The organism is Kitasatospora sp. NPDC058243, assembly GCF_042882025.1.
GTDB lineage: Bacteria > Actinomycetota > Actinomycetes > Streptomycetales > Streptomycetaceae > Kitasatospora.
Window position 1 is genome coordinate 1 of sequence record NZ_JBHVWW010000003.1, and the last position, 112,685, is coordinate 112,685.

At 73.1% G+C, this 112,685-nt stretch carries 102 protein-coding genes and 6 tRNA genes (1 of these 108 running past the window's edge); 67 read left to right on the plus strand and 41 right to left on the minus strand.

The features are described from left to right. The 12 genes from ACFVX9_RS03035 to ACFVX9_RS03090 all read left to right on the plus strand — a co-directional run. The coding region (locus ACFVX9_RS03035; RefSeq protein ID WP_387980077.1) for an LCP family protein at nt 1–1,358 on the plus strand (1,358 nt) is incomplete at its 5' end. A gap of 130 nt (nt 1,359–1,488) precedes the next feature. Beyond that, on the plus strand, nt 1,489–1,947 hold the full coding sequence (rsfS, locus tag ACFVX9_RS03040) for a ribosome silencing factor (protein ID WP_063347541.1): 459 nt from the start codon (nt 1,489–1,491) through the stop codon (nt 1,945–1,947). Beyond that, nucleotides 1,944–2,591: a histidine phosphatase family protein gene (locus tag ACFVX9_RS03045; RefSeq protein ID WP_063351096.1), complete on the plus strand. Its 648-nt coding sequence runs from the start codon at nt 1,944–1,946 to the stop codon at nt 2,589–2,591. The genes rsfS and ACFVX9_RS03045 overlap by 4 nt, the downstream gene beginning before the upstream one ends. A gap of 266 nt (nt 2,592–2,857) precedes the next feature. Further along, a tRNA-Ala gene (locus tag ACFVX9_RS03050) sits at nt 2,858–2,930 on the plus strand. 43 nt (nt 2,931–2,973) lie between these two features. After that, a tRNA-Ala gene (locus ACFVX9_RS03055) sits at nt 2,974–3,046 on the plus strand. A gap of 367 nt (nt 3,047–3,413) precedes the next feature. Further along, nucleotides 3,414–3,486, plus strand: a tRNA-Ala gene (locus tag ACFVX9_RS03060). A 97-nt stretch (nt 3,487–3,583) separates the two neighbouring features. Next, a complete protein-coding gene (locus tag ACFVX9_RS03065; protein ID WP_387980079.1) occupies nt 3,584–4,885 on the plus strand; it encodes a hypothetical protein in 1,302 nt (433 codons plus the stop codon). A gap of 344 nt (nt 4,886–5,229) precedes the next feature. Next, nucleotides 5,230–8,112: a leucine--tRNA ligase gene (gene leuS, locus ACFVX9_RS03070; RefSeq protein ID WP_380378489.1), complete on the plus strand. Its 2,883-nt coding sequence runs from the start codon at nt 5,230–5,232 to the stop codon at nt 8,110–8,112. 328 nt (nt 8,113–8,440) lie between these two features. After that, the gene (locus ACFVX9_RS03075; protein ID WP_387980082.1) at nt 8,441–9,259 is read left to right on the plus strand and encodes a hypothetical protein; all 819 of its coding nucleotides are present in this window, start codon (nt 8,441–8,443) and stop codon (nt 9,257–9,259) included. A gap of 158 nt (nt 9,260–9,417) precedes the next feature. Further along, entirely contained in the window at nt 9,418–10,263 is an 846-nt protein-coding gene (locus tag ACFVX9_RS03080; RefSeq protein ID WP_063347537.1) for a DegV family protein, read from the plus strand. Nucleotides 10,264–10,415: 152 nt separating this feature from the next. Beyond that, entirely contained in the window at nt 10,416–11,447 is a 1,032-nt protein-coding gene (locus ACFVX9_RS03085) for a ComEA family DNA-binding protein (protein WP_380378494.1), read from the plus strand. 112 nt (nt 11,448–11,559) lie between these two features. Then, nucleotides 11,560–14,184: a ComEC/Rec2 family competence protein gene (locus tag ACFVX9_RS03090; protein WP_387980085.1), complete on the plus strand. Its 2,625-nt coding sequence runs from the start codon at nt 11,560–11,562 to the stop codon at nt 14,182–14,184. A gap of 206 nt (nt 14,185–14,390) precedes the next feature. Here the strand turns inward: ACFVX9_RS03090 and ACFVX9_RS03095 are convergent, their stop codons facing one another. Together ACFVX9_RS03095 and ACFVX9_RS03100 are read right to left on the minus strand one after the other, a co-directional pair. After that, nucleotides 14,391–15,128, minus strand: a complete 738-nt coding sequence (locus ACFVX9_RS03095; protein WP_387980087.1) for a chitinase — start codon at nt 15,126–15,128, stop codon at nt 14,391–14,393. Between the two features lie 298 nt (nt 15,129–15,426). After that, the gene (locus tag ACFVX9_RS03100) at nt 15,427–15,720 is read right to left on the minus strand and encodes a hypothetical protein (protein ID WP_350878232.1); all 294 of its coding nucleotides are present in this window, start codon (nt 15,718–15,720) and stop codon (nt 15,427–15,429) included. A 196-nt stretch (nt 15,721–15,916) separates the two neighbouring features. Between ACFVX9_RS03100 and holA the strand changes: the two genes are divergently transcribed. Continuing rightward, complete coding sequence (gene holA / locus ACFVX9_RS03105; RefSeq protein ID WP_063347534.1) at nt 15,917–16,915, plus strand: DNA polymerase III subunit delta; 999 nt, start codon at nt 15,917–15,919, stop codon at nt 16,913–16,915. A gap of 381 nt (nt 16,916–17,296) precedes the next feature. Here the strand turns inward: holA and rpsT are convergent, their stop codons facing one another. Together rpsT and ACFVX9_RS03115 are read right to left on the minus strand one after the other, a co-directional pair. Continuing rightward, the gene (rpsT, locus tag ACFVX9_RS03110; protein WP_063347533.1) at nt 17,297–17,566 is read right to left on the minus strand and encodes a 30S ribosomal protein S20; all 270 of its coding nucleotides are present in this window, start codon (nt 17,564–17,566) and stop codon (nt 17,297–17,299) included. A 174-nt stretch (nt 17,567–17,740) separates the two neighbouring features. Then, entirely contained in the window at nt 17,741–18,046 is a 306-nt protein-coding gene (locus ACFVX9_RS03115) for an antibiotic biosynthesis monooxygenase family protein (protein WP_380430598.1), read from the minus strand. 188 nt (nt 18,047–18,234) lie between these two features. Between ACFVX9_RS03115 and lepA the strand changes: the two genes are divergently transcribed. Beyond that, entirely contained in the window at nt 18,235–20,103 is a 1,869-nt protein-coding gene (gene lepA / locus ACFVX9_RS03120) for a translation elongation factor 4 (RefSeq protein ID WP_079135577.1), read from the plus strand. 219 nt (nt 20,104–20,322) lie between these two features. On the opposite strand, the gene ACFVX9_RS03125 is transcribed toward lepA, so the two are convergent. Continuing rightward, the gene (locus tag ACFVX9_RS03125; RefSeq protein ID WP_063351094.1) at nt 20,323–22,221 is read right to left on the minus strand and encodes an ABC transporter ATP-binding protein; all 1,899 of its coding nucleotides are present in this window, start codon (nt 22,219–22,221) and stop codon (nt 20,323–20,325) included. Between the two features lie 209 nt (nt 22,222–22,430). Then, nucleotides 22,431–24,164 carry an ABC transporter ATP-binding protein gene (locus ACFVX9_RS03130; protein WP_063347530.1) on the minus strand — a complete coding sequence of 578 codons (1,734 nt, stop codon included), beginning with the start codon at nt 24,162–24,164 and terminating at the stop codon, nt 22,431–22,433. Between the two features lie 359 nt (nt 24,165–24,523). On the opposite strand from ACFVX9_RS03130, the gene ACFVX9_RS03135 reads away from it, so the two are divergent. From ACFVX9_RS03135 to ACFVX9_RS03145, 3 genes are read left to right on the plus strand one after another with little or no spacing between them, the layout of a single operon-like run. Continuing rightward, nucleotides 24,524–26,578 (plus strand): AMP-dependent synthetase/ligase, encoded by a 2,055-nt coding sequence (locus tag ACFVX9_RS03135; protein WP_387980091.1) that lies wholly within the window; start codon nt 24,524–24,526, stop codon nt 26,576–26,578. 58 nt (nt 26,579–26,636) lie between these two features. After that, nucleotides 26,637–27,866 carry a radical SAM family heme chaperone HemW gene (hemW, locus tag ACFVX9_RS03140; protein WP_380378505.1) on the plus strand — a complete coding sequence of 410 codons (1,230 nt, stop codon included), beginning with the start codon at nt 26,637–26,639 and terminating at the stop codon, nt 27,864–27,866. 41 nt (nt 27,867–27,907) lie between these two features. Next, nucleotides 27,908–28,462, plus strand: a complete 555-nt coding sequence (locus tag ACFVX9_RS03145) for a Uma2 family endonuclease (RefSeq protein ID WP_387980093.1) — start codon at nt 27,908–27,910, stop codon at nt 28,460–28,462. 3 nt (nt 28,463–28,465) lie between these two features. Here the strand turns inward: ACFVX9_RS03145 and ACFVX9_RS03150 are convergent, their stop codons facing one another. From ACFVX9_RS03150 to htpX, 3 genes are all read right to left on the minus strand, one after another. Further along, nucleotides 28,466–29,293 (minus strand): DUF3097 domain-containing protein, encoded by an 828-nt coding sequence (locus ACFVX9_RS03150; protein ID WP_387980095.1) that lies wholly within the window; start codon nt 29,291–29,293, stop codon nt 28,466–28,468. A 24-nt stretch (nt 29,294–29,317) separates the two neighbouring features. Beyond that, on the minus strand, nt 29,318–29,902 hold the full coding sequence (locus tag ACFVX9_RS03155; RefSeq protein ID WP_363369929.1) for a hypothetical protein: 585 nt from the start codon (nt 29,900–29,902) through the stop codon (nt 29,318–29,320). Nucleotides 29,903–29,973: 71 nt separating this feature from the next. Next, nucleotides 29,974–30,894 (minus strand): zinc metalloprotease HtpX, encoded by a 921-nt coding sequence (htpX, locus tag ACFVX9_RS03160; RefSeq protein WP_063347524.1) that lies wholly within the window; start codon nt 30,892–30,894, stop codon nt 29,974–29,976. 263 nt (nt 30,895–31,157) lie between these two features. On the opposite strand from htpX, the gene hrcA reads away from it, so the two are divergent. The 14 genes from hrcA (at nt 31,158) to era (ending at nt 44,814) form a co-directional block, all read left to right on the plus strand. Continuing rightward, entirely contained in the window at nt 31,158–32,192 is a 1,035-nt protein-coding gene (gene hrcA, locus ACFVX9_RS03165; RefSeq protein ID WP_063347523.1) for a heat-inducible transcriptional repressor HrcA, read from the plus strand. 76 nt (nt 32,193–32,268) lie between these two features. Continuing rightward, complete coding sequence (gene dnaJ / locus ACFVX9_RS03170; protein ID WP_063347522.1) at nt 32,269–33,408, plus strand: molecular chaperone DnaJ; 1,140 nt, start codon at nt 32,269–32,271, stop codon at nt 33,406–33,408. 273 nt (nt 33,409–33,681) lie between these two features. After that, nucleotides 33,682–34,431, plus strand: coding sequence for a 16S rRNA (uracil(1498)-N(3))-methyltransferase (locus ACFVX9_RS03175; RefSeq protein ID WP_063347521.1), 750 nt, complete (start codon nt 33,682–33,684; stop codon nt 34,429–34,431). A 72-nt stretch (nt 34,432–34,503) separates the two neighbouring features. Continuing rightward, nucleotides 34,504–37,740, plus strand: coding sequence for a PDZ domain-containing protein (locus tag ACFVX9_RS03180; protein ID WP_387980098.1), 3,237 nt, complete (start codon nt 34,504–34,506; stop codon nt 37,738–37,740). 120 nt (nt 37,741–37,860) lie between these two features. After that, nucleotides 37,861–38,214 (plus strand): histidine triad nucleotide-binding protein, encoded by a 354-nt coding sequence (locus ACFVX9_RS03185; RefSeq protein ID WP_380379884.1) that lies wholly within the window; start codon nt 37,861–37,863, stop codon nt 38,212–38,214. Between the two features lie 5 nt (nt 38,215–38,219). Then, the gene (locus ACFVX9_RS03190; RefSeq protein WP_063347519.1) at nt 38,220–39,143 is read left to right on the plus strand and encodes a ribonuclease Z; all 924 of its coding nucleotides are present in this window, start codon (nt 38,220–38,222) and stop codon (nt 39,141–39,143) included. Nucleotides 39,144–39,319: 176 nt separating this feature from the next. Then, nucleotides 39,320–40,438: a PhoH family protein gene (locus ACFVX9_RS03195; RefSeq protein WP_387980101.1), complete on the plus strand. Its 1,119-nt coding sequence runs from the start codon at nt 39,320–39,322 to the stop codon at nt 40,436–40,438. Between the two features lie 14 nt (nt 40,439–40,452). Further along, nucleotides 40,453–40,947 (plus strand): rRNA maturation RNase YbeY, encoded by a 495-nt coding sequence (gene ybeY, locus ACFVX9_RS03200; RefSeq protein ID WP_063347517.1) that lies wholly within the window; start codon nt 40,453–40,455, stop codon nt 40,945–40,947. Between the two features lie 55 nt (nt 40,948–41,002). Continuing rightward, nucleotides 41,003–42,292 carry a hemolysin family protein gene (locus ACFVX9_RS03205; protein WP_387980103.1) on the plus strand — a complete coding sequence of 430 codons (1,290 nt, stop codon included), beginning with the start codon at nt 41,003–41,005 and terminating at the stop codon, nt 42,290–42,292. Between the two features lie 33 nt (nt 42,293–42,325). Beyond that, the gene (locus ACFVX9_RS03210; protein ID WP_063351092.1) at nt 42,326–42,562 is read left to right on the plus strand and encodes a hypothetical protein; all 237 of its coding nucleotides are present in this window, start codon (nt 42,326–42,328) and stop codon (nt 42,560–42,562) included. 22 nt (nt 42,563–42,584) lie between these two features. Then, the gene (locus tag ACFVX9_RS03215) at nt 42,585–43,130 is read left to right on the plus strand and encodes a DUF4383 domain-containing protein (RefSeq protein WP_387980105.1); all 546 of its coding nucleotides are present in this window, start codon (nt 42,585–42,587) and stop codon (nt 43,128–43,130) included. Nucleotides 43,131–43,161: 31 nt separating this feature from the next. Further along, nucleotides 43,162–43,515, plus strand: coding sequence for a hypothetical protein (locus tag ACFVX9_RS03220; protein ID WP_063351091.1), 354 nt, complete (start codon nt 43,162–43,164; stop codon nt 43,513–43,515). A gap of 151 nt (nt 43,516–43,666) precedes the next feature. Then, a complete protein-coding gene (locus ACFVX9_RS03225) occupies nt 43,667–43,825 on the plus strand; it encodes a hypothetical protein (protein ID WP_159398424.1) in 159 nt (52 codons plus the stop codon). Between the two features lie 59 nt (nt 43,826–43,884). Next, nucleotides 43,885–44,814 (plus strand): GTPase Era, encoded by a 930-nt coding sequence (era, locus tag ACFVX9_RS03230; protein ID WP_063347514.1) that lies wholly within the window; start codon nt 43,885–43,887, stop codon nt 44,812–44,814. Between the two features lie 76 nt (nt 44,815–44,890). On the opposite strand, the gene ACFVX9_RS03235 is transcribed toward era, so the two are convergent. After that, nucleotides 44,891–45,157 carry a protealysin inhibitor emfourin gene (locus ACFVX9_RS03235; protein ID WP_063351090.1) on the minus strand — a complete coding sequence of 89 codons (267 nt, stop codon included), beginning with the start codon at nt 45,155–45,157 and terminating at the stop codon, nt 44,891–44,893. 122 nt (nt 45,158–45,279) lie between these two features. After that, nucleotides 45,280–46,302, minus strand: coding sequence for a M4 family metallopeptidase (locus ACFVX9_RS03240; RefSeq protein WP_387980107.1), 1,023 nt, complete (start codon nt 46,300–46,302; stop codon nt 45,280–45,282). Between the two features lie 330 nt (nt 46,303–46,632). Here ACFVX9_RS03240 and leuA point away from each other — a divergent pair, with 330 nt between their 5' ends. The 4 genes from leuA (at nt 46,633) to ACFVX9_RS03260 (ending at nt 51,172) form a co-directional block, all read left to right on the plus strand. Continuing rightward, nucleotides 46,633–48,429: a 2-isopropylmalate synthase gene (gene leuA, locus ACFVX9_RS03245; protein ID WP_387980109.1), complete on the plus strand. Its 1,797-nt coding sequence runs from the start codon at nt 46,633–46,635 to the stop codon at nt 48,427–48,429. Between the two features lie 360 nt (nt 48,430–48,789). After that, a complete protein-coding gene (locus tag ACFVX9_RS03250) occupies nt 48,790–49,332 on the plus strand; it encodes a TerB family tellurite resistance protein (protein ID WP_244293348.1) in 543 nt (180 codons plus the stop codon). 249 nt (nt 49,333–49,581) lie between these two features. Further along, a complete protein-coding gene (gene recO / locus ACFVX9_RS03255) occupies nt 49,582–50,328 on the plus strand; it encodes a DNA repair protein RecO (protein WP_063347510.1) in 747 nt (248 codons plus the stop codon). A gap of 4 nt (nt 50,329–50,332) precedes the next feature. Beyond that, nucleotides 50,333–51,172, plus strand: a complete 840-nt coding sequence (locus tag ACFVX9_RS03260) for an isoprenyl transferase (RefSeq protein WP_380336833.1) — start codon at nt 50,333–50,335, stop codon at nt 51,170–51,172. 78 nt (nt 51,173–51,250) lie between these two features. Here the strand turns inward: ACFVX9_RS03260 and ACFVX9_RS03265 are convergent, their stop codons facing one another. From ACFVX9_RS03265 to ACFVX9_RS03280, 4 genes are read right to left on the minus strand one after another with little or no spacing between them, the layout of a single operon-like run. Then, entirely contained in the window at nt 51,251–51,661 is a 411-nt protein-coding gene (locus tag ACFVX9_RS03265; protein WP_063347508.1) for a Fur family transcriptional regulator, read from the minus strand. Nucleotides 51,662–51,696: 35 nt separating this feature from the next. Then, nucleotides 51,697–52,692, minus strand: a complete 996-nt coding sequence (locus ACFVX9_RS03270; protein WP_387980112.1) for a metal ABC transporter permease — start codon at nt 52,690–52,692, stop codon at nt 51,697–51,699. Continuing rightward, nucleotides 52,689–53,453: a metal ABC transporter ATP-binding protein gene (locus tag ACFVX9_RS03275; protein ID WP_063347507.1), complete on the minus strand. Its 765-nt coding sequence runs from the start codon at nt 53,451–53,453 to the stop codon at nt 52,689–52,691. The genes ACFVX9_RS03270 and ACFVX9_RS03275 overlap by 4 nt, the downstream gene beginning before the upstream one ends. Before the next feature lie 15 nt (nt 53,454–53,468). Next, nucleotides 53,469–54,461: a metal ABC transporter substrate-binding protein gene (locus tag ACFVX9_RS03280; protein ID WP_380558713.1), complete on the minus strand. Its 993-nt coding sequence runs from the start codon at nt 54,459–54,461 to the stop codon at nt 53,469–53,471. A gap of 191 nt (nt 54,462–54,652) precedes the next feature. Here ACFVX9_RS03280 and ACFVX9_RS03285 point away from each other — a divergent pair, with 191 nt between their 5' ends. Next, the gene (locus ACFVX9_RS03285) at nt 54,653–56,035 is read left to right on the plus strand and encodes a glycine--tRNA ligase (RefSeq protein WP_063347506.1); all 1,383 of its coding nucleotides are present in this window, start codon (nt 54,653–54,655) and stop codon (nt 56,033–56,035) included. Nucleotides 56,036–56,123: 88 nt separating this feature from the next. Here the strand turns inward: ACFVX9_RS03285 and ACFVX9_RS03290 are convergent, their stop codons facing one another. The 6 genes from ACFVX9_RS03290 to ACFVX9_RS03315 all read right to left on the minus strand — a co-directional run bounded on the left by ACFVX9_RS03290 (nt 56,124) and on the right by ACFVX9_RS03315 (nt 61,299). Further along, entirely contained in the window at nt 56,124–57,203 is a 1,080-nt protein-coding gene (locus ACFVX9_RS03290) for a hypothetical protein (RefSeq protein WP_159398423.1), read from the minus strand. A gap of 68 nt (nt 57,204–57,271) precedes the next feature. After that, a complete protein-coding gene (locus ACFVX9_RS03295; RefSeq protein WP_387980115.1) occupies nt 57,272–58,378 on the minus strand; it encodes a hypothetical protein in 1,107 nt (368 codons plus the stop codon). Continuing rightward, nucleotides 58,375–58,953, minus strand: a complete 579-nt coding sequence (locus ACFVX9_RS03300) for an NADAR family protein (RefSeq protein WP_387980117.1) — start codon at nt 58,951–58,953, stop codon at nt 58,375–58,377. The genes ACFVX9_RS03295 and ACFVX9_RS03300 overlap by 4 nt, the downstream gene beginning before the upstream one ends. Before the next feature lie 59 nt (nt 58,954–59,012). Continuing rightward, the gene (locus ACFVX9_RS03305) at nt 59,013–59,714 is read right to left on the minus strand and encodes a hypothetical protein (RefSeq protein WP_387980119.1); all 702 of its coding nucleotides are present in this window, start codon (nt 59,712–59,714) and stop codon (nt 59,013–59,015) included. Between the two features lie 107 nt (nt 59,715–59,821). Further along, the gene (locus ACFVX9_RS03310; protein WP_387980121.1) at nt 59,822–60,895 is read right to left on the minus strand and encodes a methyltransferase; all 1,074 of its coding nucleotides are present in this window, start codon (nt 60,893–60,895) and stop codon (nt 59,822–59,824) included. Continuing rightward, nucleotides 60,892–61,299, minus strand: a complete 408-nt coding sequence (locus ACFVX9_RS03315) for a hypothetical protein (RefSeq protein WP_380479807.1) — start codon at nt 61,297–61,299, stop codon at nt 60,892–60,894. The genes ACFVX9_RS03310 and ACFVX9_RS03315 overlap by 4 nt, the downstream gene beginning before the upstream one ends. A 3-nt stretch (nt 61,300–61,302) precedes the next feature. On the opposite strand from ACFVX9_RS03315, the gene ACFVX9_RS03320 reads away from it, so the two are divergent. Then, the gene (locus tag ACFVX9_RS03320; protein ID WP_380479805.1) at nt 61,303–61,506 is read left to right on the plus strand and encodes a hypothetical protein; all 204 of its coding nucleotides are present in this window, start codon (nt 61,303–61,305) and stop codon (nt 61,504–61,506) included. Nucleotides 61,507–61,619: 113 nt separating this feature from the next. Here the strand turns inward: ACFVX9_RS03320 and ACFVX9_RS03325 are convergent, their stop codons facing one another. Further along, entirely contained in the window at nt 61,620–61,853 is a 234-nt protein-coding gene (locus ACFVX9_RS03325) for a hypothetical protein (RefSeq protein ID WP_380479803.1), read from the minus strand. Nucleotides 61,854–62,059: 206 nt separating this feature from the next. Between ACFVX9_RS03325 and ACFVX9_RS03330 the strand changes: the two genes are divergently transcribed. Next, nucleotides 62,060–63,010 carry a phosphatidylinositol-specific phospholipase C gene (locus ACFVX9_RS03330; RefSeq protein WP_387980124.1) on the plus strand — a complete coding sequence of 317 codons (951 nt, stop codon included), beginning with the start codon at nt 62,060–62,062 and terminating at the stop codon, nt 63,008–63,010. 127 nt (nt 63,011–63,137) lie between these two features. Here ACFVX9_RS03330 and ACFVX9_RS03335 read toward each other — a convergent pair whose 3' ends face one another. Further along, nucleotides 63,138–64,607: an MFS transporter gene (locus ACFVX9_RS03335; RefSeq protein WP_380379279.1), complete on the minus strand. Its 1,470-nt coding sequence runs from the start codon at nt 64,605–64,607 to the stop codon at nt 63,138–63,140. A 102-nt stretch (nt 64,608–64,709) separates the two neighbouring features. Between ACFVX9_RS03335 and ACFVX9_RS03340 the strand changes: the two genes are divergently transcribed. Further along, entirely contained in the window at nt 64,710–65,618 is a 909-nt protein-coding gene (locus tag ACFVX9_RS03340; RefSeq protein ID WP_387980126.1) for a helix-turn-helix transcriptional regulator, read from the plus strand. 16 nt (nt 65,619–65,634) lie between these two features. On the opposite strand, the gene ACFVX9_RS03345 is transcribed toward ACFVX9_RS03340, so the two are convergent. Continuing rightward, a complete protein-coding gene (locus ACFVX9_RS03345; RefSeq protein WP_387980128.1) occupies nt 65,635–66,021 on the minus strand; it encodes a hypothetical protein in 387 nt (128 codons plus the stop codon). Then, entirely contained in the window at nt 66,018–66,734 is a 717-nt protein-coding gene (locus tag ACFVX9_RS03350) for a hypothetical protein (RefSeq protein ID WP_387980130.1), read from the minus strand. Before ACFVX9_RS03350 ends, ACFVX9_RS03345 begins: the two co-directional genes overlap by 4 nt. Before the next feature lie 135 nt (nt 66,735–66,869). Here ACFVX9_RS03350 and ACFVX9_RS03355 point away from each other — a divergent pair, with 135 nt between their 5' ends. The 6 genes from ACFVX9_RS03355 (at nt 66,870) to ACFVX9_RS03380 (ending at nt 74,863) form a co-directional block, all read left to right on the plus strand. Then, nucleotides 66,870–68,096, plus strand: coding sequence for a histidine kinase (locus ACFVX9_RS03355; RefSeq protein ID WP_380379287.1), 1,227 nt, complete (start codon nt 66,870–66,872; stop codon nt 68,094–68,096). Then, on the plus strand, nt 68,084–68,728 hold the full coding sequence (locus ACFVX9_RS03360; protein ID WP_380379289.1) for a response regulator: 645 nt from the start codon (nt 68,084–68,086) through the stop codon (nt 68,726–68,728). The genes ACFVX9_RS03355 and ACFVX9_RS03360 overlap by 13 nt, the downstream gene beginning before the upstream one ends. A gap of 2 nt (nt 68,729–68,730) precedes the next feature. Then, nucleotides 68,731–69,519, plus strand: a complete 789-nt coding sequence (locus ACFVX9_RS03365; RefSeq protein ID WP_380479786.1) for a DUF4097 family beta strand repeat-containing protein — start codon at nt 68,731–68,733, stop codon at nt 69,517–69,519. Nucleotides 69,520–69,657: 138 nt separating this feature from the next. After that, nucleotides 69,658–70,827 carry a tRNA dihydrouridine synthase DusB gene (dusB, locus tag ACFVX9_RS03370; RefSeq protein ID WP_363369980.1) on the plus strand — a complete coding sequence of 390 codons (1,170 nt, stop codon included), beginning with the start codon at nt 69,658–69,660 and terminating at the stop codon, nt 70,825–70,827. Nucleotides 70,828–71,391: 564 nt separating this feature from the next. Beyond that, entirely contained in the window at nt 71,392–74,100 is a 2,709-nt protein-coding gene (gene ppdK, locus ACFVX9_RS03375; RefSeq protein WP_380379293.1) for a pyruvate, phosphate dikinase, read from the plus strand. Between the two features lie 247 nt (nt 74,101–74,347). Then, nucleotides 74,348–74,863, plus strand: a complete 516-nt coding sequence (locus ACFVX9_RS03380; protein WP_387980134.1) for a ribonuclease — start codon at nt 74,348–74,350, stop codon at nt 74,861–74,863. Nucleotides 74,864–74,939: 76 nt separating this feature from the next. On the opposite strand, the gene ACFVX9_RS03385 is transcribed toward ACFVX9_RS03380, so the two are convergent. Further along, nucleotides 74,940–75,935 (minus strand): hypothetical protein, encoded by a 996-nt coding sequence (locus tag ACFVX9_RS03385; RefSeq protein WP_387980136.1) that lies wholly within the window; start codon nt 75,933–75,935, stop codon nt 74,940–74,942. Between the two features lie 111 nt (nt 75,936–76,046). Here ACFVX9_RS03385 and ACFVX9_RS03390 point away from each other — a divergent pair, with 111 nt between their 5' ends. Then, entirely contained in the window at nt 76,047–77,306 is a 1,260-nt protein-coding gene (locus tag ACFVX9_RS03390) for an ADP-ribosylglycohydrolase family protein (RefSeq protein WP_387980138.1), read from the plus strand. A 30-nt stretch (nt 77,307–77,336) separates the two neighbouring features. On the opposite strand, the gene ACFVX9_RS03395 is transcribed toward ACFVX9_RS03390, so the two are convergent. Beyond that, nucleotides 77,337–78,065, minus strand: coding sequence for a GNAT family N-acetyltransferase (locus ACFVX9_RS03395; RefSeq protein WP_063347487.1), 729 nt, complete (start codon nt 78,063–78,065; stop codon nt 77,337–77,339). Nucleotides 78,066–78,710: 645 nt separating this feature from the next. On the opposite strand from ACFVX9_RS03395, the gene ACFVX9_RS03400 reads away from it, so the two are divergent. The 5 genes from ACFVX9_RS03400 to ACFVX9_RS03420 all read left to right on the plus strand — a co-directional run bounded on the left by ACFVX9_RS03400 (nt 78,711) and on the right by ACFVX9_RS03420 (nt 85,770). Beyond that, entirely contained in the window at nt 78,711–79,655 is a 945-nt protein-coding gene (locus ACFVX9_RS03400; RefSeq protein ID WP_380380340.1) for a PAC2 family protein, read from the plus strand. Nucleotides 79,656–79,879: 224 nt separating this feature from the next. Continuing rightward, complete coding sequence (locus ACFVX9_RS03405) at nt 79,880–80,845, plus strand: SGNH/GDSL hydrolase family protein (protein WP_159398421.1); 966 nt, start codon at nt 79,880–79,882, stop codon at nt 80,843–80,845. Between the two features lie 182 nt (nt 80,846–81,027). Then, nucleotides 81,028–82,341 (plus strand): deoxyguanosinetriphosphate triphosphohydrolase, encoded by a 1,314-nt coding sequence (locus ACFVX9_RS03410; protein ID WP_380380343.1) that lies wholly within the window; start codon nt 81,028–81,030, stop codon nt 82,339–82,341. 161 nt (nt 82,342–82,502) lie between these two features. Beyond that, a complete protein-coding gene (dnaG, locus tag ACFVX9_RS03415) occupies nt 82,503–84,407 on the plus strand; it encodes a DNA primase (protein ID WP_063347483.1) in 1,905 nt (634 codons plus the stop codon). Between the two features lie 136 nt (nt 84,408–84,543). After that, entirely contained in the window at nt 84,544–85,770 is a 1,227-nt protein-coding gene (locus ACFVX9_RS03420; protein WP_387980141.1) for a sigma-70 family RNA polymerase sigma factor, read from the plus strand. 39 nt (nt 85,771–85,809) lie between these two features. Here ACFVX9_RS03420 and ACFVX9_RS03425 read toward each other — a convergent pair whose 3' ends face one another. The 4 genes from ACFVX9_RS03425 to ACFVX9_RS03440 all read right to left on the minus strand — a co-directional run bounded on the left by ACFVX9_RS03425 (nt 85,810) and on the right by ACFVX9_RS03440 (nt 90,760). Further along, nucleotides 85,810–86,934, minus strand: a complete 1,125-nt coding sequence (locus ACFVX9_RS03425) for a DUF2690 domain-containing protein (protein WP_387980143.1) — start codon at nt 86,932–86,934, stop codon at nt 85,810–85,812. 415 nt (nt 86,935–87,349) lie between these two features. Further along, on the minus strand, nt 87,350–88,753 hold the full coding sequence (locus ACFVX9_RS03430; RefSeq protein WP_387980145.1) for a glutamate decarboxylase: 1,404 nt from the start codon (nt 88,751–88,753) through the stop codon (nt 87,350–87,352). A 160-nt stretch (nt 88,754–88,913) separates the two neighbouring features. Then, a complete protein-coding gene (locus ACFVX9_RS03435) occupies nt 88,914–90,347 on the minus strand; it encodes an FGGY family carbohydrate kinase (RefSeq protein WP_387980147.1) in 1,434 nt (477 codons plus the stop codon). A gap of 107 nt (nt 90,348–90,454) precedes the next feature. Continuing rightward, nucleotides 90,455–90,760 carry a hypothetical protein gene (locus tag ACFVX9_RS03440; RefSeq protein ID WP_380340974.1) on the minus strand — a complete coding sequence of 102 codons (306 nt, stop codon included), beginning with the start codon at nt 90,758–90,760 and terminating at the stop codon, nt 90,455–90,457. A gap of 245 nt (nt 90,761–91,005) precedes the next feature. On the opposite strand from ACFVX9_RS03440, the gene ACFVX9_RS03445 reads away from it, so the two are divergent. Next, a tRNA-Asn gene (locus ACFVX9_RS03445) sits at nt 91,006–91,078 on the plus strand. Nucleotides 91,079–91,139: 61 nt separating this feature from the next. Further along, nucleotides 91,140–91,212 (plus strand) — tRNA-Asn (locus ACFVX9_RS03450). Nucleotides 91,213–91,390: 178 nt separating this feature from the next. Here ACFVX9_RS03450 and ACFVX9_RS03455 read toward each other — a convergent pair. Beyond that, complete coding sequence (locus ACFVX9_RS03455) at nt 91,391–92,143, minus strand: trypsin-like serine peptidase (protein ID WP_380374977.1); 753 nt, start codon at nt 92,141–92,143, stop codon at nt 91,391–91,393. Nucleotides 92,144–92,250: 107 nt separating this feature from the next. Beyond that, nucleotides 92,251–93,141 carry a trypsin-like serine peptidase gene (locus ACFVX9_RS03460; protein WP_387980150.1) on the minus strand — a complete coding sequence of 297 codons (891 nt, stop codon included), beginning with the start codon at nt 93,139–93,141 and terminating at the stop codon, nt 92,251–92,253. A gap of 189 nt (nt 93,142–93,330) precedes the next feature. Here ACFVX9_RS03460 and ACFVX9_RS03465 point away from each other — a divergent pair. The 9 genes from ACFVX9_RS03465 to ACFVX9_RS03505 all read left to right on the plus strand — a co-directional run bounded on the left by ACFVX9_RS03465 (nt 93,331) and on the right by ACFVX9_RS03505 (nt 100,346). Then, nucleotides 93,331–93,404, plus strand: a tRNA-Ile gene (locus ACFVX9_RS03465). Nucleotides 93,405–93,674: 270 nt separating this feature from the next. Next, complete coding sequence (locus ACFVX9_RS03470; protein WP_063347471.1) at nt 93,675–94,628, plus strand: SPFH domain-containing protein; 954 nt, start codon at nt 93,675–93,677, stop codon at nt 94,626–94,628. 9 nt (nt 94,629–94,637) lie between these two features. Further along, entirely contained in the window at nt 94,638–94,865 is a 228-nt protein-coding gene (locus ACFVX9_RS03475; RefSeq protein ID WP_380340998.1) for a hypothetical protein, read from the plus strand. A 37-nt stretch (nt 94,866–94,902) separates the two neighbouring features. Beyond that, nucleotides 94,903–95,547, plus strand: coding sequence for a GPP34 family phosphoprotein (locus ACFVX9_RS03480; RefSeq protein WP_387980152.1), 645 nt, complete (start codon nt 94,903–94,905; stop codon nt 95,545–95,547). A gap of 233 nt (nt 95,548–95,780) precedes the next feature. Beyond that, a complete protein-coding gene (locus tag ACFVX9_RS03485; RefSeq protein ID WP_063347469.1) occupies nt 95,781–96,683 on the plus strand; it encodes an ABC transporter ATP-binding protein in 903 nt (300 codons plus the stop codon). Between the two features lie 45 nt (nt 96,684–96,728). After that, nucleotides 96,729–97,478 (plus strand): ABC transporter permease, encoded by a 750-nt coding sequence (locus ACFVX9_RS03490; RefSeq protein ID WP_063347468.1) that lies wholly within the window; start codon nt 96,729–96,731, stop codon nt 97,476–97,478. Then, entirely contained in the window at nt 97,475–98,758 is a 1,284-nt protein-coding gene (locus ACFVX9_RS03495; RefSeq protein WP_387980329.1) for a sensor histidine kinase, read from the plus strand. Before ACFVX9_RS03490 ends, ACFVX9_RS03495 begins: the two co-directional genes overlap by 4 nt. Before the next feature lie 4 nt (nt 98,759–98,762). Further along, on the plus strand, nt 98,763–99,413 hold the full coding sequence (locus tag ACFVX9_RS03500) for a response regulator transcription factor (RefSeq protein WP_208869068.1): 651 nt from the start codon (nt 98,763–98,765) through the stop codon (nt 99,411–99,413). A gap of 24 nt (nt 99,414–99,437) precedes the next feature. Further along, complete coding sequence (locus ACFVX9_RS03505; protein WP_387980155.1) at nt 99,438–100,346, plus strand: 1-aminocyclopropane-1-carboxylate deaminase/D-cysteine desulfhydrase; 909 nt, start codon at nt 99,438–99,440, stop codon at nt 100,344–100,346. 22 nt (nt 100,347–100,368) lie between these two features. On the opposite strand, the gene ACFVX9_RS03510 is transcribed toward ACFVX9_RS03505, so the two are convergent. Together ACFVX9_RS03510 and ACFVX9_RS03515 are read right to left on the minus strand one after the other, a co-directional pair. Then, a complete protein-coding gene (locus ACFVX9_RS03510) occupies nt 100,369–101,916 on the minus strand; it encodes an LCP family protein (RefSeq protein ID WP_387980157.1) in 1,548 nt (515 codons plus the stop codon). 138 nt (nt 101,917–102,054) lie between these two features. Continuing rightward, nucleotides 102,055–102,519 carry a MarR family winged helix-turn-helix transcriptional regulator gene (locus ACFVX9_RS03515; RefSeq protein WP_380374967.1) on the minus strand — a complete coding sequence of 155 codons (465 nt, stop codon included), beginning with the start codon at nt 102,517–102,519 and terminating at the stop codon, nt 102,055–102,057. Between the two features lie 105 nt (nt 102,520–102,624). On the opposite strand from ACFVX9_RS03515, the gene ACFVX9_RS03520 reads away from it, so the two are divergent. Both ACFVX9_RS03520 and ACFVX9_RS03525 read left to right on the plus strand, forming a co-directional pair. After that, nucleotides 102,625–103,650, plus strand: coding sequence for an NADP-dependent oxidoreductase (locus ACFVX9_RS03520; protein WP_063347463.1), 1,026 nt, complete (start codon nt 102,625–102,627; stop codon nt 103,648–103,650). 351 nt (nt 103,651–104,001) lie between these two features. After that, entirely contained in the window at nt 104,002–104,496 is a 495-nt protein-coding gene (locus ACFVX9_RS03525) for a DUF3145 domain-containing protein (RefSeq protein WP_063347462.1), read from the plus strand. 97 nt (nt 104,497–104,593) lie between these two features. On the opposite strand, the gene fabF is transcribed toward ACFVX9_RS03525, so the two are convergent. The 5 genes from fabF to ACFVX9_RS03550 form a co-directional block, all read right to left on the minus strand. Further along, nucleotides 104,594–105,859, minus strand: a complete 1,266-nt coding sequence (gene fabF / locus ACFVX9_RS03530; protein ID WP_063347461.1) for a beta-ketoacyl-ACP synthase II — start codon at nt 105,857–105,859, stop codon at nt 104,594–104,596. 180 nt (nt 105,860–106,039) lie between these two features. Further along, the gene (locus ACFVX9_RS03535) at nt 106,040–106,288 is read right to left on the minus strand and encodes an acyl carrier protein (protein ID WP_063347460.1); all 249 of its coding nucleotides are present in this window, start codon (nt 106,286–106,288) and stop codon (nt 106,040–106,042) included. Nucleotides 106,289–106,370: 82 nt separating this feature from the next. Further along, nucleotides 106,371–107,402 carry a beta-ketoacyl-ACP synthase III gene (locus tag ACFVX9_RS03540; RefSeq protein WP_350878134.1) on the minus strand — a complete coding sequence of 344 codons (1,032 nt, stop codon included), beginning with the start codon at nt 107,400–107,402 and terminating at the stop codon, nt 106,371–106,373. Further along, the gene (locus tag ACFVX9_RS03545; protein WP_063347458.1) at nt 107,399–108,349 is read right to left on the minus strand and encodes an ACP S-malonyltransferase; all 951 of its coding nucleotides are present in this window, start codon (nt 108,347–108,349) and stop codon (nt 107,399–107,401) included. Before ACFVX9_RS03545 ends, ACFVX9_RS03540 begins: the two co-directional genes overlap by 4 nt. Nucleotides 108,350–108,439: 90 nt before the next feature. Continuing rightward, nucleotides 108,440–109,615 (minus strand): CdaR family transcriptional regulator, encoded by a 1,176-nt coding sequence (locus ACFVX9_RS03550; protein ID WP_063347457.1) that lies wholly within the window; start codon nt 109,613–109,615, stop codon nt 108,440–108,442. 228 nt (nt 109,616–109,843) lie between these two features. Here ACFVX9_RS03550 and ACFVX9_RS03555 point away from each other — a divergent pair, with 228 nt between their 5' ends. Next, nucleotides 109,844–110,620 (plus strand): pirin family protein, encoded by a 777-nt coding sequence (locus tag ACFVX9_RS03555; RefSeq protein WP_159398417.1) that lies wholly within the window; start codon nt 109,844–109,846, stop codon nt 110,618–110,620. 27 nt (nt 110,621–110,647) lie between these two features. Here the strand turns inward: ACFVX9_RS03555 and ACFVX9_RS03560 are convergent, their stop codons facing one another. Next, entirely contained in the window at nt 110,648–111,481 is an 834-nt protein-coding gene (locus tag ACFVX9_RS03560; RefSeq protein WP_363370030.1) for a serine hydrolase domain-containing protein, read from the minus strand. A 122-nt stretch (nt 111,482–111,603) separates the two neighbouring features. Here ACFVX9_RS03560 and ACFVX9_RS03565 point away from each other — a divergent pair, with 122 nt between their 5' ends. Further along, the gene (locus ACFVX9_RS03565; protein ID WP_363370032.1) at nt 111,604–112,080 is read left to right on the plus strand and encodes a MerR family transcriptional regulator; all 477 of its coding nucleotides are present in this window, start codon (nt 111,604–111,606) and stop codon (nt 112,078–112,080) included. A gap of 69 nt (nt 112,081–112,149) precedes the next feature. Next, nucleotides 112,150–112,685, plus strand: the 5' portion of a protein-coding gene (locus ACFVX9_RS03570; protein ID WP_380374956.1) for an aldo/keto reductase. It continues 478 nt past the right edge of the window; only the first 536 of its 1,014 coding nucleotides appear in the window; it begins with the start codon at nt 112,150–112,152; its stop codon lies off the right edge, out of view.

The following is a 112,685-nucleotide window of genomic DNA, read 5'->3' on the forward strand; positions in this document are numbered from 1 at the left end:
TGCCCCGGCCCGCCGCCGAGGCGGCGGGCGCCAAGCCCGAGCCGCCGTCCGAACTGGTCGGCGGGGCCCGGGCCGGCAAGGCCGGCGGCAAGCCTGGAGGCAAGGCCGCCAAGGACGACTACCCCACGGACGAGTTCACCTTCGTCGACGAGGAGGGGGAGGAGTCCGAGGACGTCATCGACTGGCTGAAGTTCGCCGAGTCCCGCAGCGAGGTGCGCGCCGAGCGCCGCCGCCGGCTGCGCAACCGGCTGATCGGCCTCGGCGTGGTGGTGGCGCTCGCGGCGGCCGGCACCGGCGGCTACCTCTGGTTCACCGGCGACAAGCAGACCGCGGCGAGCGCGGCCGGTCCGCGCCAGGTCAGCGTGGTCCACCTGCGCGACCTCCAGGGCAAGGTCTCCAGCGCGCTGCTGGTCAACGACTCCACCGGGAAGAAGGGCACCGTGCTCCTGCTGCCCGACACCCTGCGGCTGCCCGGCCCCGGCGACCCGCCGGTCACCACCGTCGGCCAGGCCATGGACAGCATCGGCGCCTCCGCGACCCGCGACGGCCTGTCCACCGTGCTCGGCGCCCCGGTCGCGGGCACCTGGCGGCTGGACACCCCCTACCTGGAGATGCTGGTCTCCCAGCTCGGCGGCGTCCGGGTGGACACCAACGCCGAGACCCACGAGGGCGGCAAGCCGGACGGCAAGCTGCTGTCCGCGGCCGGCAAGAACACCCTGCTGAACGGGAAGGCCGCCGTCGCGTACGCCACCCTCCAGGCGTCCGGCGAGAACCGGGACGCCCAACTGGCCCGGTTCGGACAGGTGATGGACGCGGTGGTGCGCACCATGCCCACCGAGTTCAAGGACGCCAAGGACGACGTGCACCGGATGAACGCGGTGCTCGACCCCTCGCTGCCCGAGGACGCCCTCGCCGGAGTGCTCGCCCAGCTCGCCCAGCAGGCGAAGGACGGCCACCTCGGCACCACCGCGCTGACCGTCAAACCGGACGGCGGCCTGGACGAGGCCACCGCCGGCAAGCAGGTCAAGGACGTGCTCGGCGGCACCGTGAAGTCCGCGGCCTCCGCCGACGCCCCCGCCCGGGTCTCGCTCCAGGACGCCACCGGCAACGACCAGGCGGCGGCCGCCGCACAGGTCCAGATCGTGAACTCCGGCCTGACCTTCCTGCCCGGCTCCAAGACCGCCGCGCAGGCCGCCAGTGAGATCCGCTACACCGACGACGCCCGGCAGGCCGCGGCGAAGTCGCTGGCGATCAGCCTCGGACTGCCGGACACGGCGGTGAAGAAGGTCGGCGACGCCCAGAACGCGGACCTGGTGGTCGTGCTCGGCAAGGACTACCAGCCGCCGAAGAGCCAGTAGGCCGCGGCCTCCGGCCCGGGCGGCCCCGGAAAAGCGTTCCGGGGCCGCCCGGGCGGCGTGAGATCCTGGAAGGCGACCCCCGGCCAGGAGCCAGGGGTCGCCCCCCAAGCCGCCGAGCCGGAAGAACACCGTGACCGTCACCGACCACAGCCAGCAGCTCATCACCGTCGCCGCGCAGGCGGCGGCCGACAAGCTCGCGCACAACATCATCGCCTTCGACGTCAGCGAGGTGCTGTCGATCACCGACGCCTTCCTGATCGCCTCCGCCAACAACGACCGCCAGGTCCGGTCGATCGCCGAGGAGATCGAGGACCAGCTGCGCGAGCAGCTGGACATCAAGCCGGTGCGCCGCGAGGGCGAGCGCGACGGCCGCTGGATCCTGCTCGACTACCTGGACATCGTCGTGCACGTCCAGCACTCCGAGGAGCGCTCCTTCTACTCGCTGGACCGCCTCTGGAAGGACTGCCCCGAGCTGCCGCTGCCCGAGGACGCCCTGGCCACGCGCAACCGGCCCGACGCCCACACCGACGAGGCCGGCAACGTCGTCGCCCCGGCCGACGACTTCGGCAAGCCCGAGGACCTGCACTGAGCCGGGACGGGCGGGGGCCGCGCGTCGTCTTCTGGCGCCACGGCCAGACCTCGTGGAACCTGGAGTCCCGCTTCCAGGGCACCACGGACATCGAACTGACCGACCAGGGCGTCCTCCAGGCCCAGCGGGCGGCCCGGCTGCTCTCCGGCCTGCGCCCCGACCTGCTGATCTCCTCCGACCTCACCCGGGCCAAGCGCACGGCCGAGGAACTGGCCGAGGTCACCGGCCTCGACGTGCAGCACCACGAGGGCCTGCGGGAGACCTACGCGGGCTCCTGGCAGGGCCTGACCAACGCCGAGATCCGCGACCGCTTCCCGGAGGAGTACGCGGCCTGGGCGGCCGGCGAGCCGGTGCGGCGCGGCGGCGGCGAACTGGCCACCGAGGTCGCCGACCGCTCGGTGCCGGTCGTGCTGGAGGCCGTCGACAAGCTGCCGGAGGACGGGACGCTGGTGGTGGTCAGCCACGGCGGCACCATCCGCACCATGCTCGGGCGGCTGCTGGACCTGGACCCGGTCCAGTGGGAGTGCTTCGGCGGGCTGTCCAACTGCTGCTGGTCGGTGCTCGGACAGGGGGCGCGCGGCTGGCGCCTGCTGGAGCACAACGCGGGCACGCTCCCGCAGCCGGTCATCGGCGACGACACCTGAGCGACGACGCCTGAGCGACGACGCCTGAGCGACGACGCCTGAGCGACGACGCCTGAGCGACGACGCCTGAGCGACGGGCGCGTCGCGGGGTGGGGTGGGGTGCGGGCGGGGTTGCGGGCATGCAGGGGCTTGCCGGGGGCTCGCCAGGGGCGTGCAGGGGCTTCGCAGGGGCGGATTTCGCAGTTCCGGCCCTGACCAGCTAGAGTTTTCCTCGTTCGCAGGGAAGGAACGCGGCCCGGAAGGGAAGCGGGAGATCCGACGACTGCGGGGCTATAGCTCAGTTGGTAGAGCGCTTGCATGGCATGCAAGAGGTCTGGGGTTCAATTCCCCATAGCTCCACTCCGCACCAGCGATCCTGTTCGATCAGGAGCGCCCGTGTCGCGGGGCTGTAGCTCAGTTGGTAGAGCGCTTGCATGGCATGCAAGAGGTCCGGGGTTCAATTCCCCGTAGCTCCACAGTAGTTGAGAGGCCGTCACCCATCGGGTGGCGGCCTCTCGCGTTGCCGGGCCGCCTCTGTGGGTCTGCCAGTTCCCGTCGCCGGGGCGCCTCCGGGGTGACCTGCGGGCCCGGGGGTGGCAGTGCGGGTCCCGAAGTGGGGGCGCGGGCCCCGGGGGCGGGAGCGCGGGTCTCGGGGTGGGGGGCGCGGGCCCCGGGGGCGGGAGCGCGGGTCTCGGGGAGGGGGAGCGGGGGCCTGAGGGAGCGGGAACGCGGGCCCCTGGGAACGGATTCGTGGAGCACCCCCGGGACCGTGTAAAGTGGGCGATGTCGCCGAGGGAAACCGGACGGAAACGGTCGAAAGCCTCCGGTGACATCGCAGGTCAAGGGGCTGTAGCTCAGTTGGTAGAGCGCTTGCATGGCATGCAAGAGGTCCGGGGTTCAATTCCCCGTAGCTCCACAGCAGTCGAGGGCCGCCTCCCGAAATGGGAGGCGGCCCTTCGGCGTTCTGCGCATGCCACCGGCGGAAGGGCCGGAAAGACCGCTACCGTCGTTCCATGGCCGATCTGGAGCGAAGGCGGAACGAGGAACTGGCCCGGATACTGCACCAGCTCGGCTGGAGTCCGGAACGGCTCGCCCGCGAGGTGAGCCTCGCCCTGCCGCCAGGCCTGGCCATCAGCTCCACCGCCCCCTACAAGTGGCGCGACCGCGGCATGGTGCCGCGCAGCCCGCACGACCAGACCGTCTGCGAAGTGCTCAGCCGCACCCTCGGCATCGCCGTCACCTACGAACAGCTCTGGGGCCGGATGGGCGGCCACCGGGGCGCCAAGATCCTCTCGCCCCGGCTGCTCACCGACCCGTGGACCGCCGACACCGCCCAGACCGCGCTGCGCGAGGCCGCCACCGACGCCGGGCCCGTCCGCCTCACCGACCTCTTCCGCGGCGCCGACCTCGACCAGGCCGCCGAACGGCTCGCCTCCCCGCCCCCGCCCGTCGGGGGCGGCGAAGGGGCGCTGCGCATCGACCCCGGCCTCGTCGGCGACCTCGGCCTGTCCTACCGCAGCAAGCAGCGGCTCGAACGCTCCTGCGGCGGCGGACTCGTCCTCGGCCCCACCCGGGCCGAACTCGCCATGCTGGCCAAGCTGCTGGAACTCGGCGCCTACGACGAACGGGTCGGCCGCGAGCTGTACGGCACGGCCAGCCGGCTCGCCCGGCTGGCCGGCTGGGCCGCGTACGACCTCGGCCACGACGCGGCCGCCCAGCGCGCCTTCGTCGCCGCCCTGCGGGCCGCCCACGTCAGCGGCGACGCCCGGCTCGGCGTCGCCGTGCTCGGCGGCCTGGTGGTGCTCGCCACCCAGGGCACCGGAGGGCGCGGCCTGGACGCCGTCGCCGCGCTCAACACCGCCCTGGCCCGGCACGGCTCCGCACTGAGCCCCGCCGGCCGGGCCCGGCAACTCGGCCGGATCGCCCGCGCGCACGGCCGCCGGGGCGAGGCCGAGCAGGCCGAGGCCGCCGCCGCCCGGGCCTTCGCCGAACTCGACGGCGTGCCCGGCACGGAGGCGGCCCGCGCCGAACTCGCCGGGATGGTGGGGGAGGGCCGGCTGGCACTCGGCCAGCACCGGATGGCCAAGGCGCTGCTCGCCGAGGCCGTCGCCGGGCTGGGGGCCGGCCGCGGGCGGTCCAAGGCGCTGCTGATGGTCCGCCTCGCCGAGACCCACCGGCGCCTCGGCGACCAGCGGGAGGCCGCCCGCACCGCGTCGCTCGCCCGGGCGCTCGCGGCGGGCATGCAGTCCGAGCGGCTGGCGCGGGCGCTGCGCGACTTCGACGCGGCGACGCGGGCGGCGTCGGCGGGGCGGTGAGGTCTGTGTGTGGCGGGGCGGGGGCGGCGTCGGTGGGGCGGGGGCTGCGTGTGGTGGGGGGCTTCCCGGGTCGGCGGTGAGGTCCGTGCGGGGGCGGGCCCGGGGCCGTCGGGCCCCGGTGGATACCCGGGAGCGCGCTGATCTGCTTGCGGTACCCTGAGCCCATGCGAACCGTGCGCCTGCTCCTTAGCCGGCCGCGCTGACCAGGACCGGTTACGCCCTCGGGCGGTGCCGGAGTCGGCGTGGCGTCCCCTCCTGCGAGGGGATTTTTTGTTTTCCGCCCCCGTTCACGGGCCGGCCGTGTCCGCGGTTCGCCAACTGACATCGATGGAGCTTGAAGGACCATGAGCGAGACGACCCCTGCGTCCGGCACGGCCGAGACCGCGACCGAGCCGTTCCGGTACAGCGCCGCGCTGGCGGCGGAGATCGAGTCCCGCTGGCAGGACCTCTGGGAGAAGGAGGGCACCTTCAACGCCCCCAACCCCGCCGGTGCGCTGGCCGACCCGGCGGCCGGAGACGTCGCCGCGAAGCCGCACAGCTTCATCATGGACATGTTCCCGTACCCCTCGGGCGCGGGCCTGCACGTCGGCCACCCGCTGGGCTACATCGCCACCGACGTCTACGCCCGCTACCAGCGGATGACCGGCCACAACGTGCTGCACACGCTGGGCTACGACGCGTTCGGCCTGCCCGCCGAGCAGTACGCGGTGCAGACCGGCACCCACCCGCGGGTCTCCACCGAGGCCAACATCGCCAACATGCGCCAGCAGCTGCGCCGGCTGGGCCTGGGCCACGACCCGCGCCGCTCGATCTCCACGATCGACCCGGAGTACTACCGCTGGACCCAGTGGATCTTCCTGCAGATCTTCAACTCCTGGTACGACGAGCAGGCCGGCCGGGCCCGGCCGATCGCCGAGCTGATCGCCCGGTTCGAGTCCGGCGCGAAGCCGACCCCGGACGGGCGCCCGTGGGCCGACCTGTCCGCCGCCGAGCGCGACGAACTGCTGGGCGAGTACCGGCTGGCGTACTCCAAGGAGGTGCCGGTCAACTGGTGCCCCGGCCTGGGCACCGTCCTGGCCAACGAGGAGGTCACTGCGGACGGCCGCTCCGAGCGCGGCAACTTCCCGGTGTTCAAGTCCAACCTGCGCCAGTGGATGATGCGCATCACCGCGTACTCCGACCGCCTGATCTCCGACCTGGACCTGCTGGACTGGCCCGAGGCCATCAAGCTCCAGCAGCGCAACTGGATCGGGCGCTCCGAGGGCGCCCGGGTCGACTTCGCCGTCGACTCCGGTGAGAAGATCACCGTCTTCACCACCCGGCCCGACACCCTGTTCGGCGCCACCTACATGGTGCTGGCCCCCGAGCACGGCCTGGTCGACTCGATCGTCCCGGCCGCCTGGCCCGCGGACGTGCCCGCCGAGTGGACCGGCGGCGCCGCCACCCCCGCCGAGGCCGTCGCCGCCTACCGCGCCACCGCCGCCGCCAAGTCGGACGTCGAGCGGCAGGTCGAGGCCAAGGTCAAGACCGGCGTCTTCACCGGCGCCTACGCCGTGAACCCGGTCAGCGGCGCGTCCGTCCCGGTGTTCATCGCCGACTACGTGCTGATGGGCTACGGCACCGGCGCCATCATGGCCGTCCCCGCCCACGACCACCGCGACTTCGCCTTCGCCCGCGCCTTCGCGCTGCCGATGCGCTGCGTCGTCCAGCCCACCGACGGGCGCGGCGAGGACCCGGCCGCCTGGGACGACGCCTTCGACACCTACGACTCCGTCATCGTCAACTCCTCCCGGGACGGGCTGACGCTGGACGGGCTGGGCGTCGTCGACGCCAAGGCCGCCGTCACCGCCTGGCTGGCCGAGCGCGGCATCGGCGAGGGCACCGTCAACTACCGTCTGCGGGACTGGCTGTTCAGCCGCCAGCGGTACTGGGGCGAGCCCTTCCCGATCGTCTACGACGAGGACGGCGTCATGCACGCGCTGCCCGAGTCGATGCTGCCGGTCGAGGTCCCCGAGGTCGAGGACTACTCGCCGCACACCTACGACCCGTACGACGCCACCTCCTCGCCCAAGACCCCGCTGTCGCGCAACGAGGCCTGGGTCAACGTCGAACTGGACCTGGGCGACGGCGTCCGCACCTACCGGCGCGAGACCAACACCATGCCCAACTGGGCGGGTTCGTGCTGGTACGAGCTGCGCTACGTCGACCCGTCGAACTCCTCGGCGGTCGTCGACCCGGCCAACGAGAAGTACTGGCTCGGCCCCACGGCCACCAAGCCGGCCGGCGGCGCCGACCTGTACGTCGGCGGTGCCGAGCACGCCGTGCTGCACCTGCTGTACGCGCGCTTCTGGCACAAGGTGCTGCACGACCTGGGCCACGTCTCGTCCGTCGAGCCGTTCCACAAGCTGTTCAACCAGGGCATGATCACCGCCGACGTCTACCGCGACGAGCGCGGCTTCCCGGTGCCCGCCGCCGAGGTCGAGGAGCGCGACGGCCAGTACTTCTGGCAGGGCGAGGCCGTCAAGCGCGAGGCCGGCAAGATGGGCAAGTCCCTGAAGAACGCCGTCGCCCCCGACGAGATCGCCGACGAGTACGGCGCCGACACGCTGCGCCTGTACGAGATGTCCATGGGCCCGCTGGACGTCTCCCGCCCCTGGGACACCCGCGCCGTCGTCGGCTCGTACCGCTTCCTGCAGCGGCTGTGGCGCAACGTCGTCTCGGAGGCCACCGGCGACCTGGTCGTCACCGAGGAGGAGCCGGACGAGGCGACGCTGCGTGCCCTGCACAAGGCGATCGACGGCATCCGCGGCGACATGGCCGGGCTGCGGTTCAACACGGCCGTCGCCAAGGCGATCGAGCTGAACAACTACCTGGTCAAGCGCGGCTCCACGCCGCGCGCCGTGGCCGAGCAGCTGGTCCTGATCGTCGCGCCGCTGGCCCCGCACATCGCCGAGGAGCTGTGGCGCCGGCTGGGCCACGACGAGTCGCTGGCGCACACCGACTACCCGGTCGCCGACCCGGCGTACGTGGTGGACGAGACGGTGACCTGCGTGGTGCAGCTCAAGGGCAAGGTGAAGGCCAGGCTGGAGGTCGCGCCGACGATCTCGGACGCCGAGCTGGAGGCGCTGGCGCTGGCCGACCCGGCCGTCGTCGCGGCGATCGGCGAGGCGCCGGTGCGCAAGGTGATCGCGCGGGCGCCGAAGCTGGTGAACATCGTTACGGGCTGAGACTGAGAGGCTGAGGCTCAGGTCGGTCGGCTGCGGTTGAGGTCGGCCGGCTGCGGTTGAGGTCGCGCGGCTGATGTCGGTCGGTTGGTAGTCGGCCGGCTGAGGCTGCTGGGGCGGGTGTCCTTCGGGACGCCCGCCCTTGCTCGTGCCCGGGGCCCTGGGAGGACCCCCGAACCCTCGGGGAGATCCCCGATCTGTCCCTGATCTCCGCTGCCCGGGCCCGTTCCGTCCGCCCCGGGCCCGATCCGGCGGCTACCGTGGAACCCTCGGCAGTACGGCCCGCGTTGGGTCCGGTGGGGGCCGAAACGGTGGCGGAAGGTGGCTCGCGATGGACGCGTTCGGCGTGATGATCGGCCTGGTCCTGCTCTTCGGGATCGCGGCGTTCGTCCTGGCCGTGGTCGGCACGGTCAAGGCGGCGAAGGCCGTCGCCACGAAGATCGGGCGGCACGAGGCCAACGCCCGGCGCGCCGTGGAGAACGCCACCCTCAAGGCGAAGACCTTCACCAAGGTCGGACCGCCCGGCCAGATCGCCGCCGTCCGGCTCGGCCTGCGCACCTCGCTCGACGGCACCCGGCAGGTGCTGGAGAGCGGCCTCCCCCAGGACGGCCAGCTCGGCGAGTCCCTCGCCCTGCTCGGCAGGCTCGACGCACACGCCGCCGAACTCGACGGCGAACTGCGGATGCTGGAGCGGGAGCCGGACACCGCGCGGATCGCGGCCAAGCTGCCGGAGCTGCGCGAGCGCGCCGAACGGATCACCCACTCCGCGGAGACCATGCGCTGGGCCGCGCAGGACCGGATGCACCGGTTCGCGGACGACGAGCTGAGCCGGCTCAGCCAGGAGTGCGAGAGCGAGGCGGGGGCGCTGCGGCACTGGGACACCTCGGGGGAGTCGTCGTCCGCGTCCGCCTCCGGCTCCGCTGCTTCCTCCGCTTCCTCCGCTTCCTCCGCGTCCTCCGCGTCCTCGGGTTCGGGGGCGTCCTCGGGTTCGGGTTCTGGCTCGGGGGCGGCCTCCGGGGGTGCTGCGCGGGCCGGGCTGACGGACGGGAAGGGCCGTCCGAGCGCCGAGGAGCTCCTCGGACTCGCCGACCCGCTGGCCAAGCTGGCCCAGCGGCTGCGGAAGCCGTCGGCGGGGCCCACGGCAGGCTGAGCTGAGCCGAGCCGAGCCTGAGCCGAGCACCCCGCGCCGGGTGCTGCGGCCGTGCTTCGGCGGGTGCTGCGTGCTTGCTCCGGCGGCGTCCTCGGGGCCTTTCGGGGCTCGCACCCGGGCGCTGTCCTCCCGGACGAACGGGGAGTAATCTCCGCCTCATGCCCTCTGACCTCGCACTTGTCACCGACTCCACGGCCTACCTGCCGCAGGAGACCCTCGACCGGTACGGGATCACGGTGGTCCCGCTGAGCGTCGCGGTCGGTGACGCGGTCCTGTGCGAAGGCGTCGAGATCTCCCCCAAGGACGTCGCCGAGGCGCTGCGCGACAAGCAGCGGGTGACGACCTCCCGACCGAACCCCGAGGCCTTCGCCGCCGCCTATCGGGCCGCCGCCGAGGCCGGGGCGAAGGGCATCGTCTCGGTGCACATCTCCGGTGAGCTGTCCGGCACGGTGGAGGCCGCCCGGCTGGCGGCCGCCGAGGCGCCGGTACCCGTGCGGGTGGTGGACAGCCGACTGGTCGGCATGGCCCTCGGATACGCGGTGCTGGCGGCGGCCGAGGCGATCGCGGCCGGGCGGGACCTGGCGGAGGCGGCCGAGGCCGCCACCCGGCGGGCGGCCGTGACCAGCGGGTTCTTCTACGTCGACACCCTGGAACACCTGCGCAGGGGCGGCCGGATCGGGGCGGCGCGGGCGCTGCTCGGGTCGGCGCTGGCGGTCAAGCCGCTGCTGCACCTGGACGGGGGGCGGATCGAACCGCTGGAGAAGGTGCGCACCGCGTCGCGGGCGATCGCGCGCTTGGAGGAGATCGCCGTCGAGCGGTCGGGGGGCGGGGAGGTCGACATCACCGTGCACCACCTGGCGGCCGAGGAACGGGCCGAGCCGCTCGCGGAGCGGCTGCGGGCCCGGGTGCCGGGGCTGCGGGAGCTGTACGTGGGCGAGGTGGGGGCGGTGATCGGCGCGCACGTCGGGCCGGGGCTGCTCGCGGTGGTCGTCGCGCCGCGCTGAGCGGGCCGGGCGTGCCGTGTCGCGGGCTCTGGTCAACTCTTCGTGGCGCTGATCACTCGTGTGAGTGATCTGTTTTGTCCACAACCCCTGAGTTATCCACAGGGGTTCGGTAATTTCTGCGTACTCTGCCGAGGACTCCTACCGTCCTCGGCATGACGACCATGGGCCTGGGCGCGGCGAAGCGCCACGAGATCAACGAGACCGTCCGGCTGCGGATGGCGGCGCTGCTGCCGACCGGCGGCGGCGTCGCGGGCGATGGGGCGGGAGCAGAGGCCGGGGCGGGCGGGCCGGTGGGCTCCGGTGCCGCGATGGGCGCGCTCGCGTCGACCGGGCCGCCTTCGGGCGCGGTTCCGTCCGGGGCGGGGGAGCGGCCTCCGTCGGCGGGGCCTGTGCCGCCTGTGCCGTTGGAGCCGGTCAGGGCGGGCGGTGACGCGGATCCGCCGGGGCCGGGGGCCGGGTCGGGCCTTCGATTCGGCTCGGCGATGGCACTCGACCGGCGGGCGGTGGCCGGGTTGGCCGTCCTGCTGCTGTTCGCGGTCGGCTACGCCGTGCAGCACTTCTGGCTGGCCAGACCGCAGGCGGTGGCCGTGCCGGCGTTGGCGTCCGCCCCGGTCTCACCGGTCCCACCGGTCTCGCCGGGGGTGGAGGGGGTGGCGGGGGCGGCATCCGCGTCCGTGCCGACTCCGGCCTTGGGCCCGGGCCCGGCCGCGGTCTCGGTGGCCGATCCCGTCGGCCCCGGGGGCGGGGCGGTCGTCGTGGTCGACATCGGCGGGCGGGTTCACCTCGCCGGCCTGCACACCCTGCCCGGCGGCTCGCGAGTGGCCGACGCCCTACGGGCGGCGGGCGGTCCGCTGCCGGAGACGGACACCCGAAGCCTCAACCTGGCCCGGGTCCTGACGGACGGTGAACAGATCCTGGTCGGCGAGCCGGCTCAGGCCTCCGCCCCGGGAGCCGGAGCCGGCAACGGACCGCCGGCGGCCGGCACGCCCAGACCGCCCGTCAGCCTCAACCGCGCCGGCCTCGAACAGCTGGACACCCTCCCCGGCGTCGGCCCGACCCTCGCCCAGCGCATCCTCGCCTACCGCACGTCGCACGGCTCGTTCCGCACGCTCGACCAGCTCCGGCAGGTCAGCGGCATCGGGGCGCGCACGTTCGCGGAACTCCGTCCGCTGCTGACCCTCTGACCTCCCCGTCCGTCCCCTTGCCCGCCTGTTCTCCCGCCCGTCCGTCGTCGGCCGTCGTTGCTCGTCGTCGTCGTTCGTCCGTCGCCGCCACCCGCCGAAGGGAGGTACCGCCGTGCCCGCCACCACCGAACCGAACCTGCCGAACCGCTCCACCGGTGCCGACTTCCGGCTGCTGCTTCCCGCCGTCTCGGCCTGGGTGGTGACGGCCGCGCTCCTCGGCCTGGAGCCGGGGTACGACGTCCTCGCCTTCGGCCTGGCGGGTGCCGCCGCGCTGGCGGCCGTCCTGCTGCTCGTCAGGCCCGCGCTCCCACGCCGACGCGCAGCGGCGGTGACCTTGGCCGCCGTCCTGCTCACCGGAGCCGCCGCCGTGGTGGCCACCCCGCTGCACACCGCCGATCTGCACCGGGGTCCGCTGCCGGAGCTCGTCCGAGCGGCCGAGCACGCCCCGCCGCGATCTCCGGGCGAGCCCGCTCGGGTGGTGGAGGCGGAGCTGACCGTCGCGGCGGACCCGAAGTCCCACGCGGCCCGGGGCGGGACCACCGGCGGGCAGACCCTCCTCACCGTCGACGCGGTGGCCGACCGGGTCACGCTCCTGCCGGACGGGCGCAGTACCCGGACGCGAACCCCGGTGACCGTCATGGTCCGGGGCGCGGAATCCGGGCCCTGGCAGGGGCTGCTCCCGTCGGAGCGGCTGGTGGTGGAGGCCGAGGTGCGGCCCGCGGGAGACGGCTACGACACCGAGTGCGCGGCGCTGCTGGTCGTCCACGGCCCGCCCCGCCGCCTCGCGCCGCCGAACCTGCCGCAGCGGATCGCCGGGCGGCTGCGTGCCGGTCTGCGCACGGCCAGCGACGGGCTCCCGCCGGACGCGCGCGGGCTGCTCCCGGGCCTGGTCGTGGGGGACACCTCGCGACTGCCCGACGACCTTGAGGACGCCTTCCGGGCCACCGACCTGGTGCACCTGGTGGCGGTGAGCGGGGCCAACCTGGCGATCGTCCTCGGCGCGCTGCTGGGCGCCCCGGGGCAGGCCGGCACCCCGGAACGGCGCGGGCTGGCCGCGCTGCTGGGGCTCTCGCTGCACACCAGCGCGCTGCTCGGGACGGCGCTGACGCTGGCCTTCGTCGCCGTCTGCCGGCCGGAGCCCAGCGTGCTGCGCGCGGCCGGGACGGGGCTGATCGGCATGCTCGCGCTGGCCACCGGCCGGCCCCGGCAGGCGGTGCCCGCGCTCGCCGGGGCGGTCCTGGTGCTCGTCCTGCTCGACCCGTTCCTGGCGCGTTCCTTCGGATTCCTGCTCTCGGTGCTCGCCACGGCCGGGCTGCTCGTCCTCGGGCCGCACTGGGCCGAGGCGCTGCGGTCCCGGCGCTGGCCGCACCACCTGGCGGGTGCCCTGGCGGCGACGGCCGCCGCCCAGGCCCTGTGCGCGCCGGTGACGGTGGTGCTGTCCGGGCACGTCAGCCTGGTCGCGATCCCGTGCAACCTGCTGGCCGAACTGGCGGTGGCCCCGGCGACCCTGCTCGGCTTCGGGGTGCTCGTGCTGCAGCCGCTCCTCCCGGACCTGGCCCGCCTGCTCGCGGAGCCGGCCGGAGTGCCGGTCGGCTGGCTCGCCCTGGTGGCGCGGCGCGGCGCCGAACTTCCGGGCGGCCAACTCTCCTGGCCGGGCGGGTGGTTCGGGACGGCGACGGTCGCGCTGGCCACCCTGGCGGCCTGCTGGGTGATGCCGCTCCTGCTGCCACGGCGAGCGCCGTCCGGCAAGCCCGTCCGTGCCCGGCGGCGGTGGGTGCGGGCGCTGGTGACGGGGGTGCTGCTCGTGGTCCTGCTGGCCGTGCTGCTGCGGCCACCGCAGCTCACCCGGATCGCGACCGGCTGGCCGCCGCCGGGGTGGCGGATGGTGATGTGCGACGTGGGCCAAGGGGACATGCTGGTGCTCGCGGCCGGTGCACCGGACAGCGCGGTGGTGGTCGATGCGGGGCCGGATCCGAACGCCGCCGACAGGTGCCTGCGGGATCTGGGTGTCACGGAAGTGCCGCTGTTGGTGGTGACGCACTTCCACGCCGATCACGTCGAGGGTGTGCCGGGGGTGGTTCGGGGCCGCCGGGTCGGAGCGATCGAGGGCACGACCCTGGACGATCCACCGGGTGAGGCGGCCCGGGTGGCGGGCTGGGCGGTCGGTGCCGGAGTCCCGCTGCTGCGCGCGGGGCGCGGTGAACGGCGCTCGGCGGGCCCGGCGTTGTCCTGGGAGGTGGTCTGGCCCGACGCCGGGGCGGCTGTCGAGGCCCCGGGGGCGAACAACGCGAGCGTCGCGCTGCTGGTGTCGGTGGCGGGCGGACTGCGGATGGCGTTGCTCGGGGACCTCGAACCGCCTGCCCAGTCGGCGCTGCTGGGCCGGTTGGGGCGGGTGGACGTCCTGAAGGTGGCGCACCACGGATCGGCGCATCAGGACTGGGCTTTGACCGGTGCGTTGCGTCCCCGGCTGGCATTGATCTCGTGCGGCGAGGGAAACGCGTACGGGCATCCGTCCGTGCGGACGGTGGATCGGCTGCGCGCGCTGGGTGCGAGCGTGCTGCGCACCGATCGGGTGGGCGACATCGCGGTGACGGGCGGATCGCCGGCCGTCCTCGGGGTGTCCGTGCACCCGCAGGCGGCGCACGAGGCGCGCAAGCCCCGCTCGCACGCTGCGGACGGAGCGCCCGCCTCCCGTACCGGGCGGGGCTCGCACACCCCGCGAGCCCCGCCCGGCTGACCCCGCCCTCCTCTCCTCCCAACCATCAGGTGGGGAAGGGAAAGGGGTTGGGGTGGGGAGGAGGGAGGGGGCGGGGGGCGGGGCGGGGCCCGGAGAACGATTGCGGCGCGCTCCGGGCCCCGCCCGGAGCGCGCCGAAGTGCGGGCACCTGCGATGGCGCGTCGCACTCGACCATCAAGCGCGAGCTGTCGGCAGGGCCGGTCGGGTCAGCAGGAGATGTTGCCGCCGCCGACGTCGGTGCCGAGGATGCCGACGAAGTTCTGGAAGAGGTTGATGCGGTCGTTCCGCTCGTCCGGGTTCTTGCCGTCGCATTCGAGGGCGCCGTTGATGCTGCGGATGGTCTCGCCGAAGCCCCTGCCGTTGACGATGGCGTCGTGCGCGGTCATCGTCCCGGCGCCGCTCTGGGTGTCCCAGAACCAGAGGCCGGTCTTCCAGGAGACGGCGGAGTCCCGTTCCACCTGGTACGGGTCGTCCAGCAGGTCGATGTGCAGGGCGTCGCCCGCCGCCTTGTAGTTGAAGTTCCAGCTGATCTGGAGCGGGCCGCGCCCGTAGTAGGCGCTCTGGCCGGCCGGACAGCCGTAGGACTGCGAGGCGTCGCAGTAGTGGCTGTAGTTGGCGGTGTTCTGCTCGACGACGTACTTCAGGCCGCCGGTCTCGTGGCTGACGTTGGCGAGGAAGGCGGCCGCCTCCCGCTTGCGCGTCGCGTCGTCGCCGGTGGTGGCGAACCCGGGGTAGGCGCTCAGCGCATTGACCAGGCCGTCGTACGTGTAGAAGGAGTTCCGGTTCGGGAACATCTGGTTGAACTGGGCCTCGCTGACCACGAACCCGTCGGCGGAGGCGGGCGTCGCCGGAACGGCGACCGCCAGCCCGCTCGCGACTGCGGCGGCGCTCAGCACGGCCAGAACGCGGGACCGGGTCCGGGAGAGGGCGCGGGATACCGACATCTGCACTCCTTGGGTGGCGTGGACCGAGTCGCTGGGCCCCTGCGGGCAGCCGGCTCGGATGCGCGAAGATTCGTGGCCGAAGCAACGTTCGCAGAATGGCACGCACTTGGGGTGAGGAGGCGCGGAAGTGACGGTGAATCACTCGACAGGGGTGTGGCTCATCGAGGGTTGACGCCGCGGTGGCCGGACCCGGTGGCCTCGTGCTCCTCGGCCCGGAACGGGCGCAGCGCCGCGTCCGGGGCCCGTCCCCCCTCGCCCGTCCCTCTCGAAGACTCCGGGCCGGGCCCGGCCGGCCGGGTCAGCCTTCCTCGCGCCAGCCCTCGTGCTCGACGGCGATGGCGTCGAGGGCGCGCAGCAGGGCCGGGGTCCAGCCGTCCTCCGGGGGCTCGACGACGACCAGCCACTGGGCGTCCTCGGCGTCGTCCTCGCCGGCTAGGGCGTCCCGGACGAGGTCGAGCTCGCCGAGGTCGGGGTGGGCGGCGCTGAGCTCCTCGGAGGCGTCCTCGGCGGCGTCGCGGTCGGGCAGGACGAGCAGTTGCCGGGCGTGCGGGTCGTTGACGTCCGGCAGGTCGGTGGTGTGGTTCTCGGTCACCGGACCATTCTCCAGGTCGGGTGATCGGCGTGGTCGGGCAGGTCGGGTCGGGTCGGGCGGGTCGGGTCGGGTCGGGCGGGTCGGGTCGGGCGGGCCGGGTCGGGCAGGTCGGGCCGGAGGGGCGGGACCGGGCGGGACCGGGGGCGGGGGTCGCCCCGGGCGGGAGTGTCCGCGCCCCGTGGGATGCTGGTAGGCGATGGCCAGGAAGAGTGCACCCGACGACCTGCTCGCCCCGCTGACCCTCGCGGTCGGCCAGGAGGAGCTGCTGCTGGACCGCGCGGTCGCCCAGGTGGTGGCGGCGGCAAAGGCGGCGGACCCGGACACCGACGTGCGGGATCTGCCGCCCGGCAGCCTGCAGCCGGGGAGCCTGGCCGAGCTGACCACGCCGTCGCTGTTCGCCGAGCGCAAGGTGATCGTGGTGCGGGCCGCGCAGGACCTCTCCGCCGACTCGGTGAAGGAGGTCAAGGCGTACATCGAGGCGCCGGCCGAAGAAGTGATCATGGTGCTGGCGCACGCGGGCGGGGCCAAGGGCAAGGGCCTGCTGGACGCCGGGCGCAAGGCGGGCGGTCGCGAGGTGGCGTGCGCGAAGCTGACCAAGGCGAACGAGCGGCTGGCCTTCGTCCGGGGCGAGTTCCGTACGCTGGGCCGCTCGGCCACACCGGAGGCCTGCCAGGCCCTGCTGGACTCGCTCGGCAGCGACCTGCGCGAGCTGGCGGCCGCGTGCAGCCAGCTGACCTCGGACGTCGAGGGCGCGATCGACGAGACGGTGGTGGCCCGCTACTACAGCGGCCGGGCCGAGGCGACGGGCTTCGAGGTGGCCGATCTGGCGGTCACCGGCCGGGCCGCGGAGGCGCTGGAGCGGCTGCGCTGGGCGCTGGCGGTGGGCCAGCCGCCGACCGGCATCACCTACGCACTGGCCTCCGGCGTGCGCAGCATCGGGCGGCTGGCGACCACCGGGCGGAACATGCGTCCGGCGGACCTGGCCCGCGAGTTGGGCATGCCGCCGTGGAAGGTCGATCGGGTGCGCCAGCAGATGCGCGGCTGGACGGGCGACGGGGTGGCCACCGCGCTGACCGCGATCGCCCAGGCCGACGCCGCCGTCAAGGGCGGCTCGGACGATCCGGCCTTCGCGCTGGAGCGCGCGGTGGTGGCCGTCGCCCGGGCGGCCCGGGCTGGGTCCCGCCCGGCGTACTGACGGCGGCGGGGCCACCGGACCGGACCCAGGACGAGCCGGACCCGGCTACCCGCCGACCCACCTGCCACCGCCTACGTGCCACCGCCTACGTGCCCATCGAGCGGACGGTCCCCCAGACGCCGGCCCGCAGCGCCGCCGGAGCCCCGGAGCCCCCGAGCCCCGGACACGCGTGACCGACGACAGCGGTCGGGCCGCGGAACGCGACAGGCGCCGCAGTGGGCCTCTGGAGAGAGGCCGACTACGGCGCCTGTCGTACTGCTTCGTACACCGCACCCGCGTGGCGAACGCAGGCCGCGTGCGGTGCGAGTCTCACGCGCCTCAGGGGTCCGGGTAGAGGGCCGGGTCCGTCCCGAGGCGGTGGGGGCCGAGGCCCCCGGGGCGTCAGGCCTGGGCGGCCGTGTTGACGCGCTTGGTGATGGCCGACTTCTTGTTGGCGGCCTGGTTGGCGTGGATGACGCCCTTGCTCACGGCCTTGTCCAGCGCCTTGGAGGCGGCGCGGGCCAGCACGGTGGCCTTCTCGGTCTCGCCGGCGGCAGCGGCCTCACGGGCCTTGCGCAGGGCGGTCTTCAGCGAGGACTTGACGGCCTTGTTGCGCAGGCGCGCCTTCTCGTTGGTCTTGTTGCGCTTGATCTGGGACTTGATGTTCGCCACGAAGGAGCCTCAGTCTTGTCTAAAAGGATTGAACGGGCTGCACCGCGCGGCCGCCGGGCAGCTGAGAGGGCATGCCGGGGCCAGGTGCAGCAGCCCACGCTACCAGGGGCCCGCCACCCGCCCCAAACCGGGAGCCCGGCCCCACGGCGGGTCGCCTGCGCAGTAGTGGGTCGGCTACGCGCTGAGCACCGGCTCCCCGTAGTGCTCGACCTCCGGGAACGGCCGGTAGAAGCGGTGCAGCAGTTCCCGCCACTGCCGGTACTCGGCTGAGCGGCGGAAGCCCTCGGTGTGGTCCGCGAGCGTCTCCCATTCCACCTGGAGGAGGAATCGCGAGCCGCGTCCTTCGTCGAGGCAGCGCCGCAGGTGCAGGGAGCGGAAGCCCTGCTGGACGGCGATCAGGGGCCGGGCCTCGGCGAAGGCGGCGAGGAATTCGTCCTCCAGGCCGGGCAGGACGTCGAGCAGGGCGCTTTCGAGGATCACGGGGTGTCATCCTGCCGCCTGGCGCGGGCCCGGAGAAGGTCCGGGCGGACCGAACGGCGGTCCGCGCCGTGGTCGTGGGAAGATGGGAGGAACTATTTCGATCGGACGAGACTGTCCGGTCCCCGGGAAAACCGGTCAGCGATGACCAGGACACCCCCGGCCCCGGACCAACGGAGAATCGGACCAAGGTGCCCGCGACCCCCAGCAATGTGCCAGAGCCCAGCCGTACCGACCCGGCGCTGATCCGCAACTTCTGCATCATCGCCCACATCGACCACGGCAAGTCGACGCTCGCAGACCGGATGCTGCAGATCACCGGCGTCGTCGACCCGCGGCAGATGCGCGCCCAGTACCTCGACCGCATGGACATCGAGCGCGAGCGCGGCATCACCATCAAGTCGCAGGCGGTCCGCCTCCCGTGGGCGCCGAAGACCGGTCCGAATGCCGGGACGACGCACATCCTCAACATGATCGACACCCCCGGCCACGTGGACTTCACGTACGAGGTGTCCCGCTCCCTCGCGGCCTGCGAGGGCACCATCCTGGTGGTCGACGCGGCCCAGGGCATCGAGGCGCAGACCCTCGCCAACCTGTACCTGGCGCTGGAGAACGACCTCACGATCGTCCCGGTGCTGAACAAGATCGACCTGCCGGCCGCCCAGCCGGAGAAGTACGCGGCGGAGATCGCGCACATCATCGGCTGCGACCCCTCGGACGTGCTGCAGGTCAGCGCCAAGACCGGCCTCGGCGTCGAGGACCTGCTGGACCACATCGTCAACACCATCCCGGCCCCGGTCGGCGTCAAGGACGCCCCGGCCCGCGCGATGATCTTCGACTCGGTGTACGACTCCTACCGCGGCGTGGTCACCTACGTGCGTGTCGTGGACGGGCAGCTCACCAAGCGCGAGCGGATCGCGATGATGTCCACCGGCGCCACCCACGAGCTGCTGGAGATCGGCGTCATCTCGCCCGAGCCGAAGGTCGCCGACGGCCTGGGCGTCGGCGAGGTGGGTTACATCATCACCGGTGTGAAGGACGTCCGGCAGTCCAAGGTCGGTGACACCATCACCTCGATGCACAAGGGTGCGACCGAGGCGCTGGGCGGCTACAAGGAGCCGCGCCCGATGGTGTTCTCCGGCCTGTACCCGCTGGACGGCTCGGACTACCCGCTGCTGCGCGACGCCCTGGACAAGCTGCGGCTGAACGACGCCGCGCTGGTGTACGAGCCGGAGACCTCGGTCGCGCTCGGCTTCGGCTACCGCTGCGGCTTCCTCGGCCTGCTGCACCTGGAGATCATCCGGGAGCGCCTGGAGCGCGAGTTCAACCTCGACCTGATCTCCACCGCCCCGAACGTGGTCTACCGGGTGGTCATGGAGGACGGCACCGAGCACATCGTCACCAACCCGAGCGAGTTCCCGACCGGCAAGCTTGCCGAGGTGTACGAGCCGGTCGTGCGCGGCACCATCCTGGCGCCCAACGAGTTCGTCGGCGCGATCATGGAGCTCTGCCAGTCCCGCCGCGGCAACCTGCAAGGCATGGACTACCTGTCCGAGGACCGGGTCGAGCTGCGCTACACCCTGCCGCTCGCCGAGATCGTCTTCGACTTCTTCGACCAGCTGAAGTCCAAGACCCGCGGTTACGCCTCGCTCGACTACGAGCCCATCGGCGAGCAGTCCGCCCAGCTGGTGAAGGTCGACATCCTGCTGCACGGCGACGCGGTGGACGCCTTCTCCGCGATCGTGCACAAGGACAAGGCCTACGGCTACGGCGTGATGATGGCGGGCAAGCTGCAGAAGCTGATCCCGCGCCAGCAGTTCGAGGTGCCGATCCAGGCGGCCATCGGCTCCCGGGTGATCGCCCGTGAGACGGTCCGCGCGATCCGCAAGGACGTCCTCGCCAAGTGCTACGGCGGTGACATCTCGCGCAAGCGCAAGCTGCTGGAGAAGCAGAAGGAAGGCAAGAAGCGGATGAAGATGGTCGGCCGCGTGGAGGTCCCGCAGGAGGCCTTCATCGCCGCGCTGTCCACCGACGCCGAGGCGCCGAAGGAAAAGAAGTAACCACAGGCGCGTGAGAGGGGCCCGGGCGGACAACCGCCCGGGCCCATCCTCGTTCTCTCCACCGGAGCGGGCCGCCGCAGCTTCCCCGCCGGAGCGGACCGCCGCAGCTTCCCCCGCCGCAGCTTCCCCCGCCGCAGCTTCTCCCGCCGCAGCGCGCCGCGGACGAGGAGCCGGGGCGGTTCGGGCCCGCCCCGGCTCGGCACCGGCGGTGTGCGACGGTCAGTCCACCTCGGCCACGGCCTCCGCGAACTGCGCCTGGTACAGCCGCGCGTAGGCGCCGTGCGCGGCGATCAGCTCGTCGTGCGAGCCCTGTTCGACGATCGAGCCGTTCTCCATCACCAGGATCACGTCGGCGTCCCGGATGGTGGAGAGCCGGTGCGCGATCACGAAGCTGGTGCGGCCGGTGCGCAGCCGGGCCATGGCCCGCTGGATCAGCACCTCGGTGCGGGTGTCGACGGAGCTGGTCGCCTCGTCCAGGACGAGGATCGACGGCTGGGCGAGGAACGCCCGGGCGATGGTGATCAGCTGCTTCTCGCCCGCGCTGACCCCGGCGCCGTCGTCGTCGATGACGGTGTCGTAGCCGTCCGGCAGGGTGCGCACGAAGCGGTCGACGTGGGCGGCCTTGGCGGCCTCGACGACCTGCTCGCGGGTGGCTCCCTGGGCGCCGTAGGCGATGTTGTCGGCGATGGTGCCGCCGAACAGCCAGGTGTCCTGGAGCACCATGCCGATGCCGGAGCGCAGGTCCTCGCGGGACATCGCGGAGACGTCGACCCCGTCGAGGGTGATCCGCCCGGAGCTGACCTCGTAGAACCGCATCAGGAGGTTGACCAGGGTGGTCTTGCCGGCGCCGGTGGGGCCGACGATGGCGACGGTCTGGCCGGGTTCGACCTTGAGCGAGAGGTCCTCGATGAGCGGCTTCTCGGGGTCGTAGCGGAAGGACACGTCCTGGAAGGCGACCCGGCCGTGGATGGTGTCGGGCCGCTCGGACACGGCCGGTTCGGGGGTCTGCTCGGGGGCGTCCAGCAGTTCGAAGACGCGCTCGGCGGAGGCGACCCCGGACTGCACCAGGTTGGCCATGCTGGCGACCTGGGTGAGTGGCTGGCTGAACTGCCGCGAGTACTGGATGAACGCCTGCACGTCGCCGATGGACAGCGCGCCGCTGGCCACCCGCAGGCCGCCGACGACCGCGACGAGCACGTACTGCAGGTTGCCGATGAGCATCATCGCGGGCTGGATGATCCCGGAGATGAACTGCGCCCGGAAGCTGGAGGTGTACAGCGCCTCGTTGTGCTCGCGGAAGGTCTCGGCGGACTCGCGCTGGCGGCCGAACACCTTGACCAGGGTGTGGCCGGTATACATCTCCTCGATGTGCGCGTTGAGTTGGCCGGTGGACTTCCACTGCTGGACGAACTGGGGCTGCGCCCGCTTGCCGACCTTGGCGGCGACGGCCACCGACAGCGGCACCGAGACCAGGGCGATCGTCGCCAGCAGCGGGGAGATCCAGAACATCATGGCCAGCACGCCGACCACGGTGAGCAGCGAGTTGACGACCTGTCCCATGGTCTGCTGCATGGACTGGCTGATGTTGTCGATGTCGTTGGTGACCCGGCTGAGCACCTCGCCGCGCGGCTGCTTGTCGAAGTAGCTGAGCGGCAGTCGGGCGATTTTGGCCTCGACGTCCTGGCGCAGCCGGTAGCCGGCCCGCTGGATCGCCGTGGTGGCCAGCCGGCCCTGGACGATGCCGAACAGAGCGGAGGCGAGGTAGATGACCAGCACCCAGAGCAGGACGGTGCCGATGGCGCCGAAGTCCATGCCCTGGCCGGGGGTGAAGTCCACCGAGGAGAGCAGGCCGGCGACGCCGCCCTCGCCGTGGGCGCGCAGCCCCTCGACGATCTGCGCCTTGGAGGTGCCGGGTTCGAAGCGGGCGCCGACGACGCCGGCGAAGATCAGGTCGGTGGCGTTGCCGAGGACCTTGGGGCCGGTGACGGCGCAGCCGATGCTGAGCACGCCGAGGGCCAGCACGCCGGAGATCAGGTTGCGTTCGGGGCGCAGCAGGGCGAGCAGCCGCTTGCCGGAGCCCTTGAAGTCCATGGACTTCTCGGTGCCCTGGCCGCCCATGAAGCGGCCCGGTCCGGCGGGGCCGCGGCGGGCGGCGGCGGCCTGCGAGTCGCTGGGCAGTTCGTCGGCGGGGTCCGCGGCCTTGGTGTCCGGGTCGGGCTGTGTGGTGTCCGTGGTCTCGGGGTCCGCGGTTCTGGTGTCCGCGGCCTCGGGGTCCGCTGTCGCGGTGTCCGCGGTCCTGGTGTCCGCGTCGGGCTTGCCGGGGGTGGTCACGCCGCCTCCTGCTCGGTGAGCTGGGAGAGCACGATCTCCCGGTACGTCGGGTTGTCGGCCATCAGTTCGTGGTGGGTGCCGGTGCCGACGACCGCGCCTTCGTCGAGGACGATGATCCGGTCGGCGTCGCGGATGGTGGAGACGCGCTGGGCGACGATCAGCACGGTGGCGTCGGAGGTCTCGCGGGCGAGGGCCTTGCGCAGCCTGGCGTCGGTGGCGTAGTCGAGCGCCGAGAAGGAGTCGTCGAACAGGTAGACGTCGGGCTGGCGGACCAGGGCCCGGGCGATGGCCAGGCGTTGGCGCTGGCCGCCGGAGACGTTGCCGCCGCCCTGGGCGATCGGGGCGTCCAGGCCTTCGGCCAGTTCCTCGACGAAGTCCTTGGCCTGGGCGATCTCCAGGGCGTGCCAGAGTTCCTCGTCGGTGGCGTCGGGCCGGCCGTAGCGGAGGTTGCTGGCGACGGTGCCGGAGAACAGGTAGGGCTTCTGCGGGACGAGGCCGACGCTCTCGGCGATCGTCTCGGGGGCGAGTTCGCGCACGTCGACGCCGTCGAGCAGGACCTGGCCGGAGGTGGCGTCGAACAGTCGGGGTACGAGTCCGAGCAGGGTGGACTTGCCGCTGCCGGTGGAGCCGATGACGGCGGTGGTCTCGCCGGGGCGGGCGGTGATGGCGATGCCGCGCAGCACCGAGGCCTCGGCGCCGGGGTAGCGGAAGTCGACGTCGCGCAGTTCCAGGTTGCCGCGGCGCAGCACCTCGGTGATCGGCGCGGCGGGCGGGACGACGCTGGAGGAGGTGCCGAGGACCTCCTCGATGCGCTCGGCGCAGACCTCGGCGCGCGGCACCATCATGAACATGAAGGTGGCCATCATGACGCTCATCAGGATCTGCATCAGGTAGGAGAGGAAGGCGGTGAGCGCGCCGATCTGCATGCCGCCGTTGTCGATCCGGTGGGCGCCGAACCAGAGCACGGCGACGCTGGAGACGTTCACGACCAGCATCACGGCCGGGAACATGAACGACATCAGCCGGCCGACCTGGAGGGCGGTGTCGGTGAGGTCCCCGTTGGCCTTGGCGAAGCGGGCCTGCTCGTGGTCGTCCTTGACGAAGGCGCGGATGACCCGGATGCCGGTGATCTGCTCGCGCAGGACCCGGTTCACGGTGTCGATCCGGGTCTGCATGCTGCGGAACTTGGGGCGCAGCGAGCGGACCAGGAGGAGGACGACGGCGCCGAGCAGCGGGATGACCGCGAGCAGCAGGCCGGACAGCGGCACGTCCTGGTTGAGGGCCATGATGATGCCGCCGACGCACATGATCGGGGCGGCCACCATGAGCGTGAAGCTCATCAGGGCCAGCATCTGGACCTGTTGGACGTCGTTGGTGGTGCGGGTGATCAACGAGGGGGCGCCGAACTGGCCGACCTCGCGGGCGGAGAAGCTCTGCACCCGGTCGAAGACGGCGGCGCGGACGTCCCGGCCGAAGGCCATGGCGGTGCGGGATCCGTAGTAGACGGCGCCGATCGAGCAGAGCGCCTGGACCAGGGTGATGCCGATCATCACCCCGCCCACTTGCAGGATGTAGCCGGTGTCGCCCTTGACCACGCCGTCGTCGATGATGTCGGCGTTGAGCGTCGGCAGGTAGAGCGCCGCCAGGGTGGACACCAGTTGGAGCCCCACGAGCAGCGCGATCGGTCGGGAGTACGGGCGCAGGTACGCCCTGAGAAGTCTGATCAGCACTGGCACACTCTTGTCGTCGACGGGTGGATTCGCATCCCGATTCTCGTTCTTTGGTGGACTCGTACAGGAGATTCACGAGTTGTGGATCGCAGGTTTGCCCAGTCCTTTGCCGAACCGTACGGCGGGCCCGGTTGCAGGGGTTCACCGGGGCGCGGGGCGGAGTGGTCGTCGGGCACCGGCGGTGCGGCGGTGTGCCGGCCGGGCCCCGCCCTCTTACGGAATGACCGGTTTCCCCCTAGGCTGCTGATTGCCCCCTTGTTACTCGCCGGTATCGCCAGGGTTGACCGGGGGCCCGGCGACCGCCCCCCACGGGCGCCGAAACCATCCCTCAGACGGCCACCCGCCCCCGGAGGTCCTCGTTGAGTTCCGCGCAGTCCCTGATCGACTCCGGCAGTGCCGACTTGGTCGCCGGGCGTCCCGCCTCCGTCGCCCACCTCTTCCTGGAGCGGGTCGCCGCCACCCCGAACGCCGAGGCCTACCGCTACCCGGCCCCGGTCGACGAGCACGCCGCGGACAGCGCCCCCGGCGCCGAGCAGTGGCGCTCACTGACCTGGGCGCAGACCGCGGCCCGGGTCAAGGCGGTGGCCGCCGGGCTGATGGCGCTCGGCATCCAGCCGGAGGACCGGGTGGCGCTCGCCTCCTCCACCCGGCTCGAATGGATCATCGCCGACCTCGGGAACATGTGCGCGGGTGCCGCCACCACGACCGTCTATCCCAGCACCAACGCCGACGAGACCGCGTTCATCCTCTCCAACTCCGGTTCCAGGGCGCTGTTCGCGGAGAACTCCGCCCAACTCGCCAAGGCCGTCGACCAGCTCGGACAGCTGCCCGAGCTGCGGACCGTCATCCTCTTCGACGCCGCCGAGGCCGACGCCCCCGGGACTGACGCCGCCGGGACTGACGCCGCCGGGACTGACGCCGCCGGGACTGACGCCGCCGGGACTGACGCCGCCGGGACTGACGCCGCCGAGGCGGGCGCCCCAGAGGCCAGTACCCCCGAGGCCGAGGGTCTGAACGCCCTCACCGTGCTCACTCTCGCCGAGCTGGAGCAGCGCGGCGCCGAGTACCTGGAGCAGCACCCGGACGCGGTCGAGAAGACCGTCGCCGCGCTCGACAAGGAGCAGCTGGCCACCCTCATCTACACCTCCGGCACCACCGGCCGCCCCAAGGGCGTGCGCCTGGTGCACGACTGCTGGGCGTACGAGGCCCGGGCCCAGGAGGCCAGCGGGCTGCTGCGCTCCGACGACGTCCAGTTCATGTGGCTGCCGCTGTCGCACGTGTTCGGCAAGACGCTGATCTCCGGCCAGATCGCCACCGGCCACGTGATGGCCGTGGACGGCCGGGTCGACCGGATCATCCACAACCTGCCGGTCATCCGGCCGACCGTGATGGCCTCGGCGCCGCGCATCTTCGAGAAGGTCTACAACGGCATCGCCGGCCGGGCCCGGGCCGAGGGCGGCGCCAAGTACAAGATCTTCCGGTGGGCCGCCAAGGTCGCCCGCGAGCACGCCCGCGCCGTCCAGGAGAGCCGGATCGCCACCGGTGCCGGCACCGCCCCGCTGGGCCTCAGGCTCCAGCACGGCCTGGCCGACAAGCTGGTCTACGCCAAGATCCGCGCGGCCTTCGGCGGCCGGCTGCGCGGCGCCGTCTCCGGCAGCGCCGCGCTCGCGCCCGAGATCGGCTACTTCTTCCTCGGCGCCGGCGTGCCGATCCTGGAGGGCTACGGCCTCAGCGAGACCAGCGCCGGCTCCTGCGTCAACCGTGAGGAGGACATCCGGATCGGCACCGTGGGCCGCCCGCTGCCCGGCACCGAGGTCCGGATCGCCGAGGACGGCGAGATCCTGCTGCGCGGCCCCGGCGTCATGCGCGGCTACCACGACCTGCCCGAGAAGACCGCCGAGGTGCTGGAGGCCGACGGCTGGTTCCACACCGAGGACATCGGTGAGCTCGGCCCCGACGGCTTCCTGCGGATAACCGACCGCAAGAAGGACCTGTTCAAGACCTCCGGCGGCAAGTACGTCGCGCCCAGCGAGGTCGAGGGCAGGTTCAAGGCGGTCTGCCCGTTCGTCAGCAACATCCTCGTGATCGGCAACGGCCGCAACTTCTGCACCGCGCTGATCGGCCTGGACGAGGCGGTCATCATGCCGTGGGCCGCCGAGCACGGGCTGAAGGGCAAGTCCTACGCCGAGGTGACGGCCGACCCGCAGGTGCACCAGCTGATCGAGGGCTTCGTCAAGCGGCTCAACGCCGACCTCCAGCGCTGGCAGACGATCAAGAAGTTCCACCTGCTGCCGCGCGATCTCGACATCGAGCACGGCGAGCTCACCCCGAGCCTGAAGATCAAGCGCCCGGTGGTCGAGCGGACCTACGCGGACGCCGTCACCGCGATGTACGCGGGCGCCAACGAGGCCTGATCGGCCCCGCCCCCGTACGGCTCACCGGTTCGGGTGAGCCGTACGGGACAATGGGGTCATGCCCTCCGCACTCCCCGACGGCGAACCGGTGCCGTCCGACGGTTCCCTGCCCGCATCCGCCCGCACCGGTCTCGGGCAGCGGCCGTTCGGCTTCTACCTGCACGTGCCCTACTGCGCCAGCCGCTGCGGCTACTGCGACTTCAACACCTACACCGCCACCGAGCTGCGCTCCTCCGGGGCGGTCGCCTCCCAGGAGACCTACGCGGACAACGTGGTCGCCGAGATCCGGCTGGCCCGCCAGGTCCTCGGCCCGGTCGACCTGCCGGTGCAGACCGTCTTCCTCGGCGGCGGCACCCCCACTCTGCTGCCCGCCCGCGACCTGGTGAAGATGCTCGCCGCGCTGCGCGAGGAGTTCGGGCTCGCCGACGGCGCCGAGGTCACCACCGAGGCCAACCCGGAGTCCGTCGACCCGGCCTACCTGGCCGAACTGCGCGAGGGCGGCTACAACCGGGTCTCCTTCGGCATGCAGAGCGCCCGCCCGCACGTCCTGAAGCTGCTCGACCGCCACCACACCCCCGGCCGCCCCGAGGCCTGCGTCGCCGAGGCCCGCGCCGCCGGCTTCGACCACGTCAACCTGGACCTCATCTACGGCACTCCCGGCGAGTCCGACGACGACTGGCGCGCCTCCCTGGACGCCGCCATCGGCGCCGGGCCCGACCACGTCTCCGCGTACTCCCTGATCGTCGAGGACGGCACCAAGCTCGCCGCCCGGGTCAAGCGCGGCGAACTGCCGATGATCGACGACGACGTGCACGCCGACCGCTACCTCATCGCCGAACAGGCGCTCAGCGCCGCCGGCTACACCTGGTACGAGGTCTCCAACTGGGCCACCACCCCCGAGGGCCGCTGCCGCCACAACGAGCTGTACTGGACCGGCGCCGACTGGTGGGGCGCCGGCCCGGGCGCGCACAGCCACGTCGGCGGCGTCCGCTGGTGGAACGCCAAGCACCCCGCCGCCTACGCCCAGGCCCTCGCCGAGGGCCGCACCCCCGCCCTGGGCCGCGAGGTGCTCGCCGAGGAGGACCGCCGGGTCGAGCGCATCCTGCTGGAACTGCGCCTCGCCGAGGGCATCCCGCTCACCCTCCTCACCGACACCGGCCGCCACGCCGCCGCCCGCCACCTCGCCGACGGCCTCCTCGCCGCCGAGCCGTACGCCGGGGGCCGCGCCGTCCTCACCCTCCAGGGCCGCCTGCTCGCCGACGCGGTCGTACGTGACCTGGTGGACTGACATTCGTTGACGTGGACGTCAGCCGTCGGAGGGAGCGTGCGATGACCGCCATCGATGATCGGATGACCGGGATCTTCGAGAACCTGGAGGTGCCGGAAGGCGTCAAGGCCGAGCTCATCAGGGGGGAAATCGTGATGACGGCGGGGCCGGATCTGGTCCACAACCTCATCGTCGAGTGCATCGTGGATCAGGTCCCGCGGGCTCTCTGGCATCGGTTGCAGACCCAGGACCTGGCCTTCGCGCACGAGGCCAGCGAGCCGCAGCCGGATCTGGTGGTGATCGAGCGGGGCGCGGTGGAAGCCCCCGGACGGTTGGTCCCGGCGCCTGCGGTGACCATGGTCGTCGAGGTGGTGTCGAAGACCAGCGCCTATCGCGACTACCACGTCAAGCGGGAGATGTACGCGGGCGGGACGATCAAGGCCTATCTGATCGTCGACCCCTTCAAGGGCGAGTGTCTGCTGCTCACCGAACCCGACACCGCTACCGCGTCGGGCGTCCCGGACTACGCGGTCGGGCAGCCCTTCAAGTTCGGCGACCCCGTCCGGGTCGACGTCCTGGGCGTGACGCTGGACACAGGTGAGTTCGGAACGCTCTGACAGTCACTCCGGAATCGTCACGAAGTCGATCAACTCCTCGACCTTTCCCAGTAGTTCCGGATCCAGGTCCTTGTAGCTGTCCACCGTGGAGAGGATCCGCTTCCAGGCGGCGGGGGTGTTCACCGGCCAGCCGAGGCGGCGGCAGACGCCCTCCTTCCACTCCTCGCCGCGCGGGACGGCGGGCCAGCCGGGGATGCCGACGGAGGCGGGCTTCACGGCCTGCCAGATGTCGATGTAGGGGTGGCCGACGACCAGGACGGCGTCGCCGGTGACCTGGGCGGCGATGCGGTGCTCCTTGGTGCCGGGGAGCAGGTGGTCGACCAGGACGCCGAGGCGCCGGCCCGGGCCGGGGGCGAAGTCGGCGACGATCGCGGGCAGGTCGTCCACGCCCTCCAGGTACTCGACGACCACGCCCTCGATCCGCAGGTCGTCGCCCCAGACCCGCTCGACCAGTTCGGCGTCGTGCCGGCCCTCGACGTAGATCCGCGACTCGCGGGCGACCCGGGCCCGGGCACCGGGGACGGCGACCGAGCCGGAGGCGGTGCGGGCCGGCGTGCGGGAGGGAGCGGGGCCGGCCGGGCGCACCAGGGTGACCGTCCGGCCCTCCAGCAGGAAGCCGCGCGGCACCAGCGGGAACACCCGGAGCTTGCCGAAGCGGTCCTCCAGGGTGACGGTGAAGCCCTCGGCGGTCTTCTCGCAGCGCACCACCGCGCCGCAGAAGCCGGTGGCGGCCTCCTCCACCACCAGGTCCCGTTCGGCGGTCACCTCCGGGGCGGGCTGCTGCTTCTTCCACGGCGGGGTCAGGTCGGGTCCGTACTGGCGGCTGTGCATGAAAGCGACTATACGGACGGACCGTCAGAGGCCCGGCGCGCCCCAGACCGGGAACCAGCGGCTGAGGTCCTTCTCCAGCCGCAGGTCGTTCCCGAGCGTCGCGTTGACCTGGAGCTCCAGCGGGCTGTTGCGCCGCTCCCCGCCGCCGGGCATCGGGGCGAAGGGGTAGAAGGTGCCGCGCTTGTAGAGGTAGACCAGGGCCAGCGACTGCCCGTCCGGGTTGCGGAAGCCGACCAGCGAGCAGAGCAGCTGCGGCCCGAAGCCGTTCGCCTCCAGCTCGCTGTTGACCGCGTGCAGGTCGTTGACCAGGTCCGGCAGTTCCTCGGGGGTGTGCCGGGCGAGCAGCCAGGAGTAGCCGTAGCCGTCCTTGGAGGCCTCGACCGGGACGCCGCCGCGCTCGGTGTCGGCGTCGAGCAGCGCCCGCACCTGTTGTTCGACCTGGCCGAAGGCCGCGCCCTCGACGGCGGCGAAGCAGACCGAGCCGAGCCCGGTGGGGGTGAACCCGGCCGCGGCCTCCAGGGTGAGGGCGGCGGACGGGACGCCGAACAGCTGGTCGAGGTCGGGCTTGACGGGCTTGGTGCGCCCGAACAGGGTGTCCAGGATTCCCACGGCGGTCCTTTCGGGGGAGGGAGTCGGGAGGAGCCAGGAGGGGGGCGGGAGGGCCGCAGGGGGCCGGGGCCTCAGCGGCCGAGCTGCTCGGAGATCTTCGCCAGCTCCGCGAGCCGCTTCTCCAGCGTCGGGTGGGTGGAGAACAGCTGCGAGGCGGTCTCCCGGGCGCTCAGCGCGGGGGCGAAGTAGAAGGCGTTGTAGGGCTGCGCCTGGCGCAGGTCCTTGCTGGGGATGGCGGCGATCTGGCCGGTGACCTTGGTGAGCGCGGAGGCGAGGGCGCTGGGCCGGCCGGTGAGCTGGGCGGCGGCGCGGTCGGCGGCGAGTTCCCGGTAGCGGGACAGGAGCCGGGTGAGCAGGAAGCTGATGGCGTAGACGACCATCGACACCAGCGGGATGATCAGGGCGACGATGGCCGCGTTCTGGTCGTTGTTGTTGCGGTTGCCGCCCATGAACCCGCCGTACATGGCGATCCGGGTCATGGCCCCGGCGAGGACGCCGAGGAAGCCGGCGATGGTCATCACCGCGACGTCCCGGTGGGCGACGTGGGACAGTTCGTGGGCGAGGACGCCCTCCAGTTCCTCGGGCTCCAGCCGGCGCAGCAGGCCGGTGGTGACGCACACCACGGCGTTCTGCGGGTTGCGGCCGGTGGCGAAGGCGTTCGGCATGTCGTTGTCGGCGACCGCCACCCGGGGTTTGGGCATGTCGGCCAGCGCGCAGAGCCGGTCGATGGTGCCGTGCAGTTGCGGGTACTGCTCAGGGGTCACCTGGTGGGCGCCCATCGCCCGTTCGGTGATCTTGTCGCTGAACCAGAACTGGGCCACGAACAGCCCGCCGGAGATCAGGACGATCAGTGGCCAGGCGCCGCGCAGCAGCACGATCAGCAGACCGGTGAAACCGACGTACAGCAGCCCGATCACGAACATCGTCACGACCATGCGGCCGGTCAGGCCGCGGTCGGGCGCGAAACGGGTGTGCTGGCCCGAGCTCGACATTGCTTGCTCCTCCATTCGCCGTCGTCTTCGATGCTGCCACCCGGACGGCCCTGCGGCACCACCCCCGCGCCGGGAACTGCGGGCAGGATCACTCCGGCCGGGCCGTTCCTGCCGTTGGGCCCGGGCCTTACACTGGCAGGTACGGTTTTGGCACTCGCAGGTTCAGAGTGCCAAAGCGGGTGCCGGAGCCGGGATCCTCCCGGAGCGGGCAGCAGCATGCGTGACACGAACGGACAACGTGCGAAGACGGAGGTGTGTGCCCCATGGCCGGTGAGGTTCGCCAGCTGGACGACCGCAAGCTCGCCGTGCTCCGCGCGATCGTCCAGGACTATGTGGGCACCGAGGAGCCGGTCGGCTCCAAGGCCCTGGTGGAGCGGCACAACCTCGGAGTCTCCCCGGCGACCGTGCGCAACGACATGGCGGCGCTGGAGGAGGAGGGCTACATCCACCAGCCGCACACCAGCGCCGGGCGCATCCCCACCGACAAGGGGTACCGCCTGTTCGTCGACAAGCTCGCCGAGGTCAAGCCGATGAGCGCCCCCGAGCGCCGGGCGATCCGGCACTTCCTGGACGGCGCCGTCGACCTGGACGACGTGGTCATGCGGACGGTGCGGCTGCTCGCCCAGCTCACCCGGCAGGTCGCGGTGGTGCAGTACCCCTCGCTGTCGCGGTCCACCGTCCGGCACATCGAGCTGGTGGCGCTGGCCCCGACCAAGGTGATGCTGGTCCTGATCACCAACACCGGCCGGGTCGAGCAGCGGATGGTCGACTGCCCGGGCCCGGTCGGCGAGACGGTCCTGGCGGACCTGCGGGCCCGGATCAACGCGCGGGCCGTCGGCCAGCGGCTGCCGGACGTGCCGGGGTTCCTGGAGGAGCTCCCGGCGGGTTTCGAGCCGCCGGACCGCCCGACCGTCAGCACGGTCCTGGCGACGCTGTTCGAAGCGCTCGCCGAGCAGAACGAGGAGCGGATCATGCTGGCCGGCACGGCCAACCTGACCCGCTTCGGGCACGACTTCCCCCTGACCATCCAGCCGGTGCTGGAAGCCCTGGAGGAGCAGGTCGTCCTGCTCCGCCTCCTGGGTGAGACGGCGGACGCCGCGATGACGGTCCGGATCGGGCGGGAGATCGCCTACGAGGGGCTGAATTCCACCTCGGTGGTGTCGGTCGGTTACGGTTCGGGCGACGAGAGCGTGGCCAAACTGGGTGTGATCGGTCCGACCCGGATGGACTATCCGGGCACAATGGGGGCGGTGCGTGCGGTGGCGCGGTACGTGGGCCAGATTCTGGCCGAGTCGTAGCACAGGCCGCCGTCGGAACCTCTGACGGCGGTGTCCAGTCGCAGCACTACTACAGGCGGAACAAGCGGAGCATTTGGTGGCCACGGACTACTACGCGGTACTCGGCGTCCGACGGGATGCGGGGCAGGACGAGATCAAGAAGGCCTTCCGACGCCTGGCACGCGAACTGCACCCGGACGTCAACCCGGACCCGAAGACGCAGGAGCGGTTCAAGGAGATCAACGCCGCTTACGAGGTGCTCTCCGACCCGCAGAAGCGCCAGGTCTACGACCTCGGCGGTGACCCGCTCTCGCCGGGCGGCGGGGGCGCGGGCGGCTTCGGCGCGGGGGCGGCCGGCTTCGGCTTCTCCGACATCATGGACGCCTTCTTCGGCGCCGCGGCCGGCCAGCGCGGCCCGCGCTCGCGCACCCGCCGCGGCCAGGACGCCATGATCCGGCTGGAGATCACCCTGGAGGAGGCCGCCTTCGGCACCACCAAGGAACTCCAGGTCGACACGGCCGTCACCTGCACCACGTGCAGCGGTGAGGGCGCGGCCCCCGGCACCTCCGCGCAGACCTGCGACATGTGTCGCGGCAGGGGCGAGGTCTCCCAGGTCACCCGGTCGTTCCTGGGCCAGGTCATGACCTCCCGGCCCTGCCCGCAGTGCCAGGGCTTCGGCACCGTCGTGCCGACCCCGTGCCCGGAGTGCGCCGGCGACGGCCGGGTCCGCGCCCGGCGCACCCTGACCGTCAAGATCCCGGCCGGTGTCGACAACGGCACCCGGATCCAGCTGGCCGGCGAGGGCGAGGTCGGCCCCGGCGGCGGCCCGGCCGGCGACCTGTACGTCGAGATCGCCGAGACCACCCACACCGTCTTCCAGCGGCGCGGGGACGATCTGCACTGCACCGTCACCATCCCGATGACGGCCGCGTCCCTCGGCACCCAGGTGCCGCTGCAGACCCTGGACGGGCTGGAGGAGCTCGACATCCGGCCCGGCACCCAGTCCGGCCAGTCGATCCCGCTGCACGGCCGCGGCATCACGCACCTGCGCGGCGGCGGCCGAGGCGACCTGATAGTGCATGTCGAGGTGCAGACGCCCACCAAGCTCGACCCCGAGCAGGAGGAGCTGCTGCGCCGGCTCGCGGTGCTGCGCGGCGAGGAGCGGCCGTCCGGCCAGTTCGCGCCGGGCCAGCAGGGCCTGTTCTCGCGCCTCAAGGACGCGTTCAACGGCCGCTAGGCCCTAGGGCGTGTCTGACAATTCCCGCCGGGCGCGCGACGCCGGGCATCCCGCCTGACCGCACCGGCGAAACATCCAAGTACGACCCAGTACGAGGACGCTTCGCCGGCACGCCCAGCCGGGCGCCCAACGCCGCGCGCTGATCCGCCGCGAATTGTCAGACACGCCCTAGCCCGGGCCCGCCAGGCCCTGGCCGTCCGCGCGGGGGTGCCGGGTTCCGCCCGGCGCCCCTTTCGCGTTCCCGATCCGCCCCACCCCCCGGAGGTTCCCCGCATGACCGCCCCCGTCTTCGTCGTCGAGACCGAGCGGATCGCCGCCGCCGCGCCCGGCTCCGTGGTGCGCCTCGACGGGCCGGAGGGGCGGCACGCGGCCGCGGTGAAGCGGCTGGCGGCGGGCGAGGCGGTGACCCTCGCCGACGGGCTGGGCCTCGGGGTGGACGGGACGGTCGCCGCGGTGCTCGGCAAGGACGCGATCGACGTCACGGTGGCCGCCGTCCGCCGGGAGCCCGAGCCGGCGCCGCGGATCGTCGTCGTCCAGGCGCTGCCCAAGGGCGACCGCGGCGAGCTCGCGGTGGAGACCATGACCGAGGTCGGCGTGGACGTGATCGTCCCGTGGGCCGCCTCGCGCTGCATCACTCAGTGGAAGGGCGAGCGGGGTGCCAAGGCGCTCGCCAAGTGGCGGGCCACCGCCCGGGAGGCCGGCAAGCAGTCCCGCCGGCTGCGCTTCCCCGAGGTGCGCGAGCCGGCGACCACCCGGCAGCTGGCGCCGCTGCTGGCCCAGGCCGCGTTCGCCGCCGTGCTGCACGAGGAGGGCGCCGAGCCGCTGGCGCTGGCCGCGCTGCCCGCGGCCGGGGACGTGGTGCTGGTGGTCGGCCCGGAGGGCGGGGTCTCCCCGGAGGAGCTGGCCGCGTTCGCCGAGGCGGGCGCCGGGCCGTACCGGCTGGGCCCCTCGGTGCTGCGCACCTCCACCGCCGGGGTGGCCGCCGGCGCCCTGCTGCTGGGGCGCACCGGCCGCTGGTCGTAGCCGGCCCGCCCGTGCGGTCGGAGTCTGCCCGAACCGGCCCGCGCCGTGCGCGCGCGTGCCTACGCTGACCGCGTGACGGAACCCCTGAGCACCTCTGCGGGCGCCTACCTGCGCCACCCCCATCTGCACGGTGACCTGGTCACCTTCGTCGCCGAGGACGACGTCTGGCTGGCCCCGCTGGACGGTGGCCGGGCCTGGCGGCTGACGGCCGATCACCTGCCCGTCCGGCACCCCCGGTTCGCCCCCGACGGGCGGCACATCGCCTTCACCTCCACCCGGGACGGCGCGCCCGAGGTGCACGTGGTGCCGGTGGACGGCGGGCCGTCCCGGCGGCTCACCCACTGGGGCAGCGAGCAGACCGAGGTGCGGGGCTGGACGGCCGACGGGCGCCCGATCGCCCTCACCACCGCCGGTGAGGCGACCCTGCGCCGCAGCTGGGCGCACGCCGTGCCGCTGGACGGCGGCGAGTCGGTGCGGCTGCCGTACGGGCCGGTCGGCGGGCTCGCCTTCGAGCCGGGCGGCGACCGCGTGCTGCTGGGCACCGTCAACAACCGCGAGCCGGCCTGGTGGAAGCGCTACCGGGGCGGCCGGGCGGGCAAGTTGTGGATCGGGCGGGACGAATTCGTCCGCGTCCACGAGGAGTTGGACGGCCAGCTCGACTCGCCGCTGTGGGTGGGGGAGCGGATCGCCTTCCTCTCCGACCACGAGGGCGTCGGCGAGCTCTACTCCAGCCTCCCGGACGGCTCCGACCTGCGCCGCCACACCACCGACCCGGACGGCTTCTACGCCCGCAACGCCGGCACCGACGGCACCCGGGCGGTGTTCCACCGGGCCGGCGACGTCTGGCTGCTGGACGACCTGGCGGGAGCCGCGCCCCGCCGCCTCGACATCCGGCTGGCCGGCCCGCGCAGCGGCCGCCGCCCCCGCCCGGTGCACGCCGCGCACTGGCTGGAGTCCGCCGCCCCCGACCGCACCGGCCGGGCCGGCGCCGTGGTGGTGCGCGGCGACGTGCACTGGCTGACCCACCGCGAGGGCCCGGCCCGGGTGCTGGACGAGACCCCGGGGGCGCGCGGGCGGCTGGCCCGGGTGGTGCCGGGCGAGGACGGCACCCAGGGCGTGCTGTGGGTGTCCGACGCCGAGGGCGAGGACGCCCTGGAGTTCGCCCCCGACGCCCAGGGCGCCGAGCGCCGCCGACTGGCCGCCGGGCGGATCGGCCGGGTCAACTCCCTGGCGGTGTCCCCGGACGGCAGGCAGGCCGCGCTCGGCGTGCACGACGGCCGGGTCCTGCTGGTCGCGCTCGCCGACGGCACCGTGCACGAGCTGGACCGCAGCGCCGACGGCGAGGTCGGCGGGCTGGCCTTCAGCCCGGACTCGGCCTGGCTGGCCTGGTCGCGGCCGGTGCACCGGCTGGGCCCGTACTCGCTGCGCCAGATCGTGCTGGCCGACCTGGCGACCCGGACGGTCGGCGAGGTCACCCAGGAGCGCTTCATCGACACCTCGCCGGCCTTCACCGCGGACGGCCGCTACCTGGCGTTCCTGTCGGTGCGCAACTTCGACCCGGTCTACGACTCGCACGTCTTCGACCTGTCGTTCCCCAACGGCTGCCGCCCGTACCTGATCACGCTGGCCGCCGACACGCCGTCCCCGTTCGGGCCGCAGCGGGCCGGGCGCCCGCTCGGCGGGGAGGAGGACGAGCCGCGCGGCAGGAAGGCGGACGGCGAGGAGGCCGCCGGCGACGCCGCGCCGGTGACCAGGGTCGACCTGGACGGCATCGCGGACCGGATCGTCCCGTTCCCGGTCGAGGGCGGCCGGTTCGACGCGCTCAGGGCCGCCAAGGACGGCGTGCTGTGGACCCGCGCCCCGCTGCTCGGCGAACTCGGCGACGAGGCGGCCTCGCCCGAGGACGAGCGGCCCCGGCCGGTGCTGGAGCGCTTCGACCTGAAGAAGCGCCGCGTCGAGCAACTGGTGCACGGCGTGGACGGCTTCGCGGTCAGCGGGGACGGCACCCGGGTGGCCGTGCTGGACGGGGGTGAGCTGCGGATCGTCCCGGCCGAGCACAAGGCGGGCGGCGAGGACGACGAGGTGGGCGTCGACCTGACCCGGCTGCGGGTCACCGTCGACCCGGCCGCCGAGTGGCGGCAGATGTACGCCGAGAACGGCCGCTTGATGCGCGACAACTTCTGGCGTCCCGACCTCGGCGGCGTCGACTGGGCCGGCGTGCTGGACCGCTACCGGCCGCTCGTGGAACGCCTCGGCTCGCACGACGACCTGGTCGACCTGCTCTGGGAGGTGCACGGCGAACTCGGCACCTCGCACGCCTACGTCGTCCCGTACGGCCGGTACACCGAGCCCGCCCGGCGCCAGGGCCTGCTCGGCGCGGACCTCGCCAGGGACGGCGACCGGTGGCGGATCGCCCGCATCCTGCCCGGCGAGTCCTCCGACCCCCGGGCCCGCTCGCCGCTGGCCGCGCCCGGCGCCGCGATCCGCCCGGGCGACGCGGTCCTCGCCGTCAACGGCCGCCCGGTGGACCCGGTCACCGGCCCGGCCCCGCTGCTGGCCGGCACCGCCGGGCAGCCGGTCGAGCTGACCGTGGCCGGCAAGGACGGCACCGACCAGCGCCACCCGGTGGTCGTCCCGATCGCCGACGAGGAGCCGCTGCGCTACCACGACTGGGTGGCCGGGCGGCGGGCCGCGGTGCGCGAGCTGTCCGGCGGCCGGCTCGGCTACCTGCACATCCCCGACATGCAGTCGGCCGGCTGGGCCCAGATCCACCGCGACCTGGCCGTGGAGCTGGCCAGGGACGGCGTGATCGTCGACGTCCGGGAGAACCGCGGCGGCCACACCTCGCAGCTGGTGATCGAGAAGCTCGCCCGCCGGATCGTCGGCTGGAACGCCATCCGGGACACCGACCACCCGGTGCCCTACCCCCTCGACGCCCCGCGCGGGCCGGTCGTCGCGCTCGCCAACGAGTTCTCCGGCTCGGACGGCGACGTCGTCAACGCCGTCATCCAGACGCTCGGCATCGGCCCGGTGGTCGGCACCCGCACCTGGGGCGGGGTGATCGGCATCGACAGCCGCTACCACCTGGTCGACGGCACCCTCGTCACCCAGCCCAAGTACGCGTACTGGCTGGAGAACTACGGCTGGGGCGTGGAGAACCACGGCGTCGACCCGGACGTCGAGGTGCCGATGGCCCCGCACCAGTGGGCCGCCGGCGAGGACCCGCAGCTGGCCGAGGGCGTGCGGATCGCCCTCGCCGCGCTCGCCGCGGCCCCGCCCCGCACGGCCCCGCCGATGCCCTGGGCGTAGGGCACGCCCCCGTCGCCCCCGTCGGGCGGGAGAGCAGCCGAACGGGAGGTCGGCCCGGCCGACTTCCCGCTAGGCTGCGCCCGTACGGCCCCAGACCAGACACGAACCGAGGAGAAGCCGATGGCCGGCGAGCCGCAGCCCGACTGCCTGTTCTGCAAGATCGTGGCGGGCGAGATCCCGGCGACCGTGGTGCGCAAGACCGAGCGCGTCCTCGCCTTCCGCGACATCGCCCCCAAGGCGCCGCTGCACGTCCTGGTCATCCCGCACGTCCACTACCCGAACGCCGCCGAGCTGGCCGCCGCCGAGCCGGAGATCGCCGGTGAACTCCTCGCCGAGGCGGGCGCGGTGGCCAGGGACGAGGGCGTCGAGGACTACCGGCTGATCTTCAACACCGGCGCCGGCGCCGGCCAGACGGTCTTCCACGCCCACGTCCACGTGCTCGGCGGCAAGCCGATGACCGAGAACATGGTCTGACCTACGTGTCACAGCGCGAACTCGTCGTCCTCGGCACCGCCAGCCAGGTGCCCACCCGGCACCGCAACCACAACGGCTACCTGCTCCGCTGGGACGGCGAGGGCCTGCTGTTCGACCCCGGCGAGGGCACCCAGCGGCAGATGCTGCTGGCCGGCGTCTCGGCCACCCAGATCACCCGGATCGCCGTCACGCACTTCCACGGCGACCACTGCCTGGGCCTCGCCGGGGTGATCCAGCGGATCAACCTGGACCGCGTCCCCCACCCGGTGGACGTCTATTTCCCGGCCTCCGGCGAGGTCTACTTCGAGCGGCTGCGGCACGCCACCGCCTACCACGAGACGGCCGTCCTGCGGCCCCGGCCGATCGACGAGCCGGGCCCGCTGCCCGCACCCGGCGCCCGCTTCGCGCTGGACGCCGTGCGGCTGTCCCACCCCGTGGAGTCCTTCGGCTACCGGCTGTCCGAGCCGGACGGCCGCCGCCTGGTGCCCGAACGCCTCGCCGCGCTGGGCGTCTTCGGCCCCGCGGTCGGCCGCCTCCAGCACGAGGGGGCGATCGAGGCGGACGGCCGGCGGGTCACCCTGGAGGAGGTCAGCGAGCCCCGGCCGGGCCAGCGCTTCGCCTTCGTGATGGACACCCGGCTCTGCGACGGCGTGTACGAACTCGCCGAGGGCGCCGACCTGTTGGTCGCCGAGTCGACCTTCACCGACGCCGACTCCCGGCTCGCCGAGGAGCACGGCCACCTCACCGCCGGGCAGGCCGCCAAGGCCGCCGCCGAGGCCGGTGTGCGCACCCTGGTGTTGACCCACTTCTCCCAGCGCTACCCGGACCTGGGCCAGCATCTGGCCGACGCCCGCAAGCACTTCGACGGCGAGCTGGTGCTCGCCGCCGACCTCGCCCGGGTGCCCGTCCCCGTCCGGCGCCAGCCGTGAACCCGGCCCGCACCCCGTGAAAAGCGCTCGCGCCGCCCCCCGATCTGCCGCAGCATCGTCGGGTGCGGCCCCGCCGCCCGCCGCGGCGACCACGTGCGCGGCGTACCCTGGTGCCCCGGAGAGACCGATCGGCACACGACACCACGGATGGGATGAGGCAGGCCCAGCGCCGACCTATGAGTGACACATCGCAGACCCGTACGAACGGACAGTCGCGCCCCGAACCGGCCGACGACGGTCGCGTCAGCGCCCGGATCGTCATCCCCGAGAAGCACCCGATGGTCACCCTGCTCGGCACGGCGGACTCGCTGCTGCGCGTGATCGAGCAGGGCTTCCCCGCCGCCGACATCCACGTCCGCGGCAACGAGGTGACCGCCACCGGAGCGCGCGCCGAGGTCGCCCTCGTGCAGCGGCTCTTCACCGAGATGATGCTGGTGCTGCGCACCGGCCAGTCCTTGACGGAGGATTCCGTGGAGCGCTCCATCGCCATGCTCCGCGGTGCCGCGGAGGACCCGGACAGCCCGGCGCCCTCCAAGGTGTTCACCGCGAACATCCTGTCCAACCGGGGCCGCACGATCCGCCCCAAGACCCTCAACCAGCAGCGCTACGTCGAGGCGATCGACAAGCACACGATCGTCTTCGGCCTCGGCCCGGCCGGCACCGGCAAGACCTACCTCGCGATGGCCAAGGCCGTCCAGGCCCTCCAGGCCAAGGAGGTCAACCGGATCATCCTGACCCGCCCGGCCGTCGAGGCGGGGGAGCGGCTGGGCTTCCTGCCCGGCACCCTCTACGAGAAGATCGACCCGTACCTGCGCCCGCTGTACGACGCGCTGCACGACATGATGGACCCGGACTCCATCCCGCGCCTGATGGCGGCCGGCACCATCGAGGTCGCGCCGCTGGCCTACATGCGCGGCCGCACCCTCAACGACGCCTTCATCATCCTGGACGAGGCCCAGAACACCTCGCCCGAGCAGATGAAGATGTTCCTCACCCGCCTCGGTTTCAACTCCCGGGTGGTGGTCACCGGCGACACCAGCCAGATCGACCTCCCGGGCGGTACCCGCAGCGGCCTCAAGGTCGTCCAGGACATCCTGGCCGACGTGCCCGACATCCACTTCTCCGTCCTCACCAGCACCGACGTGGTCCGCCACAAGCTGGTCGGCCGGATCGTGGACGCCTACGAACGCTGGGACGCCAAGCAGGAGGCCGAGGAGAACCCCTCGCCCGCCCGCAAGCCGGCCCAGCGGCGCGGCTCCCGCGCACCCCGTCAGTCCCATCGCACCGAAAGCTGAGTACGCAGCCCGTCATGTCGATCGACATCGCCAACGAGTCCGGTTGGGACGCCGATGAGGAAGCCATCCTCGACGTCGCCCGCTTCGCCCTGGACAAGATGCGGATCCACCCGCAGTCCGAACTGTCCGTGATCCTGGTGGACGGAGCGGCGATGGAGGAGCTGCACATCCAGTGGATGGACCTCCCCGGCCCCACCGACGTGATGTCCTTCCCCATGGACGAGCTGCGCCCCGGCAAGGAGGGCGAGGAGCTGCCGCAGGGCCTGCTCGGCGACATCGTGCTCTGCCCGGAGGTCGCCGAGCAGCAGGGCAAGGCGGCCCCCTCCAAGCACTCGATGGACGAGGAGCTCCAACTGCTCACCGTCCACGGGGTGCTGCACGTCCTCGGGTACGACCACGAGGAGCCCGAGGAGGAGGAGGAGATGTTCGCCCTCCAGAAGCGCATCCTGGACGACTGGCGGGCGGGCCGGGGCCTCGGTGGTCTCTCCCCGGCCCCCACCACCCACTGAGCGCGGAGCCCGAACCCCTGTGAGTGGTGAAAGTACGAGCTTCATCCTCGGTGCCGTGCTCCTCGTCGTCCTCGGCTGGCTGGCCGCGTGCGCCGAGGCGGGCATCTCCCGGGTCTCCCGGTTCCGGGCGGAGGAGGCCGTGCGGGCCGGGCGGCGCGGCTCGGCCCGGCTGCTGACCGTCGCCTCCGACCCGATCCGCTACCTCAACCTGGCGACCCTGATCCGGGTGGCCAGCGAGATGGCGGCGGCCGTCCTGGTCACCGTGGTGTGCGTGCGCAACGTGGAGCCGATCTGGCAGGCCGTGCTGCTGGCGTTCGGCGTGATGGTGCTGGTGTCCTTCGTCGCGGTGGGGGTCTCGCCGCGCACGATCGGGCGCCAGCACCCGCTCACCACCGCGACCGCCGCCTCCTTCGTGCTGCTGCCGCTGGCCGCGGTGCTCGGCCCGATCCCGCGGCTGCTGATCCTGCTCGGCAACGCGCTGACCCCGGGCAAGGGCTACCGGGAGGGGCCGTTCGCCTCCGAGGCCGAACTGCGGGCGCTGGTCGACCTCGCCGAGAAGGACGACCTGATCGAGGACGAGGAGCGCCGGATGGTGCACTCGGTCTTCGAGCTGGGCGACACCATCGTCCGCGAGGTGATGGTGCCGCGCACCGACCTGGTGATGATCGAGCGGCACAAGACCGTCCGGCAGGCGCTCACCCTGGCGCTGCGCTCGGGCTTCTCGCGGATCCCCGTGGTCGGGGACAGCGAGGACGACGTGGTCGGCATCGTCTACCTGAAGGACCTGGTCCGGCGCACCCACATCAACCGGGAGGCGGAGTCCGAGGAGGTCGGCGCGGTGATGCGCCCGGCCGTCTTCGTACCGGACTCCAAGCCGGCCGGCGACCTGCTGCGCGAGATGCAGCAGCGCCGCTCGCACGTGGCGATCGTGATCGACGAGTACGGCGGCACGGCCGGCCTGGTCACCATCGAGGACGTCCTGGAGGAGATCGTCGGCGAGATCACCGACGAGTACGACCGGGAGATCGCGCCGGTGGAGGACCTCGGCGACGGCTCGTACCGGATCACCGCCCGGCTGCTGGTGGAGGACCTGGGCGAGCTGTTCGGCGTCGAGCTGGAGGACGAGGACGTCGAGACCGTCGGCGGCCTGCTGGCCAAGCACCTCGGCCGGGTGCCGATCCCCGGCTCGGCCTGCGAGATCCCGCTGCCCGAGCCCGCCGGCACCGGGCTGACCGGCATCCTGCTGACCGCCGAGTCCTCGGCCGGGCGCCGCAACCGGATCGGCTCGATGGTCGCGACCCCGGTCCGCAAGGCCGCGGAGGCCGGGGCGGAGCCCGGCGAGTAGCGGTCGCGCCCCGGCGGAGCGACCATGGACAGCATGACGCATCAACTTCGCGCGGAGTACGGCCCGCAGGGTGCGACCGGCGGGGTCAAGGTCTGGCACGTGGTGCGCGACGGCGACCCCGCGACGGCGCTCTGCGGCCGCAGCCTGGCCGACGACGCCGAGACGCGGCCCGAGCAGGAGTGGGGCACCGGGCTGCGCTGCTGCCAGCAGTGCGGTTCGCTCTACATGCACGAGGTGCCGCACATGCAGGGGAGCCATCCCTACAGCTAGGGCGTGTCTGGTGGAGGTCGCCATGAAGCTGCAAGACGAACTGCCCGTGAACAGCCGGCTCGCCACGGTGTGGCGGATCGGGGCGGGGCTCGGGGGGATCTTCCTGATCGTGTTCGGGTGCCTGGGGCTGGCCGATCACCCGGGCTTCCTCGCCACCCACGGTGACCGGATCACCGGGCTGTCGACCAACGGGGCGCTGAGCATCCTGTCCATCGTGGCGGGCGCGATCCTGGTGGTGGGGGCGGTGGTCGGCGGCAACTTCGCGTCCAACCTGAACATGGTGGTCGGCGTGCTGTTCGTCCTGTCCGGCTTCTACGGCCTGGCGGTGCTCGGGCGGCCGGACGCCAACATCCTGAACTTCCGGATGTCGAACGTGCTGTTCGCCTTCATCTTCGGGGTGATCCTGACGACCTTCGGGATGTACGGCCGGGTGAGCAGTCACCTGCCGCACGACAACCCGTTCTGGCGCGAGCGCACGGAGCACGAGACGGCGCGGCCGTCCGGGCCGAAGACCTTCGTCAAGGTCCTCAACCCGAACCCCGGTCCGACCCACCCGGTCGGCCACTGAGCGGCCGCGGGGGCCGCCTATGCTCGGCGGCATGAGTGACATCGTCGAGCTCGACCCCGAAGACAAGAAGATCATCACCCTGGCCCGCTCGGCCCGCGCCCGCAACGGCGTCGCGGAGGGGGCCGCGGTGCGTGACGAGACCGGCCGGACGTACGTGGCCGGGACGGTCGCGCTGGAGTCGCTGCGGCTGAGCGCGCTGCAGACGGCGGTGGCGATGGCGGTGGCCAGCGGTGCGAAGTCGCTGGAGGCGGCGGCCGTGGTGAGCGAGGCGGAGCAGCCGGCCGAGGCCGACCTGGCGGCCGTCCGGGACCTCGGCGGGGCCGGGACGCCCGTGCTGCTGGCCGGTGTGGACGGGACGCTGCGGGTGGCGGCCGAGGCCCGCTGAGGGCTGCCGAGGGCTGCTTGAGGCCCGCCGGGGCCTGCTCAGGGCCCACTGTGGCTTGCCGCGGCGGGCGATGGCGGCGGCCTGGCGAACACCTGCCCGAACCGAGCGGATAGTCTCACCGGGGAGTGAACTCGGTGAGGGGGCTGGGCACATGGGGGCGGTGGCGTTCTTCGCCGGGCTGCTGCTGTTCGTGATGGGGATGGGCAAGTGGCAGGAGACCGGCTCGCCGTACTGGCTCTGGGGTTCGGTCGCCTTCCTGGTCCTGTTGGTGGTGATGTCGGTGGTTTCGCGGGGCGGTCGCAAGGGCTGATCGGGCGGTGCGGGCGGGCCCGGGCAGCGCGACTCCGGTGATCAGGGAGAATGGAGCACATGAGTGCCCCTTCCTCCTCGTACCGCTCCGGCTTCGCGTGCTTCGTCGGCCGACCCAACGCGGGCAAGTCGACCCTGACCAACGCTCTGGTGGGGACGAAGGTCGCGATCACCTCCGACCGCCCGCAGACCACCCGGCACACCGTGCGCGGCATCGTGCACCGCCCGGACTCCCAGCTCGTCCTGGTCGACACCCCCGGCCTGCACAAGCCGCGCACCCTGCTCGGCGAGCGCCTCAACGACCTGGTCCGCAGCACCTGGGCCGAGGTCGACGTGATCGGCTTCTGCCTGCCCGCCGACCAGAAGCTCGGCCCCGGCGACAAGTTCATCGCCAAGGAACTCGCCGAGGTCAAGAAGACCCCCAAGGTCGCCATCGTCACCAAGACCGACCTGGTCGACTCCAAGCGGCTCGCCGAGCAGCTGATCGCCATCCACCAGCTCGGTGAGGAACTGGGCATCGAGTGGGCCGAGATCATCCCGGTCTCGGCCGTCGGCGACAAGCAGGTGGAACTGGTCGGCGACCTGATCACCAAGCTGCTGCCGGAGGGCATGCCGCTCTACCCGGACGGCGACCTCACCGACGAGCCCGAGCAGATCATGGTCGCGGAGCTGATCCGCGAGGCCGCCCTGGAGGGCGTCCGGGACGAGCTGCCGCACTCGCTGGCCGTCGTGGTCGAGGAGATGCTCCCGCGCGAGGGCCGCCCGGCGGACCGCCCGCTGCTGGACATCCACGCCAACGTCTACATCGAGCGGCAGAGCCAGAAGGCGATCGTCATCGGCGCCAAGGGCGCGCGGCTCAAGCACGTCGGTACCACCGCCCGCAAGCACATCGAGGCGCTGCTCGGCACGCCGGTCTTCCTGGACCTGCACGTCAAGGTGGCCAAGGACTGGCAGCGCGACCCGAAGCAGCTGCGCAAGCTCGGCTTCTGAGCCCCGGCTCCCAGCGAAGGCCCGCCCGGATCTGATCGACCGGGCGGGCCTTCGGCGTGTCCGGGGGCCGGTGGGGCTACGCGCCCTCGCGCAGGACCAGCGACACCAGTTCGCGCTGCGAGTCGGTGAGCTTCGGGTCGGCGCAGTAGACCGTCCGGCCGTCGACGGTGATCTCGTAGTGGAAGCCGTCCGGAACCCCGTACGAGGGCGCCCGCAGCCCGCCCGCGACGGCCTCGCGGGCGAGCGCGTGGACGTGCGGGGCGTCCGTGCGGTCGACGGTGTCGAGTTCCGCATGGCGGACGATCCCCGCGAAGCCGCCGGTCCGGGTCACCTGGATACGCATGGTGTCCATGGTGCTACCAGGGGAGGGAGTTTGCCGGTCTTTTCCCGGACCGTGACCTTAAGCCCGGCTCAACCTGGTCTCAATCGGTCCTCGGCCGGGGCCGTCGTCGAGGTCTGAGGGGTTCAGCCGGGGCTGACGCCCACCTGCGCCCAGGAGGCCGTCACGGTGTCCGCGACCGAGGACTGGTCGGGGTAGCGGGCCTTGGCGGCGGCCACGGTGGCCCGGGCGAAGGCGGTGAAGTCGGCGTCGGCGGCCAGCTGGTGGCCGGTCAGGGCGTCGTACCAGATCCGTCCGGCGCGGTCCCAGGCCTGGCCGCCGAGGGCGGTGGCCAGCAGGTAGAACGCGTGGTTGGGGATGCCGGAGTTGATGTGCACGCCGCCGTTGTCGTCGGTGGTGTCCACGTAGTCCCGCATGTGCGCGGGCTGCGGGTCCTTGCCGAGCCGGGGGTCGTCGTAGGCGGTGCCGGGGGCCTTCATCGAGCGCAGCGCCACGCCCTGGATGCCGGGGGCGAGCAGTCCGGCGCCGATCAGCCAGTCGGCGTGGGCGGCGTCCTGGCGCAGCGCGTACTGCTTGACCAGCGAGCCGAAGACGTCGGAGACCGACTCGTTGAGCGCGCCGGGCTGGTCCTGGTACTGCAGGCCGGCGGTGAACTGGGTGACGCCGTGGGTGAGTTCGTGGCCGATGACGTCGACGCAGGCGGTGAAGTCGCCGAAGATCTCGCCGTCGCCGTCGCCGAAGACCATCTGGTGGCCGTTCCAGAAGGCGTTGTCGTAGTCCTGGCCGTAGTGCACGGTGGCGTCCAGGCGCAGCCCCCGGTTGTCGATCGAGCGGCGGCCGAAGACGGTGGCGTACAGGGCGAAGGTGTCGCCGAGGCCGTCGTAGGCGTGGTTGACGGACTGGTCGGCGACCGGGGCCTGGCCCTCGGTGCGGACGGTCCGGCCGGGCAGCCGCTGGCTGTGGGTGGTGTCGGCGATCAGCCGGCTGGGGGTCGGGCCGGTGCTGACGGGCGGGGGAGGGGCGAGGCGGGCCGCGCGGTGCGCGGTGTCGAGCAGGAGGGAGCGGACGGCGGGCTCGTGACCGGCCTCGGCGAGGCGGTCCAGGACGTACGGCGGGACGATCGCGCAGATCGGAACTGCTGCAGTCATGTGGCCCAGGGTGAGGCCTCGATGACCGGTTGTCACCACTCTTGGCGTGACCGGTCGGTGTCTCAAGGGGTGGAACGGTGGCCCGGATCACTTCGGGGGCGCGCGGCCCTGGGTTACGCTGGGGCCATCATGCGCAACGGGCTGCTTCTTCTTAGCTGCCGCGTCGAGGGCCTGTAGTCCACAGGGCCGGCTCCCTCGCCGCGGGGATCGAGCTGTGCGCGTCATCCGGCGATCCAACGGAGGGTCGCGAGCGGCAGCTGCCGGCCAGTCGGTGTCGACCACCCCGACCCGCCCCCGCACCACGCATCACAGGAAGCCGAGAGTCATTCCATGACCGAGCAGAGCTCCGCCGCGCCCATCCCCGCCGGTCGCGCCTTCGTCGACCGTCCCACCCCGATCACCGCCGCGTCCGTGCGCCAGCTGCCCTCCGGCATGCGGTACGGGCGCTACCTGCCGTTCGACACCGTCGACCTGCCGGACCGCACGTGGCCGAGCACGGTGATCACCAAGGCGCCGCGCTGGCTCTCCACCGACCTGCGGGACGGCAACCAGGCGCTGATCGACCCGATGTCCCCGGCCCGCAAGCGCAAGATGTTCGACCTGCTGGTCGCGATGGGCTACAAGGAGATCGAGGTCGGCTTCCCGTCCTCCGGAGCCACCGACCACGCCTTCGTGCGGTCGTTGATCGAGGAGGGGGCGATCCCCGAGGACGTCACCATCTCGGTGCTGACGCAGGCCCGCGAGGAGCTGATCGAGAAGACCGTCGAGTCGCTGGTCGGCGCCCCGCGCGCGACGGTCCACCTGTACAACGCGACGGCGCCGCTGTTCCGTCGGGTGGTGTTCCGCAACGACCGGGCCGCCACCAAGGCGATCGCCACCGACGGCACCCGGCTGGTGATGGAGTACGCCGAGAAGCTGCTGGGCGAGGAGACCGTCTTCGGCTACCAGTACTCGCCGGAGATCTTCGTGGACACCGAGCTGGACTTCGCGCTGGAGGTCTGCGAGGCGGTCATGGACGTCTGGCAGCCGGGCGAGGGCCGCGAGATCATCCTGAACCTGCCGGCCACCATCGAGCGGGCCACCCCGAACGTGCAGGCCGACCAGTTCGAGTGGATGTCGCGCAACCTGTCGCGCCGCGAGTTCGTCTGCCTGTCGGTGCACCCGCACAACGACCGCGGCACCGCCGTCGCCTCCGCCGAACTGGCCTACATGGCGGGCGCGGACCGCATCGAGGGCTGCCTGTTCGGCCAGGGCGAGCGGACGGGCAACGTCGACCTGGTGACCCTGGGCATGAACCTGTTCTCGCAGGGCATCGACCCGCAGATCGACTTCTCCGACATCGACGAGGTGCGCCGCACCGCCGAGTACTGCAACCAGATGGAGGTGCACCCGCGCCACCCGTACGCCGGCGACCTGGTGTACACCTCCTTCTCCGGCTCGCACCAGGACGCCATCAAGAAGGGCTTCGACGCCCTGGAGGCGGACGCGGCGGCGGCGGGCGTCCTGGTGGGGGAGCACACCTGGGGCGTGCCGTACCTGCCGATCGACCCGAAGGACGTCGGCCGCACCTACGAGGCGGTCATCCGGGTCAACAGCCAGTCCGGCAAGGGCGGTGTGGCGTACGTCCTGAAGAACGACCACAAGCTGGACCTGCCGCGCCGGATGCAGATCGAGTTCTCCCGGATCATCCAGGCCAAGACCGACGCCGAGGGCGGCGAGGTCACCCCGGCCGAGATCTGGCGGGTCTTCGAGGACGAGTACCTGCCGACCCCGGACAACCCGTGGGGCCGGATCTCGCTGAGCGGTTCGCGCACCCTGACCACCGAGGACGGCCGGGACGCGCTGATCGCCGGCGCGCTGGTGGACTCGGTACCGGTGACCCTGACCGGTGTCGGCAACGGCCCGGTCTCCGCCTTCACGGACGCGCTGGCCCGGATCGGCCTGGACGTCCGCGTCCTGGACTACGCCGAGCACGCGCTGAGCGAGGGTGGCGACGCCCAGGCCGCCGCGTACGTCGAGTGCGCGGTGGACGGCAAGGTGCTGTGGGGCGTCGGCATCGACGCCAACACCGTGCTGGCCTCGCTGAAGGCGATCATCAGCGCCGTCAACCGGGCACAGCGCGGGTAGTTCGTACGAGTGAGATGTGGCGGGGCCGTCCTCCGGGGCGGCCCTTCGCCGCACCTGGGGCCAGTTGTGTCCTGCGCCACATTTTTTCGGGTCGGAAGCCGTTCGAGGTACTGACACGTGCCGGTAACCATGGCAACATCGATCCACCGGAAAGCCGGGTCGGTGGGACGGCCTCGGTGTCCGGTCGCGTGACCTGCCCATTGTTGTGCAGGCCGTCTGCCATGTCTGGGGAGTGGCGCCGTGACCAGGTTGTGGGGTGTTCGCCCGCGGTGGCGGACTGACGTTCTCGGTGACTTCTTCTGCCCGGGCTGTGGCGGGGACCGCAACTACCGCCGGCAGCACGGCCGGCGGTGGCTGCGGTTGCTGGGGACCCCGGTGGCCCCGCTCGGCCCGGTGATCGGCAGCGTGCAGTGCACCAGCTGCCACGGCCGCTACGGCGTCGAGAGCCTGGAACAGCCCACCTCCGTACGGCTCGGCGCGATGCTGCGGGACGCGCAGTACACCATCGCGCTCGCCCTGCTCGCGGCCGGCGGCACCGCGCACCGCGCGGCCCGCGAGTCGGCCTGCACGGCGGTGCGTGAGGCCGGGTTCGAGGACTGCGGCGAGGCCCAGGTGCTGGCCGCGCTCGCCGCGCTGTCCGGGCTCGGCGGCGAACTCTACGACGCCCACGGGATGGCCGGCGGCCTGGCCGTGGAACTGCACGCGGTGCTCGAACCGCTCGCCCCGCACCTGGCCCACCAGGGCCGGGAGCGGCTGCTGCTGCAGGGCGCGGCGATCGCCCTGTCCGACGGGCGCTACCTGCCGCAGGAGCGCGAGGCGCTGGCCGCGGTCGGGCGCTGTCTGGATCTACCGCAGTCGCGGGTCGGGGCGCTGCTGGAGGCGGCGACCCGGGCTCCGTACTAGACCTTCTCCGCAGTAACCGGACCTCCCCCGCAGGACGGAACCTCCTCCGCAGAACCGGGCCCGCTCCGCAGTGCCGGGCCCCGGGCCTGCCGCGCAACCCCCCGAGCCATCTCCGATCCCCCACAAAACGGGCCCGAAATCCCCCTCCGGGCCCGCCGTGACCCGCACCGCTCGGTCCTCCCCCACGGACCCGGTGCGGGCAACACGGCTGTCGGCGGCCGGGGCGCGCCGTGGGGGAGAATGGTTCCCATGAGTCTTTTCCGGGACGACGGCGTCGTGCTGCGGGCGCAGAAGCTCGGCGAGGCCGATCGGATCATCACCCTGCTGACCCGGCACCACGGCAAGGTGCGGGCGGTGGCGCGTGGGGTGCGCAAGACCAAGTCCAAGTTCGGCGCCCGGCTGGAGCCGTTCTCGCACGTGGACGTGCAGTTCTTCAGCCGGGGGAGTGAGCTGATCGGCCGTGGGTTGCCGCTGTGCACCCAGGTGGAGACGATCGCGCCGTACGGCGGTTCGATCGTCACCGACTACGGCCGCTACACCGCCGGGACGGCGATGCTGGAGACGGCCGAGCGGTTCGCCGAGAACGAGGGCGAACCGGCCGTCCAGCAGTACCTGCTGCTGGTGGGCGCCCTGCGCACGCTGGCGGCCGGGCTGCACGAGTCGCACCTGGTGATGGACGCCTTCCTGCTGCGCTCGCTCGCGGTGAACGGGTACGGCGCGAGCTTCACGGACTGCGCCAAATGCGGGCTGGAGGGGCCGAACCGTTTCTTCTCCCTTCCCGCAGGCGGGGTCCTCTGCCCGGACTGCCGAGTGCCCGGATGTGCCGTACCCTCCCCTGAGACACTGGTACTGCTCGGGGCGCTGCTGTCAGGGGACTGGCAGACGGCCGATTCCTGCGAGCCGAGGTACTGGCGGGAGGGCAGCGGCCTGGTCGCGGCCTATCTGCAGTGGCATTTGGAGCGGGGCATCCGCTCGATGAGATACGTGGAGAAGTGAGCACATGGCAGCGCGACGGCTCTTCGGCGGCGGCAAGCAGAGGGAGTACCTCCCCCCGACCCCGCACCCCAGTGGCGCACAGCCCCCGAAGATTCCCGGCGAGCTGGTCCCCGAACACGTCGCCATCGTGATGGACGGCAACGGCCGCTGGGCCAAGGAGCGCGGACTGCCCCGCACCGAGGGCCACAAGGTCGGCGAGTCCGTCGTGCTGGACGTCCTCAAGGGCGCGATCGAGCTCGGCGTGAAGAACATCTCGCTGTACGCGTTCTCCACCGAGAACTGGAAGCGCTCGCCCGACGAGGTGAAGTTCCTGATGAACTTCAACCGGGACGTCATCCACCGCCGCCGCGACGAGATGGACGCGATGGGCGTGCGGGTCCGCTGGGCGGGCCGGATGCCCAAGCTGTGGAAGAGCGTCGTCCAGGAGCTCCAGGTCGCCGAGGAGCAGACCAAGGACAACGACGCCGTCACGCTCTACATGTGCGTCAACTACGGTGGCCGGGCCGAGCTCGCGGACGCCGCGGCGGCCCTCGCGGCCGACGTCGCCGCCGGGAAGCTGGACCCGAAGAAGGTCAACGAGAAGACCCTCGCCAAGTACATGTACCACCCGGACATGCCGGACGTGGACCTGTTCCTGCGCCCCAGCGGCGAGCAGCGCACCTCCAACTTCCTGCTCTGGCAGTCCGCGTACGCCGAGTTCGTGTTCCAGGACGTGCTCTGGCCGGACTTCGACCGCCGCGACCTGTGGCGCGCCTGCGAGCAGTACGCGAGGCGCGACCGCCGCTTCGGCGGGGCGATCCCGAACGAGGTGCCCGAGCCGCTGGACCTGCCCACCCAGCGCTGACGCGGTACGGCGGCGGTACGGCGAAGGGCCCGTGGGAATCGCTCCCACGGGCCCTTCGCCGTACCGGTGCTCCGCTGGTCAGACCTTCTTGGCGCACTCCGCGCAGGTGCCGAAGATCTCCAGGGTGTGCGCGATGTCGCTGAACCCGTGCTCCGCGGCGACCGCGTTGGCCCAGCGCTCCACCGCCGGGCCCTCCACCTCGACGGTGGCGCCGCAGTGCCGGCACACCAGGTGGTGGTGGTGTCCGCTGCTGCACCGGCGGTAGACGGCCTCGCCGTCGGCGGTGCGCAGCACGTCCACCTCGCCGGCGTCGGCGAGCGACTGGAGGGTGCGGTAGACCGTGGTCAGACCGACGGAGTCCCCGCGGTGCTTGAGCATGTCGTGGAGCTCCTGCGCGCTGCGGAAGTCCTCGATCTCGTCCAGGGCCGCCGAGACGGCGGCACGTTGCCGGGTCGAGCGGGCGCGCGGCGACGGGCCTGCGGTGGTCACCGTGGGTCCTCCTGGGGTGGTGGGCGTCTCGCACCTCATTGTGCCAGCCCCGCACCCCGCTCCGGAGTGATCGCGTCGGAGGAACCGCGGCCCGGGATCTGCCCCGGGATCTGTCCCGGGATCTGATTCGGGGATTGCCCCGGGGATTGTCCCGGGACGGGTTCCGGCAGGGCGACGTCGCAGACCTTCGGTCCGGGGTCCGCGACGCCCCTGCGGTGGCGCCGCCGGGCGAGCGGCGCGGCGAGCAGGCTGAACACCGCGAAGACCGCGATGGCGAGCAGCACGATGGCCGGGCCGGAGGGCACGTTGAGGTGGTAGGAGCCGGTGACGCCGGCCAGCGAGACCACCACGCCGAGCGCGATCGAGGCCGCCTGGGTGGCGGCGAAGGACCGGGTGAGCTGCTGGGCGGCGACAACCGGGACCACCACCAGGGCGCTGACCAGCAGCAGTCCGACCACCCGCATCGCGACGGTGACGGTGACGGCGGCCATCACCGCGAGCAGCAGGTTGAGCGTGCGCACCGGCAGGCCGGTGACCCGGGCGAAGTCCTCGTCCTGGCAGATCGCGAAGAGCTGCCGGCGCAGGCCGACGGTGACCGCGACGACCACCGCGCCGAGCACCGCGATGGTGATCAGGTCGGTCGGGGCGACGGTGAGGATGGAGCCCCACAGGTAGCTCTCCAGCGAGCCGGCGCCGGCCTGGGCGGAGAGCGAGACGAGCAGCTTGCCGCAGGCCATGCCGCCGTAGAAGAGCATCGCCAGGGCGATGTCGCCGCGCTGGTTGCCGCGCGAGCGGACCAGTTCCATCGTGACGGCGCCGAGCACGCAGACCAGCACGGCCATCCAGACCGGGCTGGTCTGGAAGATGAAGCCGAGGCCGACGCCGGTCATCGCGACGTGTCCCATGCCGTCGCCCATCAGGGCCTGCCGGCGCTGCACCAGGTAGATGCCGACGGCCGGGGCGGTGATCCCGACCAGGACGGCGGCGAGCAGGGCGCGCTGCATGAAGTCGTAGGAGAGCATCTCGGTCATGCCAGCAGCCTCGGCGGGGTGTGGTCGGCGTGCGGGTGGACGTGGTCGTGGCCGGGCAGCGCGTGCAGTCCGGTGTTGGGCACGGGCGGGCCGTCGTGTGCGACGCAGCCGTCCCGCAGCACCACGGCGCGGTCGATCAGCGGCTCCAGCGGCCCGAGTTCGTGCAGCACGAGGAGGACGGCGGCACCGCGGGAGACCTCGGCGCGCAGGGTGTCGGCGAGCACCTGCTGGCTGGCGGCGTCCACGCCGGCCATCGGCTCGTCCATGATCAGCAGGTCGGGGGTGCCGACCAGGGCGCGGGCGATCAGCACCCGCTGCTGCTGGCCGCCGGACAGGTCGGCGACGCCGTCCCCGGCCCGCTCCAGCATGCCGACGGCGGCGAGCGCGCGGTCGACCGCCGCGCGGTCCCGGCGGCGGAACGGCAGCAGCCGGTGCTGCGGCAGCCGCCCGGTGGAGACCACTTCGCGCACGGTGGCCGGCACGCCGGAGGCGGCGGTGGTGCGCTGCGGGACGTACCCGATCCGGTGCCAGGCGCGGAAGCCGGCGTACGGGATGCCGAACAGCTCCAGCGTGCCCTGCCCCAGCGGGACGGAGCCGATGACGGCCTTGACGGTGGTGGACTTGCCGGAGCCGTTGGCGCCGAGCAGGGCGACCACCTCGCCGGGCTGGACGGTGAGGTCGACGCCGCGCAGCACCGGCCGACCGCCGCGGGAGGCGACGGCGTCGCGGAGGCGGACGGCCGGGGGTATCGGGTGGGTCATGGTGCTGTCGTCCCGTCAGCTGGTGGGGGTGCCGGTCGCGGTGGGAGTGGTGCCGGTCGCGGCGGGGGTGGCGCCGAGGGCGGTCTGGAGGTTGGCCAGGTTCTGCTTCATGACCGAGAGGTAGTCCTCCTTGCCCGGGTCCTTGACGCCCTCCAGCGGGTCCAGCACGGCGGTCTTGAGGCCGAGGTCCTTGGCGACGGTGTCGGCGAGCTTGGGGCTGACCAGGGTCTCGAAGAAGATCGTGGTGACGCCGTTGTCCTTGGCGGCCTTCTGCACGTCGGCGAGGCGGGCCGGGGTGGGCTCGGACTCGGGGTCGACGCCGTTGATGGCGACCTGGGTGAGGCCGTAGTGGTCGGCGAGGTAGCCGAAGGCGGCGTGGCTGGTGACGAAGGTCCTGGACTTGGCGTCCTTCAGGCCGTCCCGGAACTCCTGGTCCAGCGTGGTCAGCCGGCCGACCAGGTCGTCGGTGTTCTTGCGGTAGTCGTCGGCGTGGGCCGGGTCGGCCTTGGCGAACCCGTCGCCGACGCTCTTGGCGATCGCCGCGTAGCGGGTCGGGTCGAGCCAGATGTGCGGGTCGCCGGCCGGGCCGTCGTGCTGGTGGCCGTCGGCCTCGGTGCCCTCGTCGAGGTGGTGGTCGACCAGCGGGCTGGCGGCGGTGGCGTCGATCTTGTACTTGGCCGAGGACTGGCCGACGGCCTGGTCGACGGTGGGCTGCAGGCCCTTGAGGTAGATGATCGCGTCGGACTTCTGGACGGTGGCGACCTGCTTGGCGGTGAGCTCCAGGTCGTGCGGCTCGACGCCGGCCGCGGTGAGGTCGGTGACCGCGACGTGGTCCTTGCCGATCTGCTGGGCCAGGTACTCCATCGGGTAGAAGGAGGCGACGACCTTCAGCTTGCCGTCGGCGCTCTGGGCGCTGCTGCTGCCACCGCAGGCGGTCAGGACGAGGGAGGCGGTGAGGGCGGTGGCGGCGATGGCTATCGAGCTGCGGGTACGTCGTCCGATCATCATGACAATCATTCTCATCTTATCTGGAAATGATTGTCAACTCACTCGGACGGGTGAACGGCAGGTGGCCGTGGCTGGGAGGGGCCGGACGATACCGATTTGAACCCCGTACCCGTATGGCCGGTAACCTGAGGTATTCGGGTACGCGCAACCAGCCGTGCCCTGACCGTGCCGTACGTACTGAAGAGAGCACTGTGGCCGCCGACAAGATCGACACGATCGTCAGCCTGAGCAAGCGCCGTGGCTTCGTCTACCCCTGCAGCGAGATCTACGGCGGCACGCGTGCCGCCTGGGACTACGGGCCGCTGGGCGTCGAACTCAAGGAGAACATCAAGCGCCAGTGGTGGCGCGCGATGGTCCAGGCCCGTGAGGACGTCGTGGGACTCGACTCGTCGGTGATCCTCGCGCGCGAGGTGTGGGAGGCCTCCGGCCACGTCGCCACCTTCAACGACCCGCTGACCGAGTGCCTCTCCTGCCACAAGCGCCACCGGGCCGACCACCTGGAGGAGAAGTACGAGGCCAAGCACGGCTTCCCGCCGCCGAACGGCCTCAAGGACGTCAACTGCCCCGACTGCGGCACCAAGGGCCAGTTCACCGAGCCCAAGGACTTCTCGGGCATGCTGAAGACCCACCTCGGCGTCACCGAGGAGGCCAGCGGCCTGGCCTTCCTGCGGCCCGAGACCGCCCAGGGCATCTTCACCAACTTCAAGGCCGTCCAGACCACGTCGCGCAAGAAGCCGCCGTTCGGCATCGCCCAGACCGGCAAGAGCTTCCGCAACGAGATCACCCCCGGCAACTTCATCTTCCGCACCCGCGAGTTCGAGCAGATGGAGATGGAGTTCTTCGTCAAGCCGGGCGAGGACGAGCAGTGGCACGAGTACTGGCTCCAGCAGCGCTGGGACTGGTACGTCGACCTCGGCCTGCGCACCGAGAACATGCGCTTCTTCGAGCACCCGAAGGAGAAGCTCTCCCACTACGCCAAGCGCACGGTGGACATCGAGTACCGCTTCAACTTCGGCGGCAGCGAGTACTCCGAGCTGGAGGGCGTCGCCAACCGCACCGACTACGACCTGCGGGTGCACAGCGAGGCGTCCGGCCAGGACCTCAAGTACTTCGACCAGGAGAGCGGCGAGCGGTACTTCCCGTACGTCATCGAGCCGGCGGCCGGCCTCAACCGCGCCATGCTGGCCTTCCTGATCGACGCCTACTTCGAGGACGAGGCGCCCAACGCCAAGGGCGTCATGGAGAAGCGCGTCGGCATGCGGCTCGACCCGCGCCTGGCCCCGGTCAAGGTCGCCGTCCTGCCGCTGTCGCGCAACGCCGACCTCTCCCCGAAGGCCCGCGGCCTCGCCGCCGACCTGCGCACCGCGTGGAACGTCGAGTTCGACGACGCCGGCGCCATCGGCAAGCGCTACCGCCGCCAGGACGAGATCGGCACGCCGTTCTGCGTCACCGTCGACTTCGACACCCTTGAGGACAACGCGGTGACCGTCCGCGACCGCGACACCATGTCGCAGGAGCGCGTCTCGCTCGACCAGGTCAAGGCGTACCTGGGCGCGCGACTGATCGGCTGCTGAGCCCGCTCCGCCCTTCTGGAGCCCTCGTTCGCCCCGGTCCGTCCGGGGCGGGCGGGGGCTCCTGCGTTCCATTTCCCCGTCTGCGGTCCTACCGTCTGCCCCAGCGGGAACGGGGGGCCGCGGCCGGTTCGGTCGGCAGGCCGGCGCTGCGCAGGGCGGCCAGCGTCGTCCGGTGCCGGGCGCCGTCGGCGAGCAGCGCGGCGAGCAACCGCCCGTACAGCTCCGGGCTGGTGTCCAACGCGGCCGCCAGCTTGACCAGCTCCACCGGCGGGCGCAGCGCCGCCAGCTCGTACAGCAGGACGGTCGCGAGCTCGGCCGGCAGCTCCGTCGCCAGCGCGGCCAGCTCCGCCGTCGGCCGGCCGGCCGCCTGGCGCAGCAGCGTCCGTACGTCGGCGTGCCGGCCCGTACGGCGCAGGCCGGTCGCCAGCGCCGTCAGCTCCGGCGTCGGCGCCGAACCCCACTCCCACAGCAGCGTCGCGCCGTCCGCGCCCTGCCCGGCCCGCTCCAGCGCGGCCAGCAGGGCGGGCAGCGCCGACGCCGGATAGCCCCAGAACGCGTGGAACAGCTCCGCCGCCTCCTCCGCCAGCCCCAGCTCGCGCAACTCCGCCAGCATCGCCACCGCCTGCTCCGGCGCGCACTGCGCGGCGCTCCTGGCCAGGTGCAGGGACGCGCCCGTCGGACCGCGCCGGGAGAGCATGCCGACCAGCAGAGCGGCGTCCGCCGGATCGAGGCCGGTGGCCGCCCGGGACAGCAGCTCCGTCGCCTCGGCGAAGGCGCCGGCACGGTGCAGGGCCGCCACCCGCTCGGCGAGGGCGCCGATGTCGGGGCGGGCGGGCCGGGCCTGGGGCGGCGGGGCCTGGGCCGGTTGCGGCTCCGGCGGTCGGCTCCTCAGCCGGTTCTCCAACGCCTCCAGCCGATCGCTCAGTTGGAGGCAGCGGGCGCCCAGGCCCTCGCGCAGCGTGCGCGCCTGCGCCAACTGCCGCAGCAGGTCCCCGTCCGGCCGCTGGCGGCCCGGCGCCGCCCGGATCGCCTCGTTCAACCGCCGCTCCCGCTGGCTCGCGTAGCGGCTCGCGCGGAGTAACTCGTCCAGTTCCGCCCGGAGTTCGTACGCCTGCTGCTCGCCCTCCGGGTCCTGGCCCGCGGATTGTGCCGTCGGCCGCATGCGCATGATCGCCCCACCCCGTCCATCTCTCCCCTGACTGCGGGACATCCTGGCGTCGCTATATGGCGGGGGAGTTAAGGGAGCACGTCCAGTCGTGCGCGACTGGTGTCAAGGAGCGCGCAGACGGCGGTCGTTGCAAGAAGTGCGCCGGTCGCGCTCCGCAGCAGGGTCGCCTCGTAGTACGAGCCGGGTGCGACCACGGCGACGGCGCAGCCGACGGCCGCCCCGACCAGGGCGGCGGGGATCAGACGGACCGTCCGCACCGCCGGCAGGAGCACCACGAGCCCCGCGACGGCCGCCAGTTCGGGGGTTCCGAAGGAGACGCCGTAGCGGACGGCCAGCGCGGGGACGAAGAACAGGACGAGGGCCCGCCCGAGCGTGCCGGTCAACGCGGTGGTGTGCGGGCCGGCCGGACCGCCGCTCCACGGCACGAACCGGGTGGCGGCCAGGACCGCCAACGCGGCCAGCGCGCCGGCGAGATGGTCGCCGAGTCGGGCCAGGTTGTACAGCAGCGCGGTGTCGTACAGCGTCAGCATCAGCGTGCCGAACGCCCACAGGTCGAGCGTGAACAGCACCGGGCCGCGGGGTGGCCGGGCCCGTTCGCGGGAGGCCAGCCAGACGAGCAGCGGTGGTGTGACGAGCGCGGACACCGTCCGCAGCACGATGTCGTCCACCGTGTACGGATTCCGCAGGTCCCACTCCACCGCGCAGAACGCCACCGTATAGGAGACGGCGGCGAGCCCGGTCAGCGGCGAGCGCATCGCCCGGACGTAGAGGCCGTGGTCCAGGCGTCGCAGCACGGCGGCGAACGCCAGGAGCACCAGCGGGAGTTCGAGGAACGCCTGGACGCGGAGCACGGTGGGCGCGAGCAGCTCGGGCGCGGGGAAGTGCGCCGCCAGCCAGTCGATCGCCGGGTTGCCGCGCGGCACGTCGAACCACCCGGGCGGCAGGTAGCGGGCGACGAACGCCGTACTCCCGTCCCGCACCCGCTGCACGTACACGGCGAACAGCACCTGGTTCAGGTAGACGAGCGCCACGACCAGCGCCAGCGCCACCTCCGGGCCGAAACGCCCCCCGTGCCCCGGCCGGACCTCCCGCCGCCACACCCCGGGCGCCAGGGCCAGCGCGGCGGCGGCCGACACCACCACCGTGCCGTCCAGCACCGGGCCGACCGCCCTCATGCGGCGAGCCGTGCCCGCGCCTCCATCAGGGCGAAGCCGAGCAGGTTCAACCCCCGCCACTCGTCCGGCCGTTCCGCGCGGATGTCGTCGGCCGCGAGCCCGATGCCCCAGATCCGGTCCACCGGGCTGGCCTCGACCAGGACGCGGTCGCCGGTGCCCAGCAGGTAGGCGCGCAGCGCCTCGTCCTGCCCGAACTTCGCGACGTTCCCCTCGACGACCAGCTCGAACCGGCCGGCCGTCCAGGCCTCGTCGTCGAACCCCTTGACCAGCCGCCCCAGCTTCTTCGCCTCGGCCGGCGTGTGGGCCGCCAGCACCCGCTGCTCGATGGCCTCGTCCCCGAACATCCGGGCCTTGCCCGCCATCATCCAGTGCTCGGCGGACGCGTACGCCACCCCGTCGACGGTGAACTGCCCGGGCCACCACTGGCTCAGGCACTCCCGCCGCGTCCCCCCGCCCTTCCGCTCGGTGTGCCCCCAGAACATCAGCCACTTCGGCCGCACCCCGGTGGCCGTCAGCGCCGCCAGCTCCGCCCGGCTACGGACGTCGGCAGGGTCCTCCACTCGCATCTCGCTCATATCGTCATTCTGACGCAAAGGGGGCCGTCGGGCCAGCGGGTTTTCGGTGGCCGGTCGGGTCAGTCGGCGGGCAGCGCGTTCGCCATGTCCCGGAAGCGGGGCGACACCCGCATCATGCCGTCCGAGCCGACGTTGAGGTTCTCGATCCAGCCGTCCCGGTACCAGAAGAGCGACGGGGTCAGCGGCGCCGGGTCGCCGGCCGCGAGCTCCTTCGACAGGTCGATCAGGAAGCGGATGGCGTTCAGCGACAGGCTGGTGCGGATCGGCACCGCGCAGAGTGTGTTGTTCGTCGGCAGGGCGACCAGGGCGCCGTTGGGCAGCTCGATGCCCCCTCCCAGGGCGTTCTCCAGGCGCAGCGCGTGGGCGGCTCCGGGCCAGGCGCCCATGCCGTTGACGGTGTGGATGGTGTCGCCGTTGGACGCGTCGAAGACCTGCCGGTTGAGCTGTTCGGTGGCCAGGTTCGCGAAGGTCCGCTCCCACAGCTCGGCCCGGCTGATGCTCCACTGGTCGGCGGCGTGTTCGGCTATCGACAGGGCCTCGGTCTTTCCGGCCCGCTTGCCGGCGTCCACGCAGAGGACGACCGACAACTCGTCGTCGATCTGCCGCGCCATCGGATCGGGCCCCAGGCCGCGGCTCCTGGTGATCAGGAGCCGCAGTCGGTCCCGGACCTCGAAGACCGAGATCTTCGCCAGCGCCTGGCACGGGCCGTGCTCGTCGCACAGCGGCCTCGGAAGGTTCTTGCGGCTGCCGAACAGCGGCATGGGTGACTCCCCGGGTGGTTGTGGTGGTCGGACTGGGCCACAGCATTCCATCGGTCGGCCCCGCCGTCCCGAGATCGCCCCATTCCCGGAGGTGTTCTGTCGATCTGTCAGATGGCGGCGTGCTCCCAGCGGAGGGCGGGGTGGCCGTCGATCCAGTAGTGGGTCGCCCGGTCGGTGATCCGCAGGCGGACGGCGGTGAGGTCGGGGCGTCCGGCCTCCTGCCAGGCGGTGAGGATGCGCTCGACCTCGTCCCAGAGCGGGACCGGGCCGTATTGGTGGACCGTCCAGCCGTAGGTGTCGTCGGCGACCTCGGCGGCGGATTCGGGGGTGGCCAGGTAGTGGATCGACTCCAGATCCTCCCCGATCGATACGGTGAACTTGGCGCCGGGAAAGGCAAGTTGGGCGAGGAAGGCCGGCGTCGGTTCGTTGAGGAGGGTGGGGGAGACATGCGCCAGCCGCTTCGGTGCGGCCGCCTCCGCCCGGGCCGCGAGGCCCCCGACCCGGGCCGTCGGGGGCTCGGGGCGGACGGGAGGGAGGGTGGAACGGCCGATGAACCGGCCGTCGGCGGTGCCGTCGGCGGCGACGGTGACCCTGGCCAGGCCGGCGCCCTCGGGCCAGGTGCCGACCGTGGCCAGGATCGTGCCGCCGGGCTTGGCCCGCTGCACCCAGGCGTAGGGGATGCGGCGCACCGCGTGGGTGGCGACCACCCGGTCGTACGTGACTTTCGGGTCGGCCTCGACGGTGCCGACGTTGCGCTCGCCGAGGAGGTGGCGGAGCAGGGCCGTCGAGTAGCCCGTGCCGGTGCCGATCTCCAACGCGGTGTGCCCGTCCTCGGCGCCCAGGGCGTCGATCATGCGGACGGTGGCGGCCGGGGCGGTGGTGGAGGCGGTGGGGAAGCCCCGGACGGGCGCGGAGACCTGGTCGGCGGTCAGATGGCCGTTCAGCTGGGTGACCAACGACCGGTTGCTGTAAGCGAGTTCGACCCACTCTGTCGGATCGGCGCCGAGCTCCGTCACCGGCCGCCAGCGGCGCCTGCCGGTGGACACGAACACCCCGGGGCGCAGGAACGGCTCCCGGGGGACGGCCTCCACGGCCGCCCGCAGCGCCGGGCTGGTCAGGGCGCCGCCCGCCTCAAGCCGGTCGGCGAGCGCGCGGTGGGCTGCTGCGGTGTCCGGGGTCACGGTTCTCCTTCCTGGGGCGGGCGTGTGCGTCTGCGCTGGATCGCCCTGCTGAGTGCGGAGTTGACCAGCACGGTGACAACGCAGAGTACGAGGAGGAGGAAGAGGTTCGCCATGCCGGGGTCGCCGTGGCGAAGCGAGCGGGAGGCGAGTACCCCTGCGCCCGCCCCGGTCGCGATGGAGAACGCTGCGGCGGCGACCAGGGCGGGGCGGGGGCGGGGCGGTAGCGTCACGAGTTCTGCGGGGGCGGCGGGCCGATGTCCTCGGGCCGGGCCGTCCACTCGACGCCGCCCCGGGGGGCGGAGGTGGAGGAGGCCGGCGACGTGGTCCATGGCGACGCCGAGTCGCCCGGTGTAGCTGTCGTGGACGAGAGCGGCGTCGGGGGCGGTGGGAGTGGCGGCCGTCACGGGGTGAGCCAGCTGTCGAGCCGCACGGTGATCAACTTCCCGTTCGCACCCACGACTTTCGAGCGCGCTCATGCGCTCCTCGAAGGGATGCTCTCGCTGATGACTTTCGCAGAGGCGCCCCCGATGACCTACCTTGAAGGTCCCCCTGCTGCCTGGCAGTCCTTCGTAACCGCCGTTCGGGCGGGCGAGTTCGGCGCCACCATCTGATCTCGCGGCCTTGGGCCCCCGCGCCCAAGGCCGCCGTTACCGCCGGAGGCATCCCGCATGGCCAGGCGTGACTACGAGGACACTCCTGCCGCACTCCCGTCGTGCGCCGAGGCCTAGGAGTAGTGCTTGTGCAGGTCGTCGGTGATCAGTCCGGTGCCGTGGTGGACGGCCAGGCTGGAGTAGGTTCCGCGCAGTTGGGCGGCGTGCGCGGTTCGCTGGTGTTCGATCAGCAGCCCCTCGGTGTCGTCCGAGTGGCCGCTGCGGGCGCGCTCCCGGCGGCCCAGGAAGACGGTCGTGCCGATGATGGTGGCCACGAGTGCGACCAGGAACGCGATGACGAAGGTCATGAGGTCTCACCTTTCCCCCGGGCCTGGATCGTCCCATGACGAACCATCTCCACGGAAGGGTCAATTCCACCCGACCCGCCGCAGGAGAAGTCGACCAGGCCGACTTCCTGCGCCGGGCGCCACGGGTTTCGGGGCCCGCCCCATCGAGCAGATCCGGGAGGGGGCATGACAATTCCCCCTTCCAGAGGTCGATGTGAGGAGCCCGCATGAGCCCCACCCGTCGTGACGTCCTGCGCTGGGGAGCCGGTGCCGGTGGCGCCCTCCTGGCCGCCGCCGCGTTCAGCCCGGACGCGGCGGCAGCCGCAGCCGCAGCCGCGGCCACAGCCGTCAGTCCGTCCGCCTGGATGAGCGCCCTGGACGACGCCACGCCGCTGACCGCCCTGACGATCCCCGGCACCCACGACTCCTGCTGCACCGACCCGCTGCACGGCACCGAGTGGTCCCACACCCAGAACTGGGGCCTGCCCGAGCAGCTCCAGCGCGGTATCCGCTTCCTCGACATCCGCTGCAACGGGCTCGCCGGGACGGCCGACGAACTCGGCATCTACCACAGCGACAACTACCAGTACGTCCGCCTCCAGGACGTCCTCGACCAGTGCCGCGCCTTCCTCGCCGCCAACCCGGGCGAGGGCCTCGTCATGCGCGTCAGGAACGAGTACGCGGGCGGGAACCGGCTCGACGACACCGAGTTCCAGCGCCGGATCAACCACTACCTGGACGGCCTCGGCTACCGGGGCCTGTTCTGGACCAACCCCTGGTGGCCCACCCTCGGCCAGGCCCGCGGCCGCGTCGTCCTCGCCGCCGACTTCGCCAACCCCTGGTCCGTCATCCAGTGGTCGAGCGCCACCAACACCTGGTTCGCCACCCAGGACACCTTCCAGGGCATCAGCCTCGCCGCCAAGTCCAAGGCCGTCACCGACTGGTTCGACCGCGCCTTCCTCGACCAGGGCTCCCCGCGGATGTACGTGAACTTCACCAGCTACGCCAACGGCGGCTGGCCCAAGGTCAACGCGTCCGCCATCGTGCCCCCCGTCCGCGACTACCTGAACGCCCGCCGCCAGCAGCCCGCCCACTTCGGCATCGTCCCGATGGACTTCCCCGACTTCCACACCGACGTCCTGCAACTGCTCATCGACAAGAACTTCATCGGCCGCTGACCGGCCCGCTGACCGGTCCCCGGACCGGCCCGCCGACTCGCCGTTGCTCACGCTCCGCGACGTGCCGGCGGCCCCGCGATCGGGTGTCGATCGCGGGGCCGTTGCCGTGGCCCGGGGCCGGGGGGGCTCAGCCGATGGAGCGGGGGAGGCGGGTGGTCAGGTACAGGATGACGAAGGAGCCGATGAGCTGAAGGCCCAGGCAGAGGGCGAGGGCGCGGTCCATGCCGAGGCTGGGGGAGAGCGACAGGTAGAGGGTGCCGAGGGTGGCGACGCCGAGGGCGAGGCTGGACTGCTGGCCGGTGGCCAGGACGCCGCTGCCGACGCCGGCCCGGGCGGCGGGCACCTTGGCGAGGACGACGCGGAACAGCGGGGTGCCGATCAGGCCTTGTCCGATGCCGGCGAGGGCGACGCCGGGCGCCATCCGCAGCGGGGAGAAGTGCGACCAGTCGGCGAGGACGGTGACGGCGAGGGTGGCCAGGCCCGCGGCCTGGATGACGGCGCCCGCGCTCAGTACCCGGCTGCCGTAGCGGCCGATCAGGCGGGGGCCGGAGAGCGAGGCGGTGAAGTAGCCGACGGCCATCGGGACGAGCGCCCAGCCGGCCGCGACCGGGCCGAGGTGCAGGCCCTGCTGGAGGGCGACGGCGATGACGAACATGAAGCCGCCGAAGCCGGCGAAGTAGGGCAGGGCGATGCCGAGGCCGCGCCGCATCTCGGGGATGCGCAGCAGGGACGGCGGCACCAGCGGGGTGGCGCCGCGCTGCTCCGCCCGGCGTTCGACCAGGACGAAGGCGGCGGCGAGGACGGGGAACAGTGCGAGCAGCACCCAGGACCAGAGCGGCCAGCCGGCGGCGCGGCCCTCCATCAGGGGGACGAGCAGGGCGAGCAGCGAGGCGGTGAGCAGGACGGTGCCGGGCACGTCGACGCGGGCGGCCTGGGTGGCCCGGCTCTCCGGGACGTAGCGGACGGCGAGGACCAGGGCGAGCAGCGCGAACGGCACGTTGAGCAGGAAGACGGAGCGCCAGCCGGTGCCGAACAGGTCGGCGGCGACGAGCATGCCGCCGAGCACCTGCCCGATGACCACGGAGATGCCGCCGACGGCGCCGTAGATGCTGAGGGCGCGGCCGCGCCGGGCGCCGTCGGTGGCGGCGGTGATGGTGCCGAGGACCTGCGGGATCAGCAGCGCGGCCGAGGCGCCCTGGGCGGCGCGGGCGGCGACCAGGGTCCAGGCGCCGGGGGCGAGGCCGCAGGCGAGCGAGGTGAGGGCGAAGGTGGCGGCGCCGACGACGAAGAGCCGGCGGCGGCCGAAGATGTCGCCGAGGCGCCCGCCGAGGACGAGCAGGACGGCGAAGGCGATGCCGTAGCCGGCGGCGACGAGTTCGAGGACGGCGGGCCCGGCGGCCAGGTCGTGGTCGATGGTGGGCAGGGCGACGTTCACGATGAAGAAGTCGAGCATCGGCAGGAAGGCCCCGAGCAGGACGGTGACCAGCCCGGCGGTGCCGAGGGAGGGGGCGGCGGTGCGGGCGGCGGCCGCGGTCGCGGTGCCGGGGGTGGTGGCGGCGCGGACCGGGTCGGGGGCGACGGCGAGTTGTTGGGTCACGGGTCCTACGATCCGCCTGGCCGTACCCTGGTACCAGAGTGTGGTTATCCAGGTATAAGAAGTACCTGGCAACAGGCTCCGGGCTGGCGCATGCTAGGAACCATGAGCCTCACCACCCCGGCCGCGCAAGCCCGGTCCGCCTCGGTCGCGCAAGCCCGGACCGCCCCGGCGACGCAAGCCCGGACCGCCCCCGACGACGCCCGCCGGCACGACCTGGCGGCCTTCCTGCGCAGCCGCCGCGAGCGGATCGCACCCGACCAGGTGGGCCTGCCCCCGACCGGCCGCCGCCGCACGCCGGGGCTGCGCCGCGAGGAGGTCGCGCAGCTCGCCGCCGTCGGGGTGACCTGGTACACGTGGTTGGAGCAGGGGCGCGACATCCAGGTGTCCACCCAGGTACTGGACGCGGTCTCCCGCGCCCTGCTGCTGGACCCGAGCGAGCGCGCGCACCTGTTCACCCTGGCCGGCGCGGAGGATCCGGCGCCGGTGAAGGAGTGCCCCTCGGTCACCCCGAGCGTGCGGCTGGTGCTGGAGCAGATGGCGCCGTACCCGGCCGTGGCGGTCAACACCCGCTACGACGTGCTCGCGTACAACGCCCAGTACACCGCGATCGTCGGCGATCTCAGCGAACTTCCGCCCGAGGACCGCAACTTGATGTGGCTGGCGTTCGCCCCCTCGCGGTTCCGCGAGGTGCTGATCGACTACCGGACCGAACGCCTCGGCATGGTGGCCCGGTTCCGCGCCGCGATGGCCGACCACAGCGCGGAGCCCGCCTGGAAGGCGCTGCTGGCCCGGCTGCTCAAGACCTCGCCGGACTTCGCGGAGGTCTGGCAGCGGCACGAGGTGATGGGGCCGAGCAACGGGATCAAGCGGTTCCAGGTGCCGGGCGTCGGGCTGCTGCGCTGCGAGTACACCAACTTCTGGCTCGGCCCCCGACTCGGGACGCGGATGATCACGTACACCCCGCTGGACGAGGAGACCCGCGCGCTGATGGACCAGCTGCCCAGCTTCTAGCCCCTCCCGACGGCTTCTAGCGGGTGGCGAGGACGGCACGCCCGAGCAGCACGCACACCGCCGCGAGCGGCAGTTCGACGCCGAGTGCCATCACCAGGGCGGCGAGCACCGCGTGGCCCGGGCCGGCGCAGGCGATGTCGGCCAGCGCGTCCCCCGCGAGCAGCAGGGCCACCGCGCCGCCGGCCCAGCCGGCGGCGGCGTTGCGCCGCCGCAGCAGGGCGTCGAGCGAGAGCAGCGCGGAGAACTCCAGCAGGTCGAGCACCACCCACGGGGTCTCGTGGCAGGCGGCGAGGACCGCGAGCCAGGGCAGCAGCGCGACGGCGGCCATGACGGGTACCCGCTCGAAGCGGGCGGGCAGGACGAGGGCGGCGGCCGGGCGGCCGGCGAGGACGGCGGTGCTCATGCGGCCCCTCCGGCGACCGAGGCCTCGCCGGCGATCGCGGCCTCGCCTCGGCGCCGCACCCGCTCCAGCGGCTGCCGCTCGGTGGTGTCCCCGCCGGGGTGCCGGACCAGCACCCCGGTGTACGGGCCCTCGGCCCAGGCGAGCCAGAACCGCCCGGCGACCGCGACCACCTCGGCGCCGACGGCCGGCCGCTCGAACCGGAACGGCCCGGCCGGCCAGAGCGACCGCACGGACCAGAGCGACCGCACGGACCGGAGCGACCGCACGGACCGGAGCGACCGCACGGACCGGAACGACCGCCCGGACCCGAGCGGCCGTGCGAACCCGAACGACCGCCCGGACCGGAAAGGCCCGGCCAGCCGCCCGGCGGTGAACGCCACCGTGGGCGCGCTGCCGTCGGCCGCCAGCCGGCCCCAGGCGAGCACGTGGCGCGCCCGCCCGCCGGCCGGGCTGCGACGAGCACCGCGCAGCAGCTGCGGGGTGAGCCGGGCGGCGACCAGGACATCGGCCAACTCGCCGTCCTGGTACACCTCCAGCGCGGCCCGGCCGCGGCGGCCCACCAGGCTGCGGACCGACCAGGGCCCGGCCCCGACCGGCAGCGTCCCCTCCGGCCCCGCCGTCCGGCGGAGCGCGTCCCCGGGAACACCCCCGTGGCTCCCGGGGACGGGCCGCCGGTGTGGCGGGGTGGCGGAGTGCGATGCGGTGCTCGTCATGCCGTCCAGCTTCCCGTCGATCATGGGCCGCTGTCGGTGGTGCCGTGCTCCGAATCCGGGGTGTACCTAGATACACCCCGACCGTGAGCCCCCCTTCATGGCGGCCGTTGATCATCGCGCCCTACGCTGTCGGTCATGCCCTCCACCACGTTGCGCCGAGCGCTCGTCAGGAGCCTTCGGCGCCCCCCGTGGTCGCCCGAGGCCTGGCGGGACACCCGTTTCATAGCCGCCGGCCTCCCGCTGGCCCTGCCGGTCTGGCTGGCCGTCACCGAGTCCAAGCTGCTCTTCCCGATGACGGCCCTGGTCCTCATCTGCACCCGCCCGCTCACCGCCGCCCAGCGCGGCCGGCTGCGCGCCCTGCGCGGGGTGGAGGTGTCGCCGCCGCGTCCGGGCGAGCCGTGGGCCTGGCTGCCGGGCCGGCTGCTGCTGGGGCTGACCTGGCGCCAGGCCGTCCACCACCTGCTGGCCGGCCCGCTGCTGGCGGCGGGCGCGCTGGTGGTGCTGTACGCCTGGGGCGCCGGCGTGGTGATGGCCAGCGTGTACGGCTGGGTCTGGCTGATGCCCGTCGGCAGCCCGCTGCGCTCGGAGCTGGCCGGGCTGGACGTGGTGATCACGGTCGCCGGGGTGCTGCTGCTGGCCGTGATGCCCTGGCTGGCGGCGCTGGCGGCCTGGCTGGAGGTGCGCACGGCCCAGCTGCTGCTCGGCCCCAACCGGGCGGAGGCGCTGGAGCGGCGGGTCGAGGAGATCGCCGAGAGCCGGGCCGGGCTGGTCGACGTGGTGGACGCCGAGCGCCGCCGGATCGAGCGGGACCTGCACGACGGCGCCCAGCAGCGTCTGACCTCCCTCGCGATGAACCTGGGCCTGGCCCGGCGCACCCTCAAGGACGTCCCGCCCGAGGTCATGCAGGTGATCGTGGACGCGCACGAGGAGGCGCAGGCGGCCATCGACGAGCTGCGCGACCTCGTCCGCGGCCTGCACCCGGCGGTCCTGGAGGACCGCGGCCTGGACGCGGCGCTGTCCGGCATCGCGGCCCGCGCCCCGCTGCCGGTGCGCCTGGACGTGCACCTCGCCGAGCCGGTCGCCCCGACCGTCGAGGCGGTCGCCTACTTCACCGTCTCCGAGGCCCTGACCAACGTGGCCAAGCACGCCCGCGCCCAGCGGGTCGACCTCTCGGTGCGGACGGTCGGCGGCCGGCTGCGCCTGGTCATCAGCGACGACGGTGTGGGCGGCGCGGACGCCTCGCGCGGCACCGGGCTGACCGGCCTGCGCAAGCGCGCCGCCTCGGTCGACGGCACACTGTCCGTTCTCAGCCCCCTCGGGGGCCCCACCACCATCACCGTGGAGTTGCCGTGCGCGCTGTGATCGCCGAGGACTCGGTCCTGCTGAGGGTCGGCCTGGTCAAGGTCCTGGAGGCGGTGGGCTTCGAGGTCGTAGCCGCCGTCGGGGACGCCACCGAGTTGCTGGCGGCCGTCGAGGAGCACCGCCCGAAGGTGGTGGTGGCGGACGTCCGGATGCCTCCGGACTTCACCGACGAGGGCGTGAAGGCCGCGCTGATGATCCGCCGGCAGTGGCCGGACGTCGCCGTGCTGCTGCTCTCCCAGTACGTGGAGGAGCGCTACGCCGCCGACCTGCTGGCCACCAACACCAGCGGCGTCGGCTACCTGCTCAAGCAGCGGGTGGCCAACGTGGACGACTTCGTGGAGGCGCTGCAGCGGGTCGCCGCGGGCGGCACCGCGCTGGACCCGGAGGTGGTGGCCCAGCTGCTGGTGCGCCGCCACCGGGACCCGCTGGAGAAGCTGACCCCGCGCGAGCGGGACGTGCTCGGCCTGATGGCGGAGGGCCGCTCCAACGCCGCGATCGCGGCCGCCCTGGTGGTCAGCGACAGCGCGGTGGCCAAGCACATCAACTCGATCTTCACCAAGCTCGACCTGCCGCCGGCCGACGACAGCCACCGCCGGGTGCTGGCGGTGCTGCGGTTCCTGGAGGTCGGGTAGCCGTGGGCGGACCGACGAAGGCGTGGGGGCGGAAGGCCTGGCGCACCACCGGGGCGCTCGCGATCGCGGTCGTCATGATCGGCGCCGGGATGCAGACCTGGGCGATGGTGGTGCAGCAGCAGACGACCTCGATGCAGCCGTACAACGTCGTCATCCACAAGCTCCGGCTGGACACCGGCAGCGCCTCGGTGCGGATCAGGGCGGGCCGGGAAGGCCGGGTGGTGGTCCGGCAGAACCTGGACTGGATGGTGCGCAAGCCGTCGGTGTCGACCACCTTCGACGGCGACGTGCTCACGGTCGGCATGGAGTGCCGGAAGGTCCTGCCGTTCGCCGACTTCGGCTGCGGTGCCCAGATCGAGCTGGAGGTGCCGGCCGGTACCGACGTGTCGGGGCAGGTGAGCTCGGGCAGCGTCGAGGTGGACGGCCTGAGCGGCGGCGTCCGGATGGACCTCACCTCGGGCGAGCTGAAACTGATCGGCACGTCCGGGCAGGTGTACGCGCACGCCACCTCCGGGATGGTGCAGGGCACCGACCTGAGCTCGGAGCAGGTGTACGCGGAGACCACCTCGGGGGCGGTCGACCTGGCCTTCTCCAAGGCGCCGCGGTCGGTGGACACCAAGAGCACGTCCGGCTCGGTGAAGCTGACCCTGCCGCAGGACTCCCACTACGCCTTCAGCGGCGAGGTCGGCAGCGGCAGCCGCCACATCGACCCGAGCCTGGCGGACCCGGCCAGCCCGAACCGGATCCACGGCTCGGTCACCTCGGGCTCGATCACGATCGACCCGGCCTAGAAAAGGCCCGGAGCGGTCCGAGGCGGCCCGGAGCGGCCCGGAGCGGTCCGGGGAGGCCCGGAGCGGCCCGGAAACAGGGGCTGACCCGGGTGGGGGACAATGGAGAGTCCCGTTCCCCTGCCCCGAGGTCAGCCGCGCATGACAGCCACGCCCGCACCCACCGCGCCCGACGCCGAGTTCGCGCCGCTGGACATCGGCCCGATCCGGGTGTGGCCGCCCGTCGTGCTGGCGCCGATGGCCGGCATCACCAACGCGCCGTTCCGCACCCTCTGCCGCGAGCAGAGCGGCGGCAAGGGCCTGTACGTCTCCGAGATGATCACCACCCGGGCCCTGGTCGAGCGCAACGCCAAGACCATGCAGCTGATCAAGTTCGACGCCAGCGAGAAGCCGCGCTCGATCCAGCTGTACGGCGTGGACCCGGTGACGGTCGGCAAGGCCGCCCGGATGATCGCGGACGAGGGCCTGGCCGACCACATCGACCTCAACTTCGGCTGCCCCGTTCCCAAGGTGACCCGCAAGGGCGGCGGCTCGGCGCTGCCGTACAAGCGCAACCTGCTGCGCGAGATCCTGCGCGAGGCCGTGGCCAACGCGGGCGACCTGCCGGTCACCATGAAGATGCGCAAGGGCATCGACGACGACCACCTCACCTACCTGGACGCCGGCCGGATCGGCGCCGAGGAGGGCGTGGCCGCGATCGCCCTGCACGGGCGCACCGCCGCCCAGCACTACGGCGGGACGGCCGACTGGTCGGCGATCGCCCGGCTGCGCGAGTCCGTTCCGGCGCACGTCCCGGTGCTGGGCAACGGGGACATCTGGTCGGCGGACGACGCGCTGCGGATGATGCGGGAGACCGGCTGCGACGGCGTCGTGGTGGGCCGCGGCTGCCTGGGCCGGCCGTGGCTGTTCCGGGACCTGGTCTCGATCTTCGAGGGCGAGGTCGACTACGCCCGTCCGGACTTCGGCTACGTGGCGCGGGCGATGGTGCGGCACGCGCAGCTGCTCGGCGAGTGGATCGGGGACGAGGCGCGCGGCGTGATCGACTTCCGCAAGCACGTCGCCTGGTACACCAAGGGCTTCTCGGTCGGCTCGGAGCTGCGGGTGAAGCTCGCCAACTCCTCCTCCCTGGCCGAACTGGCCGAAACCCTCGCCCTGGTGGAGCAGTCCCAGGCCTGGCCGGCCGGTGCGGACGGCCCGCGCGGGCGTACCGCCGGCAACAACCGGGTGGTGCTGCCCGAGGGCTGGTTGGACGATCCGTACGACTGCGCCCGACCGGGCGCGGACGCCGAATCGGACACCTCTGGCGGATGATCTGTCCGTAGTGGCGAAATTAGCCCTCCAGGACCCACTGCCACTCGGTCCCAGCCCTCTTGTCCAATCTGGACAGGAGGGCTCCTTTTCGGCGGTCCGATGTCACGGAACGGGCACGTTTCTGGACGGAGTGCGACGATCGGCGGAGGCGGACTACGTTCGACCGGTGAGATGCGCTGGTGACGCTTGCCACATGCGGTGGCGCCTGACGGCGGGTCAGTGGACGAAATGGACAGGTCGACTGTGAATCGCTTCCCGAAGCCGGTGGGCCGGTGATCGGCCGATCCGAGTGCAGGAAATCAAGCCGGGGCAACGCGGGCGACCCGCGACCGCTACCCAGCGTCCGAATCGTGCGATCTTCGTGTTTCTCTTCGTTCAAGACTTGAAGGCGGGCTAGCGTCATCCGGACGATTTCACCAACAGAGGTGAACGCCTTTATGTGCATTCGATCTATCGGGTTACCCCCGGGTACCGGCCTCGTACGGCCTATTCGGGGCAGAGAAGAACCTTCGAAATGGGTATGTTCTCCGGCGTCAGGGCAACCGCGTACGAGGAGACCGACCCGTGCCGTCCCAGCAGAAGTTTGTTTACTCCTTCACTGAAGGAAACAAGGACCTCAAGGACCTTCTCGGCGGCAAGGGCGCGAACCTGGCCGAGATGACCAACCTTGGCCTCCCCGTCCCTCCGGGGTTCACCATCACCACCGAGGCCTGCAAGGTCTTCCTGGAGACCGGCAGCGAGCCCTCCTCGCTCCACCAGGAGATCAGCGCCCACCTGGACGCGCTCGAGCAGGAGATGGGCAAGAAGCTCGGCCAGCCCGACAACCCGCTGCTGGTGTCGGTGCGCTCGGGCGCGAAGTTCTCCATGCCCGGCATGATGGACACCGTCCTGAACATCGGCCTCTCGGACGCCTCGGTGGTCGGTCTCGTCGCCCAGTCCGGCAACGAGCGCTTCGCCTGGGACTCCTACCGCCGCCTGGTCCAGATGTTCGGCAAGACCGTGCTGGGCGTCGACGGCGAGCTGTTCGAGGAGGCCCTGGACGAGGCCAAGCACGCCAAGGGCACCGTCAACGACCTGGACCTGGACGCTGCCGACCTCCGGGAACTCGTCGAGCTGTTCAAGGGCATCGTCGAGCGCGAGACCGGCCGGGCCTTCCCGCAGGACCCGCGCGAGCAGATGGACCTCGCCATCCACGCCGTCTTCCACTCCTGGAACGGCGACCGCGCCCGCCTGTACCGCCGGCAGGAGCGCATCCCGAATGACCTCGGCACCGCGGTCAACGTCTGCAGCATGGTCTTCGGCAACCTCGGCGAGGACTCCGGCACCGGTGTCGCCTTCACCCGCGACCCCTCCACCGGTGCCCAGGGCGTCTACGGCGACTACCTGTCCAACGCCCAGGGCGAGGACGTCGTCGCCGGCATCCGCAACACCCTGCCGCTGGCCGAGCTGGAGAAGCTCGACAAGAAGTCGTACGACGAGCTGATGACGATCATGCAGACGCTCGAGAACCACTACCGCGACCTCTGCGACATCGAGTTCACCATCGAGCGCGGCAAGCTCTGGATGCTGCAGACCCGCGTCGGCAAGCGCACCGCCGCCGCGGCCTTCCGGATCGCCGTCCAGCTGGTCGACCAGGGCCTGATCGACCTGGACGAGGCCCTCATGCGGGTCACCGGCGGCCAGCTCTCGCAGCTGATGTTCCCGCGCTTCGCCCCGAACGCCGAGTCCCAGCAGATCGCCTGGGGCCTCGCCGCCTCGCCCGGCGCCGCCATCGGCAAGATCGTGTTCGACTCCTACACCGCCGTCAAGTGGTCCCGTTCCGGCGAGAAGGTCATCCTGGTCCGCCGCGAGACCAACCCGGACGACCTGGACGGCATGATCGCCGCCGAGGGCATCCTCACCTCGCGCGGCGGCAAGACCTCGCACGCCGCCGTCGTCGCCCGCGGCATGGGCAAGACCTGTGTCTGCGGCGCCGAGGAGCTGGAGGTCGACACCAAGCGCCGCCGGATGACCACCGCCGCCGGCCTGGTGCTGGAGGAGGGCGACGTCGTCTCCATCGACGGCGCCACCGGCAAGGTCTACCTCGGCGAGGTCCCCGTCCTGCCGTCCCCCGTCGTCGAGTACTTCGAGGGCACCCTGCACGCCGGCGCCGACGTCCAGGGCGGACTCGTCCAGGCCGTCCACCGGCTGATGGCGCACGCCGACGTCCGCCGCCGGCTCGCCGTGCGCGCCAACGCCGACAACGCCGAGGACGGCGGGCGCGCCCGCCGCTACGGCGCCCAGGGCATCGGCCTGTGCCGCACCGAGCACATGTTCCTCGGCGAGGAGCGCCGCAAGGAGGTCGAGCACCTGATCCTGGCGGACAACGACAAGGACCGCGAGCTCGCCCTCTCCACCCTGCTGCCGCTGCAGAAGGGCGACTTCCTGGAGCTCTTCCAGGCCATGGACGGCCTGCCGGTCACCGTCCGGCTGCTCGACCCGCCGCTGCACGAGTTCCTGCCGGACATCACCGAGCTGTCGGTGCGCGTCGCCCTCGCCGAGGCCCGCAAGGACCCGAACGAGAACGACCTGCGCCTGCTCCAGGCGGTGCACAAGCTGCACGAGCAGAACCCGATGCTGGGCCTGCGCGGCGTCCGCCTCGGCCTGGTCATCCCCGGCCTGTTCGGCATGCAGGTCCGCGCCATCGCCGAGGCCGCCGCCGAGCGCCGGCTGGCCGGCGCGGACCCGCGCCCCGAGGTGATGATCCCGCTGGTCGGCACCGTCCAGGAGCTGGAGCTGGTCCGCGACGAGTGCGAGCGCGTGCTCGCCGAGGTCGCCCAGTCCACCGGCGTGCAGCTGGACATCAAGCTCGGCACCATGATCGAGCTGCCGCGCGCCGCCGTCACCGCCGGTCAGATCGCCGAGGCCGCCGAGTTCTTCTCCTTCGGCACCAACGACCTCACCCAGACCGTGTGGGGCTTCTCCCGGGACGACGTGGAGGCCTCGTTCTTCACCGCCTACCTGGAGAAGGGCATCTTCGGGGTCTCCCCGTTCGAGACCATCGACCGCGACGGCGTCGGCGCGCTCGTCAAGCACGCCGTCGAGGCCGGCCGGGCCACCCGCCCCGACCTCAAGCTCGGCGTCTGCGGCGAGCACGGCGGCGACCCGGACTCGGTCCACTTCTTCCACGAGGTGGGGCTGGACTACGTCTCCTGCTCCCCCTTCCGGATCCCGGTGGCGCGCCTGGAGGCAGGCCGCGCCGCCATCGAGACGGCGGGCAGCGACCCGCGCTGAGAGAGGGTAGGCATCCCCTCCTCGGCCGCGGGCCGGACTGACCGCTTCCCTCCCCACCGGGAGGGCGTACACCGGAGCTCGGCGCAGGAGAACCGGCGTACGTAACAACGGCCGGGCGGTCCTTCCCCGGCCGTCCGTCTGTGCCCGGCCGCGCTTCCCAGCCGGCCTTCCCCGTCCGGCCGGATGTGGCGGCGGCCACGTGTGTAGCTGGCCGGGCGGTGCCCGCGCGCCTGCCAAGCTGGGGCGCATGACCAGACGTAAAAGCCCGCTCGTCGTCGTGGCCGTCCTGATCCTGGCCCTCGTCGCCGGGATCGGGTACCTGCTCGCCGGCAAGGGCGGCAGCAGCCACCCCAAGGCCGCGGCGAGCTCCACCGCCACCTCGGCGGGCGCCTCGGCCCCCAAGTCCTCGGCCCCCAAGCCGTCCCCGCCCGCCGGCGGCACCCTCGCCCCGAGCGGCACCTGGGTGCCCGCCGACCCGGCGCTCGCCGACGTCTGCCGCAGCAAGCTCCCCAGCCAGGCCCAGGACACCCTCGGCCTGATCGCCAAGAACGGCCCGTACCCGTACAACCGCGACGGCATCGTCTTCGAGAACCGCGAGAGCCGCCTGCCGAAGAAGTCCGGCGGCTACTACCACGAGTTCACCGTGGTCACCCCGGGCTCCAACGACCGCGGCACCCGCCGCGTGGTCACCGGCGGCTCCGGCGAGCAGTACTGGTCGCCGGACCACTACGCGACCTTCCAGGAGATCGACCCGCGCTGCTGACACCCCGCACGGTGTGATGCCCCGCACCGCGCCCGCGGCCCGCACCGAGCACCCGACCGCACCGCGCCCGCGGCCCTCACCGGGCCCGGCGCCAGCTGACCCGGCGGTGGGGGCCGTGCGGGCCGGTGGTGAGGAGGGCGGTCAGCTCGTGGAACACCGGGACGGGGTCGCGCCGGAGCTGGACCGGGGTGGTGCGGACCACGGGGAGCCCGACGGCGGTCAGCCGGTTGGCACGGGCCAGGCCGCGTTCGTGGTCGGCGGGGCGCAGGTGCCAGGCGCGGGAGTCGACCTCCAACGCCACGCAGGCGTGCGGCCAGTAGGCGTCCGGGACGGCGAGGAAGCGGCCGTCCAGGAAGAGCACCGGGTTCCACAGCGGCTCGGGCAGGCCCGCGTGCGCCAGGAGTTCGCGGGCCTCGCCCTCCACCACCGACCGCACTCCGGCGGTGAGGTCCTCCACCACCCGGGCCACCTGCGGCAGTCCGAGCGCGCCCGGCCGGGCCAGCAAGTGGTCCAGCAGCTCGCCGAGTTCGCAGTGCCGCCGCTGGACGGCCTCCGCGCACAGCGCCCGGAACCGGCGCTGCCCGGTCTCGCCCGGCGCGAGGTCGGCCAGCGCCCGGGCGACGGTGGTGCTCCACAGCCCGTCGTCCCGCTCGAAGCCGCCCGGCAGCGGCCCGGCCGACCGGTGGATCCGGACGAACTTGCGGTCGACGACCCGGCGTTGGGCGGGGATCAGGACGTCGATCCGGGCCAGGTCGGCCGGGTGTCCGGCGCTCGGCAGCCCCGCGTCGGCCAGCACCGCGTCCCCGGTCAGCAGTACCTCCCCGGCCTGCGGCGCCCGCCCCTTGGGGCTCGCGTACGCCAGCGCGGCGCGCAGCCGCTGGTGCGCTGTCAATCGGCCGGACTGCAGGCAGATCACCCGGGGCAGCACCTGCTGCCAGGGCCCGTCGGGGCGCAGCCGGTGGGCGATGGTGCCGGACGGCACGCCGAGCCGGCGCAGTTGCGCCCGGGTGACGATGTGCTGCTGGTCGGCGCCGAGCAGCACGACGGGGTCGAGCGGGTTCACGCGGGTCATACCCCGGGTGCTGCCCACCAGGGTCGGATGTATGCGAAACATCGCTCGTCGGGGGAGCCTGTGAGAATGAGGTTGACGGAGCACCGGTCGAACCGCTGAGCTGGGAACCATATGACGACTCCACCCACCGGCCCCGCGCTCGACGCGCTCAACGGCCTTTCGGTAGGCGATGCCTACGGTGCACAGCTCTTCGTCCCGGCCACCGCAGCCGCCCATTTCGCCGGCCGCACCGACCCGCCCGGCCCCTGGCCGTGGACCGACGACACCGAGATGGCCTGCTCGGTGTACGCCGCGCACACCGAACGCGGCACGATCGACACCTTCGACCTCACCCACGCCTTCGCCCGGCGCCACGACTTCGACCGCGGGTACGGGCCGGCCGCCAACCGGATGCTGCGGCTGGTCCGGGAGGGCGGTGACGCGAAGGCCCTGGCGGCCGAACTCTTCGACGGCCAGGGCTCGTACGGCAACGGCGCCGCGATGCGGGTCGCCCCGCTGGGGGCGGCGTACGCCGAGGACCCGGCCTCCGTGGTCCGGACCGCCGCCGACACCGCCGTGATCACCCACACCCACCCGCAGGCGGTGGACGGCGCCGTCGCGGTCGCGGTGGCCGCCGCGTACGCGGCGCGGGCGCGCACCGAGGCGATGACGCCGGAGTCCTTCCTGGAAGCGGTGATCGGCCTCACCCCGTACGGCGCCGTCCGTGACGGTCTCACCGAGGCGGTCCAGCTGCTCGCCGAACCGGACCCGAGGGCCGCCGCCGAGATCCTGGGCAACGGCAGCCGGACGTCCGCCGTCGACACCGTCCCGTACGCCCTGTGGTGCGCCGCCCGGCACCTGAGCGACTATCCGGCCGCCGTCCGGGAGGCGGTCGCGGCCGGCGGCGACATGGACACGGTGGCCGCGATCGCCGGGGGAGTGGTCGCCGCACACACCGGGACCGAGGGCATTCCGGCCGCCTGGCTGGCCGCCCGCGAACCGCTGCCCGGCTGGGCGTTCCCCGAGCAGGGCGGCGTCCGGCCCGCCCCGGAGAGCGAGGGCCGTCTGAAGCCCATGCTGCTGCCCCGCGCCTGCCCGGTGCCGGACGTGGTCTGGACGGACGAGGAGTGGCAGCGGATCCGGGCCGGGCTGCGCCCCCGGGAGATGGAGGACAAGTGGGTGTCCCACACCGCCGAGGGCGTGCTGCACCTGCACCGCAGCTGGACCGGCTTCGAGATCTGGAGCGTCCGGGTCGCCCCGGTGCGCGGCGGCTGGCGGCCCGGGTCGGCACTGGTCGAGGCGCATCCCGACCGCTTCCGGGGAGCTGCCGATCCGGAGCTCCTCGCCCGGGTCCTCGGCCTGGCCGCCAGGGGCTACGGGTGGCGGCCGTAGCCCCCTTCGGGCCGTGAGCAGGCGTCCGGGTCAGGCAGTGATCAGATGCCCGGGGCCGCCGCCGTGTCTAAGGCACTCCTGGTTGATCGCCGGATCCGGGGCGCTGGGCGAGGTGGCGGCGGCGATCCGCAGCTCGATGATGTCCCGCACCGCGGGCCACTCGTCGTCGAGGATCGAGTAGAACGCGGTCGAGCGCACCACCCCGTCGAGCCCGCGCGAGTGGGCCCGGCGGACGCCCTCGGAGGTGGCGCCGAGCCGCTCGATGGCGGTGCGCGAGCGCTGGTTGCGGGCGTCGGCGCGCAGCGAGATCCGCTGCACCCCCCAGGTCTCGAAGGCGTGGCGCAGCATCAGCAGCTTGGCCTCGGTGTTGATGCCGGTGCCCTGGGCGCGCGGCGAGAGCCAGGTGTTGCCGATCTCGGCGGCGTCCGGGACGGCCGTGGCCGGGTCGCCGAACGGCACCCCGGGCACCGGCGGCCAGACCATCGGCCCCTGCCAGTAGTCGAGTTCCAGGAAACGGGTGGAGCCGACGACCCGGCCGGTTGCCACGTTCACCGTCGCGAACGGCAGCGACCGGCCCGCGGCCTGGTCGGCGAGGGCGCGCGCGATGTAGTCGCGGGCCGCTTCGAGGCCGTGCGGGACGGGCGTGAAGGCGTAGGTCGTACGGTCTTCGGCGCCGGCCTCGGCGATGGCCGAGGCGTGGTGCGCGGCGAGGGGCTCCAGCCGCACGGTGCGGCCGGTGAGGATGACAGGTACGGGCACGGAACCTTCGGTCCTTCATCGGTCGGAGGGTGCCTACCGTGCCGGGGTACGGCTCGGGAGGCAGGGACAGTCGCCCCGGCCCCGGAGCACGCCCGCCGGTACCCGCGCACGCCGGAGAGCCGGTCGGGCGGGGCGGGGGCGGCGGCCCGGAGGCGGGCAGCGCGGTGCCGGAACGGACTCGGGTCCACGGACCGGTCCGGCGGGGATGAGCGAGGGGACAGTGTGCGTCCGCGAGATGGCCGATGAGGAAACGGGAGCGCGAAGGAAACAGGCGGCCAGATGAAGGCAAGATGCGTCGTGTGGGCTGGCCGAACACCGGTCCGGGACGTGGCCGACGGCGTTACGGGACGACGTGACGACGACGCGACGATGCGAGGCAGCGAGAGGACGATACCCGTCAGAAGGCGGTGCGTCACTTCGCGGCACGCGAATGGCGGTGCGGGCCGCTGCGACCCGCCCCCGGACGGGCCGTTGAACACCCGTGACCAGGGGCTTTCCACCCGGGTGCGATCATGGTCCGGAGCGGTCCGGGGAGGCCGCCGACCCCGCCGACGGGCGGGTCGGGAATTCCGGCGGCGCCCGGCACGCTGGAGAGGACGAGAAGCCGGTACGTCGTGACGAGTAGAGAACGGGGTTGGGTGCGCGGTGCGTGACTTCCAGGCGTTGTACGAGCTGGATCAGCAGGGCGTGGCCGCGGTGGCCGCGGCCACCGCGGAGCTGCGCGACACCGGTGCGGGCCTCGTGCTGCTCCAGCACTTCGAGGGCTTCATGGACGCCGGCGAGGCCGGCGGCCAGGTGGTGGCCCACCTCCTGGAGACGGGCTCGCCGCAGGTGGTGGCCCGCTTCGACCACGACCGCCTGGTCGACTACCGGGCGCGCCGCCCCGCGATGGTCTTCGACCGGGACCAGTGGGCGTCCTACGAGCCGCCGGAGATCCTGCTCCAGCTCGTCCGTGACGGCGCGGGCGCGCCGTTCCTGCTGCTCACCGGCCCCGAGCCGGACGTCGAGTGGGAGCGTTTCGCCGGTGCCGTCCGCGAGCTGGTGGAGCGCTTCGAGGTCCGGCTGGCGGTGGACTTCCACGGCATCCCGATGGGCGTGCCGCACACCCGCCCGGTCGGCCTGACCCCGCACGGCAACCGGCTCGACCTGGCGGCCGGCTACCCGCAGTGGTTCGAGCAGGCGCAGGTCCCGGGCAGCGCCCAGGCGCTGCTGGAGTACCGCCTGGCCGAGGCCGGGCACGACGTGTTGGGCTTCGCCGTGCACGTCCCGCACTACGTGGCGCGCTCGGAGTACCCGGCGGCCGCCGTGCTGATCCTGGAGGCGGTGCAGTCCGCCACCGGCCTGGTGCTGCCCGGCACCCGGCTGCGCGAGCGGGTCGGCGAGGTGTACGCCGACATCGAGGAGCAGCTGGCGCACGGGGACGGCGAGTTGCGCTCGGCGATCCGCGGCATGGAGGGCCAGTACGACGCGGTGGCGGGGGCGGAGAGCCGGGAGAGCCTGCTGGCCGAGCCGGTGGACCTGCCGTCGGCGGACGAGTTGGGGCGGCGCTTCGAGGAGTTCCTGGCCGAGCACGAGCGCGGCGCGGAGTAGGCCGGGGCGGGGAGCAGGTCCGGGCGGGGAGTAGGCCCGGCGCGGAACAGGTCCGGCGCGGAATCGGCCCCGCAGGGGCGGGAACCGGCCGGGTCGGCGGCGGCCGGGAGTCACGGGAGTCATTCGCGGGCCCCGTTCGTTGGTGCTGGCGGCGTCGGGGGACGCGCCGCCGTACGGAGCTGCCCGTGACGCCTATCCCCCGGGGGGATGCCATGCCCACGACCATGTCCAGGACCATCCGCCCGGCCGTCGCCCTGACGGCCGGGCTCGCCGCGCTGCTGCTCGCCGGGTGCACCCCCGCGGACGGCGGGACGGACGGTTTCGCGGGCGCGCTGCCCGGCAAGAACGCCAAGTCCACGCCGCCGCCGAACGGCCCGTACGTGGCCCTCGGCGACTCGTACACCGCCGGCCTGAAGATCGCCCCGCAGGTGGGCGAGCCGAAGGGCTGCTCCCGCTCGGGGGTCAACTACCCGTCCCTGGTGGCGAAGGGGCTCGGGCTGCCGGCCGGCCAGTTCCAGGACGTCAGTTGCAGCGGCGCCCGCACCGGGGACCTGACCGGCGCCCAGGAGACCGACCACGGCACCAACCCGCCCCAGCTGGACGCGCTGACCCCGGCCACCCGCGTGGTGACGGTCGGCATCGGCGGCAACGACGCGGGCTTCATGGAGGTCGTCAAGGAGTGCGCCAAGGAGAACCTGGTGGACGCGGTGAAGGGCATCGTCGGCGCCACCCGCGCGCCCTCGCCCTGCCGCGAGCACTACGCCTCCGGCGGGACGGACGAGGTGCAGCGCAAGGTCGACGCGGCCGGTGAGCAACTCGGCCGGATCCTGCAGGACATCAAGCACCGCTCCCCGCAGGCCCGGGTGTACGTGATCGGGTACCCGACGCTGCTCCCGTCCGACCCGGCCGGCTGCCGACAGGTGTTGGGCAAGGCGGTCGCGGCCGGGGACCTGGGCTTCCTCTCGGAGAAGGAGCAGCAGCTCAACGGCATGCTCAAGCGGCGGGCGGAGGGCGCCGGCGCGGTGTTCGTGGACGCGGCCGCCCCCTCGGCCGGGCACGACATGTGCGCGGGTGAGGCCACCCGCTGGGTCGAACCGCCGTTCCCGGCCCCGGGCCTGGCGGCGATCCACCCCAACGCCAAGGGGCAGGAGGCGGTGGCCGCCGCCGTCCTCAAGGCCGTCCGCGGCTGAGGCCGGGGGCCGGGGGCCGGGGGCCGGGGCCGGACCGCAGGCAGCGGGCCGGGGCGGCCACCGGCGCGCAACCCGGGCCGGGGCGGACACCAGCGCGTACCGCAGGATTCACGCTCCGGCCCACACTCCTTCGTGCGCGGCACACCCCGGCTGTCGGGGGCGCGGCGTACCGTGAGGGGCATATGGATGACACCGCGCACCGCCTCGCCGCCGCCCCGCTCCCGTACGATCACGCCGCCGAGGCCCGCTGGGTCCCCGAACCGGACAAGCGCCCCGGCCGCACGGCGTTCCAGCGCGACCGCGCCCGGGTGCTGCACTCGGCGGCGCTGCGGCGGCTGGCCGGCACCACCCAGGTGGTCGCCCCGATGCGCAGCGACTTCCCCCGCACCCGGCTCACCCACTCCCTCGAATGCGCCCAGGTGGGGCGGGAGTTGGGCGCCGCCCTGGGCTGCGACCCGGACCTCGTGGAGGCCGGCTGCCTGGCCCACGACATCGGCCACCCGCCGTTCGGCCACACCGGCGAGGAGGCGCTCGACCAGGCCGCCGAGGCCTGCGGCGGCTTCGAGGGCAACGCGCAGTCGCTGCGCATCCTCACCCGGCTCGAACCCAAGCGCTTCGCCCCGGATGGCGAGCACCCCGCCGCCCGGCTCGCCCCCTGGCCCGGCCGCAGCGTCGGCCTCAACCTGACCCGCGCCGCCCTCGACGCCGCCACCAAGTACCCGTGGACGCGCGGCGCCCACCCCACCGACCCGGCCTCGTCCAAGTACGGCGTCTACGCCGACGACCTGCCGGTGTTCCGCTGGCTGCGGGCCGGCTCCCCGGCCGGGCGCAAGTGCTTCGAGGCCACCGTCATGGACTGGTCCGACGACGTCGCGTACTCGACCCACGACGTCGAGGACGGCCTCCAGGCCGGCCACATCGACCCGGCCGCGCTGCGCGCGCCGAGCGAGCGGGCCGAACTCTTCAAGGTCGCCGAGCGCTACGCCCCGGACGCCGAGCCGGAGGAGCTGGCCGCCGCCCTCGACCGGCTGCTCGGCCAGGACCGGTGGCCCCAGGAGTACGACGGCACGGCCCGCGCCCGGGCCGGGCTGAAGGACCTCACCAGCCAGCTGATCGGCCGCTTCTGCCTGGCCGCCGAGCAGGCCACCCGGGCCCGCTACGGCCCCGGCCGGCTCACCCGGTACACGGCCGAGCTGGTGGTGCCGCGGGGCGTCCGGCTGGAGGTCGCGGTGCTCAAGGCGGTCGCCGTCCGCTTCGTGATGCAGCGCGACGAGCAGGCCCAGCTGCGGGCCCGCCAGCGGATCGTGATCGCCGAGCTGGCGTACGTGCTCACCCAGCGCGCCCCCGAGGGCCTGGACCCGGTGTTCGGCGCGCTCTACCGCGAGGCCGAGGACGACCGGGCCGCCCTGCGCGCGGTCATCGACCAGATCGCCACCCTCACCGACGCCTCCGCCCTCGCCCTGCACGCCAGGCTCGTCGGCGCCGCCTGGGCCTGACCGCCCGCGGGCCCCGGCGCGCGACCGCTCAGGCGCAACCGCCCGGCGCCCGGCGCGCGACCGCTCAAGCGCAACCGCCCGGCGCCCGACCGCGCGCAGTGCAACCGGCCCGGCACGACCGGCCCGCCGGGAAACCCCGGCCACCCCAGTAGACTTCCGGGGTGGCCGGGCGGATCAGGGACGAAGACGTACAAGCGGTGCGCAGCGCACTGCCGATCGACGCCGTGGTCGGCGACTACGTTCAGCTCACCAACGGTGGCGGCGGCGAGTACAAGGGCGTCTGCCCCTTCCACGACGAGAAGTCCGCCTCGTTCTACGTGAACCCCGCCAAGGGCGTCTTCCACTGCTTCGGCTGCCAGGAGAACGGCGACACCATCGCCTTCCTGATGAAGATCGAGCACTTCACCTTCGCCGAGGCCGTCGAGCGGATGGCCGCCCAGGCCGGCATCACCCTGCGTTACGAGGAGGGCGGCTACAGCCCCCGCCACCAGCAGGGCGAGCGGACCCGCCTGGTCGAGGCGCACAAGGTGGCCGCCGCCTACTACCGGGAGCAGCTGGCCTCGGCGGAGGCGGAGATCGGCCGCCGCTTCCTGGCCGAGCGCGGCTTCGACGAGGAGGCCGCGAAGACCTTCGGCGTCGGCTACGCCCCGGTGGGCTGGGAGCACCTGGTCCGCTACCTGCGCGGCAAGGGCTTCACCGACAAGGAGATCCTGCTCGGCGGCCTGGCCTCGCAGGGCCAGCGCGGCGGCCTGATCGACCGCTTCCGGGGCCGGCTGGTCTGGCCGATCCGGGACATCGCGGGCGAGGTGGTCGGCTTCGGCGCCCGCCGCCTGCGCGAGGACGACAACGGCCCGAAGTACCTGAACACCCCCGAGACGCCGATCTACAAGAAGTCGCACGTGCTGTACGGCATCGACCTGGCGAAGAAGGAGATCGCCAAGTCGGGCCGCGCGGTCGTGGTCGAGGGCTACACCGATGTGATGGCCTGCCACCTGGCGGGGGTCACCTCGGCGGTGGCCACCTGCGGTACGGCCTTCGCCGAGGACCACATCAAGATCATCCGTCGGCTGCTGATGGACACCTCGCAGTACCGCGGCGAGACGGTCTTCACCTTCGACGGCGACGCGGCCGGCCAGAAGGCCGCCCTGCGGGCCTTCGAGGACGACCAGAAGTTCGCCGCCAAGACCTCCATCGCGGTCAGCCCGGGCGGCATGGACCCGTGCGAACTGCGCCTGGCCCAGGGCGACGAGGCGGTCAAGCAGCTGATCGACAACCCCGTCCCGCTGTTCGAGTTCGCGCTGGTCTCGGCGGTGTCCAAGCACCGGGTGGAGACGCCGGAGGGGCGGTCGGCGGCCCTGGAGGAGGCGGCCCCGATCGTCGCCAAGATCAAGGACCGCTCGATCCAGCACGAGTACGCCGTCCGCCTGGCCGGCATGCTCGGCATCCTGGACGAGCCCTTCGTCGTCCGCCGGGTCTCCCAGCTGGCCCGCTGGGACCGCGAGCGCCAGCAGAACCCCCGGGGCGCCGACCGCGGCCGCCGCGCCGAGCCCGCGCCGGTGCGCCCGGCGCAGCCCGCCTTCCGGCTCAACCCGCGCGACCCGGCCCAGTTCGTCGAACGGGAGCTGCTCAAGCTGGCGCTCCAGCACCCGGACCTGGTCAGCCCGGCCTTCGACCACTACGGCGAGGACGAGTTCCCCACCCTGCCGTACACGGCCGTCCGGCAGGCCATCGCCAAGGCCGGCGGCGCCGCGTACGGGGCGACGCTGCCCGACTTCACCAGCGTGGTGCGCGAGGCGGCCCCGGACGACCAGGTGCGCTCGCTCGTCACCGAGCTGACCGTCGAGCCGGTGCGCTCCCGCCGGAAGGTGGACGCGGTCTACGCCGGGGAGTTCCTGGTGAAGCTGCGCCTGCTGGCGGTGGACCGGCGGATCGCCGAGGTCCGCGGCTACCTGCAGCGGCTCGGCCACCGGGCCGACGCCGAGCAGCAGCACGCGGTGCAGACCGAGCTGTGGCAGCTCCAGCAGTACGGCCAGCAGCTCCGCAGCCAGGGCGCGGCGGCGCTGTAGGAGCGCGGCGGGGCCCTGGGAGCGGCCCAGAAAGTCGGCGCACGAGTCTCGGCCACGGAGTGTGGCGTACCGCACACTGGAGGGCGTCCCACCTCCGTTCAGCGCGGGTCCGCCAGAGTCGCGCCCGCCCCGAGGGATGCCCGTGGACCGAGGCTTTGCCGCGACCTCCAGCCCGACTTCCAGCCCGACCGCCGCACCGACCGCCGCGCTGACCGCCGCACCGCCCGGCGCCGGCACCGGACCGCACCCCGCCGGCCCGGCCGGGGACCGGGAGACGGACCACGGCCGGGCCGGGGCCGCGCCCCCGGACGGCGCCCGCGGCGTGCCGCAGGGCCACCCCGAGGCCCCGGAGACGGACCCCGACGCCGAGGACCCGGAGCCTGACGCCGACGGCCCGGAGCCCGGCGACGGGGACGAGGAGGAGCCCCGCCCGCAGGCCGAGGGCGACGCCGGCCCGGCGCCGGACCTGCTCCGCCAGTACCTGCGCGAGATCGGCCGGGTCCGCCTGCTCACCGCCGCCGAGGAGGTGGAGCTGGCCCGCCGGGTCGAGGCCGGCCTGTTCGCCGAGGAGCGGCTGAACGGCGACCCCCCGCCGTCCGACCCGCCGGCCCGCGAACTGGACACCCTGGTGGTGCGCGGCCGGATCGCCAAACGCCGGCTGATCGAGGCGAACCTGCGGCTGGTGGTGTCCGTCGCCAAACGCTACGTCGGCCGCGGACTGACCCTGCTGGACCTGATCCAGGAGGGCAACCTGGGCCTGATCCGGGCGGTGGAGAAGTTCGACTACGCCCGCGGCTACAAGTTCTCCACGTACGCGACCTGGTGGATCCGGCAGGCGATGAGCCGGGCGCTGGCCGACCAGGCTCGGACGATCCGGGTGCCGGTGCACGTGGTCGAGCTGATCAACCGGGTGATCCGGGTGCAGCGCGCCCTGCTGCAGGAGCGCGGGCTGGAACCGACCCCGGCCGGGATCGCCGCCGCCCTGGAGCTGACCGAGGAGCGGGTGCGTGAGCTGCTCCGGCTGGCCCAGGAGCCGATCTCGCTGCACACCCCGGTCGGCGAGGAGGACGACGTCGCGCTCGGCGACCTGATCGAGGACGCCGACGCCGCCTCACCCGCGGAGTCCGCCACCTTCCTGCTGCTGCGCCAGCACCTGGACGCCGTCCTGGCCACCCTGGGCGAGCGGGAGCGCCAGGTCGTCCAGCTCCGCTACGGGCTGGACGACGGCCGCCCGCGCACGCTGGAGGAGATCGGCACGGTGTTCGGCGTGACCCGGGAGCGGATCCGCCAGATCGAGTCGAAGACGCTGATCAAGCTCCGCGACCACGCCTTCGCGGCGCAGCTGCGCGGGTACCTCGACTGAGCGGCCCGCCGGGGTCGGCCGGGACCGGCCGGGACCGGCTTAGGACCGGCCGGGGGAGGGCTGCGCGGCGGTCGGCTGCGCGGTGGCGGGCTGTGTGTCGGTCGGCTGTGCCGGGGAGGGCGGGTCGGTGGCCGCCGCGTCCGGGCCGGTGCCCGGGGGCGGCGAGGCGGGGCCGATCGGGATCGGGGTGGAGGCCACCACGGCGGCCAGGCCGGAGACGGGCGAGGTGCAGACGTGCCCGGCCGGCTGGTACCCGCAGACCTGGAAGGTGACGGCCGGGTCGGCGGCGTCCAGCATCGACGAGTAGTTGTCGTAGCCCCAGTGGATGAGCGCCGTCTCGCTCTGGCCGGAGTCGTCGGTGATGGTCGCGTAGTCGTTCGGCTCGCCCTCGGTGATCGCCGCCCAGGCCGCCTGGCAGGTCTGGCTGTACCGGAGGTAGACGACGACCTTGCCGATGACGTCGGTCTGCAGGGTCCGGGCGTCCTTGCCGCAGCCGGTGGCCTTGGGGTCCTTGTGCGCGCAGCCGACGGCCTGGCAGACGGGAGCGCCCGGGACGGGTTTGGCCGCGGTGGCGGTCGGGACGGGCTCGGCGACGGTCTGGGGCTGCTCCTGGTGCCGGGTGGCCCGCAGGCCGACCAGCACCAGCAGGGCCACCAGCAGGGCGGCGCCGGTCAGCAGCGTCGCCGGGCGCCGCCACCACGTCACGGGTGCCGTCACGGCGCCGCCGGGCTCGCCGGGTGCGGCGGGTGCGGCGGGTGCGGCGGTCACGTCGGGTAGGTCGGAGGCAGCGGGTGTGGCGGGCGCGCCGGCCCGGTCCGTCGGGGGCTGCGTCGCCCGGGGCTGCTCGGGGGCCGCCTGCGCGGCGGGCTCCTTCGGGGCGCCGGGCTCGCCGTCCTCCTCGGGCCCCGCCACGGCCTGCTCCCGCAGCGCCCGCAGGGCCGGCCCGTCGCAGTCCACCGCCCTGGTCAGCGCCTCCAGTGCCTGCCCGGTGATGACCCGCTTGCCGTTCAGCCAGCGCTCCCAGGAGGCCCGGCTGTAGTGCGTCCGGGCGGCCAGCTCGGACAGCGAGAGTCCGGCGGCGTCCTTGATGGCCCGGAGCTCCTCGGCCAGGAGCCGGGCGGGTCCGGACAGCTCTTCGGGCAGGTTCTTCCAGGCGGAACCCATGGGGCCTTCCAACGATGCGAGACGGGGGGACGGGGAGAGCGGAACGGGCTCCGGCCCGGGCCGTTCGGGTGTCTCCGCTTCTCCAAACTCACCGGTCCGGCGTCCCAAACCCCAGGTCATGGCGCTGAGACGGACGGAAGTGTCTCACAACCCCCGGGAACGCTCGCATGTGCACGTGTCCGTCGTGCACAGTTCTCTGGTCGGCGCGGTTCGCCGCCCGACGGCGTCGTTCGGACGCGGACCGGTCACCGGTCCCCGCTCCGGCAGCACGTCCCGATTCCCCCACCGGCCGGGGCAGCCTCGCGGGGGGAGGCTGCCCCGGTTCGTCCGGGACGCACGGTGGGGAGGGCGCTTCGCAGCGCCCTCCCCACCGTGATCACGCCCCGCCGTGTTCACGCCCCGGCGGACCCAGGCCCTAGTGGTGGAAGCCCGACCGGGCCGGCACCCCGAGTTCCTTGAGCGGGCCGGGTTGGCGCCGCAGCTCCGGCAGCAGCCGGGAGAGGTCGGCCAGCAGCAGGTCGGCGAGGTCCAGCGAGAAGCCGTTGCGGCAGACCACCCGGAGCACCGACAGGTCCGTCCGGTTCGCGGGGAACGTGTACGCGGGCACCTGCCAGCCGCGCTCGCGCAGCCGCCGCGAGACGTCGAACACGTCGAACGGCTCGTCGTCGGCGGTGGTGAAGGCGAAGACCGGCAACTGGTCGCCGCGGGTCAGCAGCCGGAAGCCGCCCATGTGCTCGATCGCCCCGGACAGGTGGGTGGCGACCTCGCGGCAGGCGCCCTGGACGGCCCGGAGGCCGTCCCGGCCGAGCCGCAGGAAGATGTAGTACTGCGCGACGACCTCGGCGCCGGGGCGGGAGAAGTTGAGCGCGAAGGTCGGCATCTCGCCGCCGAGGTAGTTGACCCGGAAGACCAGTTCCTCCGGCAGCGCCTCCTGGTCGCGCCACAGGGCCCAGCCGACGCCGGGGTAGACCAGGCCGTACTTGTGCCCGGAGCTGTTGATCGAGGCGACCCGGGGGAGCCGGAAGTCCCAGACCACCTCGGGGTCGAGGAAGGGCGCCACCATCCCGCCGGAGGCGCCGTCCACGTGCACCGGGACGTCGAGGCCGGTGCGCTGCTGGAGGTCGTCCAGGGCCGCGCAGATCTCCGCGATCGGCTCGTAGGAGCCGTCGAAGGTGGAACCGAGGATGCCGACCACGCCGATGGTGTCCTCGTCGCACAGCGCGACCGCGTGCTCGGCGTCGAGGTGGAAGCGCCCGCCCTCCATGGGCGCGGTGCGGGCCTCGACCTCCCAGAAGGTGCAGAACTTCTCCCAGCACACCTGCACGTTGACGCCCATCACCAGGTTGGGCCGGGCCCCGGCCGCGTAGCGCTCGGCGTTGCGGTGCATCCAGCGGCGCTTGAGCGCCATGCCGGCCAGCATGCAGGCCTCGCTGGAGCCGGTGGTGGAGCAGCCGACCGTGGCGTCCGGGTCGGGGGCGTGCCAGAGGTCGGCGAGGATCGCCACGCAGCGCCGCTCCAGTTCGGCGGTCTGCGGGTACTCGTCCTTGTCGATCATGTTCTTGTCCAGGCACTCGGTCATCAGCCGGGCGGCCTGCGCCTCCATCGAGGTGGTGACGAAGGTCGCCAGGTTGAGCCGGGCGTTGCCGTCCAGCATCAGCTCGTCGTGGATCAGCTGGTACGCGGTGTCGGCCGTGACGGGCCCCTCGCCGAGCCGGTGCAGCGGCGGTGCCAGCTTCATCGAGCCCAGCGGGTCGGCGGCGCCCACGAGCGGACCGATGCTCAGCCGGCGGTCGTTGCCGGCCCCCTTGTGCAGCGCCATGGAGTCCTGCCGCCCTTCACGTCGGTGGCCGTGTCCCGTCCCACGCTGCCACCGGCCGCCGGGTGACGCATCTTCACCGGCCGGGGTCGGGCGCCGCCGTCCCCGGCCGGTGGGGCCGCCGCAGCCGCCGCAGCCGGGTTCAGGCCGCCGCGGGCCGCCTTCAGGCCGCCGTCTCCGGGTGGATCTGTTCGCGGGCGGCGCGGTACTGCTGGCGCACCGCCGAACCGATCGCCAGGTCCTGCTCCCCGTCCGGCTCGACGGTCTCGGCGTCCGGCAGCTCCCACTCCGGCGGCTCCGGGGTGCCGGCCAGCGCCCAGGCGGCCTGCCGGGCGGCCCCGCGGGCGGCGTGGGCGCCCGGCGGCGGCACCACGACCGGGACGCCGAACAGCGGCGGGGCGATGTGCCGGACGGCGGGCAGCCGCCCGGCCGCGCCGAGCAGGAACACCCGCCGCACCGCGACGCCCTGGGCGCGCAGCACGTCGAGGGCGTCCGCGATGTTGCACAGCATGCCCTCGACGGCGGCCCGGGCCAGGTGCTGCGGCGTCATCGACTCGGCCCGCAGGCCGGTCAGGGTGCCGGCCGCGTGCGGGAGGGCCGGCGTCCGCTCGCCGTCCAGGTAGGGGAGGAGCACCAGCCCGTACGCGCCGGGGGAGGAGTGCAGGGCGAGGTCGCTCAGGCCGTCCAGGTCCCGGCCGAGCATGGCGGCGGTGGCGCGGAGCACCTGGGCGGCGTTGAGGGTGGCGACCATCGGGAGGTGGCGGCCGGCGGCGTCGGCGAAGGAGGAGATCAGCCCGGTGGCGTCCACCACGGCCCGGTCGTGCACGGCGAAGATCGTTCCGGTGCTGCCGAGCGAGACCACCGCGTCGCCGGGGCGCAGCCCGAGGCCGAGCGCGGCGGCCATGTTGTCGCCGGTGCCGGCCGAGATCAGCAGGCCTTCGGGGGTGTGCCCGGCGGGTTCGGCGGGGCCGAGCACCTCGGGCAGCCGCAGCTCGTGGCCGAGCGCCAGCTCGACCAGGTCCTGGCGGTACTCGCCGGTGATCGGGGACCAGTAGCCGGTGCCGGAGGCGTCGCCCCGGTCGGTGGTGCGGCGCCTGGGGTGGCCGAGGAGCTGCCAGACCAGCCAGTCGTGCGGCAGCAGGACCTCGGCGACCCGGCGGGCGTTGGCCGGCTCGAACTCGGCCAGCCAGCGCAGCTTGGCGATGGTGTAGGTCGGGCTGGGGACGGCGCCGATCGCGGCGGTCCAGGCGGCCGGGCCGCCGAGCGCGTCCAGCAGCTTGGCGGCGGCGCCGCTGGAGCGCGGGTCGTTCCAGAGGATCGCCGGCCGGACCAGCACGCCGCCCGCGTCCAGGCCGATCATGCCGTGCTGCTGCGCGCTGACGCCGATGGCCCGGACGCCCTCCAGCAGGCCGCCGGCGGCGGCGTCGCCGAGCGAGTGCAGCCAGAGCTGCGGGTCGGTCTCGCCGGGGCGGGTGTCCGGGTCCTCGGGGACGGGGTGCGGCGCCTTGCCGGAGCGCAGGACGGCGCCGGTGTCGGCGTCGCACGCGACGATCCGGGTGCGGTTGGTCGAGCTGTCTATCCCCGCGACGATGGCCATGTCGAGATCATGCCTCAGCCCGGCCCGGGACGCGTCCGGGCCGGGTGAGGTGTTGCCCGTTCGGGACCGGACGCAGGGCCCTGGTACACCCTGGCGTCACCGTCCCGTCACGGGCGGAAGGTACCCCAGCCGTCGTCCTCGGCCCGGGAACGGTTGAAGTACGGCACCCGGTCGGTGACGGCGTTCGGCAGCCGGTCGCCGACCTTGTCCGCGACGGCGCCGGCGGCCTTCCCGGCGACCGCGCCGGCCTGCTGCCTGGCTCGGTCGGCCGCGCCCTGCACCGTGGGGTTCTGGGCGATCTTCCGGGTGACCTTCGTGATCTGGTCGTAGCGCCGGCGCCCGGCCCGGGAGCCCAGGACGTAGCCGGCCGCGAACCCCGCGGCCAACGACAGCTTCCACATGATCGGATCCACCCTCTCCTGGCGGCCTTCTGCCGCATTGCCCTACCCGTCCGTCGGGACGGCGAACCGTCCGTGCCCCCCAGCATCCCCGGGGGCCGTGCCGGGCGCGCGCCGGGCACGCCGGGCGGGAGCCCGGGGGCGGTCCGGGGGGCGGTCCGGCGAAAGCGATTGGCGGACCACCCCCCCGAGTGCGCTAATGTATGTCCCGCAGCGAGCGCCGAGGAGCCCGGGGAACCGGGGGCCGAGGCGGAAGCCGGTCCCCCATAGCTCAATTGGCAGAGCAGCCGACTGTTAATCGGCAGGTTATTGGTTCGAGTCCAATTGGGGGAGCTCGGGAGAGGTCTTGCAAGAGGCCTCCTCCCGTCCGTGGTGCAGCAGTTCGGTACCGCGATCCCGCATAGCTCAATTGGCAGAGCAGCCGGCTGTTAACCGGCAGGTTTTTGGTTCGAGTCCAAATGCGGGAGCTTCATCGGGTCCGCCCGGTGACTGCTCAGAGCGAAGGCCCCTCGGATGACCGGGGGGCCTTCGTGTTGCCTTCGTCACCTCGCGCCGTTCGTCACCTCGCGACGGCCGGGCGGCTCAGGTGGTCGCCTCTGGGGCTCGGACGGTCGCCGCCCGGGTTCGGGCGGTCGCCTCCCGGGCTCAGGCGGTCGCTTCCCGGTAGAGCGCGGAGACCCGCTGGTCGAAGGTGACGCTGTAGGAGGTGCCGGCCGTCTCGCCGCCCTCCTGGTAGCCGCCGATCACGCCGACGACCGTGCCGCTGTCCGTCACCCACGGGCTGCCGCTGGTGCCGTCGGTGTAGCCGTCGCAGTCGAAGCGCTCCTGGGTCGGGCTCTGCGAGCGGGTCCTGGCCGCGCAGGTGATCGGCTCGTCGCGCTCGTTCGGGTAGCCGGTCACCGAGACGGCCAGCCCGAAGCCCTGGCCGGTGGCGATCGGGTTGCCGCCGACGGCGTCCTCGACCTGCTTGCCGCCGACCGTGCCCACGGTGACGAAGGCCACGTCGTACTCGGGGTCGTCGTCGTCCGCCCAGCGCGGGTCGACGGTGATCGACTTCACCGGCCAACTGCCGTGCGGGATGAAGCCGTTGCGGTAGCCGGGGGTGAACACCAGGCCGTCCAGCAGGCCGATCCGGCGGTTCTGCACGCAGTGCGCCGCGGTGACCAGCAGGTTGTGCCTGGGGCTGCGGACGACGCTCGCCGTGCAGGCCCGGGGGCCCTGCGCCGTCCGGACCGAGAGGGTGCCGATCCGGTCGCGGGTGCTGCTCTGCTGCGCGACCTCGGCGGCGGGCGCCTGGTCCTGCTCGCCGCCGTCGCACGCGGTTCCGGCGGCGAGCAGCAGGGCCGCCAGCGCGACCGTCCGTGCGGCGCGCGGGGGCCGTGCCGGGCGGGGGGCCATCGGGGCTCCGTCTCGTTCCTCGGGGCGGGCACCGGGTTCGTGCGTTCCGCCGTTCGAGAGGAAGATCTATCAGGCCGTGCCCGGCGGCGCCACTGCCGCCCCTCCGGTCAGCCGGTGGCCCGGTCGTAGAGCGCCTGGACGCGGTCGCCGAAGTAGCTGCTGTACGAGGTGTCCGGGCTGTCGCCGCCCTGCTGGTAGCCGCCGATCACACCGACCACGGTGCCGGTCCTGGTGCTCGGGTCGAAGTCGGTCACCCAGGGGCTGCCGCTGGTGCCGCCGGTGTAGTCGGGGCAGTCGATCCGCAGCTGGGTGGAGCTCTGCTCGGTGGTGTTGTTGGCGCAGGTGATCGGGACGTCGCTGGTGCCGGGGTAGCCGGTGATCCGTACGGGCAGCTGGTAGCCGAGGCCGACGCCCAGCTTGTTGGCGCCGAGCACCTGCTGCACCTGCTGCCCGTTCTGGGCCTGGACGACCGCGAAGGCGACGTCCACGTCCGGGTCGGCGTGGTCCTTCCAGCCGTCGTCGACGGTGACGGCGATCAGCGGCCAGACGCCGCTGGGGGTGTCGCCGTTGCGGTAGCCGGGGACGAAGACGAGGTCGCTGCGCTGGCCGAGTTGGGGGTCCCAGACGCAGTGCGCGGCGGTGACGATGAGGTTGAGCCCGGCGCTGTCGACGACGCTGGCGGTGCAGAAGTGGTCGCCGTCCGCGTTGCGGGTGAAGACGGCGCCGACCAGGCCGTTGAGCACGGTGGGCCTGGCGGTGCGGGTGACCCCGGTGTGCCTGGCGACGGCGCCCCTGAGTCGCTGCCGGCTCCAGCCGTGGCCGCCGCCGGAGGCCGAGGCGGATCCGGAGGGGCGGGCGGAGGGGTGGCTGGAGGGGGTGGCCGGAGCCGAGCTGACCGTCGGCGCGCCCCCGCCGGGCCCGGCCGAGGTGGTGCAGCCCGCCGCGGCCAGCAGCACCGCGAGCGCCCCGGCGGCGGCTCCCGTCCCACGTGTCGTCATCCGTCCAGGCTGCCCGTGGGGCCGTCCGGGCGCCACCCGAACTGCGCAACCAGGACAGGCGCACGCCTGTGCGCACCCGTGCGCGCCCCCGGCGCGCACCACGGGTGATCGACCGGCTATGCTGCCCGGGACGTCCTTTCGGGGCCGTCTGCTGCTGCCGTGGTCGACGACCGGCGCACGCGGCGAACCGGGGCGGTAGCTCAGCCGGTTAGAGCAGGGGACTCATAATCCCTTGGTCGTGGGTTCGAGTCCCACCCGCCCCACCTCAGCCACTGATCGATCGTTGGATCGATCATCAGACAAAACAGTGGCTTGATCTGGCAGAACGGCTCCAGTTCCGGTCGGAACTGTAGAGCATCGGCCAGCCGCTCAGGGCTCGGCGCGCTGAGATTCACCCACCAGTGGACATGGCCGGGGTGGGCCGGTTTGCCCCACCCCCAGACGAATGCGGTCCGGTCCCTGGCGCCGTCGGCGCAAAAAGTGATATCACTTTGACAGCTGGATCGGAAAAACTCGCTGGAGGAGCTGGTCTCATGGCCACACCGCGTTCTGCCGTCGACGTCGAAGACGGCCCCGTCCTCGACCTTCCGGCACCCAAGATCACCGAGCGGGTCATCACCGGTGCCGCGGGGCTGCCGGTGCTCGGAGGGACGCTGCTCGGCCTGCTCGCGGGGATCGGGGCGACCATCGTCGGCGGCATCCAACTGGCCGGCGGGTCCAAGGCGTTGGGGATCACCCTGCTGACCGCCGGGCCGCTGGCCGTCCTGGGCGCACTGCTGCTGCTGTGCGGGCTGACCGTGGTCTCGCCCGGCCAGGCGCGGGTGGTCCAGCTGCTCGGCCGCTACCGCGGCACCATCCGTGCCGAGGGCCTGACCTGGCTGAACCCGTTCACCAGCCGCCGCCGGATATCCACCCGGATCCGCAACCACGAGACCGAGACCAACAAGGTCAACGACGCGGACGGCAACCCGATCGAGATGGCCGCCGTGGTGGTCTGGCAGGTAGAGGACACCGCCAAGGCCGTGTTCGAGGTGGACGACTACAGCGACTTCGTCGCCATCCAGACCGAGACCGCCGTCCGGCACATCGCCAGCAGCTACCCGTACGACGCCCACCGCGAGGGCCAGTTGTCGCTGCGCGACGGCGCGGAGGAGATCAGCCGGATGCTCTCCGCCGAGATCGCGGCCCGGGTCGTCTCGGCCGGGGTGCGGGTCGTCGAGTCCCGGATCACGCGGCTCGCCTACGCGCCCGAGGTCGCCCAGGTGATGCTCCAGCGTCAGCAGGCCGGGGCCGTGGTCGCGGCACGGCGGCTGATCGTCGAGGGCGCCGTCGGTATGGTCGAGGAGGCGCTGGACCGGCTCGCCGAGCGTGACGTCGTCGAACTGGACGAGGAGCGCAAGGCCGCCATGGTGAGCAACCTCCTGGTGGTGCTCTGCGGCGACCGGGGCGCCCAGCCCGTCGTGAACACGGGCTCCCTCTACCAGTAAGGCGCGGCGTTGGCGACGGAGCGGAAGAAGATCCTGCTGCGACTGGACCCGGCGGTCCACGACGCACTGGCCCGGTGGGCCGCGGACGAGCTGCGCAGTGCCAACGCGCAGATCGAGTTCCTCCTTCGCCGTGCCCTCAGCGACGCGGGCCGGATGCCCGGCGACGCGGCCCGTCTTCCCCGGCGCGGCCGACCGCCCAAGGAGAACCCGCAGACCGGCGGTTCCGACGCCGGATGAACGGGCCCATCCACCGTCCATCTGCTTGGAGTCCATCGTGGACCTGCCCATCACCCTGCCGGAGAAGCTCTACCTGCTCGCCTACCACCCCGAGCGCGAGCGGCTCACCGCCACCGCCAGGCTCGACCTGGTGCTGCGGGCCGCCGCGCTCGCCGAACTCCTGCGGCGCGCGCTGATCCGCGACGACGGCCGGCACCCGGCCGCCGTCGACGGCGCGTCGGCCGACGGCCTCGACCCGCTCTCCGCCGCGATGCTGGAGCAGATCCGGCAGGGCCGGCGGCGCAGCTGGCAGAGCTGGGTCGGCCGCCGCCAGGGCCCGGCGGCCCGCGCCGCGCGGGTGGTCCGGGACGGGCTGGCGACGGCCGGGCGGATCCGCCTCGAACAGCGCCGCGCGCTCGGACTGTTCCCCCGCACCCGGGTCGTCCTGCCGGAGCAGCGGCTGCGCAAGTCGCTCGTGGCATCGGTGGGTTCTGCGCTGAAGGCGCCGCTCAGCCGGGTCGACCCGGCGGACGCCGCGCTGGTCGCACTGGTCGACGCCGCCCGGCTCGGAGCCGTCCTGACGTGGCGCCAGAGCCGCGAGTTCCGCACCCGGATCGACAAGCTGGCCCCCGCCGCGGGCCCCGTCCCGCGCGCCCTGCGCCGGGCCATCAGCACCCGCAACTCCGATGTCGCGTTGGTCTGACCCACCAGGTGTGATCCGCAAGACAGGCCCGGTCGCCGACACGGCGGCCGGGCTTCCCGCGTTCCGGGCCCGCGCCCGTGCCCCATCCACCGATCGGTTGATCCGCCGTCCACCGCGCCCGCCCGCAGCTCTGACCGTCCGGTCGATCCGCGGCCGGGGCCCCGTGCGGGAAGCTCGTTGCAGGCCGGAGGAACCGGCCGGACCAGCGGGGACGAGCGGGAGGGAGCGGCGCGATGGCCGTGATCGAGGTGGCGGGGCTGCGCAAGGCCTACGGGCGGCGCCAGGTGCTGGAGGAGGTCTCCTTCGGCGTGGAGCGCGGCGAGGTGTTCGGCCTGCTGGGGCCGAACGGCGCGGGCAAGACGACCGCCGTGGAGTGCTGCGAGGGCCTGCGCCGGGCCGACGCGGGGACGGTCCGCGTCCTCGGCCTGGACCCGGTGAAGGACGCCCACCGGCTGCGGCCGAGGATCGGCATCCAGCTCCAGCAGGCCCAGTTGCAGGGCGCACTGCGGGTCGGCGAGGCGCTGGAACTGTACGCCGCGCTCTACCCGAACCCCCGGGACTGGCGCGAGCTGCTGGACGAGTGGGGGCTCGCCGACCAGCGCCGGACCCCGTTCGACAAGCTCTCCGGCGGCCAGCGCCAGCGGCTGTTCATCGCCCTCGCCCTGATCGGCAACCCCGAGGTGGCCTTCCTGGACGAGCTGACCACCGCGCTCGACCCGCAGGGCCGCCGCGACACCTGGGAGCTGATCCGGCGGATCCGCGACGAGGGCGTGACGGTGGTCCTGGTCTCGCACTTCATGGACGAGGTCGAGGCGCTCTGCGACCGGGCCGCCGTCCTCGACGGCGGACGGATCGTCGCCACCGGCACCCCCGCGGAGCTGATCGCCCGCTCCGGCACCGGCGGCACGCTCGGCTTCCGCCCCACCGGGCCGCTGGACACCGCCCGGCTGGCGGCCCTGCCGGGGGTCACCGGGGTCGAGGAGCGGGACGGCCGGGTCGAGGTCTCCGGCGTCGGGGACTTCGCCGACGAGGTCACCGGCCTGCTCGCCCGCGAGGGGATCGTCGTCACCGGGCTGCGGATCCGCGAGCACAGCCTGGACGACGCCTACCTCGCCCTGACCCGCCACGACGCCTGACCCTCCATCACCGCGCCCATCACCACGCCCGAGGGGACCACCACCGTGAACCACACCGCCCACGCCGTCCGCCGCCTGGCCGTCGCCGAGGCCCGCCTGTTCCTCCGCGACCCGCTGACCGCCTTCTTCGGCCTCGCCTTCCCCGTCGTGCTGTTCCTCGTCCTCGGCTCCGTCCCGGCCCTGCGCAAGACCTCGCCCGACATGCACGGCATGAGCACCATCCAGCTGTACGCGCCGATCCTGGCCGTCTTCACCCTGCTGCTGCTCGGCCTCAACGGCCTGCCCTCGCTGCTCGCCGCCTACCGCGAACGCGGCGTGCTGCGCCGGATGTCGGCCAGCCCCGTCCGCCCGGCGCTGCTGTTCGGCGCGCTGCTGCCGCTGTACCTGGGCGTCGCCGTCGTCTCGGTGCTGCTGGTGGTGGCGGCCGGGCCCCTGCTCGGGGTGTCGCTGCCGCGCCGGCCGCTGGGGTTCCTGCTGGCCTTCCTGCTGGCTGCCGCCGCGCTGCTGTCGATCGGCCTGTTGCTCGCCGCGGTCGTCCCGTCCGCCAAGGCCGGCAACGCGGTCGGCGCGCTGGCCTTCTTCCCGATGATGTTCTTCTCCGGGATCTGGCTGCCGCGCGAGTTCTCGCCGGCCCTGCTCAACCGGATCGGGGACTTCACCCCCAGCGGCGCCGCCGTCCAGACCTTGCAGGACGCCTGGTCCGGGCACTTTCCGCACGCCGTGGGCCTGCTCACACTCGCGGCGTACGCGGTGCTCGCGGGGGCCGCGGCTGCCAGGCTGTTCCGGTGGGAATGATCATGCGGCCGTCGGCCGACGAGAACGCGCTCGGCGACTGGCAGGACCGGCTGGACCGGTTGATCGGCCCGCTCTGCTACGTCGCCCTGCTGATCGCCACCGCCCTGGCCCTGCTGATCCCCGTCCCGAACGCGCGTCCCGCCGCCGCCGTCCTCCCGGCGGCGGCCGCCGCGTTCCTGTGGCTGGTCCTGCGCTCGGTGCTCGACCGCAGGCCGGGCCCGGACGGCCGCGCCCGGTACGCCGGCGCCCACTTCGCCGTCCTGCTGGCGCTGATCACCGTCCTGGTGCTGGACAACCCGATCTTCGGCTTCTTCGCCTTCACCGGCTACCTGCACGCCGCCCAGTACCTGCGGGGCCGGGCCCGGATGGCGGGTGCGGCCGTGGGCACCGTCCCCACCTCGCTCTCCCAGGTCGGCGGAGTCCTGCCCGACAGCCTGGCGAAGGTCGGCGGACTGCTGGCCGTCGTCGCCTTCAACCTGATGGTGGTCGGGCTGATGTTCGCGCTCAGCGAGGCGGCCGACCGGCTGAGCGCCCGCCGCAAGGCCGCCAACGCCGAACTCGCCGAGGCCAACCGGCTGCTCACCGAGACGCTCGCCGAGAACGCCGGACTGCACGCCCAACTCCTCGTCCAGGCCCGGGAGGCCGGGGCCGCGGACGAGCGCCGCCGGCTCGCCCGGGAGATCCACGACACCGTCGCCCAGGGCCTGGCCGGGATCGTCACCCAGCTCCAGGCCGCCGACCAGACCCGCGCCCAGGACGCCGCGGCCGCCGAGCGGCACCAGGCGAACGCGGCGGCCCTCGCCCGGGAGAGCCTGACCCAGGCCCGCCGGGCCGTCCACGCGCTGCGCCCGATCGAACTGGAGCGGGCCGCGCTGCCGGAGGCGCTGGCGGAGCTGGTCGAGCAGTGGCGGGAGCGCAACGACGCGGCCGCCGGGCTGACCGTCACCGGCGAGGCCCGCCCGTTGCACCCCGAGGTCGAGGTGACCCTGCTGCGGATCGCCCAGGAGTCGCTGGCCAACGCCGCCAAGTACGCGCGGGCCTCCCGGGTCGGCGTCACCCTCTCGTACATGCCCGGCCTGGTCACCCTGGACGTCCGGGACGACGGCGTCGGCTTCGACCCGGCCGCCGAGCCCGCCTCCCGGGCCGCCGGCGGCGGCTACGGTCTGGACGTGATGCGCCGCCGCGTGCAGCGCCTGGCCGGGCGGCTCGACCTGGAGACCGAACCGGGCGCCGGCACGACCGTGTCCGCGACCCTGCCGGCGATCAGCATGGAGGAGTAGCACCGTGAGCGACGCGACGACGATCAGACTGCTGTTGGTGGACGACCACCCGGTGGTGCGGGACGGGCTGCGCGGGATGTTCACCGCCGCCCCCGGGTTCGAGGTGGTCGGCGAGGCCGGGGACGGCGCCGAGGCGCTGGTGCTGGTCGCCGCGCTGCGCCCGGACGTGGTGCTGATGGACCTGCGGATGCCGCGGATGGACGGCGTCACCGCGATCCGCGAGATGGCCGAACGCGGCCTGCCCGGGCGGGTCCTGGTGCTCACCACCTACGACACCGACGCCGACGTGCTGCCCGCCGTCCGGGCCGGCGCCACCGGCTACCTGCTCAAGGACGCCGCCCGGGAGGAGCTGTTCCACGCCGTCCGGGAGGCCGCCCGCGGCGCCTCGGTGATCGCGCCGACCGTCGCCGCCAAGCTGCTCGGCCAGGTCCGCGCGCCCGTCCGGGAGCCGCTCAGCCCGCGCGAGCTGGAGGTGCTGGAACTGGTCGCGTCCGGGGCCACCAACCGGGAGGCCGCCGCCCGGCTGTTCATCAGCGAGGCCACCGTGAAGACCCATCTGATCCACGTCTACGCCAAGCTCGACGTCAAGGACCGCGCCTCCGCCGTCGCCGCCGCCTACAACCTGGGGCTGCTCACCCCGACCGGCCGGCCGTAAGACCGACCGGTCTAAGCTGGCCGGATGCTCGAACCCGCCCTGCTGCCGACCCCGCTGGTGGACTGCACCGACGAGGTGTTCGCGCGGGCCGGGGTGGAGCTGCGGCTCAAACGGGACGACCTGCTGCACCCGAGCGTCCCGGGCAACAAGTGGCGCAAGCTCGCGCCCAACCTGGCGGCCGCCGTCGCCCAGGGCCACACCCGGCTGCTGACCTTCGGCGGGGCGTACTCCACCCACCTGCGGGCGGTCGCGGCGGCCGCCGCGGCGCTCGGCCTGGAGAGCGTCGGGCTGGTCCGCGGCGAGGAACTGGCCGACCGGCCGCGCAACTGGTCGCTGCGGGCGGCCGAACGGGCCGGGATGCGGCTGGAGTTCCTGACCCGCGCCGAGTACCGGGAGGCCACCGGCCGCGCCGCCGCCGGCACCACGGCCGGTCCGCAGGGGCGCTGGGGCCCCTGCCTGGTGCTCCCGGAGGGCGGCTCCAACGCGCTGGCCGTGACCGGCGCGGCGGCGATCCCGGCCGAACTGCCCGACCTGGGCGGGCACGACGTGGTCTGCTGCCCGGTCGGCACCGGCGGCACCCTGGCGGGCATCGCGGCCGGCCTGCCGCCGGGCGCGCGGGCGTTCGGCGTGGCCGTGCTGCGCGGCGGCGAGGGCTACCTGGAGGGCGAGGTCACCCGGCTCCACCGGGCCGCCTACGGCCGGGAGTTCGACAACTGGCGGATCGACCACGCGCACCACGGCGGCGGCTACGGCAAGGTCCCGGCCGAACTGGCCGCCTTCGCCGAGCGGTTCGAAGCCCGCCACGGCATCCCGCTGGAACGCCGCTACGTGGCCAAGCTGCTGGCCGCGCTGACCGGCCTGGCCGCCGCCGGAGCCTTCCCCCGCGGCACCCGGCTCACCGCCGTCGTCACCGGCCTGCCCGACCCGGAGTAGACCCGGATCGGGCCGGAACGGCTCATCCGAAGGTCAGGTCGGCGCACGGGTCGGTGTCGGCGCCGCGGGTGTTCTCCGCTATGCCGGTGGGCACCCCGCTGGGCACGCCGCTCGGGTCGGCGGTGGCGGTGGCGGGGGCGGAGGACTTGGCGCCGGGGCCGCTGCCGACCGCGTCCAGCTTGGTGGCGGGGCTGGGCCGGTAGTCGCGGCCCAGGGTGACGGTGATGCCCTCGGAGCCCGGCTCCTCGACCGCGCGCGCCCCCGGGAAGAGCGCGGCCACCTGGTCGGCGGCGGCCTTCAGGGCCGGGTCGTAGCTGATCTCGGTCTGCATCCGTCCGCCGGCGGGCTTGCCGAGCGTGACGTTCTGGAAGCCCCGGGCCCGCAGCGCCTCCCCGCCGGAGGTGGACAGGCCGGGAGTGCCGACGCCGTTGACCACGAGTACGGGGGCCGCGGCCTGTTCGGGCGTGAGCGGTGCGGACGGGCCGGCCGAGGCTCCCGGGGTCGCGCCGTCGGGGCCGGGGGCGGTGGGGGAGGGCGCCGGGGTGTCGGTGCCGGAGGTGCTCTGGCCGTCCAGGGTGCGGTCCTCGCGCAGCAGCCGCCACAGCGTGTTGGCGTCCGGCTGGACGAGCTGGACGCGCTCGCCGGCGAAGCGCCAGGGCGCGGTCACGAAGGTGATGTCGGACAGCTTGATGTCCTGGAGCGAGCGGGCGAAGTCCACCAGCTTCATCGCGGTGCCCAGCCCCTCGTCCACGGTGAGCGAGCGGGTGGCCGCGTCGGCGAGCGGGAGCAGCGTGGGCAGGGAGAAGCCCTGGCCCTGCACCTTCTTGATCATCGAGGAGACGAAGGCCTGCTGGCGCTTCATCCGCCCGATGTCGGAGTTGTCGCCGAAGCCGTAGCGGGCCCGCAGGTAGTCCACGGCGGGCTGGCCGGAGAGCTTCTGCATGCCCTTGCGGAGGTGTATGCCGTGCGAGTCGACGTTGTTGGGGACGCAGACGTCCACGCCGTTGATGGCGTCGGCCATCGCGGCGGCGCCCTTGAAGTCGACCACGATGGTGTGGTCGATCCGCAGGCCGGTGAGCGTCTCGACGGTGTTCTGCGTGCAGGCCGGGTTGCCCTTGGGGAACTCGCCGATGGTGAAGGCCGAGTTGAACATCTGGTTGTTCCGGGGCGTGGTCCAGGTGCCGCTCGGCAGCTTGCAGGACGGGATGGTGACCAGGGTGTCCCGGGGTATGGAGACGCCGACGGCATGCTTGTGGTCGGCGTAGACGTGCACCAGCATCGCGGTGTCGGAGTGGCCGACGCCCTCGTCGCCGCCGCCGATCGCGCTGTTGCCGTCGTCGCGGGTGTCCGAGCCGAGCACCAGGATGTTCACCGGCAGTTGGGCGCCGGGGGTGACCGGGGCGGGCGCGGGCGGGCGCTCGGTGGCGACGCCGCCCGGGTCGAAGGTGGTGATGTTGTTGTCCAGCCGGTGGTAGAACCAGGCCCCGGCGCCCACGACGGACAGCACCAGGACGGCGGCCAGGCCGATGGCTGTCCGCAGGTAGCGGCGCCTGCGCGTGCTGCTGCCCATCCTCCGTGTCCCCCCGTCTTTCCGTCTCTCGTGTTCGATGTTCGAACATTAGACGTTTCGACGGGCTGTTCGGTTACCTCTGCCGGCGGCCCGGATTTCGCTCCGGGGCTGTGATGCTGATCACGCCCCGGATGCCGGTCACGCTCCGGGGCCGGCGGCGCCGGTGAGCATCCGGCGGAGCAGGTCGCGCAGGACGGCCCGCTCGTCGTGGCCGAGGGCGGCCAGCGGCTCGCGGGCGAAGTTCAGCGATTCGCGCAGTTCCTCGGAGGCGGTGGCGCCGGTGCCGGTGGCGGCGACCAGCTTGACCCGGCGGTCCTGCCGGTCGGCCTCCCGGGTGACGAAGCCGCGGGCTTCGAGCCGGTCGACGATGCCGGTGATGTTGGACGGCTCGCAGCTGAGCGTCTGGGCGATCTGGCGCATCGGCATGGGGCCGCGGCGCAGCAGGGCGAGCACCTTGGCCTGGGCGCCGGTGAGCGAGCGGGCGGCGGCGGCCTCCTCGTACTCGCGATGGAACAGCGCGACCAGGTTGGCCATCAGATCGACGACCTCGCGGGTGATCTCGTCGGACTGCGGCGTGGCGGCCCGGGTCGACTGGGTGTCCATGTCCGAGAGTCTACCTGAAAAGTTGACAACATGAACCTTTCATGCCCATCGTTACTTCAGTAGCTCAACCTTTCATGCATCGGAACCACCTAAGGAGCGCCTCCCATGGCAGAGCAGGCCGCACCCGCGACCGCCCGTGAATGGCACCTCGCCGCCCGACCCCAGGGCTGGCCGGTGCCGACCGACTTCGCCCTGGTCGAGGCCCCGGTCCGGACCCCGGGCCCGGGCGAGATCCTGGTCCGCAACGCCTTCCTCTCGGTGGACCCGTACATGCGGGGCCGGATGAACGACGTGAAGTCCTACGCCCCGCCGTTCCGGCTCGGCGAGGCCATGGAGGGCGGCGCGGTCGGCTACGTGGTCGCCTCCGGGGCCGAGGGCTTCGCCCCGGGCGACGCCGTGCTGCACGGCCTCGGCTGGCGCGAGTACGCCACCCTGGACGCCCGCCACGCGGTCAAGGTCGACCCGGCCGCCGCCCCGCTCTCCGCCTACCTCGGCGTGCTCGGCATGCCCGGCCTGACCGCCTACGCCGGGCTGCTCGCCGTCGGCGGCCTCAAGAAGGGCGACAAGGTCTTCGTCTCCGGCGCGGCCGGCGCGGTCGGCAGCATGGTCGGCCAGATCGCCAAGCTCAAGGGCGCCTCGCTGGTGGTCGGTTCGGCCGGCTCGGCGGAGAAGGTCGCCAAGCTGGTGGACGTCTACGGCTACGACGCCGCCTTCAACTACAAGGACGCCCCGGTCCACGAGCAGCTGGCGCAGGCCGCCCCCGACGGCATCGACCTCTACTTCGACAACGTCGGCGGGGACCACCTGGAGGCCGCGATCGGCGCGCTCACCGTGCACGGCCGCGCCGTGCTCTGCGGCGCGATCGCCCAGTACAACGACACCACCGCCCCCGCCGCCCCGCGCAACCTGGCGCTCGCGATCGGCAAGCGGCTGCGCCTGGAGGGCATGCTGGTCAGCGACCACGCGGCGCTGCAGTCGCAGTTCGTCGCCGACGTGGCCGGCTGGCTGACGTCCGGCGAACTGCGCCACGAGGAGACCGTGGTGGACGGCTTCGAGCGCACCGCGGACGCCTTCCTCGACCTGCTGCGCGGCGTCAACACCGGCAAGATGGTGGTCCGCCTGGACGGCTGACCCTCCGTCAGCTCGCTGACCGCCCCGCCGCCCCCACCGGGCGCGCGGGGCGGTTTGCGTACGGGCGCAGGGGAATCGGTCGCACTACCGCATTCCGGCCGGATCCGAAAGTGCGTCATCCACGGTGCGGGGCGGCGCGGTACGGTGGGTCCCGCCTGGCGATGGGGCCGTTCGGGGGAGAGATCCGGCCGAGGGGTAGACCTCGTTGAGGATTCGACTAGCATTGAGCGAAAGCCTGTCCGTTTTGCTCAATTTAGTAGCTTAATGTCGGCTAGCGTGGGTAACTGTGGATCAACTGCAGGCACGAGGCAGCTGGGGAAGGCGACCCTCGTCCACAGCCTGGAGGTCCCGGTGACGACACGTGGAGTTCTCTACATCCACTCCGCGCCCCGCGCGCTGTGCCCGCATGTCGAGTGGGCCGTCGCGGGGGTGCTGGGTGTACGGGTGAGCCTGGACTGGATCCGCCAGCCGGCCTCGCCCGGACACTGGCGTGCCGAGCTTTCCTGGCAAGGGGAGCCCGGTACGGCCTCGAAGGTCGCCTCCGCGCTGCGCGGCTGGCAGCTGATGCGGTACGAGGTCACCAGTGAGCCCTGCGCCACGGCGGAGGGGGAGCGGTACAGCAGCACGCCCTCGCTCGGCATCTTCCATGCCGTCACGGGCATCCACGGCGACATCCTGATCCCCGAGGACCGGCTGCGCGCCGTCCTGCTGCGGGCCCGCAGCGAGGGGGCCGACCTGGAGGCCGAGATCTCCCGGCTGCTGGGCAAGCCCTGGGACGACGAGCTGGAGCCGTTCCGCTACGCGGGCGAGGGGGCCCCGGTGCGCTGGCTGCACCAGGTGGTCTGAGCCGGCGGGCGCACGACGCGGCGCATGAAGAGGGGCCGGCGAGCGCCGGCCCCTCTCGGTGCGTTCGGGCCCGGTGCGTACCGGGTCGGTGTGCGGACTAGCGGGAGCGGAAGGCCAGCACCACGTTGTGGCCGCCGAAGCCGAACGAGTTGTTCAGCGCCGCGATCCGGCCCTCGGGCAGCGGGCGGGCCTCGCCGCGCACGATGTCCGCGTCCACGTCGTCGTCCAGCTCGTCGACGTTGATGGTCGGCGGGGCGATCCGGTGGTACAGGGCCAGCACGGTGGCGACGGTCTCGATGCCGCCGGCGCCGCCCAGCAGGTGGCCGGTCATCGACTTGGTGGCCGAGATGGCGATGTGGTCGAGGTCGTCGCCGAGCTCCTTGCGCAGCGCCTTCAGCTCGGCGGTGTCACCCTGCGGGGTCGAGGTGGCGTGCGCGTTGACGTGCACGATCTCGGCCTTGTCCAGGGTGTTGCGGTCGAACAGGTCGGCCAGCGCGCGGGCCACGCCGGCGCCGGTCGGCTCGGGCTGGGCGATGTGGTGGGCGTCCGAGGACAGGCCCTGGCCCACGGCCTCGCAGTAGATCCGGGCGCCGCGCGCCTCGGCGTGCTCGACCGACTCCAGCACGACCACGCCGGCGCCCTCGCCCAGCACGAAGCCGTCCCGGCCCTTGTCGTACGGGCGGGAGGCGCCCTCGGGGTCGTCGTTGTTCTTGGACATCGCCATCATGTTGGCGAACGCGGCGATCGGCAGCGGGTGGATCGCCGCCTCGGTGCCGCCGGCCACCACGACGTCGGCGCGGCCGGTGCGGATCATCTCGATCGCGTAGCCGATCGCCTCGGCGCCGGAGGCGCAGGCGGAGACGGGGGTGTGCACACCCGCGCGGGCGCCGACCTCCAGACCGACGTTGGCCGCCGGGGAGTTGGGCATCAGCATCGGGACGGTGTGCGGGGAGACCTTGCGGGCGCCCTTCTCCTTCAGCACGTCGTACTGGTCGAGCAGGGTGGTCACGCCGCCGATGCCGGAGGCGATGACGGTGCCGAGGCGCTCGGGGGCGAGCTTGGAGGAGTCGTCGGTGGCCGGCGTCTCGTAGCCGGCGTCGGCCCAGGCCTCACGGGCGGCGATCAGCGCGAACTGGGCCGAGCGGTCCAGCTTGCGGGCCAGCGGCCGGGGGAGGATCTCGCCCGGCTCGACGGCCGTGCGGGCGGCGATCTTGACGGGCAGCTCGGCGGCCCACTCCTCGGTCAGGGCCGCCACTCCGGAGCGTCCTGCGACCAGGTTCTCCCAGGTGGTGGCGGCGTCGCCGCCCAGCGGCGTGAAGGCGCCGATACCCGTGACGACCACGGTACGGTTTTCAGCGGTCACTGGTTCTTCTTCTCTCACGATCGTGGGGTCGGCGGCGAGCCGAGGAAGGGCCCGGCCGGGCGCCCGGTGGGGCGTCCCGGCCGGCGGGTCGGCCAGGCTCGGGGGAGCCGGGCCGACGAGTCAGCCGTCCGAGGCGTCGAGAACGCCGGACGTGCTGGAGGGATCGAACGGGTCGATCGCTCAGGCGGCGGCGTTGGTGAGGATGTAGTTCACCGCGTCGCCGACGGTCTTCAGGTTCTTGACCTCGTCGTCCGGGATCTTGACGTCGAAGCGCTCCTCGGCGGCCACGACGACCTCGACCATGGACAGCGAGTCGACGTCCAGGTCGTCCGTGAAGGACTTCTCGAGCTCGACGTCCTCGGTCGGGATACCGGCGATCTCGTTGACGATCTCGGCGAGACCTTCCAGAACCTCGTCCTTGGTAGCCATACTGGCTGCTCCTCTTCGGTGTTGAACGCGTCCGACCGGCGGCCGGACGCAGGCTTTGCGGAATGAGTGGGGCGAAACGCGCCTAGGGGAGCGTAACGACTGCCGCGGCGTACACGAGACCCGCCCCGAACCCGATGATCAGTGCGAGGTCGCCGCTGCGGGCCTCGCCGCTCTCCAGCATGCGCTCCATCGCCAGCGGGATGGAGGCCGCCGAAGTGTTGCCGGTCTCGGCGATGTCGCGGGCGACCGGCACCGAGTCGGGCAGCTTGAGCGCCTTGATCATGGCGTCGGTGATGCGCATGTTGGCCTGGTGCGGGATGAACGCGCCGAGCTGGTCGGCGGTGACCCCGGCGGCGTCCAGCGCCTGCTGGGCCACCTTGGCCATCTCCCACACCGCCCAGCGGAAGACCGGCTGGCCGTCCATCCGCAGGGCCGGCCACTTGGCCTCCTCGCCCACGCCGTTGACGGCGTCGGGCTTGGCGAAGGCGGTGTCCCAGGCCTGGGTCTGCGAGATGACGTCGGACTGCGAACCGTCCGAGCCCCAGATCAGCTTGCCGATACCGGGCGTGTCGGACGGGCCGACGATCGCGGCGCCGGCGCCGTCGCCGAAGATGAACGCGGTCGAGCGGTCCGACTGGTCGGTCAGGTCGCTCAGCCGCTCGACGCCGATCACCAGCACGTACTCGGCGCTGCCGCCGCGGATCATGCCGTCGGCCAGGCCCAGGCCGTAGCCGAAGCCCGCGCAGGCGGCCGAGATGTCGAAGGCCGGGGCGGTGCCGCAGCCGAGCCGCTCGGCGATCTCGGTGGCGATCGCCGGGGTCTGCTTGAGGTGCGAGACGGTCGCGACGATCACGCCGCCGATCTGGTCCGGGGTGATCCCGGCCTGGGCGATGGCCTTGCCGGAGGCCTGCACCGACATCTCGGCGACGCTCTCCTCCGGGCCGGCCCAGCGGCGCTCGGCGATCCCGCTGCGGGTGCGGATCCACTCGTCCGAGGAGTCGATCCACTCCAGCACCTCGGCGTTGGGGATCACCCGGACCGGGCGGTAGCCGCCCACGCCGAGGATGCGCGCGTACTGCGCGCCCTCGGACGGGCGGATCTGCGGCTTCGTCATGCCTGGGTCTCCTGATCCTGACCGCCGTGCTCCGCGACGAGTGCGCGGGCCTTGTCCAGGTCGGCGGGGGTCTTGAGGGCAAGCGTCGCCACACCCTTGAGGTTGCGCTTGACCAGTCCGGTGAGGGTGCCCGCGGGGGACAGCTCGATGACGGCGGTCGCACCCAGCTGCCCGAGGGTCTCCATGCAGAGGTCCCAGCGGACCGGGTTGGAGACCTGCGACACCAGGCGGGTGAGCACCTCGGCGCCGGAGGCCACGACCTCGCCGTCCTTGTTGGAGACGTAGCGGACCTGCGGGTCGGCCACGGTCAGCGTCGGGGCCAGCGCGGCCAGCCGCTCGACACCCGGGGCCATGTGCTCGGTGTGGAAGGCGCCCGCCACCTTCAGGGCGACCAGCTTGGCACCGGCCGGCGGGTCCGCCTTCAGCGTCTCCAGCTGGGCCAGCGTGCCGGCGGCGACGATCTGGCCGCCGCCGTTGTTGTTGGCCGCGGTCAGGCCGTGCTCGGCCAGCTTCGCCGCGACGACCTCCGGGTCGCCGCCGAGCACGGCGATCATGCCGGTCTCGGTGACGGCGGCGGCCGCGGCCATCGCCCGGCCGCGCTCGCGGACGAAGGTCAGCGCGTCGTGCGCGCTCAGCACCCCGGCGCCGGCGGCGGCGGTGATCTCGCCGACGCTGTGGCCGGCCACGGCGCCGACCAGCTTGCGGGCGACGTCCTCGTCCGGGAACAGCTCACGGGCGGTCATCAGACCGGCCGCGACCAGCAGCGGCTGGGCGACGGCGGTGTCCTTGATCTCCTCTGCGGAGGCCTCGGTCCCGGCGTGCACCAGGTCGAGCCCGGCGACCTCCGACCAGCCGCGGAGGCGGTCGGCGACACCGTCCAGCTCCAGCCAGGGGCTGAGGAAACCGGGGGACTGGGCACCCTGTCCAGGGGCGACGATTACGAGCACGGTTCAACCCTCTCTCGCCAGGCGCCCAGGGGCGGGTAGGCGACGGTAACGAAGAAAACCATCCGGGATTGTAAGGTCCCTACAGGCGGTTCAGCTCGGCTCCCCGGCCGCGGTGAGTCGGCCGAGGGCGAGTGCGATCCGCAGCGTGAACGCCGAACGCACGTCGGACGGGGCGTACCCCGTGACGTCGGTCACACGTCGTAGCCGGTAGCGCACCGTATTGGGGTGGACGAAGAGCATCCGGGCGGCGCCCTCCAGCGAAGAGGCCTGCTCCAGGTAGACGCTCAGCGTTTCCAGCAGCGCCGAGCCGGCTTCGTCCAGCGGTGTGTAGATCTCCTCCACCAGCTGGCGGCGGGCGGCCTGGTCGCCGGCCAGCGCGCGCTCGGGCAGCAGGTCGTCGGCCAGCACCGGGCGGGGCGCGTCCGGCCAGGCGGCGCAGGCACGCAGGCCAGCCGCGGCGGCGTGCGCCGAGCGGGTCGCCGAGAGCAGGTCCGGCACGGTCGGGCCGACCACCACCGGGCCCGGTGCGAACTGGCCGATCAGCGCCCGGGCCGCGTGCACCGGCTCCTTGTCGCCGCCGACCACGACCACCAGGCGCTTGCCCAGCACCCCGGTCAGCACGTGCAGCTTGGCGTACCGGGCGGCCCGGCGGATCGCCTCGACCACCAGCTCGCTGTCGCCGTCCGGGGCGCTGCCCATCACCACCCGGACCTGGCTGGGCTGGCCCCAGCCGAGCGCCGCGGCCCGCGACAGCACGCCCTCGTCCGCGTCGCCGGACAGCAGCGAGTTGACCACCAGCGCCTCCAGCCGGGCGTCCCAGGCGCCGCGCGCCTCGGCCGCCTGGGCGTACACCTGGGCGGTCGCGAAGGCGATCTCCCGGGCGTAGACCAGCACCGACTCGCGCATGTCCGCCTCGTCGCCGGGGGCGGCCACCTCCTCGATGGCCTCCTCCATCACCTCGATCGTGGTGCGGATCAGCTCGACGGTCTGGCGCAGGGTGATCGCCCTGGTCAGCTCGCGCGGGGCGGTGCCGAAGACGTCCGTGGAGATCGCCTGGGCGGCGTCCGGGTGGCGGTACCACTCGGTGAAGGCGGCGATGCCGGCCTGGGCGACCAGGCCGATCCAGGAACGGTGCTCCGGCGGCATCCGCCGGTACCAGCCGAGCTGGTCGTCCATCCGGGAGATCGCGGCGGTGGCCAGCTTGCCCGAGGACTTCTCCAGCCGCTTGAGCGTCGCGGCCCGGCGCTCGGCCCGCTCGGCGGCCATTCTGCGCTCCTGCGCGGTCAGGCGGGGCGCCGCCCGGCCGGGGCGGTCGCGGCCGGCCCTGGGGGCCGGGCTCTTCCCGGTCGGCTCGGCCGTGGGACTGGGTTCGCTCTTGGAGTTCGCGGAAGCGGCTGGCACAAGGACAAGACTGCCTCACGTGGGTGACTGCTCGTGCACACCCCCCGGTGCAGCGGCACGGTGGTGCCGGTCACACCCACTACCGTGGGGCCCGTGACAGACGACGCCGCCCGCCCCCGCGCCGACCTGCGCCGCACCGCCGAGCGCTACCTCTCCACCCCGGCCGAGGGCGTCGAGACCCGACACGCGTTCTCCTTCTCCGGCCACTACGACCCGAAGAACACGCACTTCGGCGCGCTGCTCGCGTGCAACGAGGAACTCCTCGCCCCCGGCGCCGGGTACGAGGAGCACAAGCACCGGGACACCGAGATCCTCACCTGGGTGCTGGAGGGCGCGCTGGCGCACCGGGACTCCCAGGGGCACGGCGGGGTGGTCCGCCCGGGGATGGTCCAGCACCTCGGCGCGGGCTCCGGCGTCACCCACACCGAGCGCAACGTCGGCGGGGCCGCCGGCCCGGTCCGCTTCGTCCAGATGTGGCTCCAGCCGGACGTGTTCGACGCGCCCCCGGCGTACGGGCTGCGCAAGGTGGAACCGGCCGACGGCGGGTTGACGCTGCTCGCCTCCGGGCTGGAGCGCGACGCCGGGACGGACGCCCTGCGGCTGCGCCGCGGCGACGCCGCGCTCTGGCTGGCGACGGCGGGGCCGTGGCAGCCGCTGCCCGCACTGCCCGAGGCCGCCTGGCGGTACGCGCACCTGACCGCCGGCTCGCTCGGCTACCGGACGATCCCGGGGCCCAAGGGCGGCGGCCGCTCGATGGCCCCGGGCGACAGCGTGCGGATCACCGGCGACGCCTTCGCCGACCCGACGGCCGGCGAGACCGGCGCCGAACTCCTGCTCTGGGAGATGCACTCGCCGGTCTCGTACGGCTAGGTCCTGGCCTTTCAGCCTTTCAGTCGTTCAGCTGTTCAGTTCGGCCAGGACCGCGTCCGAGCAGGCCGGCCAGACCTCGGCGGCCCACGGGCCGAAGTCCCGGTCGGTGAGCGCGACGCAGGCCACGCCGGCCTCCGGGTCGACCCACAAGAAGGTGCCGGACTGGCCGAAGTGGCCGAAGGTGGCGGGCGAGTTGGCGGTGCCCGTCCAGTGCGGGGCCTTGCCGTCGCGGATCTCGAAGCCGAGACCCCAGTCGTTCGGCCGGCGGTGGCCGTAGCCGGGCAGCACGCCGCTGGTGCCCGGGAAGGCGACCTCGCGGGTGGCCTGCCGGACGGTGGACGGGTCCAGCAGCTTCGGGGACTGGAGCTCGGCGGCGAACCGGACCAGGTCCGCGACGGTGGACAGGCCGCCGGCGCCGGCCGGGGACTTGTGCGCGGTGTTCAGCAGGGTGTCGTGCATGCCCAGCGGCTCGAACACCGCCTCGGCGGCGTACCGGGAGAACTCGATCCCGGCGGCGTCGGACAGCGCCCGCGCCAGCGCGTCGAAGCCCGCGTTGGAGTACAGCCGGCGGTTGCCGGGCTCGGCGAACACCCGGTTCTCGTCGAAGCCGAGGCCGGAGGTGTGCGCGAGCAGGTGGCGGACGGTCGAGCCGGCCGGCCCGGCCGGGTCGTCCAGCTCGAAGACGCCCTCCTCGACCGCGACCAGCACCGCGTACGAGGTGAGCAGCTTGGTCACCGACGCCAGCGGGAACAGGTGCTGCTGCGGCCCGTACGTGCCCAGCACCGCGCCGTCCGCCCCCCGGACCACCGCCGCCGCGGCGTGGGGCACCGGCCAGTTCTCGATCATCCGCAAGCTCTCCATGCGCCCGACTCTAACGAAGGCCCGAAAACGGGTGGCGGGAGCACCCGGGTGCGAGGCTTGCTTGGAGTGCACTCCAACTCGATAGCGTCGTCGTCACCGCTCACCACAGGGGGTAACCGATCATGGCCACGCTCGCACCCGTCCAGCTCGACCTGCGGACCTGCGCCGACGTGTACCAGCGCCCGGTCGGCGATCCGGACCGGACCCCGCGGCACACCATCAGCGAGGTCGCCGTGGCCAGCGGGCTCACCGCGCACACCCTGCGCTGGTACGAGCGGATCGGTCTGCTCGACCCGGTCGACCGCTCCGCCAGCGGCCAGCGCCGCTACTGCGACGCCGACCTGCACCGGCTGGCCTTCCTGGGCCGGCTGCGGCTGACCGGCATGCCGATCGCCGACATGCTCCGCTACGTGGAGCTGGCCCGCGAGGGTGAGCGGACCTACGAGGCGCGGCGCCAACTGCTGGTCGACCAGCGCGAGGAGGTCCGCCAACGGGTCGCCGACCTCCAGGCCACCCTCGCCGTCCTCGACTACAAGATCGACCTGTACTCCGGCCGGATCGCCGCGTCCGACGAACCGGCCGTCCGCCGCCACGAGTAGCCGCCATCAGCACGCCGCACGCGGAGTACGCCGCACGCATGCGCCGCACGCAGAGGAAGAAGCAGAGCGATGACCGTTCCCGTCCTCCCCACCGCCCGACTCGGCACCGACGGCCCGTTCGTGGGCGTCCAGGGCCTCGGCTGCATGGGCATGAGCGACTTCTACGGCCCGACCGACCGGCCCGAGGCGCTCGCCACCCTGGACGCCGCCCTGGAAGCCGGCGTCACCCTGTTCGACACCGCCGACGCCTACGGCTTCGGCCGCAACGAGGAGCTGATCGGCCCCTTCGTCCGCGCCAACCGCGACCGGGTGGTGCTCGCCACCAAGTTCGCCGTGGAGCGCAAGGAGGACGACCCGAGTCACCGCGGCATCCGCAACGACCCGGCGTACATCCGGGCCGCCGTCGACGCCTCGCTGCGCCGCCTCGGCGTGGACGAGATCGACCTCTACTACATGCACCGCCGCGACCCGGCCGTGCCGCTGGCCGACTCGGTCGGCACCATGGCCGAGCTGGTCCGGGCCGGCAAGGTGCGCCGACTGGGGCTGTCCGAGGTGACGGGCGCCGAACTGCGCGAGGCGTACGCGATCCACCCGATCGCCGCGCT

Bases quoted from the DNA above. Each gene is read 5' to 3' on its own strand.
- ACFVX9_RS03065 (WP_387980079.1), top strand. From the start codon at position 3,584: ATGGCCGATCTGGAGCGAAGGCGGAACGAGGAACTGGCCCGGATACTG.
- leuS (WP_380378489.1), top strand. From the start codon at position 5,230: ATGAGCGAGACGACCCCTGCGTCCGGCACGGCCGAGACCGCGACCGAG.
- ACFVX9_RS03075 (WP_387980082.1), top strand. From the start codon at position 8,441: ATGGACGCGTTCGGCGTGATGATCGGCCTGGTCCTGCTCTTCGGGATC.
- ACFVX9_RS03080 (WP_063347537.1), top strand. From the start codon at position 9,418: ATGCCCTCTGACCTCGCACTTGTCACCGACTCCACGGCCTACCTGCCG.
- ACFVX9_RS03085 (WP_380378494.1), top strand. From the start codon at position 10,416: ATGACGACCATGGGCCTGGGCGCGGCGAAGCGCCACGAGATCAACGAG.
- ACFVX9_RS03095 (WP_387980087.1), bottom strand. From the start codon at position 15,128: ATGTCGGTATCCCGCGCCCTCTCCCGGACCCGGTCCCGCGTTCTGGCC.
- holA (WP_063347534.1), top strand. From the start codon at position 15,917: ATGGCCAGGAAGAGTGCACCCGACGACCTGCTCGCCCCGCTGACCCTC.
- ACFVX9_RS03125 (WP_063351094.1), bottom strand. From the start codon at position 22,221: ATGGGCGGCCAGGGCACCGAGAAGTCCATGGACTTCAAGGGCTCCGGC.
- hemW (WP_380378505.1), top strand. From the start codon at position 26,637: ATGCCCTCCGCACTCCCCGACGGCGAACCGGTGCCGTCCGACGGTTCC.
- ACFVX9_RS03145 (WP_387980093.1), top strand. From the start codon at position 27,908: ATGACCGCCATCGATGATCGGATGACCGGGATCTTCGAGAACCTGGAG.
- ACFVX9_RS03150 (WP_387980095.1), bottom strand. From the start codon at position 29,293: ATGCACAGCCGCCAGTACGGACCCGACCTGACCCCGCCGTGGAAGAAG.
- htpX (WP_063347524.1), bottom strand. From the start codon at position 30,894: ATGTCGAGCTCGGGCCAGCACACCCGTTTCGCGCCCGACCGCGGCCTG.
- hrcA (WP_063347523.1), top strand. From the start codon at position 31,158: ATGGCCGGTGAGGTTCGCCAGCTGGACGACCGCAAGCTCGCCGTGCTC.
- ACFVX9_RS03175 (WP_063347521.1), top strand. From the start codon at position 33,682: ATGACCGCCCCCGTCTTCGTCGTCGAGACCGAGCGGATCGCCGCCGCC.
- ACFVX9_RS03185 (WP_380379884.1), top strand. From the start codon at position 37,861: ATGGCCGGCGAGCCGCAGCCCGACTGCCTGTTCTGCAAGATCGTGGCG.
- ACFVX9_RS03195 (WP_387980101.1), top strand. From the start codon at position 39,320: ATGAGTGACACATCGCAGACCCGTACGAACGGACAGTCGCGCCCCGAA.
- ybeY (WP_063347517.1), top strand. From the start codon at position 40,453: ATGTCGATCGACATCGCCAACGAGTCCGGTTGGGACGCCGATGAGGAA.
- ACFVX9_RS03210 (WP_063351092.1), top strand. From the start codon at position 42,326: ATGACGCATCAACTTCGCGCGGAGTACGGCCCGCAGGGTGCGACCGGC.
- ACFVX9_RS03215 (WP_387980105.1), top strand. From the start codon at position 42,585: ATGAAGCTGCAAGACGAACTGCCCGTGAACAGCCGGCTCGCCACGGTG.
- ACFVX9_RS03220 (WP_063351091.1), top strand. From the start codon at position 43,162: ATGAGTGACATCGTCGAGCTCGACCCCGAAGACAAGAAGATCATCACC.
- ACFVX9_RS03225 (WP_159398424.1), top strand. From the start codon at position 43,667: ATGGGGGCGGTGGCGTTCTTCGCCGGGCTGCTGCTGTTCGTGATGGGG.
- era (WP_063347514.1), top strand. From the start codon at position 43,885: ATGAGTGCCCCTTCCTCCTCGTACCGCTCCGGCTTCGCGTGCTTCGTC.
- ACFVX9_RS03235 (WP_063351090.1), bottom strand. From the start codon at position 45,157: ATGCGTATCCAGGTGACCCGGACCGGCGGCTTCGCGGGGATCGTCCGC.
- ACFVX9_RS03240 (WP_387980107.1), bottom strand. From the start codon at position 46,302: ATGACTGCAGCAGTTCCGATCTGCGCGATCGTCCCGCCGTACGTCCTG.
- leuA (WP_387980109.1), top strand. From the start codon at position 46,633: ATGACCGAGCAGAGCTCCGCCGCGCCCATCCCCGCCGGTCGCGCCTTC.
- recO (WP_063347510.1), top strand. From the start codon at position 49,582: ATGAGTCTTTTCCGGGACGACGGCGTCGTGCTGCGGGCGCAGAAGCTC.
- ACFVX9_RS03260 (WP_380336833.1), top strand. From the start codon at position 50,333: ATGGCAGCGCGACGGCTCTTCGGCGGCGGCAAGCAGAGGGAGTACCTC.
- ACFVX9_RS03270 (WP_387980112.1), bottom strand. From the start codon at position 52,692: ATGACCGAGATGCTCTCCTACGACTTCATGCAGCGCGCCCTGCTCGCC.
- ACFVX9_RS03275 (WP_063347507.1), bottom strand. From the start codon at position 53,453: ATGACCCACCCGATACCCCCGGCCGTCCGCCTCCGCGACGCCGTCGCC.
- ACFVX9_RS03280 (WP_380558713.1), bottom strand. From the start codon at position 54,461: ATGATGATCGGACGACGTACCCGCAGCTCGATAGCCATCGCCGCCACC.
- ACFVX9_RS03290 (WP_159398423.1), bottom strand. From the start codon at position 57,203: ATGCGCATGCGGCCGACGGCACAATCCGCGGGCCAGGACCCGGAGGGC.
- ACFVX9_RS03295 (WP_387980115.1), bottom strand. From the start codon at position 58,378: ATGAGGGCGGTCGGCCCGGTGCTGGACGGCACGGTGGTGGTGTCGGCC.
- ACFVX9_RS03300 (WP_387980117.1), bottom strand. From the start codon at position 58,953: ATGAGCGAGATGCGAGTGGAGGACCCTGCCGACGTCCGTAGCCGGGCG.
- ACFVX9_RS03305 (WP_387980119.1), bottom strand. From the start codon at position 59,714: ATGCCGCTGTTCGGCAGCCGCAAGAACCTTCCGAGGCCGCTGTGCGAC.
- ACFVX9_RS03325 (WP_380479803.1), bottom strand. From the start codon at position 61,853: ATGACCTTCGTCATCGCGTTCCTGGTCGCACTCGTGGCCACCATCATC.
- ACFVX9_RS03330 (WP_387980124.1), top strand. From the start codon at position 62,060: ATGAGCCCCACCCGTCGTGACGTCCTGCGCTGGGGAGCCGGTGCCGGT.
- ACFVX9_RS03340 (WP_387980126.1), top strand. From the start codon at position 64,710: ATGAGCCTCACCACCCCGGCCGCGCAAGCCCGGTCCGCCTCGGTCGCG.
- ACFVX9_RS03345 (WP_387980128.1), bottom strand. From the start codon at position 66,021: ATGAGCACCGCCGTCCTCGCCGGCCGCCCGGCCGCCGCCCTCGTCCTG.
- ACFVX9_RS03350 (WP_387980130.1), bottom strand. From the start codon at position 66,734: ATGACGAGCACCGCATCGCACTCCGCCACCCCGCCACACCGGCGGCCC.
- ACFVX9_RS03355 (WP_380379287.1), top strand. From the start codon at position 66,870: ATGCCCTCCACCACGTTGCGCCGAGCGCTCGTCAGGAGCCTTCGGCGC.
- dusB (WP_363369980.1), top strand. From the start codon at position 69,658: ATGACAGCCACGCCCGCACCCACCGCGCCCGACGCCGAGTTCGCGCCG.
- ACFVX9_RS03380 (WP_387980134.1), top strand. From the start codon at position 74,348: ATGACCAGACGTAAAAGCCCGCTCGTCGTCGTGGCCGTCCTGATCCTG.
- ACFVX9_RS03385 (WP_387980136.1), bottom strand. From the start codon at position 75,935: ATGACCCGCGTGAACCCGCTCGACCCCGTCGTGCTGCTCGGCGCCGAC.
- ACFVX9_RS03390 (WP_387980138.1), top strand. From the start codon at position 76,047: ATGACGACTCCACCCACCGGCCCCGCGCTCGACGCGCTCAACGGCCTT.
- ACFVX9_RS03405 (WP_159398421.1), top strand. From the start codon at position 79,880: ATGTCCAGGACCATCCGCCCGGCCGTCGCCCTGACGGCCGGGCTCGCC.
- ACFVX9_RS03410 (WP_380380343.1), top strand. From the start codon at position 81,028: ATGGATGACACCGCGCACCGCCTCGCCGCCGCCCCGCTCCCGTACGAT.
- ACFVX9_RS03420 (WP_387980141.1), top strand. From the start codon at position 84,544: ATGCCCGTGGACCGAGGCTTTGCCGCGACCTCCAGCCCGACTTCCAGC.
- ACFVX9_RS03425 (WP_387980143.1), bottom strand. From the start codon at position 86,934: ATGGGTTCCGCCTGGAAGAACCTGCCCGAAGAGCTGTCCGGACCCGCC.
- ACFVX9_RS03430 (WP_387980145.1), bottom strand. From the start codon at position 88,753: ATGGCGCTGCACAAGGGGGCCGGCAACGACCGCCGGCTGAGCATCGGT.
- ACFVX9_RS03435 (WP_387980147.1), bottom strand. From the start codon at position 90,347: ATGGCCATCGTCGCGGGGATAGACAGCTCGACCAACCGCACCCGGATC.
- ACFVX9_RS03455 (WP_380374977.1), bottom strand. From the start codon at position 92,143: ATGGCCCCCCGCCCGGCACGGCCCCCGCGCGCCGCACGGACGGTCGCG.
- ACFVX9_RS03460 (WP_387980150.1), bottom strand. From the start codon at position 93,141: ATGACGACACGTGGGACGGGAGCCGCCGCCGGGGCGCTCGCGGTGCTG.
- ACFVX9_RS03470 (WP_063347471.1), top strand. From the start codon at position 93,675: ATGGCCACACCGCGTTCTGCCGTCGACGTCGAAGACGGCCCCGTCCTC.
- ACFVX9_RS03485 (WP_063347469.1), top strand. From the start codon at position 95,781: ATGGCCGTGATCGAGGTGGCGGGGCTGCGCAAGGCCTACGGGCGGCGC.
- ACFVX9_RS03495 (WP_387980329.1), top strand. From the start codon at position 97,475: ATGATCATGCGGCCGTCGGCCGACGAGAACGCGCTCGGCGACTGGCAG.
- ACFVX9_RS03505 (WP_387980155.1), top strand. From the start codon at position 99,438: ATGCTCGAACCCGCCCTGCTGCCGACCCCGCTGGTGGACTGCACCGAC.
- ACFVX9_RS03510 (WP_387980157.1), bottom strand. From the start codon at position 101,916: ATGGGCAGCAGCACGCGCAGGCGCCGCTACCTGCGGACAGCCATCGGC.
- ACFVX9_RS03515 (WP_380374967.1), bottom strand. From the start codon at position 102,519: ATGGACACCCAGTCGACCCGGGCCGCCACGCCGCAGTCCGACGAGATC.
- ACFVX9_RS03520 (WP_063347463.1), top strand. From the start codon at position 102,625: ATGGCAGAGCAGGCCGCACCCGCGACCGCCCGTGAATGGCACCTCGCC.
- ACFVX9_RS03535 (WP_063347460.1), bottom strand. From the start codon at position 106,288: ATGGCTACCAAGGACGAGGTTCTGGAAGGTCTCGCCGAGATCGTCAAC.
- ACFVX9_RS03540 (WP_350878134.1), bottom strand. From the start codon at position 107,402: ATGACGAAGCCGCAGATCCGCCCGTCCGAGGGCGCGCAGTACGCGCGC.
- ACFVX9_RS03550 (WP_063347457.1), bottom strand. From the start codon at position 109,615: ATGGCCGCCGAGCGGGCCGAGCGCCGGGCCGCGACGCTCAAGCGGCTG.
- ACFVX9_RS03560 (WP_363370030.1), bottom strand. From the start codon at position 111,481: ATGGAGAGCTTGCGGATGATCGAGAACTGGCCGGTGCCCCACGCCGCG.
- ACFVX9_RS03565 (WP_363370032.1), top strand. From the start codon at position 111,604: ATGGCCACGCTCGCACCCGTCCAGCTCGACCTGCGGACCTGCGCCGAC.